Genomic DNA, 115,343 nt, shown 5'->3' on the forward strand with positions numbered 1-115,343 from the left:
CCAAAAGACATTAACATTAGTGATGACGGGGAAGCTCAGGGTTTTTGGCCATGGGTAATAGAATCTAACATACCAATTATTATTTGTGAAGGTGTTAAAAAAGCAGCAGCTTTATTAACACAAGGGTATGTAGCAATTGGCATACCTGGAATTACCAGTGGTTATCGGGTAATCAAAAATGAATTTGGTAAAGTTACCCGTCGTCGTCTCATTCTTGATCTGGAAGTTTTCGCCAATAGACAACTGAGTTTTTATATATGTTTTGATTTTGAGAATCAGCCACGGAAGGCTACTGCGATTAATAATGCCATTTCTCAATTAGGCTATTTACTTGAGCGGAAAAATTGCTCTGTTAAAGTAATCAAACTCCCTGGTAAAGAGAAAGGTGTGGATGATTTTATCACTGCTAAGGGAGCGGAAGCGTTTGAGCAAGTCTACAATCAAAGTATGTCCCTAGAGGTCTATATTGCCCAAACTAAACCCCATATAGATCTAACAATTACTCCCAGTGTTACCATCAACCAAAGCTATTTAGATAGAATATGTTTACCCTCCACTGGTTTAGTGGGAGTCAAATCCGCTAAAGGAACAGGTAAAACCACCAGACTGCAAGCGGTGGTTGAGGAAGCTAAAAATCGTTGTCAACCAATCTTATTAATCACCCATCGCATCCTTTTGGGAAAATTCCTCTGTGAAAAAATTGGTATTAGATGGGGAATCCACCCTGAAAACCAGTCACCACCATCCAGCTCACCTATTAAATCCTTTGGATTATGTGTTGATTCCTTGTGGAAGCTTAATCCCCAAGATTGGCAAGGAGCTATAGTCATATTAGATGAAGTTGAACAGTCTTTATGGCATCTACTCAATAGTAACACCTGTAAAAACAAGAGGATAAAGATACTCAGCGTTTTCCAACAATTAATAGCCACGGTAGTGAAAACAGGGGGTTTAGTCATTGCTCAAGATGCTGACTTATCAGATGTTTCTCTAGAATACCTCCAGGGTTTAGCAGGAAACAAAATCACTCCTTGGGTAATTGTGAATAAGTGGAAACCTGAATGTGGGTGGGATGTGACTTTTTATGATTCACCTAACCCAACACCTTTAATTCATCAACTGGAGCTGGACTTAATCACAGGTAAGAAGTGCTATGTAACAACTGATAGTCGCACGGGACGTTACAGTTGTGAAACCATCGAAGATTATCTCCAGGATCGCTTGTATAAGTTAAAAAGGCAATTTCCCCATAGTTTAGTGGTGAGTAGTCAAACTACCAATACACCTGCACATCCAGCTATAGAATGTCTGAGTGCTATAAATCAAAAAATCACTGATTATGATATGGTATTTGTCACTCCTAGTTTAGGAACGGGAATTAGTATTGATGTCCAACATTTTGACCGAGTTTACGGTATTTTTCAGGGGGTCATTCCGGACTCAGAAGCACGTCAAGCATTAGCTAGGGTGCGTGATTCAGTTCCCCGTTTTGTCTGGTGTGCTAAACGCGGTATTGGTTTAATTGGTAGTGGTAGTACCAATTATCAGCTACTATCTGACTGGTACCAAGAAAATCAAAAAGAAAATTTGGCTTTATTGAGTCCTTTACATAAAATAGATGTTGATTTACCCGCAGTTTATGATCCTATTCATTTACGTACTTGGGCAAAACTATCTGCTAGGGTCAATAGTTCTATTACCTTTTATCGACAATCTTTGCAAGAGGGATTAATTGCTGAAGGTCACAAAGTCACCATAGGGAATAATACAGACTATAATAGTATTATTCGTGAGTTGCGTTCGGCGTTTTTAAAAACTTCTGTAAATGATCTAGCCACCCGAACCAGATTAATTTTAGAAATTGTTCAAGTTCAAAAGGATTGGGAACAAACTCGTCAACAGTCTCAGCATATTAAACGCAATATCAAAGAAATTAAGGAGCACAATCAATTGATGATTGCCCAAGCTGTGGTGGCGGCTAAAAATATTGACTATGTTGAATATCAACAACTACTAACTAAACATTCTCTCACCGATGAACAACGCTATGCAATTCATAAATATATTCTCTACACAAGATATGGAGTACCTGTAACCACTCAGTTAAAAATGCGAGATGATCAGGGATACTATTCCCAATTATTGACTCACTATTATTTGACCCATGAAAGTCACTACCTTCACATCAGAGATCAGCAGGAATGGAAACAACAGTTATTTTGGGGCGAAGGAAAGGTTTTTCTACCAGATTTAAAAACCTATACTCTCAAGGTGGAAGCCTTGCGAGCTTTGGGAATGTGTCAGTTTTTAGCACAAGATAGGGTATTCCAAGAAAATGATGATGATATTATTTGGTTGAAAAATGTGGCAATTCAAAGTAGTCAACATATCAACCGTGCTTTGGGTGTGGATATTGCTAAAAAACCACAATCTAGTTCTGGAATTAAAATACTCAATCTCTTGATGGGTTTATTGGGTTTAAAATTGCGTCGAATAAATCAGGTTTATCAAGTTAATTTTGACATGCTCAAGGATGGAAGAGAGGAAATATTTGCCATTTGGCAACAACGGGATCATTGGCAACTCTATCATCTCAAAACCAGATCAACTCAAGATAAATGTCTGCAACTGGGCCCTTTAGTTTCGGTTAACTGATTTTATCAACTCGGTTTAGTGGTTTTTCTTCCGGTAGGTAATTATTAAACTTTGTGCCATGATAGCAAAGGAAGCTACTGCTATTAAACCACCCCAGAACCAATAGGGTAAAAGCAAATATTTTTGCATTTGTCCCGTATCCGAAATTCCTAAAGACCCAGCATTATAACTAAACAAATAGTCCAATTGATGATACGTACTTATACAGGCCTGCATCCCCAAGAATTTAACGGTAAAAATCTGTACCCATTTGCTAGTTATTAATGAGATCCACAAAACCCCCAGTCCCAACAGTGGTAATGTGATCAAACCAAACCATGAACGTACCCAAACTAAACTAGAAAACAACAAAGCAATACCTAAAAATTTTAGGCTCAATGATGCACTGTTAAAACTGCGAGAAGACATGATTAACCCTGCACCAGCTATGGGTGGACCCATAGGACCTGCAGCTGCAATCAGAGCGGGAACAAGAGGAATAAAAGATGAGGGTATGGTGTAAATTGCTACTCCAGATCCATTGCTAAAAATTTGTAACTCACGAAAATTGCCTCCTAAAATAATTGACATCAACCCATGACTGATTTCATGAAACCAGGTTGCTAGTATGGTGAAGGGATATAAAATATAGTCTCCCATCGGTAATTGCCACAAAATAGCAGTGGTGACTGCTGCTCCCAATAACCAGCTTAAACCTGTAGACTCGATGTTTGAGGATTGGAGGAAAGTTGACAAGTTCTTTAGTTCTTTCATCGGAAGTTATCCAAGGCACTATTGTCACAGATATTGCTTCAAGTACCTATTTTAGCAAAAGTTTAGGCTATAATCGATCTGTTTTTGATTGATTTATAGCCTAAACTTTTCTCTGTTTTAAGAGAGTTGAAATAAGAAAGTTACCAAATCTCCTTTACCTAAACTAATGCGATCGCCTGGACGGAGACGGTGTCGATTTCCCGGTAACAATGGCAAATTATTAATATAAGTGCCATTGGAACTACCTACATCCTCTATATAATAAGCATCTCCCTCAACCCGAATATCGGCGTGAATTCGGGAAACGATTTCTGAATTAGAAAATCCAGCCACATCAATATCTGGGGGGATCCGGTCATTGGGCTTACCAATATGAATTACGGATAGATTTTGGGGTAATTCAACTTCTTGGTTACCTTGCAGGTGGAATAATCGCCCCACCACTTGTTGTAATTGAGTCGGTGATAGTTGTACAGATGGTATGGGAGCTGGTTCTGACGCTGTGAGTACTGGTGCTACTACCGGTTCAGGTACTGGCACTATTGGTAATATGGGACCAGCAACTGGTTCTGGGGGTGTGCTGACTAAAGTAGGTGGCACACTGTAAATTGTGGGGGGCTGGGTACTGATTCCCAAGGGATCAGATTGTAGTAACTCTAACATGGGGTCAGGAGTAACTAAAGGTGGTACCTCTACGGAAGTGGGGGTTACTACTACAGTTGGTTCGGTGACTACGGGGGTGGAGCGCAAGTTATAACCACATTGACCGCAAAAAGCAGCATCAGCCTGTACATTAGCTCCACAACTGGGACAGGTAGTGGTAGTTGGCAATGGTGTGTAGCAAGCTTCACACTGAACAGCAGCGTCTGGATTAGGATGATTGCAGTTTGGACAAATGATCATGAATTTAAGCCTTTGTCACTGTAAAGACAATAGTTGAGATAGGGAATCAGAGTTGTGAACCAGCAGCTGCATCTAGTAGCCATAATAATTCCCCTTGAGGTTTAATCAAGCGAGATGGATAGGTAAAATCATCTGCTACTTCAGCAAACACTTGGGATAAAGCAGGCCTTTTATTAGCACCAGTAGCTAAAAAGATCACACTTCTGGCAGCATTAATTAGGGGATAGGTGAAGGTAATACGTGGATTACCGTCTTTATTGCCCACAGTAACCAGGCGATCGCGCACTTGTAGAGCTTCCGTGTGGGGAAAGAGGGAGGCGGTGTGTGCATCATCACCCATACCCAGGAGGACCACATCCAAGGAAGGAAAGGTTCCCGGTGAGCAATGGAAAAATTCTTGTAGATGCTGTTCATACTTATTAGCATCCGCGACTGGATTGCCAGACAAGGTAGGTACGGCGTGAATATTAGTCTGTGGAATGGGAACCTTATTTAACCAGGCAATACGCGCCATTAATTCATTACTATCGGGGTGATTGGATGGTACATAACGTTCATCACCCCAAAAAACATGAATTTTATCCCAATCTAGATTCAAAGAGCCTATTGCTTCATATAAAGGTTTCGGTGTACTACCACCAGACAAAGCAATAGTAAATTGTCCTCGTTTTTGAATAGCATTTGCCAAACTGGATAATATCGCATCCTGAGCCCGTGCCACCAAACCTTGCAGATCCGGTAAAATTTCTACCCTTTTGTTCATGGCTTTATCATATTAGCTTCTCTTCCTTTCAGCATACACTCTCCACCCTAAACTATTCTCTTTGTCATTACTGTTAACCATTGACCGTTATTCCGCTTCCAAAAAGTTGTCCAAAATTGTCTATAAGTAAACAATTTTGGACGAAGTTAGTGGTTCATCTTCCAAGAATTATCTTTAATACTTTCGTTTGCTTTGAACAGATAGCAAGACAAAAGGAAGTGTCAAGACATATGTACAATTTATTTAAAAGCATTAAGTATTTTTCTTTTTGTGTTAAGAAGTATGAGTTTAGTCACTGTAGCTTAAATCCAGTTAGAAGCTAAATTATAGCATTTATTGCTATTTCAGCCATTTATTTAGCGTCATTCCCAAAAACTCTTCTAGTTGAGTCATACTGTTCAGATGACTGATAGTCACGTTCAATTCTTGATTTTTAGCGTCAACTAAACCTTTTTCAAAATTAATAATATCTGTCGTGGAAACATTGTTACCTGACTTCATTTTTTCCCTGGCACTATTCAGTCTTAACTCCGCTAAATTAGTTGCCTGTTTGGATAATTGAATTTGTGTAAAACTATCCCTAACATTACGAACCCTATTTCTCAGCTGCTCATTAATATCTACCCTAGTATTTGCTAAAGAGTATTCAGCTTGTTGCAAATTGACTTCACTTTTAAGTACGGCATTATCTTGAGAAAGATTACCAAACTCACGACTTAACACTAAAGATGATGTAAAATTACCCGAATCCCGCTGATGGGAAAAACTATTAAAGCCATAACGCAGATTCAATGTAAGGTCTAAACTTTGCTGATTTTTGGCCTCTGCTAAGGAGAGCTTGGCATTTTCTACAGCATTAACAGCAAAAAGATATCTGATATTATTATCTTCAGCCAATTTGATCATTTCCTCAAAAGTTGGCAAATTTAAACTGTCTGGGGGAAGAGGTTTTTCTACGGCAATTAGCATTTTCAAAGGTAGGTCTGTAAGTTTGGTTAGGCTAGCAATTGCTTCAGTTAAATTTGTTTTTACGTTAATCAAGTTAAATTCTTTTTGAGCAATATCAGCCTGACGTTGAATCAAATCATTTTTGGTAATTTTACCCTCTGTAAATAGAAGTTGTAATCTGTCAAGTTCTTCTTTGGCACTTGCAAAAGAAGCTTCCTCAATTTTTAATCTTTCTTGTGCTAACAAGAGATTCCTGTAGGTGACTACCGAATTTGTAATTGTTTGGGCAATAGAATTTCTAAAATTCAAGATATTAGTGCTTTCCGTTAGTCTAGCTCTCCTAATGTTTAAAGTGCTTAAATACACACCAAAATCTTTTAGTAAAGGTTGACTAATACTAAAACTAACATCTTGACTGAGAATATTTGGATCTGTTAAAGGTAAATAACTAGAGGAATCTTTGCTATACTGACCCTTCCAGACATTTTCTCCATTCCATCCTAAATTTAAAGAAGCACCAGTAGGCAGTTTCAAATTAATCCCAGCGCCAATACGAGCGGTTGTATTAGTTACTATATCTGTTTTTTGAGCGCTTGCGAATTCGGGTTCCCTCGCATTCAGGTTTAAAGATAGCTGGGGTCGTAGAGTGGGGCTAAATATAGACTCAGATTCAGATAATCGTGCCTTATCTACAATACGCTGCAGATAGGCTATTTTTACATCTCGATTATTTTGTAAAGTTAGATAAACCGCATCAACCAGTTTTAAAGGTATATCTTGATTAGGTTTACCCAACAATAATTGTATCTCAGGATTAACTTTTGGTAGATCTTGTTGACTAGGAACATCTTGGGCTTTGACTAAATTGGGTAAGAAGCAAACTAAGCAGAGAGACAAGAAAGATGTTTTTAATAAAAAAACATTTGTGTTAATCATTTTCATTTCCGGTGTGTCAAGTTACTTTGGTTTTAGCGGTTATTTGTACAGTAAATGCACTGAAGTTAACCCCAAAGTTATAATAAAACAAAAAGCCAAAATGATCGGAGAATTTCTGGTTAATATGTTACAGGAAGTATAACTGGATCTAATCTAAATTGCTAGTGTAATCCCAGGTAGAGCCAATAAAAAATCTGTGATGAAAAGTACCACCCAAGTAGTTACCACCGCAGTAGTTGCGGATTCACCAACCTCCTTAGCGCCTCCCCTAGTAGTTAGTCCCCAACTACATCCATTCACAGCAACTATTATTCCAAAAATTACGCCTTTGACGATTATCATCATCATATCTCCCGGAGTTAAAAAATCTCGCACCGATTCTAAAAAGTTTTCCGGTTGAACTTGGTAAAATTGCAGTCCGGCAAAAATTCCACCACTAACACCCATAATTAGTGCAAAAATCATCATTACTGGCATCATCAAACCGCAAGCAATCACTCTGGGTAAGACTAAATAATCTATTGGATCGGTTTTGAGTAAGTAGAGCGCATCAATTTGTTCAGTTACCTGCATAGCTCCTATTTCTGCTGCGAATGCTGATCCTACTTGTCCAGCAATCACACTAGCGGTTAAAATTGGAGCTAGTTCTCGACAAAAGGCTACTGCAAAAGCGCCCCCCAGATTATCAACTGCACCGAATCTGACCAGTTCCCTAGCTGTTTGAATCGTGAAAATCATTCCCGCAAAACCACTTACCAACAAAACTGGGGAGAGGGAACCCGGTCCTACTTTTAGTGCATGGTCAAGAATTTTCCGATAATAGGTTTTTCCTTGAATTATATGCAGGGAAATTTGACCAAATAGCAATGCTGTGGACAAACAGCGAAAAATCCACCATTGTTGTATGTTTCTTGTTGAGTGCAAGGTGATCACCTGTTTAAGTTTTCTATTTTCTGTTAAACATTCAATAAGGTGTTAAAATCTGGTATTACCGATCTTTGAGCTATCAGTAATTCCCTAATTCCTGTTTCTGCAACATCCAGGAGCTGATTTAACTGTTGACGACTAAAACTACCTGCTTCCGCTGTTCCTTGAACTTCAATAATATTGAGCTTACTGTTCATAACCACGTTGAAATCTACTTCCGCATTTACATCTTCAGTAAAGTCTAAGTCCAAAAATGCTTCTCCCTTTAACAAACCTACGGAAACAGCAGCTATTTGTCCACATAAAGGCGATCGCTCTAAAACTCCCTGTTGCAACAAGTTAGTAATTGCATGAGCTAAGGCTATAAACCCACCTGTAATGGATATAGTTCTTGTACCAGCGTCTGCTTGTAAAACATCAGCATCTACAGTTAAGGTCTTTTCCCCTAATATTTCAAAATTCAGTGCTGCTCTTAAACTACGTCCAATTAATCGCTGAATTTCTTGGGTGCGTCCCGACAACTTTAATAGTTCCCGTTCTTGTCTTTGTTGGGTAGCAGAGGGTAACATACGATATTCTGCTGTTAACCAACCTTTTCCACTTCCCATTAAAAATTTTGGCACTCCCTCAGTTATACTAACTGTACAAAGAACCTGAGTCTCACCACATTGTGCTAACACCGAACCGGGAGCAAAACGAGTAAAATGGGGATAAAAATTTAATGTTCGTAGTTGATCGGGTTGACGACCATCGAGACGTTGCCAAACCATGATTTACCTCTCAGTCTTTTTTGTATTCTCTTGTTTTAGTAATGATTTTTACCCAAATTGACAGTCCAAATATTAATCCTGCACCTAGTTTACCAAATTCAGTCGCGGGATCACTACAGGTGTTTACTAGCTCAGAACGTTACTTTTTCACTAACGTTATTTCCCAGTCCCTAAGAATTGCCAGTCATGGAACACCTGTATTAATTATCCAGTTTCTTAAAGGGGGTATTAACCAAGGTATAAATAATCCCATACAAATTGGAAACAAGCTAGATTGGATTCGCTGTGACCTAGCTAGGTCCCCGGATACACCAAATTTCAATGAGGAAGAAATTGGGTCTTTGCATTCCCTGTGGGAATATACACAAAAGGTAGTATACGAAGGTAAATATTCCTTAGTGGTTTTAGATGAGTTAAGTTTAGCAGTTGATTTTGGTTTAATTCCCGAAAAGGAGGTGTTGCAGTTTCTGATTGACCGTCCCACCCATTTGGATATGATTTTGACTGGTCCTCAAATGCCAAAATCTTTTCTTGATTTAGCTGACCAAATTACAGAAATTCGTCGGTTGCAACCTTAGAAAATCCTCAAGGAGTTGTGTGAAAAGATTATTCATTTGGCTTATTCAAGGTTATCGGTTATTTATTTCTCCTCTATTTCCCCCCAGTTGTCGGTTTCAACCCACCTGTTCCATGTATGCTATGGAAGCTATAGAAAGGTTTGGAGTGTTTCGTGGAAGTTGGATGGCCCTAGGTCGAATTTTACGTTGTCATCCCTTCCATCCTGGTGGTTATGATCCCGTACCAGAAAAAACCGAGAAATCTCCTTAGCTTTTCTATCTCCCATATTGCCAGATCATGCGTCCATATCATCAAATTCCCATTATCGAATCGGGGGAACCATTAGTAGAAATTCCCCTGGAGCTTTTTGCAGTGGAAAACCCCCACCCTTATGCCAAACTAGGCGCACATTACGGACAATATTCACCCTATTTTCTCCGGAAAACAGTGGTCAAAAATCTTATTCATGCCCAGAATTGTTTAAACCTATTGTCTCCTGGATGGCATATTCAAATATTTGATGCTTACCGTCCAGTAGGAGTGCAGCAGTTTATGGTTGATTATAGTTTTAATCAACTGGTAAAAGCAAGGGGAGTACTGGAACAAAATCTGTCCCATGACCAGCGGGAAAAAATTTGGGAACAGGTATATGAAATTTGGGCTCCACCCAGTTCCAATCCTCACACTCCTCCCCCCCATAGCACTGGTGCAGCAGTGGATATTACCCTAGTTAATGAACAGGGAGAAATTATTAATATGGGTTCGCCAATTGACGAAATTTCTGAGCGTTCTCATCCCGAGTATTATCTGAACAAACATAGTCAATATCATCAATGTCGAGAAATGCTAAATAACATTATGTGCCAAGCAGGTTTTCAACGTCATCCGCGAGAATGGTGGCACTTTTCTTTTGGAGACCAAATGTGGGCCTGGTTATCCCATCAATCAACGGCAATTTATGGCTTTTGTGAATGAATATTAAACAATTAATATAGGAAAATAAATGACTGTCCAAACAGGTTTAAAAGTCTTCTCTGGACTCAATTCTCAAACATACGAGCATCCTTTTGATAAACAGGCTTTAGCATCTTTGAGAAAAATGCCAGGTATATCAACAATACTCAAAAAAATCAACGAATATAGTATTGATAGACTACTAAGATGACAGACGCTAGGTAGTGAAATTAGAGTTACAAATAGGAATTTTCCTAAGTTGTATCAAGCATTAGTAACAGCTTGTGAAGTTTTAGATGTTTCTCCCTTGCCAGAATTATATTTATTTAGAGGAACAGGTTATATTCAAAGCTATATTATTGGTGTAGAAAAACCCCTAATTGGCGTAAATTTAGAAGCTATGGAATGGCTCAATTCTCAAGAACTACTTTATTTGATTGGAAGTGAGATAGCTCGTATTAAAAGCCAAAATGTAGTCTACCATCAAATGGCAATTGTGATGCCAAATATTAAAAATTTATTGATCAGCACCACCCTAGGTATTGGCGGTTTGGTTGCTAGCGGAGTTGAATTGAGTTTATATAATTGGCTAATGATGTCTAAATTAACAGCCGATCGCGCAGGGCTATTAGCTTGTCAAGATATTAATGTAGCTACCACCACTTTGATGAAAATGGCAGGTTTACCCCAAGAATATTTAAATGATGATGTCATGAATGATTTTATCATCCAGTCACGTGAGTTCGCATCTAATAATTTGGATACTTTAGATAAAATTACTAAAATACTAAGCTATGCTGAACCAAGACTTTCTTGGATCATTATGCGCACAGGAGAATTATTAAAATGGTATAATTCTGGCGCATACGATAGCCTAATTCAGGGAAATTTTACCTCCTCAGATTATGTACCAAAAACAGAAGAAGTAGAAGATTTAGATAGTATACAAAATACAGAAGATGGAGATCAGATCAAACACCCACAAAATCAGCAAAACAATCAGACAGGTTCAGAAGATTGGAATTTCATATCCTCTTGGTAATGGTAATATTTCCATATACACGCGGAGGCGAGCTAAAATGTCATGTATTAACCTAGGGATAAGTTCAATGAAGTCAAATATTGAATATTTCCAAGATTTGTCTACAAATGTGTTTAAGTTTTTCTCCAACTACACTAGAGGGTGTGGGTTCGCCCACAAAACTCCACTGTTCTATGGTAGAAAGTCGCCATACTTGACCTCGATGGTCAAATCCTGATACTTCAACACCTATAGCTTTGGATTGTTTATTAATGGGATCTTGATGAAAGCGAATTTGGATTAACACACTACGACTGCGCCAAGACCTGCTGATTCCGGGAAAGTGAAAACCTATATCAATGGAATCAGGATCCACTAGTTGTCTGGTCTCACGGTCATTTTGCCAAGGTTTTAGATCGCTTTTGGCATCAGGAAATTGTAATTTAAACAAGTTGACTACGGTAGCAATCTTACTAGCTATTTCAAAGTTGGTTGCTTGTTCCGATGCGTTCACGTCAAGACTCTCCTAATATTACATTGGACTGGTTTGCTAGGGAATCAGTGAAAAAATTCAGCAAAATTCCTCCAAAAACTTTCCCACTGTAGAATGAGAAATTACAGTACCGATCTAAAATAAATCTGTCAATTGCTTAACAAACACTAAATTAATTTTCTTTATGGTGCGTCAACGCTCTATTCTATCACTGATTCTTGTACTATTGACCACGTTTTTGATCAGTTGCAGCAGTCCTACTGTTACAACTGCACCTCCTACCTATACACCGGAACAATTGGTAAAAGTGAGACAATATGTACCTGATATTCAGGAAGTACAAAATCGATTTGAAGAACTAAAAACTCTGATTACCAGTAGTGAGTGGATTAAAGTGGGTAATTTTATTCATGGTCCGGTAACAGAAGCTAGACTCACTATGACCTATGTTATCCCCAGTCTATTACCCCAAGACCAAGCTCAAGGAAGACAAATTACCAAGGACCTATTGAATCACTTAGTCAGAGTTGATCAAGCTGCTAATGCTGGTAATACTAAACTCGCATTGAGCAGCTATAAAGACGTTGTGGCAGACTTTAACCAGTTCTTACAACTGATTCCCCCAGCACCAACTGAGGAATAACTCAATTACCTCCATTGCAATCTGAGTCTTGAGTCACAAAACCCTAGTTTAATCAGGTGATAGGGTGAAGGGGTAAACTCTTCACCCCTCACTATTTACAAAGCTTATGAATGTAGTAATTATCGGTTGTGGTGTAGTTGGAGCAGCGATCGCATATCAACTAAGTCAAATCAAAGGTTTAAATATCACTGTTTTTGAAAAAAACCAGCCAGCACAAGGTTCTACAGCAGCTGCTTTGGGTGTTTTAATGGGGGTGATTAGCCATAAAACCAAGGGTAAGGCCTGGCAAATTCGCGAGGAGAGTATTAAACGCTATCAAACCCTAATTCCAGAGCTGGAGGAGATAACAGGACGAAAAATTCCCTGCAACCGTCAGGGTATTGTCATGTTACTATCAGAGGATCCCACTCACCCCCTAAAAAGCGGAGTGGAAGCAATGAGTGACTGGGAGGAATTACAACAGGTGCGCAAATCCCAAGGATGGGAGTTAAAGGTGTGGGATCGAGAGAAACTAGGGAATTTTTGCCCCCAGGTAAATAATCCTATGGTAATTGGTGCTGTTTATTCCCCTCAGGATTTGCAGTTAAATCCCACAGCGTTAACCCTAGCACTGGTGGACGCAGCACAGCGTAATGGGGTACAATTCAAATTTGGAGTAGCAGTTCGCAATCACCAAGCACCATCTAGTCAAATCGTCCAGATTACACCCCATGTTCAGGAACAACTAAAATCTATTGACACCACAGAGGGTGTAGTCACAGCAGATTGGTTTATCATTACTGCTGGTTTGGGTACTACTGCACTAACCAGACAATTAAATCATCAGGTGACTATTCGTCCAGTTTTAGGACAAGCATTATATTTGAGTTTAGGAAGGAGTCTGGGCAATCCTGATTTTCAACCGGTCATTACCGGTAATGATGTACATCTAGTACCTATGGGTAATGGGGATTATTGGGTGGGAGCTACAGTAGAATTTCCTAACGGAGAAGATGATGTTCTACCTAGTAAGGAATTGCTGGAACTAGTTAAACAACAGGCGATCGGTTTTTGTCCTGAATTAGCTTCGGCCAAGATTCTTCGCAGCTGGTCTGGATTACGTCCTCGTCCAGAGGGTAGACCAGCACCAATAATTGAAAAATTAGCCAGTTATACTAATATAATTTTAGCAACTGGTCATTACCGTAATGGAGTCCTGCTTGCACCTGCTACAGCGTCTGCAGTATATGATATAATTCTTAACTCAAATATTTAATGGAATTTACACCCGTTAAGTAGTTAAATAGTTAAGTCTATTAGTTTAAATGCCTGTTCTATTACAGATGCAAGCTGTGTTTTTTTCGACCTGTTGTATAGTTTTATTGCCTGACTATATGCAGCTAGCATATCTCGGCTATTTTCCACTTCTCCATGTTGGTTTTTAGTATTTAGTAACACCCATCCCAGGTTGTGATATGCTTCCGCATAATTATCCTTAAATTCAATTGCTTTATCTAAAAATTCCTTAGCTTGTTTCCACGATCCTAATTGGGCATATAAAGTACCCAAGCGAAAATGAGAAAAAGCTAATAAGGAGTTTTTTTCGAGTTGGAGGTAAACTTCACTGTAAATATGAGTTATGTACTTATTATATATTTCAATAGCAGCTTGATAGTTTTTCAAATGCTCCTGAGTGATTGCATAATTAATAAATACCCAACCTGGAACTGATGCTTGGTGAATAGACGTTTCAAAACTAACTGTTGCCTCTTGCCATAAAAGTTCGCTTGCTTGTTTCCAACCTTTCAAACCCCAGGCTATAGCATTATTAGGTGATTTATCCACAAATTCTTGCACTCTGAGATTAACATCGTTAGCCTTTTTAGTAACTACTGACTTTTCCAAAGCTGTGATTAAATAAATATATAGAGTAGATTGTAGTTTCTGTTCATCATCATTGAGATTGGCTAATTGGGTTTGTAACTTATTTTGTAATTTAAAGAGGGCTTGACTAGATGTACGAATCACTAATTTCCACTCTTGTTGTTGTAGAAGTATCCATGCTTGTAAAGTTAGGGCAAAGATGGAATCAGATTGTATTTCTAAGACCTTGTCTATAGTGGTTTTAGCAGCGGTTAAATTTCCTGACTTAGCCAAAGCCCAAGCTAAATTTATTTTTATCCAGAGTTGATCAGGTGATAAATTAGTTCCTTTTTGTAGATTATTTACAGCATCTTGCCAATGATTTTCACGACAATTAATTAACCCTAAAACTCCATATCCTCTACCATCATTTGGTTGGAATTTAATGGCATTTGTAGCTGCTATCTTAGCTTGATCATGATCTAGGTATACTTGTACCAATGCCAGTTCCACAAATGCTTGTGGACTACTACCTTGGACTTGTAGATATTTTTGATATACTTGTACAGCACCAATTAAATTACCTTGTTTAACTAAGTCCTTGGCTTTTTGATGTTGGGGATAAACAAAATTACCTTGTATGGCCGCCATTAATTCCTGAGCAGTTTGAAATCTATCTTCCACCTTAAATTCCATTCCTGTCAAGATAATTTTTTCCATTAAAGGAGTTATGGTAGAGTTGAGTTGTCGAGGAGGGATTAATGCGTCTGATTGGGTATTTTGCAAAAGTTGACTAGCCCTTTCTGTAGCTTCTGTTGGTAATTTTCCAGTTAATAATTCATACATTGATGCACATAAAGCATACAAGTCAGTAGCAGGAAAATTTCTACTTCTTTGGATATATTGTTCATAAGGTGCATATCCAGCGGTGAGAATTCTAGTCATGTCTCCTGTTTGACCAGCAATAAATTCCCTTGCTGCACCAAAATCTATGAGTACAGCTCTATTGGGGGGAACAATGATAATGTTTTCTGGTTTAATATCCCGATGTAATAAATTGTGATCATGAATAATTTGTAGAGCGGATGCTATTTGCCAGAAATAATCTTTCACCTTATCTTCTTGGAGAATTCCTTCCTGGAGGAGAATTTTATCTAAGGATTTACCATTGAGTAATTCCATAACCATATATGCAGTATTATTTTCTGGGAAATACTCATAAATTTCTGCAATATGGGGATGTTTACACTGTTGTAAATAGTTGGCTTCCGACTGAAATTGTTGTAGTTGCTCCAGACGCTGTGCAGGAGTAATTGATGTGGGCCATAAAACACTATTTCCATGTCTGGCAGCTTTTTCTGGCCATAGTTCTTTGATAGCCACCTGAGCAGAATTCATCAAATAAGTTGCTGCATAAGTAATACCAAAACCACCTTGGCCTAAAATTCTTTCTATTCTATATCTACCACTACCAATTAATGTCCCGGGTGTTAAATGTAGGTTGGATACAGTAGTTTCAGGTACTAAAGGTGTGCCACAGGCAATACAACTAATGGCATTATCTGAATTATCGGTGAGACAGGTGGGACATTGCATAGACTTTACTGCTTGTTTATTGGTTATTTACTAATGATTTACTGACGACCTAAAGTTGATTACTCGTAACCAAAAATCGTAATGCTAAGAGTGTGGCATTATCCGGTGCACCCCTTTCTAAAACTTGGTTAATAGTAAGGTTCACAGCTGTTTGCAAGTTAGATTCAGTGATGAAATTAGTGGCGAGCTGGTTTTTAGAAACTAGATCCCAAACCCCATCAGAACATAGTAATATAATATCTTCATGTTCCAATTTCATTGTTAATGCTGAAGTAGTTTGTCTGAGATCTTGAACATAGCCATCACTCAATCTACTTTTTCCACCAATGGATTTAGTCAGAATATTTCTATCTGGATGTGTTGACAATTCCTCTTCCGTAATTTTTCCACTAGCAAATAATAGTGCCACCAGAGAGTGATCTTGACTAAGTTGTTGAATTTCTCCTTGACGCAGTAAATAAATACGACTATCACCCACATGACCAATCATTAGTTGTTCCGAAAGAGCAAAAATAATACTTAAAGTTGTTCCCCCATCTTTAAGTTGTGCGGACACTCTCTCATTAGCTTGAACAAATAGGGAAGTTAGCCACTCTTGGCATTCTTCCTTGGTATGATTTTCTGGAGGTAAGGGAGATTCTAGCATGGTTTCTATAGCCAATTTACTTGCCAATTCACCCTGAGACATTCCTCCCATACCATCCGCCATCGCAGCTAAAATTACCGTCCGGCGATCGCCACTCTTTTGGCATTTAATACCATAGTTATCTTCATTTTTCAAGCGATTAATTGAGAGTCCTACAGTAGATAGACTTGCAGTCTCCCAATTAATTTTGGGGATAGTCATCTCCTGTCGAGTACGGACTAATATTTTTAAAACCTGTTCCAATGTAAATCTTTCTTCTGGTAAGTAAGATAGACAAATTTTTAGCAGTTGATAAACTTGAGGTATAGGATTGATTTGTATTTCTTGAGTTGGGTTACTGGGTAAGTATTGGTGATGAATTATTTGATATAATAATGCTCCTACTGTATAACTGCTCATAGTTTCGTGAACAGGATATTTACAGTATGCCAATTCTGGAGCGCAATAGTCACCTATAAACCCAAAATTGAGTAATTCCCCTACAGGAAAGACACTAGTCAGGTCAAAGAATTTAATCGGTGTTCCTATTTGCATTAATTTGGGGACGAGATTAACAACACACCATTTTCTTTGATGAAGATAGCGAAAAACTTGACAGATTTGACTGGCAACTAACAATGACTCTTCCAAACTATGTTTGTTATTGAGCCAAGTTTCCAAGGTTTGATTTTCATCAGGAACATGGCTAAGAACAAGTAATTTTTCATTTAACAAATTGGTAATAATTTCCCTTTCTGGATAATATTCCTCCTCTAAATATTCCACCTCTTGATTTATATCTATAGTACTAGTTATATTTTCCATGTTTTCGGAATTTTGATTTTCCGCCATGGTTAATGTAACATCCAAAATCTCAGAATCTATGCTATCACCATGAATATCACGAATACTATTGATATTAATAACAACATTGTCTACAACAGCGTGTAATAAAACTTCAGAGATCAACTGGTAATCTCCCAATTGGTTTCTCAATTGTAATTCTCGGTTGAGTGAACCATCAGTTCTACCTATTCTGAGTAAACCTGGTTTTGCATCACCTACTATCCAAACTTGGAAATAATAAATATCAGGCGTAAACTGTCCCCAATAGGATCTTATTTCTAAAGGGATACCTTGGATGTGAAAACAGGTGTTTTCTTGAATTATTAGTGGTAGCTGATTGGTAGAATCACTCATCTTATTATTAGATCTCTATATGCTATCTAGCTGTTTTTAAAAACAAATTTAACCTTACCAAATGCAATTTCATCGTCTGGTTTTAGAGGAGTGGGGACAGTAATTCTAGCACTGAATCGTGTTTGTCCTTGACCTTTAATAAATACTCCATTGGTAGATCCTAAATCCTTGACCTTCCATATTCCCGCCTCCTGATAAATTTCCGCGTGGTTACGGGATACTGTGTCTCCACCAGGAAAGGTTTCCAAATCTATATCCACCGGGCCAGTATCCTGGTCAAAAATACCGACTATGGCATTATTTTCCAGAATAAATTCCGGTATGGGAGCATTGATCTGTTTACAGACTAACCTAGCAGTTGCGGATGTCCTTGTAAGTGGTATGGTTGGTGAATAGCTATTATCTGATATTGGTGGTGGAGCTGGTTGAATAATGGTGGGTGGTATGATTGACGCTGTAGTGACAGCAATTGGCAGTTCCGAACCACAAATACTGCAGAACTCTGTATTATCTGGGTTTTGGTCATATCCACAAGCTGTACAAGTAATCATGGTCTTTTATCCTTATGATGGTAGAGTTATGTTGAAATTGTACCAGAGAGATTCTTATGTTCCCGTAAGTTTTCGCATCTCCTCTTCTGAAAGCATATCATCATCATTACCCATTTTCACCGTTTTCCCTTTAGCACCCATTTTCACCGTCTTCCGAGTTCCCGATGAGATTTTTTTAGTCTTCCGCAATTCAGATTGGGCGTTATTTAAAGATTCTGTCATTTCCTTATTGCCAAGTCTTACCGTCATTCTTCTAGCTGTTTCTAATAATTCCTCTGCTTTTTGTGGATTCTTTTCTGCCATTTTGATAGATTGGTCAACCAGATTAGCAATATTGCATTGTTGCACATAGTCCATAACTTCTTGATTAACCTGAGCTGCATTATGCTGTCCAGGAATAAATTGGATAATGAGATTTTCTGGTGGTATTTCACCACGCCTTTTTTCTCCGGGAATGTCATAGGTCAATCCCAGTTGAGCAATACGTACACGAGAAGCAGGACGGTTATTAACTGTAAATTCTAGAATGAATATAGTTTCATCATGAGCAATAGCATTTCCCAAGGGAAAGGGATCTTGATTAATGGGAAATTCCGCTTGGGTAGGATAAGCACGAACAATACGACTTAGTTCTACTCCTTTCACAGTTTTTACACTTAAAGCTAGATTAGTGATTACCTCCTGTTGTGCTTCACTATATTCAGCAATAATCTTGCCAGGTAAATCTAGTATGGATGTTTCTGTACCTTTAGCGATTCCCGGTACCACATAGAATAGTTTTCCTCCCGTGCAATCACTCAGATGGCTTAATAAATCTTCATTGAACTCTTCCCCCACTCCCAACGCTGTAATTGGTATATTACGGGTGGCAAAATTATTAGCAATTGATTGACACTGATCTTCATCAAATGTTTGTCCATCGGTGAATAATAGAACCCGTTTGACAGTCATTTCCTGTTGACTCAATATATCAAATGCACGCCGTAGTCCTAAACCCATGCGCGTACCACCAGAAAAATTTCTCAAGTTGTTAATGGCAGTTTCCAGTTTTTTAATTTCTGTAGCACTGGTTAGTCCAATAATTGAGGAAGCACTATCATTAAATTGCACTATGGCAATACGATCTTGTTGTTTTAATCTCCCAGAATTAACTAAGGCTAATAGGGATTCAATCACTATGTCTATTTTTGATTTGCCTCCTGTCACCTCCCGATATTCTTTGCCATCCTGTTCATAGGTGACACCTGTAGGTTTAGTCTCACCTGCGACCACTTCATACATGGATCCACTAGTATCAATAACAAAAGTAAAAGTAGTTGGTGGAAGACTGGTAGCTATATCTTTGAGAGGACGCAACTTGAGCATAACAAATAACTTTTGTCCTTCCGTATCCGCTGGCATAAATTCCCGATGGGGTGTAATACTAGTCTTGATGGCATTCATTTTATCTTTCCTGAAGTTAATTTTTGAGATTAATTTTTGCAGTTAAACAAATTGGGTAATTAATCTGTTTTTGTAATCAAACTACTAAGACCTAAACAAAGTTTAAAGGTGGCAATATACCCGATTGGGGTTGTATATCTGATATATCTGGAGTAATCATTTGAGGAACTTCCTGATTGCCATCCTCCTGCAGTTGATCAATATTTTCATCAATTAGCAATCTTAAATGAAGACTAAGAGAACTAAATCTATAACCCTGCTTGATATCCTGAGTCCAGGTTTGAATAATTTGATTTAGTTGATAATCCCTAATTGCTGACAGGCTAAGATCCTGTAGTGTCTTGCGAATGTTCTCCCTAACCAGAGGTGTAAACACTTTTTCTGGTGCATCTTCCTCCATATGATTTAACTCTAAACTGTAACTGTACGATTCAGATGGTGAACCTTCTGGTTTCAGATGGAAAGTATATTTAACCATTGTGCCAATTGAACAAGGATTCGGATAATCAGGTTTTATCTTTAACTTCTAGGGTGATTTTCCCTAACTTACGGATATCACCCACCTTTAAACTCTGAGTAGTAACTCTCATTTTCTTCATCCTAGCATATTCTTGGTCGAACTCCATAATAATATCACTTCCTTCCTTAAATATTCTAGCAGTAAGCGGTGCAAATCCGTCTGTTGCACTTAGGGGAATTTCCACGTTCACAGAAGTACCTATGGAAATTGGCCTAGTACCCAGTAAATATTTGGTCTGCTCCGTGGGTGTCCAATGCACTAACAAATAAGGTTCTGAATTTAACTGTTTTTGTTCAATCCAAGCAATCATCAATCCGATAAAAAACCCTAATATGGATACACCAGATAAGCGTCCCATAATGTCTCCTAGAATACTTGATGTGATTAAAAAGCCACCAGCACCGATTCCACCACCTACAGTTCCCCCCAGGAGCGCGTTTTTGAAGTTGAGATTGGGGACGAAGAGTTTTGTGCCAGCTCCCACCACAGCTCCCAAAATCACCCAACCTCCAATTTTGGTAATTACTTCCAGACCAAGGATTCCTGAAAATGTTGTACTCACAAGAGGTGAGAATACCAGAAACAAAAATTGTCCACTTGCACCTGCGATGGTTCCTGCTATCAGACTACCAATAATAGTGATAATTCCCTTTTTCGCAGTTAATAAGGGTAGTCGCATATAGCGATTTTGTCCCATAATTAAAGCCAAACATATTCCCATAGACAAAAACGCTGTCCAACCACCAATGCGGAATATGGAATAGGTAAAACCATAGTTTTCACCAGTGTCGGATTCAATCAACTGTTTATAAATTACCGCTTCTGCTTGGCTAAATGCTTGGTCAAATTGACCGGAATTAGCATAAAACACTAGGGAGCGATCGCCTGTGATTTGGGTTAAATAATTAGTGTCTGCACCTCCGGTAGCTACTGCAATTAGTTTAATTCCTGCATTTCTCACAGACAGGGCTGAATTGTAGGCAAAATTAGGATCATCTGGTATTCCATCGGTAAATAAAATGATATTTTTGTTTAATGTTGTTGCTTGCAATTGATCTTGGGCAGTGTTAATACCTTCTCCCATAGGTGTTGAGCCATTTTCTAATAGTTGATTAATGGCATTATTTAAAATATTAATGTCGTTTGTCAATGGAGCAGGGGTTGCAACTGCTGAGCCAAAATTCACCACTGCTATTTGATCTACTTCTAAGTTACGACGTTGCACAAACTGACTGGCGGCCGTTTTAACTTCCGTTAATTTACCATCACTCATGCTTGAGGATGTGTCAATTAATAAGACTATCGCTTGAGGATTTGTTGTGGGTTTATTCCCACTTTTGGTTAGGGCTAGAAATGGTTCTCCTAGCAAGATTGCTGCTGTTAAACAGCCAGCGGATCCATATATGGCAAATAATAGGGTTTTGTTGTTTTTTAAGCGATTGGTTAGGTTCAACATTTTACTTATTTTAAATAGGTGTAATAAAATTCCTGATGCAATTCAATTCTCTGGTTTTTTACCGTTATTAATTTGGGGTTCTCACTTTTATTTGAGTAACATACCAGGTGGCATTATCCTGATTCCAATCAAGATAAAATCTTAATCTGACTGGAAGCAATCGACCATTTTTCATACTATATTGACCTCGAAAATTAACGATAGCCGAGTCGTTATCTTCCGATTGAGTACCAACCCTAATTACCCTAACACTCTCAACTTGCGTCCACCATCCTAAAAAGGAATCATAACCATTTGGATGTAAATTTAGATCTTCTTTAACTGTACTTGGATAAATATCCCAAGCAGTATCATACTGTTTATTATTGATCTTATCATAATAATCTCGAATTACTTGTTCAGGTGAAATTCTGGAAGTATTTTGTGTTGCTGTGTAGGACTTTTGAACTGAATCTGCTCTTGGTGGTATTTGGGATTTAGTTTTAGGAATGGGTGCAGCTGTGGTAGCTATTACTGTCGATTTTTTTACTGAATCCTCCATAGTAACCGGATCGGATTTAAGGGTAGACCCTAAACCCACTTCTAAATTAAAATTTTTCATCCCTTGTGGTGCACCCACCTGTATGGTGTATTGACCAGTTTTAAGCAAATCTTTCCCTTTAACAATTTCAGTGTCTGGAGTAAACACCCAAACACAAACATCACTATCCGTACTGTAACTCAATTTATCCCCTGCTATTGCTGCAAAGGTGTACCCCACATGTTGCTCCACACTTACCTGGTTAGATTTACTAATTCTACCTTGATTGAATGTAAGGTTTTCAACATTTTTGGCATTTAACGAAACTGTAGGTTTATCAGGACAACCGGGTGAACTTAAAAGATTGGATGAAATAGATCCATGAGGATTGACTCCTTGACAACCGAGAAGTGATAAACAGGTGGAGCAAAAAATTATTTTCTTCAACATAGCGAAATTTTTACAATTTATAGCCGTATTCATCTACAACGAAAGCGGTCCAGAATGGTTACCTATTGCCAAGCAGGATAGACCTCAGAAATTTTCCACCTTGTGTTTTCTTTTTCAAAAAAATAAGTTAGATTTCTAGTAAACTTTCCCGATTTTCCCCTATCAATTCCATACCTACTGTGTAAATATCTCTCCTCCCTTACTCTAACCCTAATATAAGGACGTTTCCCAGAATTTGAAAAATTAACCACTCTTTTTATTTCTGAAGAAATATATTCATAATATGCTCCATTTTGTCTTAACCACTGCACTGGTCCATCAGCTTTAGTTGTAAAATTGTGCATTTTGCCAGTTGCTAATTGATCTACTAAATTGGTATCAAAGGGTGATGCAAATATTTGAGGTTTTGCCGCGTACCATTGTTTAACTAGTTCCACAGCATCTTCTTCAGAAATATCATGTTCTGGCTGTGAATTATTCTCTTTTGCATCTAATTTTATTGTGGGAATTGATTCAGTGGTGGGAGTAATGTTAGTCTGTAAATCTCCTAAACCCACTTCTAAATTAAAATTTTTCATCCCTTGTGGTGCACCCACCTGTATGGTGTATTGACCAGTTTTAAGCAAATCTTTCCCTTTAACAATTTCAGTGTCTGGAGTAAACACCCAAACACAAACATCACTATCCGTACTGTAACTCAATTTATCCCCTGCTATTGCTGCAAAGGTGTACCCCACATGTTGCTCCACACTTACCTGGTTAGATTTACTAATTCTACCCTGATTGAATGTGATTTTTTCAACATTTTTGGCATTTAATGAAACTCTAGGTTTATCAGGACAACCAGGTGAACCTAAATGAAGAATCCCCGTCCCTTTAGGGGTGGGGAGTGTCAATCCTTGACAACCCAGAAGCGATAAACAGGTGGAGTAAAAAATCATTTTCTTCAACATATCAAAATTATCTCATCTGTTATCTACCAACCTTGATTTGAAATTCGTTCCTTTTAACAACCAACCAATTCCTATGGTAAAGTGAGAATCTCCACCCCATTTTCCGTTACCGCTATAGTATGCTCAAACTGAGCGGAAAGTTTCCTATCCCTTGTAATAGCAGTCCACCCATCAGCTAACATCTCAAACTCATAGGAACCCTCATTAATCATTGGTTCAATGGTAAAGACCATACCCGGTCTTAATAATCTACCAGTTCCCCTAGTCCCAAAATGAGGAATGTCTGGCGCAGTATGAAAAATCTTATTAATTCCATGACCGACAAAATCCCGCACCACCGAAAACCCATAACTCTCCGCATGCTCTTGAATAGCAGCACCAATGTCACCAATTCTCCCACCAGGTCTAACTTCTGCAATACCTAAATGTAAACACTTCTGTGTCACCTCTACCAATTTTTTGGCTATGGGCCTAGCTTCACCTACAATAAAGGTTTTAGATGTATCCCCATGATAACCATCTAATACAGGCGTTACATCAATGTTGATAATATCACCCTTCTTGAGAATCCGTTGTGAACTGGGAATACCATGACAAATTACTTCATTTAAACTAGTACAAATTGATTTAGGAAAGCCCATATAACCCAAGGGCGCACTCTTGGCCCCATGAGCTTGTGTCCATGCTTCCGCTTCATCATTCAGTTCCTGAGTGGTTACACCAGGTTTAACCAAGGGTTCCAAGTGTTGTAACAACTGAGCTGCTAAACTTCCAGCACGTCGCATTTTTTCTATTTCTCGTGCAGACAAAAGAATAATTTGTTTGGTGTTCATTTACCGATCTTGAACCAAAAATATTGTTAATCCGGTCTCAGCTGCTCTACGAGCTGCATCTGCAATCTTTAAAGTGTATAAACTTTGTTCTGCAGTTACGTATAAAGGGGAACCATGAAAAATATGATCTAAAACCATTTTAGTATCTCTGGCAAATAATCCCTGACGATTAGCAATTTCTATTGACCTTGTGTCTTCAGGTCCTATAAAAATTCCCTTATCACCATCCAGAATTAAACTCCCATTTTCCGCACTGACTTCCAATTTGCGTTCCGATTGCCATATAGTTTCGCCTTTACCATAAATAACTTGAGCTAACAAACCATTGGCAAAACACAATTGGGCTATGCAAAGACAACCTTGATAATATTCCTCCTCTGTTTCCCAATATCGCTGATGACAATTCACTGTTACTACCTGACCAAATACATCAGTGAGACGATGTAGTCGTGACAATGCACCTATAAAGGGGAACCCAAACAATTGATGGTTATAGGTCCACTTTCTCGGAGCTGGATGTTCCGCCTTCATAGTGCTGTAACGAACATAAAACAACTGTCCCAGCATGGGTAAGTTTTCCTTTAGTACCTGGTGCCAACCACCCAGAAGTTCAATGTGCTCTACATGGAGCAGTCTTTTTTTATCCTTTGCTAAAGCAATTAGTCCCTCCGCTTCTTCAATATCTAACGACAAAGGATACTCAACAATCAGATGTTTATTGTTATTCAATGCCGCACGAGCTATTCTACCATGGTCTGCATTGATTGTGGAAACAACTATTAAATTTATATCTTCTCTTTCTACCAACTCCTCCCAGGAATTGCTTACTTGGGTTTCATAACTTTTTGCCAAGGTTTCTGTCTTCTCAGGAGTGTGCCCCGCAATAGCTACCACATTCGCTCGCTCATCCTGTTTAAATGCTTGAGCTCTGTGTTTAGCTGCATATCCACTGCCAATGAGACCTACTCCTATACTTTTTTTACCAGACAACTCATAATTGTACATAAAAACTTACCAGTTTACCCATTACCCAGCCAGTATAATTAAGTCTTATTCTTGAAATTAAGTGTAACACTTAACTGGCAAAAAACTATCTCGCCAAGTCCTAGTCATAACTTAACTGTTCATTAATCTTTTATTAACCTAATTAAGATAGCCTTTGTTTGTACATGAATCTTTTACTGGTATCAAGCACAAAAACTTGCTAAGTCAAGTTAAATCAAATATCAATCTAGACAATTGTTAGAGAAAGAAAAATGACAAACATTCAACCCACTAAATTAACAACTTATGAATTTAAAAATCTACCATCACTGGGAACCACAACTACAAACCAGAATATACTTTTAGGGGGGTTTTCTGGACTGTACTTCCAGGGGGTAGCAGAGAATGGCAACCTAAAATTTGTCACCCATACAGACAGGGGTCCCAATGGTGAGCCAACAGGACAAAACAGACCTTTTCTATTACCCAACTTTCAACCAGAAATAGTCAGTTTTGAACTGGATAAGGCCAGCGGAGAAATTAACATTACCAAGAGAACCAAGTTATTCCGTGCGGATGGTAAAACCCCACTCACAGGACTGCCAAATGTGCAAGCTGGTGTGGGTAATACAGCTTATACTGACGAAATTGGTGTTGATTTAAATGGTACAGTTTTAACTAATGATCCTTTAGGTGCTGATTTAGAAGGAATTGTAGTTACAGACAACGGAGATTATTGGATGGTGGATGAATACCGTCCAGCAATTTATCATTTTAACGGAAATGGTATATTAATTAATCGGTTTATTCCCCAGGGAACTGCATCCAAGTCAAACCAACCTGTGGGAACTTTTGGCACAGAAGTGTTACCAGAAGTTTATGCTCAAAGACGCAATAACCGTGGTTTTGAAGCGGTAGCTCTAGCAGGTAACAAATTATATGCTTTTATTCAAACGCCAATTGATAATCCTGACAGCACGGGGGATACAACTTCCAGAGGTTCCCGCAATTTGCGAATTTTAGAATTTGACATAGTTGCCCAAAAGGTAACTGGTGAATATCTTTACTTGTTGGATGATATTACGGGAACTGGTAATGCTAAGACTGATAAAATTGGAGATGCGGTTTTCTTAGGTGGTTCTCGGTTTGCAGTAGTGGAAAGAGATGATAGAAGTGATACAACTTCTAACAAACTGATCTATCAGATTGACCTAACTGGTGCAACGAATATTAATGATACTAGTAAACTCACCTTACCCCAGGGCAAAACCATTGAACAGTTAACCCCAGTAGAATTAGGCCCTGCTGGTATTATTCCTGTGAATAAGAGTTTGATTGTTAATGCAGCACAAATTGGCTATACAGGCGTAGAAAAATTAGAGGGTTTAGCCCTAGTTTCAGCCAATACCCTAGCTATAGTTAATGACAATGACTTTATTACCACAATTCCTCAGAAATTAGGAATAATTGAATTACCTAATAATCTGGTGGAAGTAACTGGCACTGCTAACAAGGATGAGTTATTTGTCAAAAAAGGTGAATATGTACTTGGACTTGATGGAGACGATATATTAGATGCCAGTGATGGTTTAGGAAACAACGTCCTGGATGGTGGTGCAGGAAACGATCAACTTTATGCAGGAAAATCAGACACCTTAATTGGTGGTACTGGAAATGACCAATTATATGTGGTGGGGGGTAATAACAACACACTTTATGGTGGTGCTGGGAATGACAAATTATATGTAGCGGAGGGTAATAATAACACACTTTATGGTGAAAATGGAGATGATAACCTCTATATCATAGAGGGTGGTAATAATACCTTGAGTGGTGGTGGTGGAGCTGACAAGTTCTATATTGTTAATGGTGCAATTCCCGCTGCTCCTAGTCAGGTTCTAGACTTCACTCGCGGGAATGATAAGGTGATAATTTCTGGTATTAGCCAGATTAAAAGTTTTGATAACCTCATCTTAGACCAGAATGGAGATGACACCATTATCAAAACGAAAGATTTGATAGATGGATCTCAAAAGATACTGGGTATTTTGAAAGCGGTCCTTGCCAATACCTTGACAGCGGATGACTTTAGAATTGACGATAACCGGACACCGAGCTTTGTTACTACTACTGCTACCTTCCCTACACCTGAAAACACCACTGCGGTGGGAACTATTACCCCTGCTACAGATCCAGATGCAGGTGATGTCCTCAGTTATACCCTGGGAGGAGCGGATGCCAGTAAGTTCGACTTCAACCCCACTACCCGCGTTCTGAGCTTTAAAACCGCACCTAACTTTGAGTCCCCTGGTAGCGCCGCAGGTACTAATGCTTACACCCTAGTGGTGACTGCAACGGATAGCAAAAATGCGATCGCCACTCAAAATATCACGGTTAATGTCACGGATGTAAATGAAGCGCCGAGCTTTGTTACTACTACTGCTACCTTCCCTACACCTGAAAACACTACTGGGGTGGGAACTATTACCCCTGCTACAGATACAGATGCAGGTGATGTCCTCAGTTATACCCTGGGAGGAGCGGATGCCAGCAAGTTCGACTTCAACACCACTACCCGCGTTCTGAGCTTTAAAACCGCACCTAACTTTGAGTCCCCTGGTAGCGCCACAGGTACTAATGCTTACACCCTAGTGGTGACTGCAACGGATAGCAAAAATGCGATCGCCACTCAAAATATCACGGTTAATGTCACGGATGTAAATGAAGCGCCGAGCTTTGTTACTACTACTGCTACCTTCCCTACACCTGAAAACACTACTGCGGTGGGAACTATTACCCCCGCTACAGATACAGATGCAGGTGATGTCCTCAGTTATACCCTGGGAGGAGCGGATGCCAGCAAGTTCGACTTCAACACCACTACCCGCGTTCTGAGCTTTAAAACCGCACCTAACTTTGAGTCCCCTGGTAGCGCCGCAGGTACTAATGCTTACACCCTAGTGGTGACTGCAACGGATAGCAAAAATGCGATCGCCACTCAAAATATCACGGTTAATGTCACGGATGTAAATGAAGCGCCGAGCTTTGTTACTACTACTGCTACCTTCCCTACATCTGAAAACACTACTGGGGTGGGAACTATTACCCCTGCTACAGATACAGATGCAGGTGATGTCCTCAGTTATACCCTGGGAGGAGCGGATGCCAGCAAGTTCGACTTCAACACCACTACCCGCGTTCTGAGCTTTAAAACCGCACCTAACTTTGAGTCCCCTGGTAGCGCCGCAGGTACTAATGCTTACACCCTAGTGGTGACTGCAACGGATAGCAAAAATGCGATCGCCACTCAAAATATCACGGTTAATGTCACGGATGTAAATGAAGCGCCGAGCTTTGTTACTACTACTGCTACCTTCCCTACACCTGAAAACACTACTGGGGTGGGAACTATTACCCCTGCTACAGATCCAGATGCAGGTGATGTCCTCAGTTATACCCTGGGAGGAGCGGATGCCAGTAAGTTCGACTTCAACCCCACTACCCGCGTTCTGAGCTTTAAAACCGCACCTAACTTTGAGTCCCCTGGTAGCGCCGCAGGTACTAATGCTTACACCCTAGTGGTGACTGCAACGGATAGCAAAAATGCGATCGCCACTCAAAATATCACGGTCAATGTTACCCAACGAAAGGGTATTAGTGCAGCAGTTACTCAAAAAGCACAATCAGCAAATCTTGGTCAAGGTATTCTCAGACCAGAAGAAAAGCTAACAGATCCGAACATTGTAGTTATTCCATTTGGAGGTGTTGATACCTTTAACAAAGGAGCAAATGCTGCGATAGAAAATTTCGGTCTGATTAAAACTGGAGCCAATACCACCATTGAAAGTGTGAGAGTTTTACCCAAGAACCCAAATGGCGAGGTTTCAGTTACCTTAAACGATGGAACAGTGGTCTTGGCATCTATTCCCCCTGGGATTAGCTCTATTGGAGATCCCTTGGCGTTAAACATAAGTGGACTGGTTCCAGGAGGAAGCTCTACTTTAGATTTCTATTTGCCTGGAAATATTCTCAATCAGTTACCCAATGATTTACAGTCTGCTACATACGCAAAATTTAACTTTGAGGCTAAGAAGTTTGAGCGGTATACAGATGAACAAGGAAAGCCCTTATATCAGTACAAATTTACCGATAAAAATAGCAATGGCATTCGAGACTTTGGAGAACTCTACATCAGTCTAAATCTTACAGATGGAGATAAATGGGATGGTGATAGAATTCAAAATGGTATTATTGTTGACCCAGGACAGTTGGGAATTGCTGTTGCAGTGACAGGAACAGGTGTCACCTACTCATCAACCACAGTTAATCCTGGAAATTCCTTGATTCCTAAAGAAGCACCTCCCCTATCTAATATTGCTGATAATGTGTTCTATAATTTCCCCAGCACCTATAGGCCAGCGGAAGCAAGACAAGCATTACAAAATGCTTTAGGTCAAACTGATGCTGCCTTTAAAAACATATTTGGGTTGTATGAGGTGGATAATGCGACAGGAGCAGTCAATGGTATTGCACCTGGACAATCTGGTTATGCCAAAGCTGCTTTGGACAAGAGTAAAGTAATTAGCAATTTTACTGTGCGCGCAGGAGGGTCAGTTACCCCCAATATTAATGGTGACTTGATTGGTATTGGAGGCAAAACTTATGCACCATTTGTGATTGCTAATGGTGGCAATTACTCTGGTAGTATCCAAGAAGCTATTAACGAGTTTTTCAAGGTTAATCCCAATAACAGTGCAGCTACTGCTCAAAATTATATGGGTTTACCCGTTGCTTACTTTAGCTTTGGTGCTGCTAACCCAGATGGTGCAGCTCACATCAAGAGCTTTGGCAATAATATCTTTGGGTTTGAAGATTTACCTGCTGGTGTGGGAGTTAGTGATTACGACTTTAATGATATGGTCTTCTCCTTTGGTTAAAAAAACCGTTGTCGTTCACCACCAAGGTTTTGCTAATTTGGGTTAGTTAAAACCTTGGTCCCCAATTCAATAAATATATAATAAAATATATCTACCTTTGGAGTTTTTACAGTGAGTCTATTTGATGATCTAAGTCGTTTTCTGGAAGCCCGTTTAGAAGAATTTATACGAAACAATCCTCATATAGAGTTGGAAATGCTCACGGAACAACTACAGCGCGAGGAGGAAAAAACAATAAAATTGATTACAGATCTACAATTACAGGAACGACAAGTCCAGGATGAAATTCTGGCAACCGCACAAGAAATACAACGATGGCATGCTCGTATTCAAAAAGCTAAGGCAGCAGGTAGGGAAGACTTAGCTGTACCGGCACAAGCAAAAGAAGATTCTTTACTGCGAGAGGGAAATCAGCAATGGGCAAACATGCAGTCTTTAAAAGAGAAAGTTGTGCAGTCTCAACAGACGTTAACTAAGATTAAACAACGTCGGGAAGAAGTGCAAGTAAAAGCTAAAGCGATGAAAAGTGATAAAACTAAATCTTCAACCAACGAGGGTACAAAAACCACAGATTCCAAGTTCAACTACTCCAATTCCAAGTTTGATGACTTAGAAGAAGAGTTTCGTCGTTGGGAAATTCAGGATGAACTAGAAGAAATGAAAAGGAACAGGAAAAAGTGACGCTTCTTAGGATACTAGAATATTGTCCCCGCAATAGCGGGGCTTTTCACCCTATTTGGGTTGACCTTGGGTTGCCAATACATCAATGGGTTTCATCAAGTACAGTTTGAGAAACTGCCATCCATGGGAAATGTAAATAGGTAGCTTCTGGAAGAACTGTAGGAATTTGGGACTGTTGCTGTTGGAGATGGCTGCTAGCCTTTCATTATTCTTGATACAAATATCCAAACGCTCATAAAACTCTGGACTTTCCACATCTAGAATTACCGGAAATACACGGCCAGCGGTTTCGTTAGTCTTCTTAATGACATGAATGTCGTACTCTCTAGCATCTAAACCAATGGCAGCATAAAAGTCTTTACGCTGAATATCATTGAGATACATGGTGGCAAATACAGACAACAAAAAGAAACGACTCCAAAGTTTACCTTGCCACCCCCGCAACATTTGTGGTTGGGCCTTCATGATAGCATCAAAGAAATCACCATGACGGTTTTCATCCTGACACCAGTTCTCAAAGAAACGGAAAATTGGATAAATTCTATCTTCAGGATGTTTTTCTAAATGACGATAAATGGTGATATACCGCCAGTAACCAATCTTTTCAGAGAGATAGGTGGCATAAAAGATAAATTTGGGTTTGAAGAAGGTATAACTGCGACTCTTGGTCAAAAATCCTAGATCTAGGGATAGATTAAAGTCCGACATAGCCTTATTCAGAAACCCGGCGTGACGAGCTTCATCCCGTGACATGAGATTAAAGCACTCTGCTAGAAGAGGGCTTTTATCTTTTAAGCGGCGACCTAGTTCTTTGTAGAGGAGGAACCCAGAAAACTCTGCTGTGCAGGAGCGTTCTAGAAATTCAATGAACAATTGGCGGGTTTGTCCGTCAATGTGGTCCCAGGACTGGTCAAATTCAGCATCTCGAACAAAGTGATGACGGTTATAGTCAACGCGAAACTCTTCTAAGATGGCCCGCAGCTCATCCTCATTGACGGAGATATCCATCCGCGCCATTTCGTCAAAATCAGTTGTATAGAATCGGGGTGTTAATAAGGTTTCTTTTGCAGGAACTTTCACCCCGGGACGTATTTCTTCAAAGGTTGGTTTTTTTAGGGAATTTACCATCTTAATTTTCAATTAAGGATAATAATGACATTTGTATAACATCTACTCTATCAAAATCTGGTCCCAAAAAGGGCAAACAAACATTAAGAGTTGCAACAAATCTTGAACTTTCACCCAGTTTCTCACCTAACTCCTGTGACTATTTTACGTTATGGTTTATTTAATCAAGTTTAATTCTAAAACGGATAGCTCTCAGACCCATTCAGAGCCACAGTTACGTTTATTTTGTTTGCCTTATGCTGGTGCCCGTGCGAGCGTATTTTATCAGTGGTCTAAAAATTTACCTTCGACTGTGGAAGTACGTGGTGTAGAATTACCTGGAAGAGGGAGAGTAAAATATCCTCCCTACAGAAAAATGGAACTTTTGGTCCGAGCAATAGCTGAGCATATTTTGCCATTGTTGGATAGGCCTTTTGCTATTTTTGGTCATAGCATGGGAGGATTAGTTGGTTTTGAATTGGCTCGGTTATTGCGCTCAGAATATGCTCTGGAATATAAAACCCTATTACATCTATTTATATCAGCTCGTAATGCACCCCAAAATCACAGTAGGGACGAGGGGATTTATCATCTACCTGATGGGGAGTTTTTGGAGAAAATTGCTAAGTATAATGGCACCCCTGACGAAATACTCAAGAACCCAGAAATGAGGGAATTATTTTTGCCTATTCTCCGAGCTGATTTTGAGGTTTTAGACACTTATATCTATAAAGTTGAACCACCTTTTGATTTTCCTATTACTGTGTTTGGTGGTTCGGAGGATCCCATGGTAAATCATGATGATTTAGTCGGTTGGAAGGAACATACGAATAGGGAGTTTTCTTGCTATACCTTGCCAGGTAATCACTTTTTTATTCGCTCCCATCAAGAGCTGCTTCTACAATATATATCTCAAAAGTTATCCAAAAACTGACATAGGATAGATTTTGGTCATTAAATTGGTGATAAAATAAGCAATCGGTTATCATGGAAGAATCATCAATCAGGTACGGCTATTTCGACTAGATAGCTATAAAACCGAACGTCTCTAATTTATTATTTTGTGTTACTGTTAGAGCAGGAAGCAAAAAGACCGTGTTTCACAAAGTTAGAGATACCAAGAATATCCAGAAATATGCCGGTTTTGCCATTTGTTAATTGTTGAATGTGAAGCTTGAGTTTCAGCCTCCGCAATCCAAATCGAGCATTGTATAGGAGATAGTTATGGCATTAGTTCGTTGGGATCCCATCCGTGAAATTGAACGTTTAGAACCCTTCCGTGATCTGGACCGCTGGGATCCCTTCCGGGAAATTGAGACCCTACAACGACGAATGGGTCGTTTATTTGAAAGAATGTTACCCACTGATGGAGGTGAAAGAGCTGGGTTAACTTTTATCCCCGCAGCTGAACTAGAAGAAACGGAGGATGCTTTTAAACTAAGAGTGGAATTACCCGGATTGACAGCTAAGGACGTAACTGTGGAAGTAACACCCGAGGCGGTTTCTATTACTGGAGAAAGAAAATCAGAAACTACTACCGAAAGGGAGGGTTATACTCGTTCTGAGTTTCGTTACGGTAAGTTTCAGCGAGTGATTCCATTGCCTTCAACAGTGAAAAATCAGGAAGTTAAGGCTGAATATAAGGATGGTATTCTCCGATTAAACTTGCCTAAAACAGAAGCGGAAAAACAAAGAGCTGTCAAAGTTAATCTTGGTTAGTTCTTGAACAATTAACTATCAGAAGTCAGTAGTTAATCACTATCTGACTTCTGATATTCCAGTGGCCCAATGGTTTTTAAAAACTTGGACATGGGATCTGATAATGGCGATCGCAGCGGAGATACGATAGATATTGATGAGTCCAGTTAATAACCTAAGAACTATTAACTTTGTGCAAAGTTTTGTACTTGTAATACAGGTAATCAGATTACATAGAATGATAAGTGAAAAACCTGAAGTTCGAGATTGATAAAGATTCACTGTTTTTGCTCAAGTAGCTTAATATTAAAAGAGCAATATCAAAATAGGGCATATTGACATTAGTTAAATATCTGATTTTTAAAGAGCTGATTTATACAGTTTAATCAATTTTATAGCCCTAGCCACTTGTAAGGGGGCGGAAGCAAGCCAGAACCCTTACCCAGCAACCATCAACCCTGTCCTAATCCCTCTGGATAAAGCTATATTTTAAGGATTTCAAAAAAACTTGTGGAAAAACAAACACTGAAATAACTTTGTTTGCTTGAATAGCTATATTAAGAGTACTGAACAATTCAACGTTTCTTATTTATGGCTACCAAAATTATCCAAGTGAGAGAATATACTGTCAGAGCCCATCAAAGACAGATTCATACCCGAATTTTTAACTTTGTCTGTAAGGAGTGTAATCAAACAACAAAACGGGAAACTTTTGGACCAAGACCTCTCTACTGTGAAACTTGTCGCCCTCCACAACCACCAAAAAAATCCCTTGGTAATTCCAAAAAAGCAAAACCCCGTGTTATGAATTATGAAAGCGATGTCACCCTAGAATGATTGCAGTAATATGACCTCTCCAGAACAATTAAAACCTCCCTCAGAAGCATTTATTAATCCATTGCTGGAATTACGAAACTACTATGCCAGTCTGGTACAGAAGTACCAGAAATTATTTATTGAGGCGCGATCGCAACTGGATCATGTGGAAGCTTTATTATCTTCATGGTCCTATTCTGACGATCATGAACCTATTTCAGAGTTAGAAGAAGACCAAGTGAGTTCCCAGCTATTTTTAGCATCGAATCACCAATCCACTTTAGAGTCTTTCGCATCTGAGTGTCTGGAACATAAGAACCAAAAGGAAGTATGTCCGGAAACCCCTGAGCCAATTACAGATGCAATAGACGCAACGGTTCTCCCCCCTTCAGAGGAAACCCATAAGTCCTTTGGGAAAGGGGAGGAAGTTCCTATGATCGCTCAGTACAAATCTCTAAATAGAATGGAAGCTTTAAGACTTTTTTTCGATGAGCACGCTGGAACTGCTTGTCATATAGATTTCATTTTGCGATCGCTCTATGGCAATTTGGAACCTGCAGTTTTGAGAATTGTTAAGGGTAGACTCCAATCTTCTTTAACCCAGGGTAGGGAAAAGGGTGATTGGTATGCGGTTCCTAATGAACCTGGTTGTTACACTTTGGCACTAAATCTATTGGACTATAGCCGTCGTAGTTCATCTTCAGCAAGTCATACCAAAAAGAAAAAGTCTGTTACCGCAAGCGCATCACCCAGCACTATCATACCGGTGCTGGAACAGTTTGAAGGTCAGTTTCTCATTGATGCTATCAGTTTGTTCTTAGAACAACATAGAGGTCAGATCTTTACTGTAAATGAAGTGATCCAGGGAATTTATGGTAACCTTGACGATCAGCAAATTGCCCGGATCAAAAATAAGACCCTCAACGAATTATCTAGAGGTCATCGCACGGGTAGATTTTCCAGAGTTCCCAATCAAGTTGGTTTTTACACCTGGAATGCCAACCTACTTCCTAGGGATATTTAGAGCTTGCCGTAACAAAAGACCTCTTGATCCAACACCTATTTAGAGATGTCATACCCAAATAGATTGGGGTTGACCTCTCCTAAATTTAATTTGGCTAACCCGTATTCTGCCCAGCGTCTATCTACTAAAGCAGCAATATTAGGATCAGATTCTAAAGCTTCTCCCCATTCGTGTTCAGTTTCTGGAGGAATTTTGGTCGTCGCGTCTATCCCCATTCTACCCCCTAGTCCTAGTTTCTCACTGGCAAAGTCCAGGGTATCAAAGGGTGTATTGGGCAATATAAATACGTCCCTAGATGGATCAACTTTAGAACTAATTGCCCAAACCACTTGACGTGGATCCCGAATATTGATATTCTTATCTACAACAATCACAAACTTCGTGTATGTGAATTGGGGTAAGGCACTCCAAAATGCTAAAGCTGCTCTTCTCGCTTGTCCTGGGTAGGCTTTGTCTATGGAAATAATCGCCGCCTTATAACTCAAGGCCTCCATAGGGAGGAAGAAATCAACTATTTCCGACACCTGTTGCCTTAAAATGGGCGTGTAAATGCGATTCAGGGCGATGGCCATCATGGCCTCCTCTTTAGGCGGACGACCGCTAAAAGTGGTCAAATAAATCGGTTCCCGACGGTGCGTCATGCACCCAAACCTAATTAAGGGGGAATCCTCCACACCACCATAATACCCCATGTGATCACCAAAGGGTCCATCAGGTAACACCTCACCAGGGGTGATAGTGCCCTCTAACACAAATTCAGAATCTGCGGGCACTTCCAGATCCACCGTCTTACACTTGGCTAATGGCACTCCAGAACCCCCGTATAACCCTGCAAACAACCACTCCGATAAGTCCACAGGAATAGGAGTAGCTGCTGCCATAATTATTAGGGGATCCACACCTAGGGCAATAGCTACTTCCAACTTTTTGCCTCGTTCAGCAGCTTTACGTAAGTGTCTAGCTCCACCCCGAACTGATAACCAGTGTACGGTCATGGTCTGGGCGGACTGTAGTTGTAAACGATACACACCTACATTAGGAGTACCGGTGACACAATCCTTAGTAATTACCAATCCCAAAGTAATAATCTTACCGGCATCTCCGGGATAAGGACGTATCAAAGGTAACTTATTTAAATTTAAATCTTCACCTTCCACAACCACTTGTTGACAAGGGGGGAAAAAATCCCTTCCTGGTTTGGCCTTAAGAACATCAAACAGCACCTTACCAAAATCTATAGCTTGGGAAAGATTTTTAGGAGGTTTAGGTTGTTGAAGCATGCTTAACTTTTTCCCCAAAGTTTCCAATTCCTCTGGGTGTTGCATATTCATAGCCCAGCAAATTCGCTCCACAGTGCCCATCAAATTTACTGCTACGGGGAAAGAAGCACCCTTGACATTTTCAAATAATAGACCTGGTCCTCCTTTTTGCAGCATGCGGTTAGCAATTTCTGCGATCTCCATATCTGGGTTAACCAATGCGGAAATCCGCTTTAATTGTCCTCTTTCTTCCAGAATTTTTATAAATCCCCGTAAATCTCGCGCCATATTCCCAACAGTTAAGAAATGTAAATTATTCTTAATATTATAGCTTTAGCCAGAACGCTATAGACAGGGTTGATGAGTAAAAGTGGGGTGACCACAAGTCCCCCGATAAATCGGGGGTTGTTGGATTATTGAATATGGCAGTATTCCTGAGTAGGAGTAACGGAAACCACTTCCACTTCGACGGGGTTTTCCGCTGTTGGGTTAATAATAAACTCGCTAGGACCCACATGTGGTTTTTGAGGATTACCCCAATCGTATGTATAACCTAGACCCGACCAAGGATAATATTCCTTTTTAGCATTGGTGTAGGAATTGGTATAGATTGCCTTGATTACAGGACTATTATCAGGTACTGGTAGGGGTAAAAGATGACAACTGGTATCGTTAATTTCCTGATCAATACATGGTCGAATTAAATCTTCTGCTTTCACCCACATTTCCACAAAATGAGTTTTACTGGAATACTTATTTAAAACCAGTCCCAAATACTGTTGTAGTCTGAGAGAAAGCTCAATATTGTCTGGGATAGGTGGTTCTGTGGCTTGATATTTCTGACAAAACTCCTTCACCTGAGGTACTGCTGTAAACCAGGTTTGATACGTCAGTTGTTTTTTAGCTCCTACTGGCCAATCCACAGCGGGATTAGCTACATATCTCCAACTAGACATGAGATATTCGATTTTACCATTATTCTCCCTCCATTTAATTTGAGGATTATTGGGGGATAAGGCCCACAGATCACTAACCACTTCCTCTGCGAGGGGTTGTTTTGCGTCTTCAATCGCACCATCTAATTGTTTTTTCAAGAGATTATAAGTTTCTGGTTGGTATTGCAGGAGATATTCATAAACATTAGTGGGCGTTGCAGTTTGAGCCAATACTCCTGGTTGCCATCCGAAAACTAACAAAGCAAGGAAAATTAAACCCATCCAAAATACTTGTTGCCGATTTTTCATAGTGAGCGATTAGATCAATTCCATCTACAGATTGTATATTTAACCTTGAGACTGACACCAATGGTGTCTTTATTTTTTTAAAATTTACCTATCTTTCCCCGATGAAAATACTGGGTAATCAGTATAACCTTTTTCTCTACCTCCATAAAAAGTTGCTCGTTCGTAGGGAGTTAGGGGGTGGTTTTCTCTCAAACGTTCAACTAAATCAGGATTAGAAATATAGAACCTGCCAAAAGCTACTGCATCAGTTTTATGCTCCGCAATTGCCAATAGAGCTTCTGCACGATTATACCCGCCCGCCGATATTAGCTTTGTACCTAGGGAACCAGCTTGGATAATTGGACCAAATAGAACAGCGGTGCTGGGCGCACTTTCATCGGTTTTATCACTACCACCAGCACTGGTAGAACGTGGTTCAATCAAATGAATATAAGCAAGACCCACATTGCAAATCCCTTCAACAACATAGCGGAAAAGATTTACAGGATCGCTGTCCTTCATATCGTTGAAAGTGCCATAGGGAGATAGACGGACCCCCACCCTACCCTTACCCCAGATTTTGACACATCTTTCAATCACCTGAAAAAGTAATCTAGCTCTATTTTCCACCGACCCACCATAGATATCCACGCGTTGATTACTGCCATCTTGGAGGAACTGATCAAGTAAGTAACCATTAGCACCATGAATTTCCACACCATCAAAACCTGCTTGTTGAGCGTACTGAGCAGCAAGCTCGTATTGATCCAAAAGATGGGCAATTTGAGTGGTGGTGAGAGAGCGAGGTGTTTCAAAAGGAACTGGCTTACCAGTACTAGTTAAAGTATTGCCTTGGGGAGTAATAGAGGAAGGTGCCCAGGGAGCTTGACCATCGGGTTGGAAAGAAGAGTGGGAAATTCTGCCCACATGCCATAATTGGAGGAAGATTCTTCCCCCCCTTTCATGAACAGCTTGTGTTACCAGCGACCAGCCATTAATCTGTTCAGGACTGTGGATTCCAGGAGTAGCAGGGTATCCTTGACCTTCGGGGATGATCTGAGTTGCTTCGCTGATTATCAGACCTGCACTAGCTCGTTGTTGATAGTAGGTTGCATTTAGTGCAGTGGGGATGTTACCTGGTTGGTGACTGCGCATCCTGGTTAGCGGAGCCATAATTATCCGATTAGGGATATTTAGTTCACCCAGGGTGAGGGAATCGAAAAGACTGGTCATAATTGCTGCTTAAAAGATTAATTTGTTTCTCAATACCTTACAAAGTCCTGAAACCGCTTTCAACCCAATAAAATCCTAAGGATATCAATAGGGTTTCAGACATATTTGGCAAAATTGGCAATAGTATTCCTGCTAGACTAGTATATAATCTATATAATAAACCAGCACAATAAATGTTTCTGGATCTTCATCCTGGAGTTATACTAGAAGATCATGGCTACCTTGACTGAACTACCCAAAACCCTAGAAGAAGCAATTGCCCAATCCCGTGCAGCGGTAAGATCGGCTTTGTCTGATGGTAAAACGCGAATACAGGTAGAGTTGCTTTTCCCAGAACTGCAATTTATGCCAGTCGCTGAACAATTTCTCCCCCTATTTACCGAATATGAATCTCGTCTCAAGGTGTTTTTTGCTGATGCGGGTGCTGCTGCTTTAGCTCGTCGAGATTGGGGTGATATACCCTTCAAAATTATGGATATCGGTACGGGAAGAGCTGCTTCTTCAGAATCAAAAATTCAACCAGAGGATGAAATTTTCTTGTTTATAGCTCCCACATCAGTGGAAGTAGCTCAATTGGAAAAACTCTGTCAAATTATCGGTGAACGTCCTTTTGTGATGTTAAATCCTCGGTTGGAAGACTCTAGTGTGGTGGGTATTGGTTATGCTGCACGGGAAACCCGCAGGCGTTTTATTAGTACCATTGAATCTTGCTATTATCTACGTCCTATTGATGAACAAAGCGCCCTCATGCGTTCCTATCCTGGAAACTGGGAAATATGGTTGGAAACCGATGGTGAGTACCAGAAAATTGCTGAACTACCTCAAAAACCTTCTGGAGATGAGATAGACTCAATTTTAATCAAGGGACAACCAGAAACCGGGATCACAGCAAGCAAAAAGCCTACTGTGTTTAAAAGCTTGCAGAGATTTATTAAGGCTTTAAGTAGTTAATATGTAATTGGTATGCAAAAGGTGATTATAAAATTTGCAATAATGACTTATATATAAGTCCTAATGCTGCTAACACTAGCAGTAAAGGCATAATCCAATCACCGAATCGCACATACAAGGTTTGAGTTTGACGTGGATAAATAGTTTCTGCATGAGTTTCATAAACATTATATCCCGACTTCCATAGGGTTCTACCATGGGGATCCACAAAGGCTGAGTAACCTGTGTTGGTAGACCTAACTGCCCACCTATCTGTTTCAATTGCTCTCATTACATCCTGGGCATGGTGTTGATCCGCCATTGCTGCTGTGTAATGAGCATCATTGGATGAACTTAAAATAAATTCTCCCCCATTCTTAGCTTGGTATCTAAATATTTCTGTAAAAGCAGATTCATAACAAATACCAACAATTGCTCTACCTAATGGGGTATCAAAAACTTGTTGTTTGGTACCATGTATTTGGTGTTCATCCAGAGGTGATAGTCTTTTAACTAAATTGCCAAAAATCTCGGCAAAAGGCACAAATTCACCCAGGGGAACTAGTTTAGATTTATCATATCTGCTGGTAATTTGTCCCTGACTATTGATATTAAATAAACTATTGGTGTAGCTCGTTCCAGTTCTCCCAAAACCCCCTATCCACACCACCACTCCTTTTTGTTTAACTGCATTCAACAGGGGTGTATTAGGCAAGTTCTTATCGTATAATGGCAAAGCACCTTCAGGGGTTAATACTCCGTCTACTCCTTGATTTGCTAGGTTGATATAACCATTAGTATAACCTGTAATTGCTCTGGTAAATCCTTGGGGAAGCAATTTGATTTCATTGGGGATGTTACCTTGAATAATCCCTATTTTTAAACCCGAATTTTGACGATTATTCAGTGGTTGAGAATATGGCTGGAAATATAGGATTGATCCTAAAATATGGGAGACAATTAATAAAATAACTGCTGAAATAGAATATCTATTAATCAACTCTGTCACTACTTTCCTAAACCTAGTTAATCCATTCCATTGTTTGTCTGTACTGATTACTTCTCGTTTTTTCTGATTTTGCCATATCCATGCCTCACCTATTAGTCCATTAACAGCTACAATTACTGCTGTAATGGTATTAGGACCAGAAAGTTGCCCCAAATGCAAAAGTGCTAAATTGTACGGTGACTGTGTGTAAGATAAAGAACTCCACCATAGGGAACCTGTACTCCACCAACTTTCTAATCCGCACCACAAAGCTGTACCGATTAAAACTCGTAACCAGGGTTTTTGGCGATTTAACCTAACCATCAAAAATGCCCATAGTCCGACTAATAATGCTCCCCACAAGGTAATGAATGACCAACAAAAGATGGTAATTAATAAACTTGGCCACCAGGGAACATTTAACCAATTCATGGGGTGAATACCTGTAATCCATGATAAAGCTATTCCATGATAGGCGATCGCCCACCAGCAAGCTGAGGGGAGGGATTTTCGAGTATATTTTACCACGATTACCCATAATGGAGCCAGGGCGATCCAGGCTAGAAACCAAGCATTGACAGGAGCAACGGTGACTCCCATCAAAATGCCACTACTTAAAGGTACTATATAGAAAAGTATAGGTTTTAACTTTTCTTGTATTTGTTTACTCGGACTCTTTACCATCTCCAGCATCGGGGGGAACCACTGCTACTCCAGTAATTGCGTCATCTTCATCTAGTTTTTGCACTCTCACACCCGTAGCTGTGCGGGACTGGATGGAAACGCATTGATTGACCTACAAGTTATTTTAGGACATCCTCAGTCTCCATATTGAACTCAATGTGACTTTGTAAAACTATTTCCTCAATCACTAAATTTCCTTTGTCTTGTTGCAAGACCAAATTAAATCGACGTATTAGTTCCGGAATATTTATAACTTCTTCTATGGATTCCATATATCTCTTGACAATAGCTTTAACACTATATTTTGCGACAGCTTGCTGCTGAATCTTATATAAGATTTCCTTTGGTGTTTGTTCAGTTTTAACAACAAATGTTATGGGGTATCTTTGTACTTTATCAATGTCTAAAAAGTACTTTCCAACATCAACAGTTTCTGTTATTTGAAAAAATCTTCCAAGAGGTTTCATTACAAAATCTATACCTCCATCATTTGCATTTGTGCGACCTGTTTTATACAAAATTAGGTATTCAGCATTTATATTATCATATGACCATCCCCAGTAAATTTTTTGATCACCATAGTATTGCTTTAAAATCGCATAACTGACAATTTCAAAAATTCTTGCATCGATATTTGGCTTCAATAAGCTTTGGATGAATTCCAAATATTCAGGTTGGGTTTGAAGTTGCATATTGATCATTCGTTTACAATACATAATGAAGTCAGTAAATGAATTTACCCGTGCATGTACATAAGCATCAATTATATCTTTTACGGACTGAGCAATATTTATCTGATTCCCATTAACTAAAATTTTAATAAGATTTTCGTTAATCCAATATCTGCTGGTTTTAGTATCCCTTATTATAGGCACATAGGGTATTGTCGGAAAGTATTTCTTGAATTCTTGATTCAGGCGATGATTTAAAGCGTGATTTTGAAGTTTATTACCAAATGGTAGTTCTCTTTGTCTGCGAAAAAGGTTCACAAACTGAGCACCTTGATAATCTTCATACCCCCCATTAATATGAAATTTATGATTGAGATAGTCTTCGACTAAAACATAAACTGCATAATGATTTGCCAATCCTGCTCGCGATTTTGAACCTCGATTAGCAGCTTGTGTTTTAATGTTTAGATATTGTAATAACTCACTAGAACTCAAAACTATAATCCCCTGATCTGCAAAGTGGTAGTTCAGAATTTCAACAATTTTTTCGGTGAATTCATGCTGTCGTGTCAGCATCAAAGAGACCTCTCTGGATAACATTTGTTTTGTGTCTGTTTTGATTCTTACTAACATAATTCTTCGATGGGGGTAATAGTTTTTCTCCCTTATATTCTTTCCATCCAAGAATTCTCCTTAACCCAATCCTAAGATATTCTTCCTGAAATTCTATACTAATGGAATTTCTTCCTAACCTTTTGGCTACACAAGCAGAAGTGAAAGTTCCCGCAAATGGGTCAAGAACAATATTGGACGGATCACTACTGGCAAGAATAATCCTTTCTAACAAAGACTCAGGTTTTTGTGAGGGATGATTTTCGTATTCTTCCATCCGATATCTCACTCGGGGAAAATACCATACATTGCCTGGCACTTTCTCACTATTATATTGTCTAGGAACGGTTTTTCTATAGTCAATTAATTTTCGTTTTGCACCAGTTTTCGCCTCTATCTTAATATCATCTGAATTGAAAATATAATTACCTTTATCCTTAACACAATAAAGGATTGGCTCATACATTGAGCCAAAGTATTTTGTTGCTTGAACTCCGGAACTGTCGTAATGCCATACTATCCTACTGAGAATGGTCATAGTTTTTCTCAGGTAAAGATCAAAGTATGGCATGGCCTGAGTGCTTGCCATAACATACATACTTCCATTAGGTTTTAATACACGTGTACACTCTTCAAGTACATTGTACACCCATGTTGCATATTTATCTTCAGATTCCCACTTGTCATAAAAATTTGAAAAACGCTTTCCTATATTATAGGGGGGATCAACAAAAATAAGGTCCACAGACTGAGAAGCAACCTGATTCGACAACGTGCTTAAAGCATCACCATGAAATAAAATGTGACCACCATGCTCGTAACGTTCAATGTTCATCATGTCAATAATATTCTTTCTTGCTGAACTACTTCACTGATGATAGGCGATCGCCCACCAGGAAGCTGAGGGGAGGGATTTTCGAGTATATTTTACCACGATTACCCATAATGGAGCCAGGGCGATCCAGGCTAGAAACCAAGCATTGACAGGAGCAACGGTGACTCCCATCAAAATGCCACTACTTAAAGGTACTATATAGAAAAGTATAGGTTTTAACTTTTCTTGTATTTGTTTACTCGGACTCTTCACCATCTCCAGCATCGGGGGGAACCACTGCTACTCCAGTAATTGCGTCATCTTCATCTAGTTTTTGCACTCTCACACCTGTAGCTGTGCGGGACTGGATAGAAATGGCATTGATTGACTGACGAATGATTATACCACGATTGGTGGCCATCATGATTTCCTCGTCAGGGTTAACTATACGCAAAGTTGCTAGTTGGTCTTTGGTTTTGCGGTTTTTGAATTTCGTCGCTGTAAGTCCCTGACCTGCTCGGTTCTGAAGTCTAAATTGTCCCACTGGCACTCGCTTACCATAACCTCCTATGGTAATAATTAGTACCCATGGACCTAAGATATTAGCTGGTTCACCAGTAGCTATCTCAATATTAGAGGTTTCTTCAATATTGTCGCTGAGTTCCTCAACTTCCGTGGGTTCTTCTTCCATTTCCGTATCTGTGTTCAAGGTGTTAAGAATTGCAGCAGGCAATATATCCATACCAATCAATTCATCTCCCGTTTTCAGTTTCATGGACTTAACTCCACGGGTAGCCCTACCTAGAGGACGCATTTGATCATTATCACAGCGGAAGTGAATGGCCATTCCCTGTCTTGAACCAATCATGACACTATCTTCCGGTTTAGCTCGTCTTACCCATCGTAGTTGATCTCCCTCTTCTAGGGATATAGCTATTAATCCATTAGCGCGAATATGGCTGAATGCTTCCAGGGCGGTTTTTTTGATGTTACCCCCCTTAGTCAACATAACTAAATATTCTTCACTGCTAAATTCGCTTACGGATACAATCGAAGTAATTTTCTCTTCCTTGGGTATAGGTAACATCTGAACAATGGGTGTACCCCTGCTAGTGCGTGAACCCTCTGGTATTTGATAGGCTTTGAGACTATACACCACACCCCTATCACTAAAAAATAAAACACTGTCATGATCACAGCAAGTTAAGAAATGCTCAATAGTATCATCATCCTTAACTTTAGCTCCCGCCTTACCTCTGGTAGCTCGATTTTGCGCTTCAAAGGTACTAACTGGCATCCGCTTGATGTAGCCTTGCTGCGTCAGCAGAATTAGAACCTTTTCATTGGCAATTAGATCAATATCATCTATTTCCCCTTCTGCATGGGTAATAGTTGTGCGTCTGGGTGTGGCAAACTGGGTCTTAATTTGCCCAGCTTCAGTCTCGATAATTTCTAGTACTCTTTCTCGTCTGTCTAAAATATCCCGTAGGTCAGTAATTTGTAACTGCAATTCTTCGTGTTCCAAGCGAATTTTATCTGCTTCTAAAGCTGTTAATCTTCGTAGCTGCATCTGTAGTATCGCATCTGCTTGAACCTCTGATAGACCATAGCTATTAATTAATTCTCCTTTAGCAGTGGGCGCATCTGGAGCACTTCTAATTAGAGTAATAATTGAATCTAAATGGGCAAGCGCAATTAATAAACCCTGTAATAAATGGTCTCTTTCCTCAGCCTTTCTGAGTTGGTAACGAGTACGTCTATTAATTGTTTCTATGCGAAAATCCAGAAATACCGTGAGAAAATTCTTGAGAGTTAGTATTTGAGGTTCTCCATTTACCAAAGCCAACATATTGGCACCAAAATTGGTTTGTAACGGAGTTTGTTTATAAAGGTTATTTAATACTACACGAGGATAGGAATCGCGTTTTAGTTCAATAACAATGCGCATACCATCGCGATCGCTCTCATCTCGAATGTCCGCAATTCCCTCAATTTTCTTATCATTAACCAACTCAGCGATTTTTTCAATTAATGCTGCTTTATTAGTTTGGTAGGGTAATTCAGTAATAATGATTGCTTCTCTTTCCGGTCGGTTACGTTGTTGAATGGTTTCAATTGTAGCCACACCCCGCATGGTAATTGATCCTCTACCGGTGGTGTAAGCTTCCTTAATGGCTGACGTTCCTAGAATTTGCGCCCCTGTGGGAAAATCGGGACCGTGAACATACTGCATTAACTGAGTATCTGTTATTTCCGGATTATGAATCAGTGCTACCAATCCATCTATTAGTTCTCCCAAATTATGGGGAGGAATATTAGTCGCCATTCCCACAGCAATTCCCGAGGAACCATTGAGCAGTAACTGGGGAATTCGGGAAGGTAAAACGGTTGGTTCTTGTTGGGAACCATCAAAGTTATCAATAAAATCAACAGTTTCTGACTCAATATCTTGTAACAGAGAGGAACTGGTTAAAGCTTGAAGACGACATTCCGTATATCGCATCGCCGCTGGTGGATCATTGTCAATCGATCCAAAGTTACCATGACCATTAATCAGAGGCGATCGCATGGAAAAATCTTGTGCCATTCGCACCAGAGCATCATATACAGCGGTGTCACCATGGGGGTGATATTTACCCAGTACTTCTCCCACCACACGAGCGCATTTTCTAAAGGGGCGATCATGTAATAAACCTAGTTCGTGCATGGCATAGAGGATGCGGCGGTGTACAGGTTTAAGACCATCCCTAGCGTCTGGTAGCGCCCGACCGACAATGACGCTCATAGCGTATTCTAGGTAAGATTGTGACATCTCTTGTCGTAAATCGGTCGGGATAATCCTCTCCTGTGAGGTTGTCATAGACTTTAAAACTCCAAAAATCCTAGATTTTAACCTGGTTAGTTGACAAAATGCAAAATTACTTCCAACTAATTTTGAAAAGTTGTCATGTTTCAGCTATAATTCTAACACATTGTTGCTAAAACTTGTGGTCAAAATGGCTCAACTCGGGTATTATATCATTAAACATCATCAAAAGGTAATAATAGACAATAGGGAATAGTTAAGAGCGAACATGGCATAAGAATAGGTGTAGCCCATGGGTCGGAAAAACCCTATATTTATTTTTCGTTAATTTTAACCGTATAATTCCGGAATGTAGAGTTTATCAAGAGTTTATAATTAGAATGTTGTTCCATAGGAAATTGAGTTTTAATGCTAGGAAAAATCCCAGTTAAACAAACGGTTCCCCCAGTTAGTATAGAGTTCGGAGGGTGAAGACACTACGTTTCACCAAAAAACATGCTATGTAAGTTAATCTTAGATAATAGAACCTGAGTATTTTTCTTTCCCCGTCCATGTTACCAGTCATCTATTCTCCAGAATTTTTAGACCATCAAACTGGGAGCTATCACCCAGAAAGACCAGAAAGGTTAACAGCAATTGTCCAGTCTTTGAAAACGGCAGAATTTGCCCAGAAAATCCAGTGGTTATCTCCCACACCGGTTAATCCCCAGTTAATGTCTTGGATAGAAATGGCCCATAGTCCGAATTATATTCATAAACTGGCACGGATAGCTAGTCAAGGAGGATATTTGGATGGAGATACTCCCATTTCTCCCCGTAGTTATGATGTAGCTTTATTAGCCGTCAGTGCCTGGTTAGATGGGATAAATCAGGTATTGATTGAGAAAAACCCGGCCTTTGTCCTGGCACGTCCACCTGGACACCACGCCGAAAGTAGTATGGGTATGGGATTCTGTTTATTGTCTAATGCTGCTATTTCTGCCCTATATGCTTTAAAACAACCAGGAATTAATCGAGTTGCCATTTTAGACTGGGATGTACATCATGGCAATGGTACCCAATCCATAGTGGAGGGCTATCGAGAAATTGCCTATTGTTCCCTACATCAGTATCCTGCTTATCCAGGAACGGGGAAAGCCACGGAAAATGGCTTCCATCAAAATGTTTTAAATTTACCCTTATCACCTGGTAGTGATATTAATGATTATCAACCCCTATGGAAATCTCAAATCCTACCGTTTTTAAAAAGTTTCAACCCAGATATATTAATTATTAGTGCTGGTTATGACGCAGTAGAAAATGATCCCCTAGCCAGTATCCGGTTGCAACCGGAGGATTTTGGCTTATTTACTCAGTATTGCCTAGGTGTTACCCGAAAAATTCTCTTTGGTTTAGAAGGTGGTTATGATTTGGAATCCTTGTCTAAATCAGTTAGATCCACTATGGCTGCTTGTCTATGAGTTCCCATACCGCTTGTAAACCCCACGGATGGATTATGAATGTGGGATATGGTTTTAGAGACGGGGAACTTTTGGCAAAAAAAGATAAATTTCTTCACAAAAGAGGTAATTAGCTAAAGTTTTGTTAAGATATGATTACTGGGGAACTTAATTAGCAAAATCTGGCTACCAGAGTGTGAATCCATAAATAGCACTACATGGCACAAGTAATCCCATAATGTTTCTGAAGGTGAACCCATGACCACCTATATTTTATTCGATAGGGCCCTATATATGTTAACTAACGCCTATTTACTTTCGGTAATTGCTTTAATTCTGCTCTCTGGTATAGGTTTAGCACTGATTGAAACCATCGAGAAAACAGTAGAACATTAAATTTAGCTCAATACCACATCCTAGCTAGATCTATTGGGGATATGGATACTTGACACTCCCCGGTCTAAAGACACGGGGATTCTACTTAACCTCAAGGGTTTTCAACCTTTGTTCTTATAATATTGTATGATCAACGGAATTAACTGCTGGTTATACCCCTAGTCCCTATGACTGTTACGGCCACTTTGTCCCAATTAGCTGCTGTTCTCTCAGCTTCTCTCGTAAATATACCTTCATCCAGCCTTTCTCAAATTATTGTGGGTATTCAAACAGATACCAGGGTGTTGCAACCGGGTGAAGTTTTTCTAGCCCTAGGAGGTGAAAAATTTGATGGACACCAGTTTGTCGAAATGGCGATCGCCCGAGGTGCTATTGCTGCTATTGTAGATTATACTTACAATTATCATAATTTACCTGTAATAAAAGTATCAAATACTTTAAATGCATACCAGGAACTGGCTAAATGGTGGAGAGGTCAGTTTGGGATTCCTGTAATTGGAGTGACTGGGTCAGTGGGTAAAACCACAACCAAGGAGTTAATTGCGGCGGTATTGGGGACAACAGGAAAAGTTCACAAAACCCATGGAAATTTCAATAATGAAATTGGTGTTCCTAAAACCTTATTGGAATTATCTCAGGGGGATGATTTTGCTGTGATAGAAATGGCTATGCGAGGGAGAGGGCAAATTGCAGAACTAACCCATATCGCTAAACCGAATATAGGTGTAATTACTAATGTGGGAACAGCACATATTGAATTACTAGGTTCGGAACAGGCGATCGCTGAAGCTAAATGTGAGCTATTGGAGGAAATGTCTAATGATAGTGTGGCGGTTCTTAATTATGATAATCCCCTATTAATGGCTACTGCTAAGCAGGTGTGGTCGGGTGAAGTAATTACTTATGGATTTTCTGGAGGAGATATTCAAGGGAAGTTAGTGGATTATCAAAAGATAGAAGTAGGGGGAATGACTTTACCCTTACCCCTAGCTGGAGTTCATAATGGGAGTAATTTTTTAGCAGCACTAGCAGTGGCTAAAGTATTAGATGTGGATTGGAAACTGTTAGAAGCTGGAATAAACGTGACTATGCCACAAGGGCGATCGCAAAGTTGGAAGTTGCCCAGGGACATTATGATTTTAGATGAAACCTATAATGCTGCGCCAGAAGCAATGTTAGCAGCTTTAGAGCTATTAGCACAGACTCCTGGAAAGAGAAAAATTGCTGTTTTGGGTGCTATGAAAGAATTGGGAGAAAGATCCACTAAACTGCATCAACAAGTGGGGGAAACAGTAAAAAAATTGAACCTGGATGGTTTATTAGTTTTAGTCGATGGTCCAGATGCAGAAACAATTGTCACTAGTGCTCAGGGGATACCCTGCGAACGTTGTCATAACCATAGTGATTTGGTTTCCCTATTAAAAACCTATGTACAACCAGGCGATCGCCTATTATTTAAAGCTGCTCATTCGGTTGGATTAGAAAAAGTTGTTCAGCAATTCTGCGGGGAGATAAATTCTTAGTACTGGCCAGATTTATGAAAGCGGGTTGAAAAAATGACCATCGGAATTTGGATTTTAGGAGATCAACTCAGTTTTCACCACCCAGGTTTACAAGAGTTGACCATACAACGTCACCAGACCTCGATTATTCTCATCGAATCCATGGCCTACGCCCAGGAACGTCCCTACCACCGTCAAAAACTGGTGTTGGTATGGTCAGCAATGCGCCATTTTGCCCGGGAACTGGGCCAGCAGGGATGGCAAGTTACCTATGAGATAGCTCCTGAGTTCTCCAGTGCCCTGACTAACTGGCAACAAACCCATAGTATTACTGAACTATGGATCATGGAACCAAGCGATCGCCCTTTCATCCAATTTATCAATCAGCTGAACCTAACCTGTCCCATCCACTGGTTACCCAATAACCTATTCTTATGGAAAGAATCAGAATTTATCCAATGGGCCCAGGGACGCAAGCGATTACTTTTGGAAGACTTTTACCGGGAGGGGCGCAAGCGGTTTAATGTATTAATGGAAGAGGGTAAACCCGTTGGTGGGCAGTGGAACTTAGATAAACAGAATCGCAAACCACCAAAGAAGGGTCTCGCATCTCCCCCTGCTCTTTGGTTCCCTCCTGACCCTACCACCCAAGCGGTAATTACCCATGTGCGTAACCACTTTCCCCATGGTTATGGAGAGGTGGACACTTTTAGATGGGCAGTGACCCGATCCCAGGCCCGCAAGGTTTTATCCCACTTTCTGGAAACCCGCTTACCGAATTTTGGTCCTTACCAAGATGCTATGGTGACGGGTGAAGACACTCTATGGCATGCCCTCCTATCCCCCTATCTGAACCTGGGTTTACTGCACCCTATGGAAGTAATTCAAGCTGTCCAAGAAGAATACAACAGACACCAGCTAAATCTCAATAGTGTGGAGGGGTTCGTCCGGCAAATTTTGGGGTGGCGTGAGTACATGCGCGGAGTATATATCTACCAAAGCCAAACAGACCCTGACTATACTCAGCGTAACTGGTTTAACCACAATCAACCTCTACCTCATTGGTTTTGGACAGGAAAAACAGATTTAAACTGCCTACATCAGACCCTGGAGCAAATATACGATACTGGCTATGCCCATCACATCCAAAGGTTGATGATATTAAGCAATTTTAATCTAATCTTAGGAACTTCACCTCAGTATGTAGTGGACTGGTTTCACGCTGTTTTTATTGATGCCCATGATTGGGTTATGCAAACTAACGTCATAGGTATGGGTTTATTTGCTGATGGGGGATTATTAGCTTCCAAGCCATATGCTGCTTCAGCAAACTACATTAATAAAATGAGCAATTATTGTGTCGGGTGTGTCTACAATCCCAAAACCAGAACCGGTGAGGGCGCATGTCCCTTTAACTTCCTTTATTGGGATTTTTTAGCCCGTCACCGACAAAAACTCCAGTCCCAAGGGCGACTAAATTTAATCCTATCCCAGTTAGATCGAATTCCTCCTGAAGAATTAGCCATGATGCAAAACCAGTCCGATGCGTACAGATTAAATCATCTTGGTCTTCCTAATGTAGTAATATAGACAACTGCCTCATCAATAGGAATACCTAAAATATCATTAACCTGATTATCAAAAAAACCACCAACACCACTAACACCTAAATTAAGATGAATTGCTGCCAAATTTAGTCTTTGTCCTAGGTGACCTGCATCAAGATGTAAATAACGGTAAACCCGGTCTCCGTAATTATCCACTGCCTTTTTTAAATCAGCAGTATGAAATATGACAGCTGCTGCATCTCTACCCAATTCCTGTCCTAAACAGAGAAAGTGTAGCTCACTGCGAAAATTTTTGAAGCGAATTTGCCTTAATTCTTGAGCCTTTGGTGCATAATAATAGCAACCAGGTTCTAATCCGTCGACTCCAGAAACAGCGATAAATGTTTCAATTAAATTTAAATCGAAATAATCTGGATGACTATCCAAATTTTGGTCAAGATAATTTTGTGGTTGATAGGTAAAATCTAAGAGAAGTTTTAGTTCATCGAATTTTAGCTTTTCGCCACTGTAAGATCGGGTAGAACGTCTTTTATACATGGTTTCAGCTAGATCTCCCAAATTTTTACCCCAATTAATTGATGGACTGTGTGTGGAAAATTTATCACAAAAGGAAAAATTATATTTATCATCTAAATTGTTACCATTATTTTGATAATTGCTGATGGTAGTTTTACCTTCTGGGTTCTCAGGTTGGAAATCTGACTTAATCTGAGTATGTAAATGCAAATAATTTAATATTTCTCCGTCGGGAATGCGAGGATAATTCTTGATAGTCAAAGATGGAAGAGCGGTTTTCTGTGAAGAAAATTTTTTTGACTCCTTTAATAAATCTACTAGTCCTATGACCACTGTTGCTGCTTCTTGGTGGGAATCAACATACAATAAATTATTAACCGCTTCATCTACAAAACCCCCTATTAAATAGGGTCTATAATTCGTCATTGCCCCCGCCAATTCAATGTTACCTAAAAGATGTCCTGTATCCAAAAAAATACGCCGATAAGCCCTATCCTGGTAACGCCATGCGGAACGATAAAAAACAGCTGTAGTGATTATTGCTAGTTGGCTATTTTCTAAACTAGGATGGCAAAAACAAGCAGCTTGCAAATTCTCCCAAACATCGCTGTCCCAAAATTGTTTTAGGGAATGTGTCCGACATTGATAGTTATAAAGTCCTGCGGGTAGTAAGGGTAATCCACGGGAAACGACATATAATTCTGCAGGATACAATCCTCCCGCACTTGGTGCGGAACGTAGGTATACTGTACTACCCATAGAAGGGATTTTTGCTGTTAGCCCATAACTACAAAATAACAATTCTGACAGTCTCCACCACCATTGCTCTGAAGAATTGTTGCTAAAATCCTCTAGTTTCTTGTTCAGATAGTACTTTAATTCAAAGTCAGATCCTATTTTGTACTCTTTGAAGGGGACTGGTTGTTTATTCCAATCTAAATATTGGCTTTTTTGTCGTAAGCTCTCCGGATCATATTTTGTCTGTTCGTGGTAGTATTCGGCAATAGATGGTTGTATTTGTGTCATTGTTGTCGGTTATCCCTAGAAAATTTCAGATTCCAGTTTTTTATCCTCCTGCTGTGTAAATTATAGGGCAATTTTAGCGCCAATCCGCTTGAATGAGGTTTCGTTGAGCGCGACTAAATATCAAACCTATTTCATGGACATATTTTCCCGGTTCCCCACGGTATTTTTCAGCATAGTTTTGCTGGAGGATTTGGTCAAGTGCTGGATTTCCCTGGACTTCATTCCCCTCTACCACCTTAATTTCCATCACATAGATGTGTCCCCCCACCATAACAGTTAAGTCTGACTGACCATGATTAGTGATATCTTCTGGAATAACTCGAGCATCCAAGGAACTAAGGAAGGCGTAAATTACGGAAGCATAATATCCTTCAAAATCCGCTAGGTCGTTGTTAGTGAAATTCCGCCAAGGAATGGAGGCAAATAATCGCTTGATGGTGCTGACTAAGCTTTCTACATCTCCAGAACGCAGTTGGGTATGTATCAGTCTTTGTATACCTAACTTTTCGTTTACTAAGTTAGCATAGGCGTTGATAAACTGGTTGTTGAGGGCAATTTTCACCTCCATATTGGGTATGCCCAAGCAAAACACCATCTGGTTGATATCTGTAAATGTGTCTTTAATGGTCAGATAACCAGACTGAAACAGGAGGGTCACTGGATTAATCTGCTCCACATCAAAGGAATCAAGTATTTCCTCCGTTACCTGAATTCCCTCCAAATTGGGTAAGAAATACCGCTCTTTCTGGAACAGTTTGAGTAGAAAGCTGGGACTACCCGTTTCAAACCAGTAGTTACGGAAAACTTGGCCTTTTCCAATAAACAGCAAGATGTCATAGGGATTATAAACAGTCTCCGACCCTGTCCAATTATAACCATTATACCAATTGCGCACTTGGTCAAAATCTACCCCCTCAAGGTGGTCACCGAAGGACTCTTGGAGGTCGGTTTCAGTATAACCACAGATGGATGAGTATTGGGTATCAATGGTAATGTCCGTTAGTTGATTAATCCCACTAAATAAGCTGACCTTAGAAAACTTAGTGACTCCAGTCATAAACACGAACTGGAGGTTGGCATCTTGACCCTTTAGCACTGAGTAAAGGTTTTTCAGTCCCTCTCGCATTTCAGCGGCGATATTTGGATTGTCTATATTATCGAGAATTGGTTTGTCGTATTCATCTACCAGTACTACTGCTCTAGTACCATATTTAGCCACTGCTTCCCCAATCAGGGTTCCAAATTTCCCTGGTATATCATTTGACTCGTAGGAGACTCCCAGACGCTCCGCGTTTTTCCGCAAAAGGTCTAATATACGTCTATCCAACTCTTCCCGGTTTTTTAATACCCCATCCGCAAAATCAATCTTAATTACGGGAAACTTACGACTCCAGTCCCATTTGTCATGAATATAGAGCCCCTCAAACAATTTTTCATTCCCGTCGAATATCTCCTTCAGGGTATCCACAAATAGACTTTTACCAAAGCGTCTTGGTCGCGACAGAAAAAATCTTCCCGCAATCCTGATAAGATGGTAAGCTAGTTTTGTTTTATCTACATAGACACAATTGTTTTCACGCAACACGCTCAGGGTATTGATCCCCAAGGGCAAATTTTGTAAATTCATAACACCCCATTGTTGCAAAGTCAAAATTCAGTGCCAGTCCGCTTGTATAAGGTTCCTTTGGCTGCGACTAAATATCAAACCAATTTCATGGACAGATTTTCCCGGTTCCCCACGATATTTTTCAGCATAGTTTCGCTGGAGGATTTGGTCAAGTGCTGGATTTCCCTGGACTTCATTCCCCTCTACCACCTTGATTTCCACCACATAGATGTGTCCCCCCACCATAACAGTTAAGTCTGACTGACCATGATTAGTGATATCTTCTGGAATAACTCGAGCATCCAAGGAACTAAGGAAGGCGTAAATTACGGAAGCATAATATCCTTCAAAATCCGCTAGGTCGTTATTAGTGAAATTCCGCCAAGGAATGGAGGCAAATAATCGCTTGATGGTGCTGACTAAGCCTTCCACATCTCCAGAACGCAGTTGGGTATGTATCAGTCTTTGTATACCTAACTTTTCGTTGACTAAGTTAGCATAGGCGTTGATAAACTGGTTGTTGAGGGCAATTTTCACCTCCATGTTAGGTATGCCCAAGCAAAACACCATCTGGTTGATATCTGTAAATGTGTCTTTAATGGTCAGATAACCAGACTGAAACAGGAGGGTCACTGGATTAATCTGCTCCACATCAAAGGAATCAAGTATTTCCTCCGTTACCTGAATTCCCTCCAAATTGGGTAAGAAATACCGCTCTTTCTGGAACAGTTTGAGTAGAAAGCTGGGACTACCCGTTTCAAACCAGTAGTTACGGAAAACTTGGCCTTTTCCAATAAACAGCAAGATGTCACAGGGATTATAAACAGTCTCCGACCCTGTCCAATTATAACCATTATACCAATTGCGCACTTGGTCAAAATCTACCCCCTCAAGGTGGTCACCGAAGGACTCTTGGAGGTCGGTTTCAGTATAACCACAGATGGATGAGTATTGGGTATCAATGGTAATGTCCGTTAGTTGATTAATCCCACTAAATAAGCTGACCTTAGAAAACTTAGTGACTCCAGTCATAAACACGAACTGGAGGTTGGCATCTTGACCCTTTAGCACTGAGTAAAGGTTTTTCAGTCCCTCTCGCATTTCAGCGGCGATATTTGGATTGTCTATATTATCGAGAATTGGTTTGTCGTATTCATCTACCAGTACTACTGCTCTAGTACCATATTTAGCCACTGCTTCCCCAATCAGGGTTCCAAATTTCCCTGGTATATCATTTGACTCGTAGGAGACTCCCAGGCGCTCCGCGTTCTTCCGCAAAAGGTCTAATATACGTCTATCCAACTCTTCCCGGTTTTTTAATACCCCATCCGCAAAATCAATCTTAATTACGGGAAACTTACGACTCCAGTCCCATTTGTCATGAATATAGAGCCCCTCAAACAATTTTTCATTCCCCTCGAATATCTCCTTCAGGGTATCCACAAATAGACTTTTACCAAAGCGTCTTGGTCGCGACAGAAAGAATGCTCCAGGTTGTTTAATCAATTTTAGTACGAAACACGTTTTGTCCACATATACACAATTACTGCCACGCAGTTTGTCTAGCGTGTTTATCCCTAACGGCAAGTTTTTCAGCTCTACTTCTTGGCTCATGGGTGATGATTAATCCAATACATTAGGCTCTTATCAAAGCAGGTCAATTCTTTACCTAACTAGACTTATTGCCAGTCCGCTTGTATGAGGTTCCGTTGGGTGCGGCTAAATATCAAACCAATTTCATGGATAGATTTTCCTGGTTCTCCACGGTACTTTTCAGCATAGTTTCGCTGAAGGATTTGGTCAAGTGCTGGATTTCCCTGGACTTCATTCCCCTCTACCACCTTGATTTCCATCACATAGATGTGTCCCCCCACCATAACAGTTAAGTCCGACTGACCATGATTGGTGATATCTTCTGGAATAACTCGAGCATCCAAGGAACTAAGGAAGGCGTAAATTACGGAAGCATAATATCCTTCAAAATCCGCTAGGTCGTTATTAGTGAAATTCCGCCAAGGAATGGAGGCAAATAATCGCTTGATGGTGCTGACTAAGCCTTCCACATCTCCAGAACGCAGTTGGGTATGTATCAGTCTTTGTATACCTAACTTTTCGTTGACTAAGTTAGCATAGGCGTTGATAAACTGGTTGTTGAGGGCAATTTTCACCTCCATGTTAGGTATGCCCAAGCAAAACACCATCTGGTTGATATCTGTAAATGTGTCTTTAATGGTCAAATAACCAGACTGAAACAGGAGGGTCACTGGATTAATTTGCTCCACATCGAAGGAATCGAGTATCTCCTCGGTTACCTGGATTCCCTCCAAATTAGGTAGGAAATAGTGCTCCTTCTGGAACAGCTTGAGCAGAAAGCTGGGACTACCCGTTTCAAACCAGTAGTTACGGAAAACTTGGCCTTTTCCAATAAACAGCAAGATGTCATAGGGATTATAAACAGTCTCCGACCCTGTCCAATTATAACCATTATACCAATTGCGCACTTGGTCAAAATCTACCCCCTCAAGGTGGTCACCGAAGGACTCTTGCAGGTCGGTTTCAGTATAACCACAGATGGATGAGTATTGGGTATCAATGGTGATGTCTGTTAGTTGATTGACTCCACTAAATAGGCTGACCTTGGAGAACTTAGTGACTCCGGTCATAAATACGAACTGGAGGTTGGCATCTTGACTCTTCAACACTGAGTAAAGGTTTTTCAGTCCCTCTCGCATTTCAGCGGCGATATTTGGGTTATCTATATTATCGAGAATCGGTTTGTCGTATTCATCTACCAGCACCACCACCCTTTCACCGAACTGCTCCCTTGCACCTGTGATGATTTCTCCGAAAATCCCGCTGATACTCTTCCTTTTCGAGCCAACCCCCAGGCGATCGCCATTAGTCCAGAGAACATCCCGAATCTTGTCATCTAACTCTTCTCGGTTTTTTAATACCCCATCAGCAAAATCAATCTTAATTACGGGAAACTTACGACTCCAGTCCCATTTGTCATGAATATAGAGCCCCTCAAACAATTTTTCATTCCCCTCGAATATCTCCTTCAGGGTATCCACAAATAGACTTTTACCAAAGCGTCTTGGTCGCGACAGAAAGAATGCTCCAGGTTGTTTAATCAATTTTAGTACGAAACACGTTTTGTCCACATATACACAATTACTGCCACGCAGTTTGTCTAGCGTGTTTATCCCTAACGGCAAGTTTTTCAGCTCTACTTCTTGGCTCATGGGTGATGATTAATCCAATACATTAGGCTCTTATCAAAGCAGGTCAATTCTTTACCTAACTAGACTTATTGCCAGTCCGCTTGTATGAGGTTCCGTTGGGTGCGGCTAAATATCAAACCAATTTCATGGATAGATTTTCCTGGTTCTCCACGGTACTTTTCAGCATAGTTTCGCTGAAGGATTTGGTCAAGTGCTGGATTTCCCTGGACTTCATTCCCCTCTACCACCTTGATTTCCATCACATAGATGTGTCCCCCCACCATAACAGTTAAGTCCGACTGACCATGATTGGTGATATCTTCTGGAATAACTCGAGCATCCAAGGAACTAAGGAAGGCGTAAATTACGGAAGCATAATATCCTTCAAAATCCGCTAGATCGTTATTAGTGAAATTCCGCCAAGGAATGGAGGCAAATAATCGCTTGATGGTGCTGAATAAGCCTTCTACATCTCCAGAACGCAGTTGGGTATGTATCAGTCTTTGTATACCTAACTTTTCGTTTACTAAGTTAGCATAGGCATTGATAAACTGGTTGTTGAGAGCAATCTTCACCTCCATGTTAGGTATGCCCAAGCAAAACACCATCTGGTTGATATCTGTAAATGTGTCTTTAATGGTCAGATAACCAGACTGAAACAGGAGGGTCACTGGATTAATTTGCTCCACATCGAAGGAATCGAGTATCTCCTCGGTTACCTGGATTCCCTCCAAATTAGGTAGGAAATAGTGCTCCTTCTGGAACAGCTTGAGCAGAAAGCTGGGACTACCCGTTTCAAACCAGTAGTTACGGAAAACTTGGCCTTTTCCAATAAACAGCAAGATGTCATAGGGATTATAAACAGTCTCCGACCCTGTCCAATTATAACCATTATACCAATTGCGCACTTGGTCAAAATCTACCCCCTCAAGGTGGTCACCGAAGGACTCTTGCAGGTCGGTTTCAGTATAACCACAGATGGATGAGTATTGGGTATCAATGGTGATGTCTGTTAGTTGATTGACTCCACTAAATAGGCTGACCTTGGAGAACTTAGTGACTCCGGTCATAAATACGAACTGGAGGTTGGCATCTTGACTCTTCAACACTGAGTAAAGGTTTTTCAGTCCCTCTCGCATTTCAGCGGCGATATTTGGGTTATCTATATTATCGAGAATCGGTTTGTCGTATTCATCTACCAGCACCACCACCCTTTCACCGAACTGCTCCCTTGCACCTGTGATGATTTCTCCGAAAATCCCGCTGATACTCTTCCTTTTCGAGCCAACCCCCAGGCGATCGCCATTAGTCCAGAGAACATCCCGAATCTTGTCATCCAACTCTTCTCGGTTTTTTAATACCCCATCAGCAAAATCAATCTTAATTACGGGAAACTTACGACTCCAGTCCCATTTGTCATGAATATAGAGCCCCTCAAACAATTTTTCATTCCCCTCGAATATCTCCTTCAGGGTATCCACAAATAGGCTTTTGCCAAAGCGTCTTGGTCGCGACAGAAAGAATCTTCCCGCAATCCTAATAAGATGGTAAGCCAACTTTGTTTTATCTACATAGACACAATTGTTTTCACGCAACACGCTCAGGGTATTGATCCCCAAGGGCAAATTTTGTAAATTCATAACACCCCACTGTTGCAAGATCAAAGTTCAGTGCCAGTCCGCTTGTATAAGGTTCCGTTGGGTGCGGCTAAATATCAAACCAATTTCATGGATAGATTTTCCTGGTTCCCCACGGTACTTTTCAGCATAGTTTCGCTGAAGGATTTGGTCAAGTGCTGAATTTCCTGCAACTTGATTCCCTTCTACCACCTTGATTTCCATCACATAGACGTGTCCCCCCACCATAACAGTTAAGTCTGATTGACCATGATTGGTGATATCTTCTGGAATAACTCGAGCATCCAAGGAACTGAGAAAGGCGTAGATTACCGAGGCATAATATCCTTCAAAATCCGCTAGGTCATTATTAGTGAAATTCCGCCAAGGAATGGAGGCAAATAATCGCTTGATGGTGCTGACTAAGCCTTCCACATCTCCAGAACGCAGTTGGTTATGTATCAGTCTTTGTATACCTAACTTTTCGTTTACTAAGTTGGCATAGGCGTTGATAAACTGGTTGTTGAGAGCAATCTTCACCTCCATATTGGGTATGCCCAAGCAAAACACCATCTGGTTGATATCTGTAAATGTGTCTTTAATGGTCAAATAACCAGACTGAAACAGGAGGGTCACTGGATTAATTTGCTCCACATCGAAGGAATCGAGTATCTCCTCGGTTACCTGGATTCCCTCCAAATTGGGTAGGAAATAGTGCTCCTTCTGGAACAGCTTGAGTAGAAAGCTGGGACTACCTGTCTCAAACCAGTAGTTACGAAATTTCATGCCTTCGCTAATGAAGAGGAGAATGTCGTAGGGGTTATAAACGGTCTCTGAACCTGTCCAATTATAACCATTGTACCAATGACGTACTACATCCCAATCTACTCCCTCAAGGTGGTCACCTAAGGACTCCCGCAGGTCCGTTTCAGTATAACCACAGATGGATGAGTAGGCTTCGCTAATAGTGATGTCCTTGAGTTGATTCACGCCACTAAATAGGCTGACCTTGGAAAACTTAGTGACTCCGGTCATAAATACGAACTGGAGGTTGGCATCTTGACTCTTCAACACTGAGTAAAGGTTTTTCAGTCCCTCTCGCATTTCAGCGGCGATATTTGGGTTATCTATATTATCGAGAATCGGTTTGTCGTATTCATCTACCAGCACCACTACCCTTTCACCGAACTGCTCCCTTGCACCTGTGATGATTTCTCCGAAAATCCCGCTGATACTCTTCCTTTTCGAGCTAACCCCCAGGCGATCGCCATTAGTCCAGAGAACATCCCGAATCTTGTCATCTAACTCTTCTCGGTTTTTTAATACCCCATCCGCAAAATCAATCTTAATTACGGGAAACTTACGACTCCAGTCCCATTTGTCATGAATATAGAGCCCCTCAAACAATTTTTCATTCCCCTCGAATATCTCCTTCAGGGTATCCACAAATAGACTTTTGCCAAAGCGTCTTGGTCGCGACAGAAAGAATCTTCCCGCAATCCTAATAAGATGGTAAGCCAACTTTGTTTTATCTACATAGACACAATTGTTTTCACGCAACACGCTCAGGGTATTGATCCCCAAGGGCAAATTTTGTAAATTCATAACACCCCACTGTTGCAAGATCAAAGTTCAGTGCCAGTCCGCTTGTATAAGGTTCCGTTGGGTGCGGCTAAATATCAAACCAATTTCATGGATAGATTTTCCTGGTTCCCCACGGTACTTTTCAGCATAGTTTCGCTGAAGGATTTGGTCAAGTGCTGAATTTCCTGCAACTTGATTCCCTTCTACCACCTTGATTTCCATCACATAGACGTGTCCCCCCACCATAACAGTTAAGTCTGATTGACCATGATTGGTGATATCTTCTGGAATAACTCGAGCATCCAAGGAACTGAGAAAGGCGTAGATTACCGAGGCATAATATCCTTCAAAATCCGCTAGGTCATTATTAGTGAAATTCCGCCAAGGAATGGAGGCAAATAATCGCTTGATGGTGCTAACTAAGCCTTCTACATCTCCAGAATCCAGTTGGGTATATATCAGCCTTTGTATACCTAACTTTTCGTTTACTAAGTTGGCATAGGCGTTGATAAACTGGTTGTTTAGGGCAATCTTCACCTCCATGTTAGGTATGCCCAAGCAAAACACCATCTGGTTGATATCTGTAAATGTGTCTTTAATGGTCAAATAACCAGACTGAAACAGGAGGGTCACTGGATTAATTTGCTCCACATCGAAGGAATCGAGTATCTCCTCGGTTACCTGGATTCCCTCCAAATTAGGTAGGAAATACTGCTCCTTCTGGAACAGCTTGAGCAGAAAGCTGGGACTACCTGTCTCAAACCAGTAGTTGCGAAATTTCATGCCTTCGCTAATGAAGAGGAGAATGTCGTAGGGGTTATAAACGGTCTCTGAACCTGTCCAATTATAACCATTGTACCAATGACGTACTGCATCCCAATCCACTCCCTCAAGGTGGTCACCTAAGGACTCCCGCAGGTCCGTTTCAGTATAACCACAGATGGATGAGTAGGCTTCGCTAATAGTGATGTCCTTGAGTTGATTTATACCACTAAATAGGCTGACCTTGGAGAACTTAGTGACTCCAGTCATAAAGACGAACTGGATGTTGGCATCTTGACCCTTCAACACTGAGTAAAGGTTTTTCAGTCCCTCTCGCATTTCAGCGGCGATATTTGGGTTATCTATATTATCGAGAATCGGTTTGTCGTATTCATCTACCAGTACTACTGCTCTAGTACCATATTTAGCCACTGCTTCCCCAATCAGGGTTCCAAATTTCCCTGGTATATCATTTGACTCGTAGGAGACTCCCAGACGCTCCGCGTTCTTCCGCAAAAGGTCTAATATACGTCTATCCAACTCTTCTCGGTTTTTTAATACCCCATCAGCAAAATCAATCTTAATTACGGGAAACTTACGACTCCAGTCCCATTTGTCATGAATATAGAGCCCCTCAAACAATTTTTCATTCCCCTCGAATATCTCCTTCAAGGTATCCACAAATAGACTTTTGCCAAAGCGTCTTGGTCGTGACAAAAAGAATCTTCCTGCAATCCTGATAAGATGGTAAGCCAACTTTGTTTTATCTACATAGACACAATTGTTTTCACGCAACACGCTCAGGGTATTAATCCCCAAAGGCAAATTTTGTAAATTCATAACACCCCATTGTTGCAAAATCAAAATTCAGTGCCAGTCCGCTTGTATAAGGTTCCGTTGAGTGCGGCTAAATATCAAACCTATTTCATGGACATATTTTCCTGGTTCCCCACGGTATTTTTCAGCATAGTTTCCTTGGAGGATTTGGTCAAGTGCTGGATTTCCCTGGACTTCATTCCCCTCTACCACCTTGATTTCCATCACATAGATATGGGCTCCAAGCATGGCGGTTATATCCGCTTGACCATAGTTGCTAATGTCCTCCGGGATAACTCGAGCATCTAAGGAACTCAAGAAGGCGTAAATCACAGAGGGATAATATCCTTCAAAATCCGCTAGGTCATTATTAGTGAAATTACGCCAGGGAATACCCGCAAATAATCTCTTAATCGCCATAATCATTGATTCCACATCCCCTCTATTCATAAACTCGTATAGAGAGTATTGAATCCCACTCTTTTCGTTCACAGTTTCCGTATAGGCGTTAATAAACTGGTCATTCAATGCCAGACGAACTTCCAAGTTGGGAATTTTCAGTGCAAACATGTAGCGTTGGCGACGGGTAAAGGTTCGTTCAATAGTCAAATACCCTGATTGAAACAACAAGGTAACTGGATTAATCTTTTCCACTTCAAAGCATTCCAATATCTCCTCTGTAACCTCCAAATGTTCCAGGTTGGGAAGGAAATAGCGATTGGTTTGAAACAACTTGACTAGGAATGTGGGACTACCCGTCTCAAACCAGTAGTTGCGAAATTTCATGCCTTCGCTAATGAAGAGCAGGATATCGTAGGGGTTATAAACAGTCTCTGAACCTGTCCAATTATAACCATTGTACCAATGGCGCAGTGCATCCCAATCCACTCCCTCAAGGTGGTTACCGAAGGACTCCCGCAGGTCGGTTTCAGTATAACCACAGATGGATGAGTAGGCTTCGCTAATAGTGATGTCCGTTAGTTGATTAATCCCACTAAATAGGCTGACCTTAGAGAACTTAGTGACTCCAGTCATAAACACGAACTGGAGGTTGGCATCTTGACTCTTCAACACTGAGTAAAGGTTTTTCAGTCCCTCCCGCATTTCAGCGGCGATATTTGGGTTATCTATATTATCGAGAATCGGTTTGTCGTATTCATCTACCAGCACCACTACCCTTTCACCAAACTGCTCCCTTGCACCAGCGATGATTTCTCCAAAGCGTCCTTGAATATCGTCCAGTTCGCAGTTAATCCTCAAGGATTTTGTGGTTTTCAACAGCACACCATTAATTTTTTTGTCCAACTCCTCCCGGTTTCTGAGCACACCACCAGCAAAATCAATCTTAATTACTGGGAATTTACGACTCCAGTCCCATTTGTCATGAATATAGAGCCCTTCAAACAATTTTTCATTCCCCTCGAATATCTCCTTCAGGGTATCCACAAATAGACTTTTGCCAAAGCGTCTTGGTCGCGACAGAAAAAATGCTCCAGGTTGTTTAATCAATTTTAATGCGAAACTCGTTTTGTCCACATAGACACAATTACTACCACGCATTTTATCTAGCGTGTTTATCCCTAACGGCAAGTTTTTTAAGTCTACTTCTTGGCTCATGTGTAATGATTCATCCAATAAATTAGTCTCTTATTAGAGCAGATCAATTATTAACTAGACTTATTGCCAATTCGCTTGTATAAGGTTCCTTTGGCTGCGGCTAAATATCAAACCTATTTCATGGACATATTTTCCCGGTTCCCCACGGTATTTTTCAGCATAGTTTCGCTGGAGGATTTGGTCAAGTGCTGGATTTCCCTGGACTTCATTCCCCTCTACCACCTTGATTTCCATCACATAGATGTGTCCCTCCACCATAACAGTTAAGTCCGACTGACCATGATTGGTGATATCTTCTGGGATAACTCGACCATCCAAGGAACTGAGAAAGGCGTAAATTACCGAGGCATAATATCCTTCAAAATCTGCTAGGTCGTTATTAGTGAAATTCCGCCAAGGAATGGAGGCAAATAATCGCTTGATGGTGCTGACTAAGCCTTCTACATCTCCAGAACGCAGTTGGGTATGTATCAGTCTTTGTATACCTAACTTTTCGTTGACTAAGTTAGCATAGGCGTTGATAAACTGGTTGTTGAGGGCAATCTTCACCTCCATATTGGGTATGCCCAAGCAAAACACCATTTGGTTGATATCTGTAAATGTGTCCTTAATGGTCAGATAACCAGACTGAAACAGGAGGGTCACTGGATTAATCTGCTCCACATCAAAGGAATCGAGTATCTCCTCGGTTACCTGGATTCCCTCCAAATTAGGTAGGAAATACTGCTCCTTCTGGAACAGTTTGAGTAAAAAGCTGGGACTACCCGTCTCAAACCAGTAGTTGCGAAATCTCATGCCTTCGCTAATGAAGAGCAGGATATCGTAGGGGTTATAAACAGTCTCTGAACTTGTCCAATTATAACCATTGTACCAATGGCGCAGCGCATCCCAATCCACTCCCTCAAGGTGGTTACCGAAGGACTCCCGCAGGTCGGTTTCAGTATAACCACAGATGGATGAGTAGGCTTCGCTAATAGTGATGTCCTTGAGTTGATTAATCCCACTAAATAGGCTGACCTTGGAGAACTTAGTGACTCCAGTCATAAACACGAACTGGAGGTTGGCATCTTGACTCTTCAACACTGAGTAAAGGTTTTTCAGTCCCTCTCGCATTTCAGCGGCGATATTTGGGTTATCTATATTATCGAGAATCGGTTTGTCGTATTCATCTACCAGCACCACTACCCTTTCACCAAACTGCTCCCTTGCACCAGCGATGATTTCTCCAAAGCGTCCTTGAATATCGTCCAGTTCGCAGTTAATCCTCAAGGATTTTGTGGTTTTCAACAGCACACCATTAATTTTTTTGTCCAACTCCTCCCGGTTTCTGAGCACACCACCAGCAAAATCAATCTTAATTACTGGGAATTTACGACTCCAGTCCCATTTGTCATGAATATAGAGCCCTTCAAACAATTTTTCATTCCCCTCGAATATCTCCTTCAGGGTATCCACAAATAGACTTTTGCCAAAGCGTCTTGGTCGCGACAGAAAAAATGCTCCAGGTTGTTTAATCAATTTTAATGCGAAACTCGTTTTGTCCACATAGACACAATTACTACCACGCATTTTATCTAGCGTGTTTATCCCTAACGGCAAGTTTTTTAAGTCTACTTCTTGGCTCATGTGTAATGATTCATCCAATAAATTAGTCTCTTATTAGAGCAGATCAATTATTAACTAGACTTATTGCCAATTCGCTTGTATAAGGTTCCTTTGGCTGCGGCTAAATATCAAACCTATTTCATGGACATATTTTCCCGGTTCCCCACGGTATTTTTCAGCATAGTTTCGCTGGAGGATTTGGTCAAGTGCTGGATTTCCCTGGACTTCATTCCCCTCTACCACCTTGATTTCCATCACATAGATGTGTCCCTCCACCATAACAGTTAAGTCCGACTGACCATGATTGGTGATATCTTCTGGGATAACTCGACCATCCAAGGAACTGAGAAAGGCGTAAATTACCGAGGCATAATATCCTTCAAAATCTGCTAGGTCGTTATTAGTGAAATTCCGCCAAGGAATGGAGGCAAATAATCGCTTGATGGTGCTGACTAAGCCTTCTACATCTCCAGAACGCAGTTGGGTATGTATCAGTCTTTGTATACCTAACTTTTCGTTGACTAAGTTAGCATAGGCGTTGATAAACTGGTTGTTGAGGGCAATCTTCACCTCCATATTGGGTATGCCCAAGCAAAACACCATTTGGTTGATATCTGTAAATGTGTCCTTAATGGTCAGATAACCAGACTGAAACAGGAGGGTCACTGGATTAATCTGCTCCACATCAAAGGAATCGAGTATCTCCTCGGTTACCTGGATTCCCTCCAAATTAGGTAGGAAATACTGCTCCTTCTGGAACAGCTTGAGCAGAAAGCTGGGACTACCCGTCTCAAACCAGTAGTTGCGAAATTTCATGCCTTCGCTAATGAAGAGGAGGATGTCATAGGGATTGTAAACGGTCTCTGAACCTGTCCAATTATAACCATTGTACCAATGACGTACTGCATCCCAATCCACTCCCTCAAGGTGGTCACCTAAGGACTCCCGCAGGTCCGTTTCAGTATAACCACAGATGGATGAGTAGGCTTCGCTAATAGTGATGTCCTTGAGTTGATTTATACCACTAAATAGGCTGACCTTGGAGAACTTAGTGACTCCAGTCATAAATACGAACTGGAGGTTGGCATCTTGACTCTTCAACACTGAGTAAAGGTTTTTCAGTCCCTCTCGCATTTCAGCGGCGATATTTGGGTTATCTATATTATCGAGAATTGGTTTGTCGTATTCATCTACCAGCACCACTACCCTTTCACCGAACTGCTCCCTTGCACCAGCGATGATTTCTCCAAAAATCCCGCTGATACTCTTCTTTTTCGAGCCAACCCCCAGGCGATCGCCATTAGTCCAGAGAACATCCCGAATCTTTTCATCTAACTCTTCTCGGTTTTTTAATACCCCATCCGCAAAATCAATCTTAATTACGGGAAACTTACGACTCCAGTCCCATTTGTCATGAATATAGAGCCCCTCAAACAATTTTTCATTCGCCTCGAATATCTCCTTCAGGGTATCCACAAATAGACTTTTACCAAAGCGTCTTGGTCGTGACAAAAAAAACGCACCAGGTTGTTTAATCAGTTTTAATGCCAAACGCGTCTTGTCCACATAGACACAGTCACTACCACGCAGTTTATCTAGCGTGTTTATCCCCAAAGGCAAGTTTTTTAGGTTTACTTCTTGGCTCATGTGTAATGATCACTGCAATTTCTTAGAAATGTAATAGAGCATGTTCATCTTGTACTCACCGCACCAGAATAGACTAATCCCCGCTGCATATCTAAAGTCAAAATTGTCCCATCTTTTATTACTTGGGTCGCTTGCTTGACACCCACTATTACCGGTACTCCTAATCTCAGTCCAATTACAGCAGCATGACTATTCAAACTCTCCTCCTCCGTAATAATACCACTAGCCTTACGGATTGCTTCCACACAATCTGCTCCGGTGCTGGATGCTACTAAAATGTCTCCTTGACTGAAATTGGTTGCGTCTATACCACTGCGCACAACTCTTGCACGACCACTAACAGAACCCTGCCCTAAACCAATTCCTTGGCCTAATATAGCTGTGACTACTTCCACTTTAATTAAGTCTGTAGACCCAGAAACTCCCTGCAATGTACCAGCAGTCATTACCACCAAATCCCCCTCACTCAAGAGGCTTTTTTCCTGGGCTACGTTAATGGCAGCTTGGAATGTTTGGCCAGTGGAAGGCAAGTCCAATACCAGTAAAGGTCTAACACCCCAAACCATTTGTAATTGTCTAGCCACGTTTACATGAGGTGTGATAGCTAAAATGGGCGTTTTGGGACGGTATTTAGAAACATTGCGCGCAGTTGCTCCCGTTTGGGTTAAGGTCATAATTGCTGCTGCACCTAAGTTCTCGGCAATCTGTCCCACAGCTTGACTAATAGCATTAGGAATAGAACGTTTATCATCTGTTCCTAAACGAGAACTGGTATTTATCTGTTCCTGTTCAATACGCTCTGCTATTCTGGCCATAGTAGCTACTGCTTCTACCGGATAGTTACCTACCGCCGTCTCATTGGAAAGCATTACCGCATCTGTACCATCTAAAATCGCGTTGGCAACGTCAGACACTTCAGCACGAGTTGGACGAGGATTGCTGACCATGCTATCTAACATTTGAGTAGCAGTGATAATGGGAATGCCCAAACGGTTAGCCGTGGCAATTAATCGCTTTTGCAGCACGGGAACATCTTCTGCAGGTAGTTCCACCCCTAAATCACCTCTAGCAACCATTACTCCATCACACAAGGAAAGAACTTCTTCCATTTGTTCGATGGCTTCGTGTTTCTCAATCTTGGCAACTACGGGCACATTCTTACCAGTGCTGGAAATTAATTCTTTGATTTCTATAATGTCTTGGGGATTACGCACAAAGGACAGAGCTACCCAATCCACTCCCTGATCTAAACCAAACATCAGATCCTCTCGATCCTTATCGGTCATGGCTTTAATAGACAAATACACTCCGGGAAAGTTGACCCCCTTGTTGTTAGAAAGTTTACCCGCAACTGTGACTCGACAATGTAAATCTCCTTTGTCACGGTTAATTTCTTCCACCACCATTTCTACTCGACCATCATCAAGGAGAATTTTTGACCCAATTGGCACTTCCTCTGCTAGATAATCATAGGTGACACAGCTAATTTCTTCATTCCCCACTACTGGACGATTTGTTAGAGTAAAGCGATCGCCTTTAGATAGCATGATAAAACCATTATCAAATTTACCTAGACGAATTTTAGGTCCTTGTAAATCTTGCAAGATTGCTACTGGTCTGTTTAGCTCAAAAGCGGTTTGTCTAATCAAACGTATACTGCGCTGATGATCAGCGTGGGTGCCATGGGAAAAATTTAATCTTAGAGTGGTTGCTCCAGCTTCAATAATAGCTTTTAGAATTTCTGGACTGCTGGTAGCAGGTCCGATGGTAGCAACGATTTTGGTGCGACGCAGAGAATCTCTTAATTGCGACATGTGGATTTTAGGATTGTTGGGATCTATCTGGGAAATAATGGTAAGTTAAGCAGCTAACTCTTTTAGTGATTACTATATCAATGTCAATGAATCAATCTATTCCTCATCTAATCAGCATCACTGCGATTAAATCTTACTACAATTAATTCAGAATCGGAAATCTATACAAAACCTATAGGAAACTTAAACATATTTAAATCCCGATTAACAATAGTAACAAAGCCATGACCAATCAACTAACATTCAAAACCTGGAACAGAATCAAACAAAAACTGACCCCCTATTTCTTTTTAATACCTGCTTTGTTTTTGCTGAGCTTAACCGTTTTTGTACCTGCACTGCAAGCTTTTTACCTGAGTTTTACCACCTATCAAGATATTGGGGAGTCCCCCAAATTTATAGGTATTGACAACTTTGTCCGGTTATGGTACGACCCCATATTCTGGCTAACCCTAGTTAATACTATTGTTTACCTGGTGGGAGTTGTACCAGTTCTAGTTATTCTACCCTTACTTCTAGCAATTTTAGTGAATCAAAAATTACGGGGAATGAGTTGGTTTAGAACTGCTTATTACACACCCGTAGTAATTTCCATGGTAGTTGCTGGTATTGCTTGGAAATGGTTATATGCAGAAAATGGTTTATTAAATCAATTAATCAAAACTTTGGGTATCTTTACCGATGGGATTCCTTGGTTAACCAGTCCAGATAAAATTTTAGGAATTGTGCCCATTTCCCTGGCCAGCGTTATGGTTGTGACTATTTGGAAGGGTTTGGGATATTACATGGTTATTTATCTAGCTGGTTTACAATCTATTCCCGAAGACATTTATGAAGCTGCTGCTATTGACGGTTCTGAAGGTATTCGTCAACATATAGACATTACTATTCCCCTAATGCGTCCCTATTTAGCTCTAGTAGCAGTTATTTCCGCTATTTCCGCTACTAAAGTTTTTGAAGAAGTTTACATTATGACTGGTGGTGGACCTCTCAATAGCTCTAAAACAGTTGTTTATTACTTATATGAGCAAGCGTTTAGTAATCTACAATTGACGTACGCTTGTACTATTGGGTTAGTCCTATTCGTGATCATTTTAGGATTATCCTATTTACAGATAGGAATTACCCGAGAGCGTTAAAATCTTCTTTCAAACTCAATTACCCCACGAGTATCATCTGTGAAGTTACTAGACCCACGAAGGCGTAAGTTGTCGTCTAGTCTATAGTTGAAACCCCATTGTAAAGGATCCTGAGTAGTAATAATTTTAATAGTTGAGAAAGAAAACTTGTCAAAGATATCCATACCAGCTTCCAAAGCCAATTCCACTGTTGAATTAGTTAAAGTTGAATTAATGAAACTGGAATTAGTTCTATTAGATTGTGGTTTCTGAGATAGAACTGTAGGAAAAACCCGTAACTCACTTAATCCAATAGCATCGCGAATAAAATTAAACCCCATTTGTAAATAATTTGCCACAGCAGATCCAGCAATATTAATCAAACCAAATGTGGTGTCACCACGCGTTTGGTTATCAACAAATTCACTCCCTAATCCCCCCAGCAAAGTAATAATTTCGGTTTGAGAGCGGGAGGGAATACTTTTCATTTCCAGATTATCATTCAACTGATCTGCATAACCCTTAACCCGTGCTTCTATCCGGATAGTTTCTAATTTGGATAATCCTGTAGAAATTTCCCTGGTTAGATCTGTAGTCTTGATCCCATCCAATACCTTGGCAAAAAGTTTCACATCTAATTCAGGTATACGGGGTCTGAATTCCCTAAAAGTGGCTGTGTGCTCATAGTTACGTATTAAATTAAATTGAGTGGTAAATAAATTTACTCCTCCCCTAAATAATCTAATACTTCCTGTAGGGATGAGATTATTTAATTCACCATTAATATTTAACTTTCCCCTGGAAAGGAAATTGAATACAGGTGGACTGGCTATTTGCATCCCCTGCTCTAAGGTAATTTGCAGATCTTGAAATCTCATAGATCCACTATTATTTTGATTGGTAGGTTTTACCTGTTTAGTAGGAATAGGTAATAGGGGGGATAGGTTATTTTGATAGGGTGGACTACCAATTCCATCCTCAGTTTGGGATGAATTAGCAGTTTGAGATTCTGTGAGTAAAACTTGCCCATTTGATAATGCTATATCACCACCTATCAGTGGTTGTAATGCAGATCCAGTGATTACTAAATTACCACTGGCATTACCTTTGTACAATCCCTTGATATTTAGTAATAATTGTTCCAGCTTGACACTCAAAGGGTTATTGATTTGGATATTTTTACTAGTAAAAATGGGAATTTCTCCTGCAACTTCTATTTTACCTTTACTAAATAGTCCTTGGACATTATTCACCGATACTCTATCAAAGTCGAAGTCCGCTTGTCCGGAAACATCCGTAAGTTTATCCACTAAGTTTGGCACTAGAAATGTGGCATTTTTTAGAGAAGCAATACCTTTAACTATTGGTTTTCTTTGAGTTCCCCGAATGGCTAAATTTACTTCACCTTCACCATTTTCAAAAGATACTTGATCCGTAAACAAATTCAACAGTCCTAAACCCTCATTTTTCACCTTCATGTTTAGGATAATGTTGCTATTTGGTACCACGGATGCAAATGGTAATTTATAGGGAATATCCCCGTTAATCTCAACTGGTTCTCTACCAGAGGCCAAAATTTTACTGTCGAACCTTAAACGGCCATCAGTATAACTAAAACTTGCATTTGCCGACTCTATAGGCTTTTGATTAAGTTGTGCTTCTGTAATTGTTAATTCTCCTCTAGTTTGAGGATTAGCTAAACTACCGGCGATCGCTGCATCAACATTAATATTACCATTAATTCCCACTGGCAATTTGACAAATCTGTTTAATATTTTTGTGGAAAGATTGTTAACCGTTAATTTTCCCGACTGTGTTGCACCACCTATATTTCCAGTAAAGGATAGGAGCTGGTTTCTTTCTTGAATCCGCAGCGGTTGCAAGCTTAAGATCCCTCGCTCCAAATTGCCCTCTGCCAGAATTTTTTCCACTTTATAAAAGCGATCAGGTTCGGTTGGTCTACCCCAAGCAAAGTTTTCTCCTGCTAGTTTAAATTTTAGTGCTAGTCCAGTTCTTGCACTCATGTTCACATCAATATCACCGCCAAAAGTTCCTTTGATATCTTTCAAATCTGGAATAGGTTGAGAATTGGAGCGATTTTTATTTTCTGCTGCAATAATTTCATCAACCTTGTCAAGTTGTTGTATTCTTTCTCCTAAAGATGGATTTACTTTAGTCAGTGAGTTGATTTTCAAATCAGCTGCTACGCCATATTTTGGCAATCTGAAACCCCTTCCCAAATCTTGAAGTTCAAAGATTTGTGCCAGGGTGAGTAAATTTTCGATTTTGCTTTGACTGATACTGATTTTACTTTGTAATTCCGGTCCCTGGCGAGTTTGTTGCAAACTGCCATCAAATAGATAGCGACTTTCACCACTGACAAATTCCCCATTTGTGATAGTAGTTCTCTTACCATTGGTGTTATAATCGAATTCTGTCTTAAACAGGTCTCCCTTAATTCTAGCTAGTTGGGGTTTAATGATCTCAATATTTCCTCTGCTGGCTAAATTACTGTAATTTATCTGCAGGTTTCCAGTCAATAAGCCAGCTATACTTCCCTTACCTATAATTGGATTATCCGGTAAATTAAAGTTTAACTTTTCCAGGGGTAAGTTGTTAGCTTCAATAGCCAAGTTCTCCCGTGCCAAGTTTCCCTCAACTGACATTTGTTGCAACTTGACTAAAAACCTACCCGATAGATTATTCATTTTGTTATTAGTCTTTAAGTTGGCAGTCAATCTATCTGTTTTGCCAGATAAATCCAAACTTAAATCTTGACCTTGAACTAAGTTAATGTTGCCATCTAATAATGGTTCAAAGGAAAATTTCTCTACCTGTAAGTTTTTTAAACCTAGCCTACCTATAACATTAGGGGTAGTAATTTTACCAGTAATTTCGCCTTGAAAATCTGCCTTTCCTCTTACTTTTAAAGGAACGGAAAATGGCAATTGTTGAAAATCATAATCTTGGGCTTGCAAACTAATTTTCAGTTCGCCAAATTCTGGCATTCCTGGTTGTTGAGCATTGGCCAAAATATAACCTTTGGCATGGAAGTTACTACCCCTAAGTTGGGCAATGTTTAATTGCTGACCACTCCAATATATACCAGCTGCTATGGGTGAGTTAATCCCTCCCCTAATTTGATTAAATTGTACCTCACCTGCTGCACGCACATCCGCCAATTTAGCTGACCCTAGAATACCAGCTAGTTGTAATTTTACACCAATTTCACCGGCCAGTTGTTTATTGATCCGATTTAATTTTATACCATAACCGCTGACCATGGCTTGGTAAGAACCTTTACTAATTTTAATTCCAGAAGCAGTAATTTTTCCCCCGGCAATATTTATTCCTGCTACTCCATTTATTTGAATATTTTCCGGTTGCAAATTTTCTAGAGATCCAGCAATATTTAACTGACCTCCTAATCCTCCCTTTAATTCAGGTGGCATGGATGCTAATTTTTGTATGGGCAAGTTAGCAATTGCTACTTTAGCTTGATAATTGCCATCACTAACTCTGATTTTCTGGATGTGAATTCCACCATTATCAATTTGTAGTCTAGCTTGTCCACTAGCATTTAAGGTTTTGAGATTTATATTTTCTGTGTCACCAACAATAGTTAATTTACCCCCTAAAGGATAATTAAGAATGGGTGGGGATTGCCTAAGTATTTTGGCAACCTGCAGATTCTCAGTGACCAGGTGGGCAGTAAATTTATTGTTATTTAGTTCTACACCAGAAAGCCCTATTCTACCACCCGCAATATTGATATTTAACTGCTCTGGTTGAATATTAGTAATTTTTAAGTCGTCAGAAGTTCCCGACACAATTAACTTACCATTAAGCTCTGCGTCGGTTAGGTTAATATTGTCTAGGTTATTTTCTAGTTTGGTTTTCAATAGGCTTTCAAGATTTGCTAATCTGATATTGTTTGCTTGGGCGATCGCCTGCCACTTTTGACGATTATAATTTCCATAAGCTCGGACTATATTGCCATTGATATTGACGGTGATATTAGGAAAATCAATGCTGTTATCGGGGTTAATAACTGTTTCTCCAGTTAGGGGATATGTAGCTTGTGGAGCTTGCCATTTTACCCAGGTCTGAAGATTGCTAGTTTTTCCTGATATATTGGCGGTGGCTGATAGTTTACCGATTTGAAAATCGGCATTATTTCTCTGACTATAAACTTGAGATAAGGCATCACCGTCTAGATTTTTGGCACTTAAATTCATGCTTACTTCCGGTATTTGACCTAGGGTAATTTTTCCAGCTCCAGTCAGTTCACCACCTAAACTAGATACCACTTGAATCTCTTTGAAATCTATCTGAGGTGTGCGGGTAGTTAGTTCAAATTTGCCGCTGACTTTCTCAAAATCCAGGCGATCAATTTGGGCATTTTTAAGATTACTTACCTGACCCGAAAGCACGGGTTGAGAAATATCACCTAAAAATTGTAAATCGGCTTTTAATACACCAGCTACGGGAACAGGTAACTTAATTTTTAATGTTTCTAGAGCTTGGGAAGCACTCACAGCATTGACAACTCCACTTAAATTAAACCCCCGTTTCCGGTCAATTGAACCTTTAGCCACCACAGGAATTTTGCCATAATTGCCCACCAAATTATCTATCTCAATTGCCGATCCCTGAAACTTGATATTCCCCTGGGTATTATTAAAAGGTTGTGGTATTTTTCCTAATTGCCAATTTACCCCTTGTAAACTTGCATTGCCATATAATAAAACCGGATCTTCTGGTGTCAATTCGATTTTTATGTCACTATTAATCTTGCCCGCTCTTACTTTTATATCTGCTGGAATTAAACGACTAATATCGGCTATATATAAATCTTTAGTTTTTACATTTACATTGCCCATAAGTGTTGGTTTAGTTTCCATATCCCCCGCTATAGAAATATCACCACCACTTTGATTCTTTCCAGTTAGGTCAAATTTAAATTTTTGATTGTTATCTAATAACTGAACCCTACCATACAGTCCCGCAAAAGTAATGGGAACTGATGAAGTAATGCTGCTCCCTAGTTTCTCCAACCCTTGATTTGGTATCAACACTAATCTAGCGTTGCGAATACTTAATTTGCTTAAATCAGTTTTAACGATTCCTGGTTCCCTAGGGGGAGCAATAGTGGTGGTAATCCACCGTTGCTGATTATCCTGCTCAATATAGATATCCGGGTTGATTAATGTAACATCTAATTTGATTTGACGGTTAACTACCAAATTCCATGGGTTAAAACTTACATCTACTGCTTGGACAGTTATTCTATCGGAATCTGTGGTAGTTGGGGGAATACTAGAAGCAGCAAACCGCACTCCAGTTAGAGAAAATTCTTTCACTGGTCCGAGTAGCACGGGACGGTTTAAAGTTGAGGTTAGTCCATTTTGTGCTAGGGGTACTAGATCCCTGTGGATAAACCCCCTCAACCACCACATTCCACCCATTAATAGAACTACCACAAACCCACCCAAGGCTATGCTACCACGGGTCAAAAACAGCCACCATAAGGTTTTACTGGAGTTGGCTGCTGTTCGACAATTTCTGGACATAGCTAGACATTCCTTTATGTTTGGGTACTTTTTCAGGCATAACTGTAACCGTCTTTGCGATGAATAGGCTTTTCCATGTATTCGAGTTTGATGCCTATCCGCTTCTTTCCAGTGGAACGAAGTTTGACATAGTTTAATTTGGTCGGTTTGACCAGTCCTTAGTAATGTGTTCCTCGACAATGAAAAACAGGCTTGTCATGGTAGTTCAGAGGGCTTTCTAAGATGTCTCGCCTTTTGTTGAAGTTACCGACAGAGCTACAAACTGGAGTTAATTTGTAGGTGTCATGACCTGTCTTTCGTAGCCAACCTTACCTGATGGTAGGTAACTCTTTTTTATGGCGGAGTCATGCACGCTCACCCCACCTACCCAGATTGTTAATATCTGGGTAGGTTTGGGTAGACATTAATGAGCGGGTTTGTGGGAAGGATGGAGGGGAAGTGTTGGACATGATAGAATTATGAATCTTGAGTGAGAAATTCCTAGTCTATAGTTAGCACAATTTCTGGGAATCTAGGCAATATTTTGACTTTTAATTCCTAGATATTTTCCAGAAATCTATGCCATATCTATATGAAAATGAGGAAAATATCCCTTCCTAATTACCTTCTCGTAATTTATCCAACACGCTCCGATCCTCCAAAGTAGACGTGTCACCATATACCTCTTGACCTGCTGCTAAACTCCGTAGCAACCGACGCATGATTTTACCCGATCTAGTTTTTGGTAAAGCATCGGTAAATCTAATTTCACCGGGACGGGCGATCGCTCCTATTTCTTTAACTACGTGTTGTTTTAATTCTTTACTTAATTCTTCACTTCCTTTATGAGTTCCCTCTAAAGTAACGAAAGCCACAACTTCTTCACCTTTTAATTCGTCGGGTTTACCAACCACAGCAGCTTCAGCAACAGCGGGATGGGAAACCAGAGCAGATTCAACTTCCATAGTCCCTAAACGGTGTCCAGAGACGTTGAGCACATCGTCCACGCGTCCCATCACCCAGAAATAGCCATCTTCATCTTTTCTGGCACCATCACCAGCAAAATAAGTGTAATTGCCTTCTTTTGGGGGTATGTGTTCCCAATAGGTACGACGGAACCGATCGGGATCACCATAAACGGTTCGCATCATTCCTGGCCAGGGATAGCGCACTGCTAAATAACCACCTTGGTTATCAGGGAGGGAATTACCTTCCAGGTCTACAATATCGGCTATAATACCTGGGAAAGGACGGGTTGCAGATCCGGGTTTGGTTGGTATGGCTCCGGGTAGGGGTGTAATCATAATGCCACCGGTTTCCGTTTGCCACCAAGTGTCCACAATCGGACAACGTTCACCACCAATTACCCTATAGTACCACATCCAGGCTTCGGGATTGATGGGCTCTCCCACAGTACCCAATAATCTCAGGGATGAAAGATTTCTGGCTTTTGGATGATGTTCTCCCATTTTTATAAATGCTCGGATGGCCGTGGGAGCGGTATAGAAAATAGTTACCCCATATTTTTCAATCACATCCCAAAAACAACCGGGATTAGAAGATCTGGGCGCACCTTCGTACATGACTGTAGTTGCCCCATTGGATAATGGTCCATATACTATATAACTGTGACCCGTAATCCAACCCACATCAGCTGTGCACCAGTAGACATCTGTATCCTGAAGATCGAAAATCCATTTGGTGGTAATATGACTATATAGGTTATAGCCACCTGTGGTATGAACTACTCCTTTGGGTTTGCCAGTACTACCAGATGTGTAGAGCACAAATAACATGTCCTCACTATCCATGGGTTCAGCTGGACAATCGGCGGAGACGTTCTTCCCTAAATCATGCCACCAGTGGTCGCGTCCCGGTTCCATTTGAGTTTGTTGTCCCGTACGTTTGACCACTAACACATCCGTCACACTGGGGACAGAATTATTGTTTAGGGCTAAATCTACTTGTTCCTTAAGAGCTACAATTGTGTCCTTACGCCAACCTCCATCAGCCGTAACCACTACCTTTGCTTGTGCATCATTCAATCGATCGCGCAGTGCCTCAGCACTAAATCCACCAAACACAACACTATGAGGTGCACCAATCCTGGCACAGGCTAACATGGCAATGGCTGCTTCTGGTATCATAGGCATATAAATACCCACCAGATCTCCCTTTTGCACTCCTAATTGTTTCAGAACATTAGCAAACTGACAAACTTCCCGATGAAGTTGGGCGTATGTCAGAGTGCGACTATCCCCCGGTTCACCTTCCCAAATAAGAGCTGCCTTATTTTTACGCCAAGTTGTCAGGTGACGGTCAAGACAGTTATAAGATATATTAGTCTTGCCATTAACAAACCACTTAGCAAAGGGAGGTTGCCAATCTAAGACAGCATCCCATTTAGTGAACCAATGTAACTCTTTTTCTGCCAAATCCGCCCAAAACAGTTCAGGATTTGCCCTGGCAGCATCATATAGAAGTTGGTACTCTTCTAGACTTTTAATATTAGCCTGTTGGGAGAAATTACTGGTGGGGTGGAAGAGACGTTTTTCTTGTAGTATGGATTCTATAGTTGTTTGAGACATAATTGCTTGTCAAAATGGGTGTGACCAAGACCTATATATAACAAATTCTCGCCAAACAGTATTGATTGTTAAAAAACTTAGTGTTCATGGGTAGACTAGGTCATCCGGTAGACTGTAAATAATTATTAAGAGATGATGGAATAGCCAAAGTATAGTATACTTGGCTCAAGATGGATTTTGCACCGGACAAAAGCCCCGGGTCGTTAAAAGACATCAGTTCAAAAAATTTTTTAAACCAAAACTTTAACAAGAAGGAAACGGAAATACATAAAGAACAATATGAACCATATATCCAGATATTATGAGGTTGATTGAGAACAGTTTAGTAGAGTTAATTACTCAAAAGTAGGGCCTAGTTTGCAAGCAAAAGATATCAAGGAGCAACTAAAGTCATTGAGTCAGACAGCCATGACGATAGATCCCCAATTAGCCAAAAGACTAGATGAGGTCAATCGTTGGGTAAAATGTATTCGTCCCGGTTCCCTAACAGCCAAACCCTATGTGCTGGCATTTCTCCTGGAAGTAATTACAGACTCAAGAATTTGGCTAGTAATTCAATCAACATCGGACCCAGGGGCCAAAAAAGCAAAATTTGAGCAGATGACCGCTAATGAAAGGTATTGGTATGGTTATTTGTTCCCTAGATGGATTAACTCAAGTGATACCAAATTTTACATTTGGAAGAAAAAAATTATGGCGGGGGAATTTAATCAGTTGGATAATGATATTATTAGACTAATGGCCCAAGAGATAGAACGTCGGGAGGGTCAGGTTTGGCAACGCTATATTGCTGATCTTTCCATGGCTACAGACCTAATAGTGAGTAACCATCAACATAAACCACTTTGTATCCAAGTTACCAGCGTCAGTAAAGAGTTACATGCGAAAAAATATGACAAGTGGCAACACGCCTTGCAAATTTGGGAAATAGAGAGAGGATTGTTTCTAAGTTATGATCCTGCTAACAATGACTTTATTCGTCAGTCAGTAAATGTGGTGCTGTATAACAGTGATCATCTTTCTCAGGGTAAATACTTGAAATTTTCCTGATAGTGGATTTTTGATGTCCGTTGCCCAAATTGTCTAAAATGTTACCAGATCACAACAGCATTTATGCTCAATCAAAAAGAAATGAACAGCATTACTCAAGTGGATGAATTGGCTGAGATTTTAACAGCGGCCCGCAGAATGCAGCAAGAGTGGTTAGAGTATGGAGTAAATTATGTACATCTTTACGTAGAAGATGTGGAGGGGGATTGGTTAGAGAAGTGGGGTGGAAATGAAGAGGTAGTAGAAAATCTGTTATTGGATCAGATCAAGGAATTTTTGGTAAGCAACGATGACATCGCGGTAAAAATTAGGCATAGTTTGCGGGATAGGCCACTTTTTGAATTGGCAGTAGATTTAGCAGCATATTTGGGGGTTGATTCAGGGGAGCGAAAAGTGTCTGTACTGATGGATATTTTAAGTAATTACCTAGATTTGTGTGATCTGGATTTAATTGATTTAGCCAGTAGATTAATGGTTGATGTTTTCCCGATTTATTAGGAGAGTTCCCTCAGTCACAGTCAACTTACTAAGTAAGCTTGCGAGCGTTAGTTCCCGAATCGGTTAAAATCATGGTACACTGGTTGGTAACTTTGGGGAAAAACGGCTAAACACCGGGAAATTTTCCGTATTCCACAGTTGCTGTTATTTTAAATCCTTCCTGACTGAAAAATTGCAATGTTAGACCAAATATCACAGTACCTACAATTTAATATTAGTATAGAAGCACCTATAGTGCTAATGGTTCTGGTTTTCCTGGAAGCTGTGTTGTCTGCAGACAATGCTATTGCTTTAGCTGTAATTGCCCAGGGACTAGAAGATAAAAAACTAGAACGTCGGGCTCTGAATTTAGGACTGATTATAGCTTATATCCTGAGAATCAGTCTACTACTAACAGCTACCTGGGTACAACAATTCTGGCAATTTGAATTGTTGGGCGCTCTCTATCTGTTATGGTTGGTATTCCAACATTTTACATCTGAGGAAAAAGCAGATCATCACCACCATGGGCCAAGATTTAAATCTTTGTGGCAAGCTATACCTGTAATCGCTTTTACTGACCTAGCTTTTTCTTTAGATAGTGTGACTACAGCCATAGCGGTTTCCCAGGAAACATGGTTAGTTTTAACAGGTACAACTATTGGGGTAATTACACTGAGATTTATGGCGGAGCTATTTATTCGCTGGTTAGATGAATATGAAAACCTAGCAGATGCAGGTTATATCACTGTGGCATTAGTAGGTTTACGTCTATTGTTAAAGTTCCTAAACGAAGCTTTTGTTCCCCCCCAATGGTTAATGGTGGGTGCTATCGCTATAATTTTGGTTTGGGGTTTCTCTAAGCGGAATATTGTTGGTGAAGTTGAAATAGAACAAACAGAGGAAACGGAAAAAACCCAGGTTTAATGGAACGGGAAGAATAGGAAATCTATCTTCCCCATTCCTAATCCCCTAATCTATTCTGCTAACCAAGGAGCTAGATGAGGTGTCCAGTTGACCAACTCCTCCTCCTTAAACCATAGTGAAATTTCTCTTTGTGCAGTTTCAATCGCATCAGATCCGTGGATCAGGTTGCGACCAATGTTAATCCCAAAATCACCGCGAATTGTGCCTGGTTCTGAGGTTAAGGGGTTAGTAGCACCGATAATTTTTCTAGCAGATGCAACCACACCTTCACCTTGCCAAACCATAGCCACCACCGGACCAGAAGTGATAAACTCAACCAAGCTGGCAAAAAAAGGTCTTTCCTTATGAACATCATAATGCTGTTCAGCCAGTTCCTTACTGACCTTCATAAACTTTAAACCCACTAGGGTAAAACCCTTGGTTTCAAAGCGACGGATAATTTCTCCCGCAAGTCCCCGTTGGACTCCATCAGGCTTAATGGCAATAAAAGTGCGTTCCAAAGCTGTCTCCAAAGGCATAAAAAAGTCATCTGCGATTATTGTTAATGGTATGTACCACTTTTGTCTAGTAGTTCCAGGAAGAAATATGAACCAAGATTTAACACAAAAATGGTTATCAGAAATTCAAAACCTCCAACAGCAAATGTTGCAACTGCAAAAAGAACATGATCAAGCCTGGGAAACTTGTGAAAAATGGCGACAGCTCTATAATACTGAGTCCGAACAACGCCGCGCTGATGCAAGTATGTATCAACAACAAATTATTGCTTTAAAAGCTGAATTTGAATTGTTTGAACATGTAAGCACTCACTCCCAGGAATGGGAAACTACTCAAAGAGATATAGAAATCTATGCATTTATGTCCATGGAGGAGTTAAAAAATCAACTCCTGAACATTACACAAGAACGCGATCGCCTGGTACGAGCATTAAAGTTAGAACAAGAGAACCATCAAAAAACCCGAATTAATCTAACCACAGCACTGGGTGATGCCATTGATAGTCTAACCGAGTGGAAGGCCAAGGTGGAAGCTTAACAACATTCATTAACGGAGAGGTTGATTAAAAACCCATAGCTTGGGCTACAGCATTTAAATTAGCTGGTATACCTTGTTTAAACTGGGCATGACTGTGTTTAATAGCTGTATCTGGGTCTTTGAGACCATTCCCCGTGAGGACACAAACCACTGTCGCACCGGTGGGCACTTGATCCTTGACCTTGAGTAAACCAGCTACAGAAGCTGCACTAGCAGGTTCACAGAAAATCCCCTCTGATGAAGCTAACAAACGATAAGCATCCAAAATTTCCCCATCTGTGACAGCATTAAAACTACCCTGACTAGCAGTTTGAGCTAGCACCGCTTTTTCCCAACTCGCTGGATTGCCAATCCTAATCGCCGTCGCTATGGTGTCGGGATTTGCCACTGGATGACCATCAACTAGAGGTGCTGCTCCCGCTGCTTGAAAACCCATCATTTTCGGTAGGCGATCGCATTTTCCTGCTTGGTGATATTGACAAAAACCCATCCAATATGCTGTGATGTTGCCAGCATTTCCCACAGGAATACATAGCCAATCGGGAGCATTACCCAAAGCATCAACTACCTCGAAAGCTCCCGTTTTCTGACCTTCCAACCGGTAGGGATTGACGGAATTTACCAGGGTAATGGGGTAATGGTCTGCCATTTCCCGCACAATTTCCAGAGCTCTATCAAAATTGCCCTGAATAGCTAACACCTGGGCACCATACAATAGGGCCTGTGCTAACTTGCCCAAAGCCACATAACCATCGGGAATCAGTACAAAGGGACGCATTCCCCCCCTTTGGGCATAGGCAGCCGCAGCAGCAGAGGTGTTGCCTGTACTAGCACAAATTACTGCCTTAGCACCTGCTTCCTTGGCTTTGGTAATAGCCATAGTCATTCCCCGATCTTTAAAACTACCAGTGGGGTTGAGACCATCATATTTAACAAATACCTTAACCTGTTTACCAATGCGCTGTGCGATCGCTGGCGTAGGAATTAAGGGTGTATTACCCTCCAGTAGGGTTACCACTGGAGTGTTTGCACTTACAGGTAAGTAGTCGCGGTAGGCTTCTATTAGACCTGGCCAAGGTTGGCGATGAGATTTAGCAACAGACAAGCTCAAAGTCACAGTATTCTAAACTTCTTAACTAGAAATTGGGAATGGGAGGATTGGGATTTGATTAATTAATAGTCTCAATCACTTTACCATGTCAGGGACTACATATCCCAGGAACAAGGTACGATCACGGTCGTCGATTACAAAAGACCTGACTGATGAGAATATCTAATCAGAAGTATACAATATTTTAATAAAGATTAAGATTACTTTATTATAATATCTCTAGTGGTGTGAGTTTAGTTCAGAAAAAAAGATAACAACTATGTCAATGTCAACCTTATCTTCCAGTGTTACGACCTGCGAGTCTCACAGTGAGCTAGTAAAAAAGCTAACTAAGGCCTACTACCAGGACGAACAGCAAGAAAAATTTATTGGTCTGCAGACGGAAATTGACTCTCTGCTGCAACACTTACAAAACCTCAAGACAGAAAACCTCAAGACTAACCATTAAAAAGGTGGGCCAGAACGTCTACCCAACCTAACTTTCACTGATCAACAATTTTCTAAGCGTTCTGGCTAACTATATTGCAAAAGAGAATTTGGTTTATTGAAGTTTAAGGAGATATGTGAAACATTACGGTTACACCCATGTTAGTGGAAATATAAGGCTATAAAATAGAAAGGGTTTGGCCATTAACCAAACCCGAATATAAATCCAGTGCATAACAACATCCCAAATAAATTTAACCTACTTGGTTTTTAGTTACATCCTCCTAAAGAATGTTTACAAATCCCAAAACAGCTGATATTAATCTTCCTAGGTGTGATCTTGATGGTGATCCGGTCTCGGGTGACCGTGCCCTAATAGTTTAGATATCCAGGGGATGGCAATAAAAACACTTGATAATATCAATAAGAATATGGAGATAGCAAAAATTTGATCTTTGGGAATTTCCAACACTCCACGTAAAATTATCTCTCTTAAAGCTGAAACAATAGTAATTTCTACCGCTGCACCTACAGATATATTATGTTCTTGCAGATAGTCAACTAAGAGTCGAAATAACTCTACAAGTATTAAAATAAACAGAATATCAGATGTTACTTCCCGTAAATCAAGGGGACGAAGGAAGGAAATAAACATATCCCCTAATCTTAGTAGCATGACACAAAACAACCCAACACAAAGAGAAATAACAATAATATCCTGAAAAATTTCTAAATTGCGAACAATTCTGTCACGATGGAACCAACTACTTACCTTTATAATTATTCCACTAGGCATAAACTTACAAGTAATTCTATTATTGCTGGTGTTAGCTAATAATCTTAAATGAAAATTACCATTTATAATGTTTAATCAGAGCCAATCGGTAACTTTATTAAGTTTTGTATAGCAGTTTATAAAGAAAATATGTGAAAAAACAGACATCATGAAATATTGACTCTATAAACATTCATAAGGGGAATCTGAGGTAATTGGTAATCAGGACGTATCTTAATTTGTCATCATTGACCAAAGAGTAACTATTGTTCTTTTCAAAAAGGACGCAACTATTATGACTAAACCCTACCTATCTCCGGATGATTTGCCCACATATAAAACCATGCAAATCAGTGAATTATTAATGACTCAACTGGAAGAGGTCACAAAAAAACGATTTTTTCTAGCTTGTGAAAATAAAGTACGCCTTTTATTATCCAGTTGTCATTGGTACTTCAAAGTTAATGGTGGTATTTTAATGTTAATGATGACATGTCACGATATTGAGAGTTACCAAAACATCATGACTAGCGTTCCCTACTTAGCGGACAAATTAAGGCGCTTTGCCAATAAAGCCAGAATTAGTATTAGTTCACCAGTAAATAATGGTATTCCTTGGGTAACGAGCATAGAGCAAGATGAAGGGGATATAAGTTATTAAACCTATTAAGCTAGCCACCTAAACATCCATTTCCGCTAATTCTAGCCAGCGCTCAGTGGCAACATCTATAGCTTGTTTAAGCGATTCTATCTGTTCATAGAGGTTTTGTACTTGGGTATAATTTTCTGGTGCAACAGTGAGTAATGATGTTTCCACTAGAGCTCTTTGTGCTTCCAAATCGGCGATTTTAGCTTCCAATTGCTCAAATTCCCGTTTTTCCCAGTTGGATAATCGTCGACGTTTTTTATTCTGTACTTCTTGATCACCGGGTTTTGGTTGAGTGAGGTTTTTGGATTTTTCTTTGCGATTATCCTTGGCATTAATTGTTTCTTGTTGGGTTAATTCCTCAGATTTTTTGTAATCTAAATAGACTGAATAATTTCCAGGGTATTGGCGTAAATTACCACCCTCTTCTAGAGCAAAAATAGTATCTACTGTTCGATCTAAAAAATATCGATCATGGGAAACTACTATGACAGATCCCACAAAGTCTTCCAGATATTCTTCCAAAACCGATAAAGTCTGGACATCTAAATCATTAGTTGGCTCATCTAAAATTAGCACATTGGGCGCACCAATTAATAATCTTAATAAAAATAAACGCCGTTTTTCTCCTCCAGAAAGTTTATGAATAGGTGCATATTGTTGGCTCCCGGGAAATAAAAATCTCTCTAACATCTGAGAAGCTGTGATTTTTGTCCCATCGGCAATTTTGACAAATTCTCCCTCTTCTTTGATATAATCAATTACCCGTTGATTATCATTAACTGCTGATATTAACTCTTCCGAATGTTGGTCAAAGTAAGCAATATGAATGGTACTTCCAATTTCCACCGTACCAGCATCTGGTAAAGTCCTTCCAGTTATCATGTTCATTAGGGTAGATTTACCAGTACCATTACCACCAATAATGCCGATTCTATCTTCAGGACTAAATTCATAACTAAAGTTATTAATTAGGGTTTTTCCGTCATAGGATTTGTAAATATTACTCAATCCAATCACTTTTTTGCCAATGCGCCGACCAATGGTGGAAATGTCAACTTTACCTTGAGCTTGCTTGAATTCAGTTTCCCTCATGGACTCAACTCGTTGAATTCGGGCTTTTTGCTTAGTACTCCTAGCCTTAGGTCCCCTTTTCAACCATTCCAGTTCCCTTCGTAATATCCCTTGATGTTTACGTTGACTGCTTACAGCAGATTCTTCCGCCAATGCTTTCTTTTCTAAATAATAGGAATAATTACCGGAGTATGTATAAATATCACCCCTATCAATTTCTATAATTCTATTAGTTACTTTATCCAAAAAATACCGATCATGAGTAATCAGCAGCAAAGCTCCTCGAAACCGATTTAAGTAACTTTGTAGCCATTCTACAGATAAAGCATCCAGATGGTTTGTTGGTTCATCCATAAGTAAAACATCTGGTTGAGCTAATAGTGCTGTGGCTAAGGCTATACGTTTTCTATAACCCCCGGACAAGGTTCCAACTTTCACCTCAAAGTCACCAATTCCCAATTTCGTGAGAATAATTTTAGCATTGGTTTCTAATTCCCAGGCCCCAGTAGCATCCATGCGCTGCATTACTTCTGACAACCTGGACATTAATAATGTATCCTCGGGATAATGGGCTAATTTATCTGAAAGTTCTTCATACTCCTTCACTAATTTCGTATGTTCACCACTATCCATAAATATCTGTTCTAAAACTGTCAAGTTTTCATCTATATCTGGCTGTTGTGGTAGATAGATAATTTTTGCACCAGAGTTAGTCAGAATTTGTCCCCCATCTATTGGCTCTATTCCCGCTATCATCTTTAATAATGTAGATTTACCAGAACCATTAGTACCAATCAGACCTACTTTCTCTGTCCCATCTATACTAAAGGTCGCTTCTTTTAATATCTCTTTAATACCAAAGTCTTTTTTAACTGATTGTAGTGTAATTAAGCTCATATAGTTTAGCAGTTCTTAATTCGATTAAGCATAAATATTTATAGCTGTTCCCATTTCCCATTCCCCCTAAACCACAAATAAATCAAGGGGTAAATGTCCATACATTTCATTCACACCACCAGGATAGTTGGATTGACAGGAAACTAAGACTCCACGATGATGTCCCACATAACTATCTAAGTAGCATAGTCCATTTTTACCGTTTAATTTGATATACACTGGTCCTTCTGGATGAGGTAAATCATCCGGTGCTTGATAACCAAAAGCGTGAGAATAGGTTTTCATAGCTAATATTCCCTGTTCAACATTATCAGCACAAATGCCTAAAATCTGATAGTCAGACCGTTTTGTCATCAGGATGATTGCTTCCCGAGTTAGGGCTTTCTCCAGGGGTTTGAGAACCGGTGCTATATCTAAGCAGTTAAATTTGTTTAGGATCTTTTTCGCTTCTGCTACGGTCAGGTTTGTAGGATTAGATATTGACATACGGCAATCCGGTTGTAAGTTGACTGGTTAAATTCAAAGAGTGAACAGGGGGTTCCAAAAGGTGGTATGGTCTCACATCTTATATATTCTACAAATTATCCTATGTTTAGGCGATCGCTTGGTGCTGTGTAATTCTTAGTTAGTTGGGCGCACCGTTCATGTTAGAATAGTTAACACTTAATTTTCTCCCGATTATGTTTAACAATCCAAACCCGCAAACAAGTAATAGCAAGTGGCATAAACAGCTAGATAAGTTCGTCAAAGAAAATCAGCAGGAGTTAGCGGCCTTATTTTGGGGTTTGTGGTTAGAAAATGGCAATAGTCAGGGGACTATTGGTATTGATTTAAAGCCTCATCCTCACTTTGTCTATTGTCCTCAAGAAGCAGTGGAAAAATTAAATGAACGGGTTGAAAAACGACTCCAAGAACTTTTGGGAATCATAGATAATAATAACCCAGAAACGGAGGTTTTAATGATTGGGATTGGCCAAGGAGAAATTAAGTTGATTCAGTTTGTTCCTGAATCGTCACCCCGCACATGCTTTGAACGGGTGAACCAAGATGTGGATACTCTATTAGAGTTGTTGGAGCAGAAAATGATTGAGCAGATAGCGGTTTAATTACCTAACTTTCCTGTTCATCAAAACATTTACGCATAGCACAATATAATATATTCAACACGGAGAATATAATGCACAGAAAACGTCTCACTGATCTTCTACAAGAGGAAGTTCAAAATTTCACTCCCCCCTCGGATAAATCTGTGGTTGAAACTACGGACAAACAGGTTCCGGATCTGGAACTGGCTGGAGATGGATCTAACTCTGTCACCATATCTGTGTCAAGTAATTCCACCAGTGATAATTCTAATGGTCTGCACTGGGGAATTACAGTACAAGAACTTCAGGAATCCCTAAACAGATACCATGTACGAGAAACTGCTATGCAGCAGGAAATCAGTGAGTTGAAGAACGCCTTATCAGAACAAAGGTCTCTATCGGAGAAATTGGGTAAGGAACTCTACGAGACGAAAAAAACCGCTCTAAAATTGGCTGAATCCAATTCTACTCTAATAGAGGAAAACAATCAACTCAAACGGCAAACAGCTCAACAAGTCATACCCAATTGTACAGGGGAATCTGTCCAACAATCTGTCCAATCCACACAACCAACAAAAGATGTTGCCAAGTCCTTAGTTATCAATCCCAGAAAATCTTACAGTCCTCCAGAAATATTTATAGACAAGTCTAAAGTAGATACAAAAAAAGACGACTTTTCTAATAACGCTTGGTTATATGATTAAAATTTAAGGTAAGTTCCTTCTAGAATAAACAACTTCTCGTCTTGACAAAGTACCATGGTAGTACTAGGTCTTGCCCTTGCGTTCCCATTTCCATAAAAACGCCATTATAGCAACAATTCCTACTTGCAGGGCAAAATTAGGTAGAGCTTGATCAATGTTCCTACCGGCCAATATTTGAAAGAAAAACACAAAGGCACCTATAAGACCAGAAGCCCCCATACCAATATACACAAATTGTCTTAGTCCTTTATAGGGCGAAGCTATTTCAGCTTTTAAGCGATTTTTAATATTTGGGTCTAGCATTTTTTCCGAGATTGTGTTATGATTACATATTGTTTGTGCCGATGTAGCACAGTGGTAGTGCAGCTGATTCGTAATCAGCAGGTCGTGGGTTCAAATCCCATCATCGGCTTTAATTTCCATCCAGTTCCACACTGACAATTCCCGACCACTGAACTTTTTTCTCCCTTTGTCTTCGGTAAGAAAAAAAGTGTTCAGGGCATTGATACGTACAATAAGGAGCAACAGCAATTTGGGTTGAATTAATTCCTAACTCTTCCAATTGTAAAGCATTAATCCGACGGACATCCAAACGAATCTTGCCTGGTTCTGCATCGGGTAAAAAGGGAGAATCTGATAAACCTTGTAAAGTAGCAACTATTTCCTCCGGTTCATGGTCAGGTAAAATCGAACTTCCGATTTGAATTGCCACTTCCAGAGAAACTTGGTAAACCTCTCCAGCAATCGCAGGACCCATAGCAACGCGTAAATCCTCCAATCTAGTGCCATGAGATAGCATTTTTTCAATTGCTTGAGGAACAATTCTAGCTGCTGTACCCCGCCAACCTGCATGTAAAGCTGCCACTTTTCCTGTTTTTGCATCAGCGATTAAAATGGGCGTGCAGTCGGCAGAAGCGACCCAAACAGCTTGTTGCGCTTTTTGGGTAATTAAACCATCTGCTAAAGCCAGTTCATCACCAAAGTCAGTTAAATACTGATCTACTTCCTGGGGTGTCAACACAATATTACCATGAACTTGTTTTAAACGATAAGTGCTGGCCTGCGGTTGTAATACCCTGGTCAATTCATGAGGTGGGAGAGGCCAAAACTGCTGGGTAAAAAAACCATGGGACCAGGGTGTCAAAATACTACAAGTAAGATATGGTAGACCTTGCCATTCTTGCCATTGCCAAGTGTGCATCTGCAAATTAAAAAATAAATTAATAAAAAAACGACAAAACCAACAATTTAATTAATTTAAGGTAACACTATTATACATCATAATTTTTTGGTTTTGGTTACATTGACATCGGAAGGAAATTTGATATTAAGGTTAACATAATCTAATCACAATCTAATTAAAATCCATAAGTTTTCGTTTCTCTGTGTATTTTCACCTCAAAACAACTGCAAACTAACAACTTTCCCCATCACGACACAATATACTCAATGACTAATGTACTTTGGCTACAAGGTGGTGCTTGTTCTGGTGACACCATGTCCTTTTTGAATGGGGAGGATCCCACAGCTTGTGACCTGATAGCTGACTTTGGGATTAAGATTCTCTGGCATCCCTCCCTGGGTTTAGAAATGGGCACCAACCTACAAACCCTACTGTGGGAATGTATTTTGGGTAAAACTCCCCTGGATATCCTGGTGTTTGAAGGTACTGTGGTCAACGCTCCCAATGGTACTGGGGAGTGGAATCGCTTTGCTGACCGTCCCATGAAGCAATGGTTAGAGGATTTGGCCAAAGCTGCTAATTTTGTAGTTGCTATTGGGGACTGTGCTACTTGGGGGGGTATTCCCGCTATGTCACCTAACCCCAGTGAATCCCAGGGTTTACAGTTCCTCAAACGGAAAAAGGGTGGCTTTTTGGGTGAAGACTTTATCAGCAAAGGTGGTTTACCAGTAATTAATATCCCCGGATGTCCTGCTCACCCCGATTGGATATCCCAAATATTAGTGGCAATTGCTACTGGTCGTATTAGTGATATTGCGTTAGATGAACTACACCGTCCTCAAACCTTTTTTAATACCTTTGCCGAAACCGGTTGTACCCGTAATATTCACTTTGCTTATAGGGCGACAACTACGGAATTTGGCGATCGCAAAGGTTGTCTGTTTTATGACCTAGGTTGTCGTGGACCCATGACCCATTCCTCCTGTAATCGGATTTTGTGGAATGGAGTGTCATCAAAAACCCGTGCTGGTATGCCCTGTATTGGTTGTACAGAACCGGAATTTCCTTTTCATGATCTAAAACCGGGAACAGTATTTAAGACCCAGACCATTATGGGTGTTCCCAAGGAAATACCCCCGGGAGTTAATCCAAAAGATTATGCTGTATTCACGGTTGTAGCTAAGGATAGTGCACCAAAATGGACTGATGAGGATTTCTTCTTAGTTTAGATCTAAATAATTACTGTCTATAACCCATTGCTAATGCTGTAAAAATATGCCAATTCAAACATTAGACATTGCACCCGTTGGTAGAGTCGAGGGTGATTTAGATGTGCGGGTGGAAATAGAAGATGGATACGTGACAAACGCATGGACTCATGCGGAACTTTTTCGCGGTTTTGAAATCATTTTACGCGGTAAAGATCCCCAAGCAGGACTAATTGTTACTCCCAGAATTTGCGGTATTTGTGGTGGTTCTCATTTAAGTTCTGCATCTTGGGCTTTAGACACTGCTTGGCAAACAGAGGTTCCCAGAAACGCAATTTTGGCTAGGAATTTAGGTCAAATTGTGGAGACGATTCAAAGTATCCCTCGCTATTTTTACGGATTATTTGCTATTGATTTGACTCACCAGAATTATCGCAGTAGTCATTTTTACGATGAAGCTTGTCGTCGCTTTGCTGCTTTTACAGGTAAGTCATACGAGCTTGGTGTCACTATTTCCGCCAAACCTGTAGAAATCTACGCTTTATTAGGAGGACAATGGCCTCACAGCAGTTATATGGTCCCCGGTGGTGTGATGTGCGCCCCCACTCTCAGTGATATTACCCGGGCTTGGGGTATGTTAGAATATTTTCGCACTAATTGGTTGGAACCTGTATGGTTGGGTTGCTCTCTGGAACGATATGAGGAAATTCAAACATACGAGGATTTTCAAGCTTGGTTGGAGGAAGATATTAAACATAGAGAATCTGATCTAGGTTTGTATTGGCGCATGGGTTTAGAGATTGGACTAGACAAGTATGGTGTGGGTGTGGAAAAATTTGTCACCTGGGGATATTTACCTCATGAGGATAAATATAATAAACCTACTATTGATGGGCGCAATGCAGCAGTGATTATGAAGGGTGGGGTTTATGATAGCCACACAGACAAGCACTCTATAATGGATCAGGCTTTTACCCGTGAAAATTTGAGCCATTCTTGGTATGATGAAGGTACTCAAGACTGGCACCCAAGCGATCGTAACACTTCACCAACTATTAATAACCAAAAGGACTTTGTCGGTGCCTATTCTTGGTCTAGTGCAGTCCTTCATCAAGATTTAGGTAGATTGGAAGCAGGTCCTTTGGCACGTCAGTTAGTTGCAGGTAGCAATGGTGGAGAAACTTGGCAACATTATGACCCATTTATTTTGGATGTTTTTAAAAAAATGGGTGGTGCAAGTGTTCATCTCAGACAATTGGCTAGGGTTCATGAGCTAGTTAAGTTATATCGTCAAGCAGAACGTTGTTTGAGAGAGTTTAAATTAAACGAATCTTGGTATATTAAACCCCAAGAAAAAGATGGTAAAGGTTGGGGAGCGACGGAAGCAGCTAGAGGTGCTTTATGTCACTGGATAGAAATTGCTGAGGGTAAGATTAAGAGCTACCAGGTTATTGCTCCCGGAACTTGGAATATTGGACCTCGTGATAGTAACGGTCATCTTGGTCCTGTGGAGCAGGCGTTAATTGGTACTCCTATTACTGATCCTACGGATCCTGTAGAAGTAGGACATGTTGCTCGTTCTTTTGATTCTTGTTTGGTCTGCACTGTTCATGCTCATGATGCTAAAACCGGTCAGGAGTTGGCTCGCTTTCGCACTGCTTAAAGGAGTCAGGAGTCATTATCCCTTTTTTGGGTAAGTTTTTGCTCTATTCCTAAATTTCCCTGTAACCCACCAGTATGTATTAGTAATATTTTACTCGGTGGGAAAAATCCTTGTTTTAATAGGTCTATAACTCCATAAAACATTTTACCAGTGTATATATAATCTAGTGGTATATGATGTTCTTGATGGAATTGGTGACAGAATTTAATAAGCTCTTGATCTACTTTTCCGTATCCGCCAAAATGGTAATCATAGATTAATTGCCAAGGCGCGGGATGATTTACCAAAGTGGGTAAGTTAGAATTTAGGTAGTCTGTGATTAATCTGTCTATTTCCCCCTCTAAAAATCTGGCATCTTTCAATATAGGAAAGCCCATAATTCCTGTTGGTAAGTTGGTTCTGGACTTGGGTGATAGAGCAATACCTGTGAGGGTGGTAGCTGTACCACAAGCTAGGCAAATTATATCAAAAAATTGTATATCTTGCATGATTTCCATACACCCACGCACCCCATTTAAATTACCACCACCTTCGGGAATAATAAAGGTTTGATTTGAAGATCCTTGTAACTGTTTTTTGAATTCTTCCTGAACTTCTTGTGTATGACGTTGTCGGTAAGTTTGGCGATCGCAATATAATAGTTTCATACCTTGTTCCTGGGCGAAGCGCAGAGTAGGGTTCAGAGGTAGGGTTGGTTCTCCCCGGATGACACCAATAGTTTCAAAGCCAAAAATTCTACCCGCAGCTGCAGTAGCAAAAATATGATTGGAATATGCACCACCAAAGGTTAGCAAGCTGGAGCACTGGTTCTGTTTTGCTTCCAAAAGATTGTATTTCAACTTAAACCACTTATTACCATTTATACATGTATGTATGAGGTCTAAGCGTAAAACATATAACTCAATACTTAAATGGTCAGCTAAGGGATTGTGAATTTTTTGGATAGGGGGAGATAAAAATATTGACGACATTTGTATCAGCAGTTAATCTGGAAATATAAAATAACCGCTCAACAAGAATATTAGCAAATCCCAAGTATTTATGGCTAAGGTTTTTAACTCTATTACGGAGGAGTTACAAGGATTTATCGCCAAGCAACATATCTTTCTGGTTGGCACAGCTCCTTTAAGTCCCACGGGCCACGTTAATGTTTCTCCCAAGGGATTAGAGAGTTTCCGAGTCATTTCACCCCACCGGGTTGCTTATTTAGATTTAACAGGTAGTGGGAACGAAACCTCTGCTCATTTGTTAGAAAATGGCAGAATTACTTTCATGTTTTGTGCCTTCCAAGACCCCCCCTGCATCCTCAGACTCTATGGTCAGGGAAGAACTATTTTACCTGATGATTATGAGTGGGATCAATTGTATTCTTTATTTCCTCCCATAGTTGGAACCAGACAAATCATTGTTGCGGATATTGACAGAATACAAACTTCCTGTGGTTTTGGAGTACCACTTTATGAATACCAAGGACAAAGACAAACTTTGATCAGTTGGGCTATGAAAAAGGGCGAACTAGGTATTAGAGAATATCATCAGCGGCAAAATTTTGTTAGTATTGATGGGTTGTCAACTCCTTTGTCTCAAGTGCATTACCAAAAATAACTCTCAGGAGTATATATGGATAAATTCCGAGTAGACTTTTAATCAATTATCATGTCAAATCAACGCATAATTAAAAGTATATACACTGATGGAGCTTGCAAGGGAAATCCAGGTTCGGGTGGTTGGGGTGTGGTTGTTTACTTTAATGATGGTTCAATTCATGAAATGGGGGAAGCATCGGAATACACTACAAACAATCAAATGGAAATCCAAGCTGCGATCACAGCACTTCAATTATTCGCTCAATCCGGACAAGTTGAACCTATTACTCTGTATAGCGATAGTGAATACTTAATTAATAGTGTGACTAAATGGATACATGGATGGAAAAAAAAGGGTTGGAAAAAATCAGATGGCACTCCGGTGCAAAACCAAGAGCTACTGAAAATTATAGACAAGCTGAACACGGAGCTAGTCAAGTGGCAGCATGTACGTGGACATTCGGGTAATACAGGTAATGAAAGATGCGATGTTATTGCCCGTTCTTTTGCGAGTGGTAAAATTCCCCTTTTGCAACAGTTATCCCCCCAAGAGCTGCTAACTAATTGTCAAGAAACCTTAACCCAAATAACTCAAAGAGATGTAACAAAAGTATCTGATTATCCAACAAAATCAGCAAAAATTGCTCAAAATATGTTGGAAGGTAGAACTTGTTTATTGGAAGAAAGAACTATGGAACCATCTACAGGAATATCTGGGGTGACACAGGAAGAAAAACCCCCGGAAATGAGAATCTTACAAATCCGTAATCTCATGGAAACCCTAAAGATTGCGGACGAAATTGCCCAGAAAGGTTACTTAATCACGAGTTCCGAACTAGCAGATTTAATGGACGTTCATGCCAGTGCCGTGACAAGTCGCGGTGATCAATGGAGATGGCGTAACTGGATAGTGTCACGGGTCAGACGAGAAGGGAATCAGATTTTGTGGGAGTTGGAAAGGGGTGATCAAGTAGAAAAGGATGATAATTAATTAATACTAATCAATACTTTCTACCACGCCATTCTTTAGGAGTGCGAATTGCTGATAAAAAGATGCGTAGAACTGCTAGAGGGTCAGAGAAAGGGGAAAGCCAAAATAACCAACCACCATAAGCATTTGTTCGGTCATAGGAAGGAGAAATTGCCAGCAGTAGGGCAAAGCGGATGATCAATAAAAAGACATTTAATGCCAATAAAAGGGAAGCAGGGAGATAGGGGGATGGGGAAACTAGTAAGAATGCTAAAATCACCAATAGGGGTAGACCTTGAACACAGAACAATAACCACAAATCCCCCCAAACTTGACCAGGTGGGGAAGCATCTTTTAAATCCAAACTACGACCCCATTCTTTCCAGGTCTCCATGGCGCCCTCATACATTCGCACTTGAAAAACCCTAGCTCCATCTAAAAAACCCACTTTAAACCCCGCAGCAGCAATATTGCGAGCCAAGGTAACATCATCACAAAAGGAACTCCTGGCACTACTATAACCATTCATAGTGGCTAAAACTGAGCGCCGACATAGGAAACACTGCCCATTGGCCATTACTCTTTCAGGTAAGGATGGACGAGTACCAGCTGGATCAAATCTATATAACAGTGTTAATAAAAGGGAGGGTTGCAACCAACATTCACCAGGATATTTGAGGATAAATTGAGGAGACAGGGAAACCAAATCATAGCCTTCAGCTTCAGCAGTTCTAACTAGACTAGCTACTAGTCCCGCACGGGGTTGAATATCCGCATCCATTCCCAAAAACCACTTGCTCTCCTCACAGCTAAACAAAAAGCCATTATGTAAGGCCCAAGGACGACCTACCCAACCGGGAGGTAGGGGGTCATCTGTCATAACCCGAAATCGAGGATCTTTTTCTTGTGCTGCTCGAACTAAATCCGGAGTGCCATCCTCAGATTTGCTATCAACAACAATTATTTCCCTAACCTCGTAGCTTTGTTGACTCAAACCGGTTAGTAAAGGACCAATGCGTAGGGACTCATTTAAAGTTGGCACAATCACACTTACGCTGCCTAACATATCGGGTGTGGGTTGTTGTGGTTCTATGGGTGGGTGTCTTGTTGGTCCTTTCAGCAACCGTGAGATTAAAATTAGCACTGCTGGAACCTGAATCACTAGTAATATTAGAGGTAACTCTAGGGGAATACTGGTTTCTATAATCAAGATGTTTATACCGTTATTTCTATTAACTTTCTCTAATGAGATTTATGGCGCAGTGCTGAGTGAAAAACTTTTGTTCACCCAGCACCGGAGGATTATTTTAAAACAACATTAACATTATTAACATTGCTCATCACCGATTGATTTCCCGACTCTAGTCCTGCAGAAATGGATTTAATAGGTGCTTTTGACCATAGCAGTATGGCAGGTGCAGCTCCTAGGAATAGACCCAAAATTATGGGAATGGGGAACCCAGCAGCTAAACTCATAACCGTGGCAAAACCAAAGTTTGCTAAGTATACTATTAAGGCTACATTTAATTGGGATCTTTCCAAATTAATTGGGACATTTTTCCATAACAAGGCTGATACTGTCATAAACAGAGCACCAGTGCCAAACCAACCAGCAAAATTCTGATAAGGCATACCAAAAAAGGCACCTGGTTGGTGCCAATACCAAAATGGTAAGGAAGTCTGACTCATTGCTGGATCTAATACAAAATCCCAAGAGGTGAGCAATAAAGCTCCCAATGCGATCGCACCTACGTGACGTAGTAAAGTAGGTCTTCTATCCACATCGAAACCAGTACGTCCTAACAAGTATGACACAATTCCTACATAAAACCAAGATAAAGGAATAGTAAAAGGTACGAGACCTGCAATTTTATAACCCAAACCACTTAAATAGCTATAGTGACCAAAAGGAAAACCAGTACTGGTTCCCAATAACTCACTAGTCAAAGAAATAGATAACGATGGAATCAAGAAACATAAGGCTCTTGCCAAACCTAAGTTTCGGCAAGCATAGAGGAAAACACCTACAGCACCTAAAATCATGTAAGCCACACCACCACCAGCCATACTCCACTGCATGGCTGTTTGTCCTACTTCTGATAAATTTAGTACCTCCTCAAAAATTAACTCGGCATTGGGAATTACCAGCAGTATTCCCACGAGCCCGAATACCATAGAAACGATATGACCAATCAGGCATACGCGCTCAAAAATTACTAGTTGTCTCATGATTAGTCCCTGACCTTTCTTGAAAGATGACACTTGGTTATACTAATAATAGTTTACAAATCTTTAAGATCCTAACCTAACTAAATTTCTAGGGGTAGAAAGTTCATCAAAAAGTTAAAAGTTAGTTAATCTTATAGCATATACCGTAAAAATGGGAAGTATAAGTAAGTATAAACGTCCATGGAATCAAATAACCATCTCCTCCTACCAATATGTCAATATTGCAAAAAGTTCCTTGGTTGTCTCTAATTTTGGTGTTCCTTAGCTACATCGCCCTGGGTTGGCTAGCATCTGAAACTAACCCACCCTTATTTTTCTGGTTTATACTTGGGGTTGGACTATTGCTCTTGTTAAACAGCTTAACTACTCCACTGTCAGAAGTAGTCAGTTTTTACACTATATTGTTCGAATCAAATCTCAAGAGTTTTGCAGTGACAATTTTAGCGGCTTTTTTGTTTTTCCTAATGATTGCTTGGTTTAGAGTATTTCTGGATGCTTTACTAATTATTTCCTCAACCATACTAGCTAAGATAGACTTTCAGTCCCAGGGATTGAAGCCAGGCTTAACCTTTTGGTTGATCTCCCTATTTTCTTTTTCAGGCTTAGGATTAGGCGCTTTGTGGAAGAACTTGGTTTAACACCACCAGTCTTAACAATTGTACGGGGGCTTAATTTTTACCCATTTCCCCCGACCCACGAATAATTAGCTGGCTACAGCTTCCTCAGTAACACGGGGATAAACACTAACCTTTTTGCGGCTTTTGCCCTTTCTTTCAAAAGTGACCACACCATCAATTAAAGCAAACAAGGTATCATCATTGCCAATACCAACATTATTACCAGGATGGAACTTGGTGCCACGCTGGCGTACCAAGATGTTTCCTGCGCGTACAACCTGTCCACCAAAACGCTTAACACCGAGGCGCTGAGCATTAGAGTCACGACCATTTCGCGTACTTCCCGTACCTTTCTTATGAGCCATATTTTCCTCTCAAACTTATCAAATTAAAGTTAGACTAAACTTGTTATTCATCTTGCAAATCAAGACCTGGGTCTTCCGGTGGAAGGAGTTCAGGAGAAAGGGGAGAGTCTTGATGGGCAAGAGTTTCGCCATTAAGCTTAATAGAGTTAATCAAAAGCCTGGTAATTTCCTGACGGTGTCCACGTTTCTTGCGGGTTTTCTTCTTGGGTTTCATCTTGTAAACCAAGACCTTACGACCTCGAAAGTGCCGTAAAACAGTTCCTTCTACTGTTGCACCAGAGACTCTTGGTTGCCCTATAGACAATCCATTCTCATGTTGCACAAGTAACACTGCGTCTATGGTTATCTTTTCATCTGGTTGAGCGTGGAGTAGTTCAATATCGTAGAAACGACCTGCTTCTACTTTTAACTGTTTGCCACCGGTTTCAATAATTGCGTAAGTCATGGGATTGTCCTTAAATTTGCCGTACAGGTAGCTGGCATTGATCCATAAAGATCTTCTGTCTATAGCTGTAGTATGCTTTTTACCAGCCTTTGGTGTCTACCTGATCCGAGCGAGAATGAGAGAGACGATTGGCACTGATTCCACTTGACGTGGTTTTGGTATATACTTCCAAATTAGTGCATGGCCAAAGATTATAAACCGTTCCACCGTGTTTGTCAAGGCAAATAATTTGAACTTGCGCTTGACTTCCTCTAATGTAAGAAGCCAACTGCGTGCGGCAATTTTCTTGTGAACCAAAATACATTCCCTCATGATCATGAATACTAAGGATCCCTATCAAAGAATCACAACCTATTGGATTGGGTTGAAAAGCTGGATTATTAACACTCCCCACAGAGCTGTTTTAGCGGCTTATCGAGCTGCTTGGGAGATTAGAAATATTGAAATTCAACAGTTTAACGGGCAAAAAATTTCCCCTCAGTCCACAAACTATAGTGGTAATGTCATGGAATTTTGGCAAGAGAACCTGAATAGAAATTTAACTATCATTAAAATTCGACTGGCAGAATTTAATTTAGGCATGACTTTTACCCATAGATCTACTAATAGCAATGATCAATATATTTATGATGCTGAACTCTTAGAAAAACTTAAATTTATTGATGAAGTTATCGCCAGTTATACTCAGAAGCGTAATGATAGTAAATATGTGGAAATTGCACAACCATTAAGCAGGAGTGAGCAAGAAGTTCAATCCAATGATAGTCAACAAAAAGGAGTATTTCCGGGATCAATTGCCAGGACCTTGAGTAAAATTGCTAAGGACTTTACACCAACAGCAGAGAGTGATTTCATCAAGAACTATCGCATTTCTAGGAATAAAACTAGGATAGCGATGAGATTCTTGTTATTAATAATAATTATCCCATTAATAGTACAAAATTTTTCCAAAAACTTATTGTTTACACCCCTATTTAATCAATGGATGAGTCAAGATAATCAAAGAGTGTTTTTAAACCCAGAAATGGAGGAAAAAGCACTGAATGAACTAAAAACCTTCGAAAGAAAATTGCAGTTCCAAAATTTATTACATACGGTGCCCCCTTTATCTCCTGAAGAAATAGAATTAGAGGTAAAAGATAAAGCATTGGATCTGGCAAAGGAATTTCGTCGTGATAGTAGTCTAGCTATAGGTAATATATTTGCTGATGTCATGTCATTAATTTCCTTTGCCATTATTATTGGTTGGAGAAAAAAAGATATAGGGGTAGTTCAGTCATTGTTAGATAAAATAGCCTACGGGTTAAGTGATAGTGCCAAAGCTTTTCTAATTATTTTAATAACGGATATATTTGTAGGTTTCCACTCTCCCCATGGTTGGGAAATTATCTTAGAAAGTCTAGCAGAACACTTGGGATTACCAGCAAGTAGAAATGTCATATTCCTTTTCATTGCTACTTTCCCCGTAATTTTAAACACCATCTTCAAATATTGGATTTTCCGTTATTTGAGTCGGTTATCCCCCTCTGCATTAGCCACCTTAAAGGAAATGGATGAATAATAGACAAAATTTACAATTTCTGAAATAATTCTTTTGACAAAGTCTAAACACAGCTTATGATTAACATACGATTCGGTCTCAAAGTGCAAATTTTCTCCGGTCTGATCACCTTTCTATCAGTTCTCAGTATAAGTCAATATCAATTCCTACACGCAACCAATAAACCCTTACATACACAGCAAAGAATTGAGCAACATCAATCCCAGGATTCATCTGTCTTTTATTCGGTGATTGATGAATGGCAAAAATATAAATATAGTGTGAATGGAAAGTCTATTTTACGACCCATGAAATTACCAAATACAAAAGTCAATTTTAATGCCAATGATTTATTATTTGTACTGATAAATACCAGGAAATATTTTCAAGATCATTCTCAAAAGGATCCAAATATTTCTCGAAACGGATTATTATTAAGTCAGGGAGTTAAAGTAGAGAATGTGCTAAAAACCCTAGATTTTATGATTAGCACTTTACGGGAAGATGTGAAGAAAAACCGACCGTCTCGATTGCAAGATCCTAATTTTATTAATACCAATTTTCGGGTCATTAAATGGAACGCCTATCATCCTGATAAACCAGAACAAAAACAACTGAGAATTACAAAGTACGCAGTGTTTACTCATCCTGGTTCCCGTACCAAGACAAGTACATACAACATACCAATTTATAGCTTGAAAGACAATTTAGCCACCGATAAATTTTACACTAAATACACCAAGCAGGAGGTACTATCTGGAATTTATGAGCCAGGTGGAAAAGAATTTGGCAAAGTAGATACTTTGGCATATTTGACTCGTCAAGGACTAGAGGAAGCACTAATGCAGGGGACAATATTAATTAATTTTACCGATGGTTCTAAGGGATTTTTTAACGTAGACAGAAATAATGGCATATCCTACATAAGAGGAGTCAAGGACACACTACAAAAGCGTTATTGGTATTTCAGACCAGTTGATCAAATCAAAGGTTATGGATATAAAATAGACGCAAAAATTTCCATTAGACCGGGTGTCACTTTTGCTGGAGACGTGCTAAATATTGGTTTAGGAAGAGTGGTATTAATTGAATATAATCAGGGAAAAAATAAACGTCTACAAATGGGAGTTGTAGCAGACACTGGTGGAGCATTTCTACCCAATTTACATCAGTTGGATTACCTAGCGGGTATTTTTAAAAATCAAACTGAATTTAAGCAGTACATTGGACAATTACCAGAATATGCTAACGCCTATATTCTGGTGAAAAAGTGAAAAAAAGCAAAATTAATATAAATAATGCGGTTTATTCTTCTGGTGATTTAGCTGTTATTTCAACTGCTGTGACATCAATTGTACCTTCTGGTGTTAAACGGCTAAATCTACCATTTTTCACTGATAGTTGCTCACCACAATTGGGACATTGCAGTTGGATATTATTTAAACCAGTTGATTCGAATCCACAAACTGGACATTTATCAGTCACTAAATTCCCTTGCAACCACCAGCGAAATCCAAAAAATGCCACAAATGGTATAATCAGGAACAGAGTGAAAATAACTATTAAAGAGTTTACCAACCAACCTAAACCCAGAGATGCTAACAACCAGGTTACTGCTAATAAGGTCAACCAGGGGCGGAATCTATCAAGAGTTTGTTGTAAGTTATTAGAATTCATTCGTTTAATTTTTTATACTCTATTCCCATTCTACCATTTTTATAGCTCCAGCAACCTGAGGGGAGCCAAAACGCCTGCACTCACTTTTAGTAATTAACTCTGTTTATCGCGTTTTGGCACAAGCTATGTTTTAGAGAGTTTTTACAATCTCCCTTAGATTATCTATCTGTTCTTGACTGAACCCAGCTTGTTTAAGGTTAATTAAAAATTTAGATTGTCCATAACGAGAATCCAACTGTACTGCTTGGTCATAAGTTTGTCGTGCTTGTGTTTTCATCCCCTGTCCCCAATAAACCAATGCCAAAGCAACCCAAGGATGGGGATTATTGGGTTCTAAAATTGTGGCTTGTTTACCCCGTGCTACTGCTAAATCATACTTTTTTAGGCGTTGATAGGCGAGAGTTAGATTATAATAAGCAATTTCATTATCTACCTTTATTTCTTTTGCATGCTCATGAGTTTCCACAGCTTTGTTTAAATCTCCACTTACCAGATAAACTATTCCCAAAGCATTTAGTGCAGGAATATAATTAGCATCTTTCTCTAATACCTGCTCTAATACTTTCATAGCAGTTGCTTTTCTACCAGCAAGGTGTAAGGTCCAACCCAATAAAACCTGTCCAGAAAGATTTTCTGGTTCTAGAGAAGTGGCCCTTTCTAAAGAGATAATAGCATCTGCATACCGCCCTTGCTGACGGTATTTAAGTCCTGATTGTCGCAACTTAGCCGCAGTAGTTTTAGACTTGCTAGAACTAGTGAAAGTGGAGGAAGGTGTAAGAATAGGGGAACCGGAAGAATAGGCCATATTATTGGGTAATACATTTTTGCTGCATCCCATAGCAGTCAAACCTATCACACATACTATATTAGTAATAACAGTAATGTTTTTATTATTGATGTTACTAATACTTCTAATTTTGCCAACCATATTTGCCAGTCTCTAATTATTTGGGGATTGGGTGGGAACAGATTGTGGGTTTTGGGGACCAGGGTAGAGGACAACAGCATGGGGAACTGGACGCGGGGTGTAAGCCACCAGGGATTTCCCTTGATATGTCAGGGAGGTGCTAGCTCCCGAATCAAGCATCACCGCATCCCGAAATCCTAACCGATAGAGAATCTCACCCAAAGATACAGAATCCACAGGAGTTTTTGTCACACCAATTACCGGTATTCCTGCTACATTAATTCCCCAAAAAGCCCGGTGACGAGCAATATCATAGCCATATAAGTTGCCAAAATTAGCAGCGGGCTGAGGTGTATTATTTCTTACTAACCATGCCGCACCTACGAAGGCATCTGTTACACTTTTATTTTCTGGCGAAAATGCTTGGATTCCCTCTAAGCTATTGTGGCTTTCCGGAACAAAAGGTATAAAATTAACTGAGTGGGGATTAATTAGAACCAGGGGACGGTCTCGCAATTTCAAGTTTTCACTGGCATTACCAGGAATAAAACCACGATTGCCACTCAAAACTGGTCCAATCATCGTGTTAGAGTCTAGGTATTTTAACGAAAAGAAACCTCCATCAACTGCAGCAATTGCTTGTGTGTCTTTTAACATATCTGGTAATTGATAACGGCTATCGGCATGAAATGTACCTGGAACACCTCCGCCAATAAGAATTAATTCTGTATTATTTACCTTGTATTCTCGTTTTTCAATGTCAACATTAAAGTTGAAATTTGTAGGATCCACCGGTGCTGGATATCCACCCCAAGCTAGGGTAGCTATTTCTCTAAGACGGGACTGTCCAAACCTACCTATAGTAAATAAATCCGGGGAATCACCAACAAATTTTTCATCTGCATCATCCATGGAAAAGGCCATTTGATAGCCAGCAGCAATTACCCGCGCCCTAACTCTTTCATCTAATTTCCCCTCAGGATAGGTAAAATAATTGATGGGAATACCTAAACGCTCCTGTAAAATCCGCTTTGAATCTATCACTTCCGATGAAAGTTCCTCCTCCGAAAGTTGTCGCAAATCCCGAGGATGGTTGACAGAATGGGAAGCAATGGTTACTAAGGGACTGGCTGCCATTTCCCTTAACTGTTCCCAGGTTAGACTAGATCTTGCAGTCTTACCCTCCATTTTTTTTACATAGACGGAAAAAACAGCGGGGAAATTGTATTTTTTTAAAAGAGGATAAACATATTCATAATGTCCCCCATAACCATCATCAAAGGATAGCAATACCGGTTTGGCGGGGAGAGGGACACCAGTTCGCAAATGGGCCAACAACCAATTTGGGCTAATGGGAGTAACCCCCTCCTGTTGCAAAAGTTGAAAGTGCGCTTCTAATTCCTCCGGGGTAACATCAAAAAACACTTGTTTTTGTGGTAGGATGTCATGGTACATGAAAATAGGAACTCTAGCAAGTCTGGCTTGGCGGTTCAATTCGGGGAAGGGGGTAACTAACTGTAGTTTAGGAGGAGGTGTATTTTGCTCTTGGGTATTGTCAGTCCTAGTGATAATATGGTTGAGAAATTGAAACCACTCAGGCGACTTTTTCTCCGGAACGGTTGCTTCCGATTTTGGGAATGAGGTTTCTAAAATCTTTTCTCCAGGAACCCAGTTAGGACATTGGGGAGGTGAGGGAGCCTGCGTATTTTCCTCTGGGGATGTTGATATAGCATTAGATGGTGGTGATTCACAGTACTTTTGTAAGCTGAGGAAACCTTGACTTAAAAGATATTCAGGGGATTGGGTAGTGAAAACTACAGGTGTAGGTGTGGATTTAGCCTTTTGGAATGATTTTGATCTCTGATACCAAGAAAATGAAAGGACCGCAATTACCACAGGTAGGCCTGTGACGAGGAAAAGCGTTAAGTGGGGGAGTTTAGGCAACCGAGAAGTCATGGGCAATCAATTTTTGAGACTCAGATATATCATATCTATATCCCTGGCTTAGTGGCTATAGATCCGGTTACCATGAGGTTAGAATGGTTCGATCCAATCAACAGGTGCTTTAATGGCTCCCGGCGATCGCCTTCTGGAACTACTGTAGTTCCGTTAACATTAACTATCGTGCGACTTTACCGGATAGCTATACCTCTTATGTTGTATGTAAAAAGACAAAAGAACCAGGGAATTAATTCCCTGGCTCAAGGCTGAAGTCGGATAAAAAACGACTAATTTTGTCATGTAGCATTGCTACTAAGGTCTGGGTAAAACAGGTAATTCATTAACTCACTTGTGAACTTCGTTCCCTGTGCAACTTAAACCTAACCTAACCAAAAGAGAAAACCGTGTCATTAAAGTCATAATCGCTAACCCCCACACCAGCGGGTAAATCTTCAAATCCAAACACATTGTTACCAAAACTCTTGATGTGAGCTGCACCATCTGGGTTAGCTGAACCAAAACTAAAGTAAGCAACGGGTAAGGTAGTGTAATTTTGAGCGGTAGCTGGACTATTGTCGGGATTGACCTGAAAGAAAGCATTAACTGCATCCTGCACGTTACCAGAGAAATTACCACCATGAGCGATGACAAAGGGAGCATAGATTCTACCCTCGCTCACGATTACATCTCCGTTTATACCATCTCCCAAACCTCCAGCTCGAACTACAAAGTTGGGTACTACTCTACTTAATGCCGCTTTAGCATAAGCTGATTTGTCCTCTGGTAAAACACCATTAACCGATCCTGTAAGAGCATTATCCACTTCATAAAGCCCAAACAGGTTAGTAAAGGCTGCCTCCGTTTTACTGAGAGCTTGTTGTAAAGCCAGCTTTGCCTGAACTTTGTCGTAATCCGTAAGGAAATTGAAGGAGATATCATTAACAATGTCCGATAGGGAACCAGCTTCATCGGGAATTAAAGAATCTTCGGGATCAAGTATTTCCACTGGATATGTAATGATGTCTGTTCCAGTGATAGTCACGTTGACATTGGCTGTTGTTGCTAAACCCTGTTCATCAACAATAGTATAGCTGAAAACATCATCTCCTATGTAAGTTGCGTCTAACAGGGTATATATTAACTCATTATCCCTGATTTCTACACGACCATAGTTCCCATCTGTCTTGTTAATAATGGTTAGAGGGTCATCCAGATCTGGATCAGTATCATTGTCAAGTGGGTTAAGAGTACCAAAACTACTACCTGGAATGATAGCTAACAAATCGTCAATAGCAATAGGAGCCTCATTAACATTGGTAACAATAATGGAAATATCCTGAATTGACTTGTTCTTTTGCTCATCCTTTGCTACAACCTGTAATTTATAAAGGTTGTTTTTGTCTTTATTCAGAGGTTCTTCAAAGTCTGGAGCAGTATTAAAGGTTAATTCACCGGTAGGACTAATCGAGAACAAACTAGCATCAACTCCAGCTAAACTAAGAGTGATGGGGTCGTTTTCAGGATCTTCAACCGTTAGATTACTTACTAGGGTTGTACTCTCAGGAACAAAGAAAGAGAAGCTCACAACAGGAGGTTCATTAACATCAGTGACGCTAATGGTGAGATCTTGAGTGACTTCTAGTCCACCATTGTCAGTTGCAGTAATAGAGAGTTCTACACTACCAGCTTCATAATCCAGACTTTCACCAGCTTTGAGTTTAAGGGTCTGATTACCATCAAAATCAACAATTTCAAATCGGGTATCATTATTAACTTTTAAGGTATGACCATCATTCCCATCAGGATCACTGATTGTTAAAGTACCAATAATAGCCCCAGGGTCATTCTCTATTACTGTTATCTGATTTAATTCAATAGCAACAGGCGCTTCATTAACATCGGTCACAGTGATAGTGAAATCCTGGGTAATTTCTAATCCACCATTGTCGATGGCAGTAATAGTTAGTACTATATTACTAGCCTCTTCATAATTCAGGCTTTCACCTTCCCTAAGTTTGAGGATGTTGTTACCGTCAACAGTAATAACCTCAAAACGACCATCATTCACTGTGAAGGAATGGCTATCACCCGGATCATCAGTAACTGTTAAATTACCAATAAAAGCTCCAGGGTCATTTTCTGCTACTATTCCCCTCAATTCAATAGCAATAGGTGGATTATTATCAGTACCGCTATCCGTAGCAATTCCCAACTGTCCTGGGTCAACTATAATACCGTTAGCCAGTCTATCCCCATCCCATTTATCTCCATCTGTTAGGTTTACAGTTAAGTAGACCTCTCCAAAATCCCGGACACCATCCCCATCAACATCGTTAAAAATGTAGTCGTAATTAAAATCATCATAAAGCTCGAACTGCTGAGATTCATAGTTGAACTTAACGTAGCGCGCAAGGTCAAGATCTTCAGGTAATTGATTAATAACATTCTGGGACAGATAGAGAACAAAGGTGGTTGTACCCCCAAGTTGAACTCCGCTAATAGTTATAGCTAATGGATCTCCAATAGGGGAAATCAAATCAGGGGGAATTTCCGCTTCAACTACTGTTCCATCTGCTAGAACAACTTGCAGCTTTTTAACACCCTCTTCCTCTACTACTGGAACAATGTAAATACTTTGAATGCTTGTACCAGGCTCAGTTTTGACAGCAGCATAGTTAGCAGCACCAGCATTTGCGCCCTGGTCAAATATATCTCGAGTGCCAATGGGTAATACCGCAATGTTGGGGTCATTAAAACTTTCTCCTTCACCCAGTATGCCAACTGTTTGACTAATTTCCAGAATACTGACTCCGTCAATCTCTAATGTTTGTGCAGCATCAATAACTTCTGATTTCAGTCCCTTGGGTTGGGTTGGGTCAAATGCATTACTGGTGTTTGGTGGTAAGATCCCATCGGGAATAGTTAGGGTTTGAAAGGTTGTAAAACCACCGGTTTCACCACCATCAGTGCGGGTGAAAATGGCTGTGAATAGGTTAGAACCTGATGCAAAGAAATTATAGTCATTTGGCTTGAGAACATAAGACCAGGACAATCCATCAACTTGAGCAACTCGAGTTTGACCCCCAAATAAAATAGTAACTGTTGTACCAGTTTCACTAACAGTACCCGTTAGAGTTACCCCAGCTTCTTTCTCACTGATATCCAGGTTGTTGTCTCCGGTAATACTATCAAAAGTGCCGGATACTGGTACTAGAGAAATACTAACATTATTTGAGTAAATTACTTTCTCAAATCCACCTGCAATGTAAGTAACCTCTACTCGAAGTTGGTTGTTGTTATCATCTTCTGTGGCTATGTAGTTTTGTTCAGTAGCATCAGGAATGTTAGTCCAGACCCCTTCAATTAATCGTTGCCATTGATAGGTTATACCCGTGGGAGGACCATCGGGATCGTCAAAGGGTATGGCTGCAATTAGTGTTGCACCAACAGTAAAACCAGCACCTTCAGTAGTTATAGGGGGCAACTGACCAAGACCTTCATTGATATTAATGATACTCAATGTGATTGTTTCATTATCCTGTAAACCTCCACCATCTGTGACGATAATGCCCAGATCAAAACTGCTGGGGGAGGTTTCAAAGTCGTTGGCCGCTGCCAAACCTGCTTCTGTCAAGGTGATTTCTCCACTACTATTGATAGTGAAAAATCCATCATCATTACCGCTGGAAATAAAGTATTGGGTGACACCTACATTATCCGTGTTAGGAAGATTATCAGTTGCTGATACTGTTCCTAACACAGAACCCAGGTCTTGGTTTTCTTCGTAGGAGAGGACTTGATCCATTGTTATAACAGGATCAATACCATCAAAAACGTTGCTAAAATTATTACTGAAGGTATTGCCCGCAATGTTGATACTGTTTGTAGTATCGGTTGCACCTAAAACAACACCATAATCATTATTACTGAAAGTATTTCCACTAATGTTAATATCACCTGTAATCTCATTGGTATCCCTGAGATTTACTCCCACCTGCCAACTGTTGATAGTGTTGTCTTCAATAGTAAGGTCACCAATATAAGTGCCATAGTCAGCAAAAGTTGGTATTAAATCAATCCCATAATAACTAGCTTCTAGTGGATCTCCATCCTGTCCCAAAAGTTGGTTACCTCTGATTAGAGTTTCTCCGGGTAAACTGCCATACAGACTCAAACCAGTACTTATATCAACACCACCATTTATGTTCTTGGGTGTTAGAGTGTTGTTCTCAACTGTTACTCCGTTGAAGTTGCCTCGCACTTCTAGGGAAGATTTATGGTCAGTAATAAATTTTAGTTGAGCTAGATCCATTGTGATGTTATTGTCACGGATCACCAAATTGCTACCGGAAGGACCACCCAATCGAGCAGTTGCCATGACAGCGGGAATCAGACCTGACTTGCCATTATCAGGAGCTTCACTATAGGCGTTAATAAAGTTGTTATCAGGGAAAGTGTTGCCTTCTATAGTGATATTATCAAAAGCAAACGGACTATCTGTCTCACCAAACAGCTGAATACCGCCGCTGTTGTACTCACCTTCGTTATTTTTGATGAGGACTTGATCGTTATCTCCTTTCAGTTCCAACCAGTAGTTACGACCAAAGAATCCATCTCCATAACCACCATAGCCATATCCATAACCACCATAGCCATATCCAGATCCACTAAAAAATTCCCCAAAACCATCAAAATCAGCACCTCCAGTATGTAGTCCGTGGTAGAACTTATTACCCTCTATGGTAACATTAGTCAGAGATGCTAGGTAAAGATGGGCAGCTCGGGGACGCCAGAAGGTATTATTATCAATGTTTGAATCTTGTAGACCAGCCAGGTATATAGAACCACCTGTACCACCACCGCCCAATAAACCGCCTATGTAGTTGCCAGCAATTTGCCAACCTGTCACTACTCCAGTTGGGTTGTTAATGCTCGCATCTCCAAAACTAGGGCTATTGTTAGCAGTATAACCAGTGAGGTAGTTGTTAAGCAGTTTAAAGTTATCTGGGGTATCATTCCACTGCAGAGGACCATTTTCATTTCTGAGTCGGAAACCATCAATAGTAACATTGTCTTCTGTTACGGTAATAGTCCCTTTAATCCAGGCTTCTTGAGTATTACCAAAAGCGTTATCGATAGTTCCGTTATCATCTTGATATCGACGAAAATTTTCATTAGCTGTTGGCAATCCTCCAACTCCTAATGCTGCATTAATATCCGGATCCAGAGGCTTAACCCCTAATCGGTTTTCAAAGCCATCTATTCCCTCAAAAGTACCATAAGGTCCTATTAGGGTCACGGATTTATTAATGGTCAGATCTTCTTGATAAATCCCGGGCCTTACCACAATTATATCATCGTTATTAGCAGCATTAATGGCTGCTTGAATTGTGGTGTAGGTTTGACCCGCTCCAACTCCTAAAATTGCCATGTAATTTCTCCTGTTAAAAGGTAAAACCGAATTGAATTGCTGTCCTTTCTCCCAAAAGGTGAAGAGGTTAATTTGTTTAGGAGTGCCAGCTTGTTTATGTTAATACGGTCAGATTAATGAAAATTCCGCCACATTTTCTAAATTTTGCCTAATCATCAAAGGCACTGCGTAACTGTTGTAGCATTTTGCTAATGGTAAGGAATTCAGTATTTTCAGATAGTGCAATCACTGTATCATCACTGCTAGTATCAAGGATTTGGTTAAATACTACTATAGCCCTACCCAATTGCACAGGTTCAATTGTTACATCTTTTACTGGACCGTGTTTTACTTCCGATTTGGTTGTGGTAGTTACCGGATCCTTAGTAATGCCACTAGCAACCAAGGTGATAGACTGGTCTGGTTTCATAGCCTGGTTTGTTCCAGTTACCATTAGACCTGATAAACTATTAATCAAAGACGCAACTTGACCAAAGTTAGCTCCTGTCAGAGCTATGCTAGTACCAGTTTGTATCTGGGTTATCCCTAACCCAGCGGAAGTTGCAGTAGCAATAAACCCAGCAGCATTAGCGACCCGTTCGGAGGTGCCAGTCAAAACCAAGTCCAGATTCTGGCTATTGGCAATTCTCAAAGTCGCAGTGGTGGAAACCTCTTTATTATCTGCATTCTGATTTATGGGAGCAATACGAAGTGCAGTAGCATTGATGGTCATCTCCGCTCCTCGCCCCGATACCACTTGAGTAGCAATAGTTTGACCTGCTTGCAATGGTGTTACTGGTAATGTAACTTCTCCAGTTGGGGATGATAGTATACCCCTAGGAAGATCCTTGGGAACAGATTCGGTTGCAGTTGCTAAGGAAGGTAAAGTGAAAGCTGCACTGGGGGTGATTGTAATTTGACTGACTGGACTGGTTAGGGTTACGGGTGGTGTGGATACATTTGATATAATAGTACCTGCTACAGTAGGCGCTATTATCTGTAGTTCTGTTAGAGTTTGAGTCGCAGTCTGGTTTAGCACCATTTGACTCCCAGGGTTAACTACCGGTACTATAGGTGTTGTTTTCTCTGAAGAAACCTCCGTAGATGGTGCGGATGGGGTAGATGTAGCTACTGATGGTATGGATGTTGGTACTGTTGGTGTAAACGTTGGTGCTGATGGTATGGATGTTGGTAATGTTGGTGTAAACGTTGGTGCTGATGGTGTGGATATTGGTACTGTTGGCAAAACAGGTGAAATATTACTTGTTCCCAAAGAACTTGGCAGAGTAACACCACTTACCGCTCCTACGGGGACTGAACCAGCAAGCGTTTGCGTAATTGGATAAAAGCTGAAAGCACATCCTAAACCAGAAAGAGTTGTCAGTATAAGTACATATTTCATATCACTATCTCCTTACTAAATGTATCATTATGATTTTTATCAGCTAAGGGGTAAAATCAAAACCATAGCCAATACTAAAACTCAATACAGATCCAGCTTCTGTATTGTTTAGTACATCTCCATAAACTACACTTAAGGTAAGAGGTAAGGTCCGCATAGGTAGGTAGGATGCGGCAAGATTTAGTCCTCGTCCACTCCAAGCGGTGCTGACTCCAATATTTGGGTGTACCTGAATACCAGCTCCAGCAATCAGTCCCACACCAGCATTGGAAAACAGAGGGGCCCCACCCACACCTAGGGACAGGTTTATGGGTAAGGGATTTGCTGGATTAGTTTTTAAAAAGTGATAGGCACTGACTATTCCATAAACACTTGATGATGTATGTGCAGTATCACTACCATATTTAGCAAAGTTATTCCAGCCCACAGCCCCGGCGATATAGGTGCTGGGAGTCGAGTAAATGCTGCGGTGTATCTTAGCATTAAAAGACCCATTGGTAGCAAATCGCCTCATGCTCAGGTTGTTATAGTTCAACTCTAAACCAAATATATCTGTAGCATTGCCAAGACCAAGACTAGTTGAAATACCACCATCTATTACCGGTCTAACCCTGTCCGCAGTTGCACCCGCAATGGCCACATAAAAATCTCCCCAATTCGCGCCAAAAGCTGAGGGAATGCCAGCAGATGTACCAGGCGCATAAACTCGTTTTCCATTTACCATCCGCATCAGTCTTACTCTCATTTTCTGGCGCAGCTTAGTGGGATCAACTTCTTTTGGTTGAGATTTTTGTTCCGATAAATCCGATAAAATGGTTGTTGGTTTTGCCTGAGCTTGTAGGGGAAAAATAACTGAGGAAATAAAAGTATCTAATACTAAATTCACAGCTCCTATATTTAACAGAACAATTGTGGAAAAAATCGAGCTGGTTAAACGCATTAGACACCGCATCTTGCAGATCCTTTTTCTTCGATTTAGGCCATCATCCCCGGAAGTGACTACATATAATCTCGTAGTTATTGCTCCCAAAGATCTAAAATTATTACTCTGACACCAATAGCAAAGCTCAAACTCATAGTATTAAGCTATTGACCTGCTCCTGATCTCTTAAATAATTGTTCAGCTGATTTATGTAACTTCCGGATCAATTTGTAATGCTTTCAGGATACTTTTTGACACGCCAAAATAAGCCCAGCTCACACTGTGTTTAGCACAGAAAGCAGTGAACATAAATCTCTTTCTAGAAGTGGGTAGATACTTATAATCGGTAGTCGCAATCATTATGTTCATAGAAAGGATGGCGATCGCACTCTGACTAAACCTAGCACAGGAATATTTTTTTGGCGGTATGCTCACAGGAATTTAATAATTTTTTTCAAGAACAATAAAAAATAGCTGAAAGTCTTGTCAGGTAGTCAATATAGGGTTTCACAAAAAATTGACAAACCACCCATATTTCCTTGACTAGATCTATTATGTATCAGTAAGGTCTTTTTGTGCAGGAGTATATGAGGCAAGTTGATGATTTATTTAACCTTAATCTGACTGTTGGTGTAGCTTGGTTATTGTTCACAGTACAGCCAAGTATCGCCCAAACTTCTACCCAGAAGTTAGTAGCTCCACCTGTGGGCAGTATTAATATGTCTAATATTAATATACTTCCCAATGTTATTGATTTGAGCACTAAAGAGTCAATAACTAGATTATTGTTACGGGATGCGCCTGTTACTGAAGTTTTGTCACTATTAGCCCGTACTGCTGGTTTAAATCTTATTTACTTTGAACAAGAAGAAGTTAACTCTGTTAAAGAAAAGTCACAACAACAGGCGATTAATAACAATACTAATAATAAAATTAGGACTAGTAGTAAAATTTCCTTAGATATTAAAAATGAATCTGTACAGAAAGTATTTAACTATGTTTTACAAGTTAGTGGATTAGAAGCTAGACGGGTTGACAGAACAATTCTGGTGGGGGCCAAATTACCTAATACCAGTGTTGATAGAATAGTCAGGACTTTACGACTGAATCAAGTAACCATAGGTATAGGTTTAGACTTTTTGGTAGGTCTGGGTGCGGAAACTGAAGTCAGTCGTGAAAGACCAGTAACTACAGTTAATGCCATACCCATCGCGGGTGGAGTCACACCAATGACCCAATCTCAGACAATTACTGAAACTAAAATGGAGGCCAAACGGATTGATTATCAACACTCCACACCCTTACTGAGGGGATTGCAAATTGTGGGAGATGAACGAACAAATTCGATTACTTTGATTGGCAATCCCCAATTAGTTGATATAGCAACTTCAAAATTGACCAACCTAGATATTCGTCGTCGTCAAGTGAAGGTGAATCTGAAAATTATTGATGTTAATCTCTGGGGAATTCAAAACTATAACTCCAGTTTTTCCTTTGGGATTGGTGATAATTTCTTTTCTAATGACCAGGGTATAGCTACCTTCAATTTTGGCAACCAAAGACCATTCACCGGTTCAGGATCAGTACCAGCTTCCCTAGGGGGTTTACCCAATCGGTTTTTAGCTTTTTTACAAGCCCAGGTAACAAATGGTAATGCTAAAATCTTGACAGATCCTAGTTTAATTGTTCAAGAAGGACAAAATGCAAATGTTAAACTAACTCAACAGGTCATTGGACAGGAGAGGATTACCAGAATTGACACCCCTGGTAATTCCAGGGAGGAACGGATCATCGAGAAAGAAGAGGTTGGTTTAACCGTAAATGTGAGGGTCGAGCGGATTGATGACAATGGTTTTGTTTCCTTATCGGTTGCTCCCGTAGTTAAATCTCCAGTTAATTCAGAATCAACTGGTGCGGGGAAGGTTACCCTAATTGCTGAACGCTCTCTTAACTCAGGACTAATTCGCCTCCGGGATGGTCAAACCCTTCTCCTATCCGGTATTATCCAAGACCAAGACCGGACAGTGGTCACCAAGGTCCCCCTCTTAGGTGATATTCCTCTCCTAGGTGCATTATTTAGAAGCACAAACAAAGACCGTGAGCGCAGAGAAGTGATTGTACTACTTACACCCAGAATAATTGAGGAACAATCATGAACAATCCCAAAAGAATAGCTTTATAATTCTAAGGTGAGGTTGAGGTCACTGGCTTAATGTTTTTAGCTTTGTAGAAGGTTTCCAAACTATCTCTATCTCCTACAAAGCGCCAATGCCATGGTTCATAACTTACACCTTG

The 115,343-nt window shown here is 40.2% G+C and carries 92 protein-coding genes, 1 tRNA gene and 3 pseudogenes (2 of these 96 running past the window's edge); 36 read left to right on the top strand and 60 right to left on the bottom strand.

The window, feature by feature from the left end:
• A protein-coding gene (locus IAR63_RS09565; protein WP_187705104.1) for a plasmid replication protein, CyRepA1 family crosses the window boundary here: on the top strand, positions 1 to 2,655 show its 3' portion. Its footprint begins 411 nt before the window's first position; only the last 2,655 of its 3,066 coding nucleotides appear in the window; its start codon lies beyond the left edge, outside the window; its stop codon occupies positions 2,653 to 2,655.
• A 15-nt stretch (positions 2,656 to 2,670) separates the two neighbouring features.
• Here IAR63_RS09565 and IAR63_RS09570 read toward each other — a convergent pair whose 3' ends face one another.
• From IAR63_RS09570 to rph, 6 genes are all read right to left on the bottom strand, one after another.
• A complete protein-coding gene (locus IAR63_RS09570) occupies positions 2,671 to 3,408 on the bottom strand; it encodes a M50 family metallopeptidase (protein ID WP_187705105.1) in 738 nt (245 codons plus the stop codon).
• Between the two features lie 117 nt (positions 3,409 to 3,525).
• Positions 3,526 to 4,311 (bottom strand): FHA domain-containing protein, encoded by a 786-nt coding sequence (locus IAR63_RS09575; RefSeq protein WP_187705106.1) that lies wholly within the window; start codon positions 4,309 to 4,311, stop codon positions 3,526 to 3,528.
• A gap of 46 nt (positions 4,312 to 4,357) precedes the next feature.
• Positions 4,358 to 5,074, bottom strand: coding sequence for a 6-phosphogluconolactonase (gene pgl / locus IAR63_RS09580; protein ID WP_187705107.1), 717 nt, complete (start codon positions 5,072 to 5,074; stop codon positions 4,358 to 4,360).
• Between the two features lie 339 nt (positions 5,075 to 5,413).
• Positions 5,414 to 6,958, bottom strand: coding sequence for a TolC family protein (locus IAR63_RS09585; RefSeq protein ID WP_235678218.1), 1,545 nt, complete (start codon positions 6,956 to 6,958; stop codon positions 5,414 to 5,416).
• Between the two features lie 153 nt (positions 6,959 to 7,111).
• Complete coding sequence (locus tag IAR63_RS09590; protein ID WP_407927136.1) at positions 7,112 to 7,891, bottom strand: MlaE family lipid ABC transporter permease subunit; 780 nt, start codon at positions 7,889 to 7,891, stop codon at positions 7,112 to 7,114.
• A 23-nt stretch (positions 7,892 to 7,914) separates the two neighbouring features.
• Positions 7,915 to 8,655 carry a ribonuclease PH gene (gene rph, locus IAR63_RS09595; RefSeq protein WP_096544004.1) on the bottom strand — a complete coding sequence of 247 codons (741 nt, stop codon included), beginning with the start codon at positions 8,653 to 8,655 and terminating at the stop codon, positions 7,915 to 7,917.
• A 41-nt stretch (positions 8,656 to 8,696) separates the two neighbouring features.
• On the opposite strand from rph, the gene IAR63_RS09600 reads away from it, so the two are divergent.
• From IAR63_RS09600 to IAR63_RS09615, 4 genes and pseudogenes are all read left to right on the top strand, one after another.
• A complete protein-coding gene (locus tag IAR63_RS09600) occupies positions 8,697 to 9,233 on the top strand; it encodes a P-loop NTPase family protein (RefSeq protein WP_057179126.1) in 537 nt (178 codons plus the stop codon).
• 19 nt (positions 9,234 to 9,252) lie between these two features.
• Positions 9,253 to 9,483, top strand: coding sequence for a membrane protein insertion efficiency factor YidD (gene yidD, locus IAR63_RS09605; RefSeq protein WP_219995509.1), 231 nt, complete (start codon positions 9,253 to 9,255; stop codon positions 9,481 to 9,483).
• Between the two features lie 27 nt (positions 9,484 to 9,510).
• A complete protein-coding gene (locus IAR63_RS09610; protein WP_187705109.1) occupies positions 9,511 to 10,188 on the top strand; it encodes a M15 family metallopeptidase in 678 nt (225 codons plus the stop codon).
• Between the two features lie 28 nt (positions 10,189 to 10,216).
• A pseudogene (locus tag IAR63_RS09615) lies at positions 10,217 to 11,209 on the top strand (M48 family metallopeptidase).
• Between the two features lie 73 nt (positions 11,210 to 11,282).
• On the opposite strand, the gene IAR63_RS09620 reads toward IAR63_RS09615, so the two are convergent.
• Positions 11,283 to 11,702 (bottom strand): hypothetical protein, encoded by a 420-nt coding sequence (locus IAR63_RS09620; protein ID WP_187705110.1) that lies wholly within the window; start codon positions 11,700 to 11,702, stop codon positions 11,283 to 11,285.
• Between the two features lie 163 nt (positions 11,703 to 11,865).
• Here IAR63_RS09620 and psbQ point away from each other — a divergent pair, with 163 nt between their 5' ends.
• Positions 11,866 to 12,324, top strand: coding sequence for a photosystem II protein PsbQ (gene psbQ / locus IAR63_RS09625; protein ID WP_187705111.1), 459 nt, complete (start codon positions 11,866 to 11,868; stop codon positions 12,322 to 12,324).
• 106 nt (positions 12,325 to 12,430) lie between these two features.
• Complete coding sequence (locus IAR63_RS09630; RefSeq protein WP_187705112.1) at positions 12,431 to 13,579, top strand: NAD(P)/FAD-dependent oxidoreductase; 1,149 nt, start codon at positions 12,431 to 12,433, stop codon at positions 13,577 to 13,579.
• Between the two features lie 23 nt (positions 13,580 to 13,602).
• Here the strand turns inward: IAR63_RS09630 and IAR63_RS09635 are convergent, their stop codons facing one another.
• The 10 genes from IAR63_RS09635 to IAR63_RS09680 all read right to left on the bottom strand — a co-directional run bounded on the left by IAR63_RS09635 (position 13,603) and on the right by IAR63_RS09680 (position 25,318).
• The gene (locus IAR63_RS09635; RefSeq protein ID WP_187705113.1) at positions 13,603 to 15,762 is read right to left on the bottom strand and encodes a protein kinase domain-containing protein; all 2,160 of its coding nucleotides are present in this window, start codon (positions 15,760 to 15,762) and stop codon (positions 13,603 to 13,605) included.
• 49 nt (positions 15,763 to 15,811) lie between these two features.
• Positions 15,812 to 17,587, bottom strand: a complete 1,776-nt coding sequence (locus IAR63_RS09640) for a protein phosphatase 2C domain-containing protein (protein WP_187705114.1) — start codon at positions 17,585 to 17,587, stop codon at positions 15,812 to 15,814.
• 26 nt (positions 17,588 to 17,613) lie between these two features.
• Positions 17,614 to 18,138 carry an FHA domain-containing protein gene (locus tag IAR63_RS09645; RefSeq protein WP_187705115.1) on the bottom strand — a complete coding sequence of 175 codons (525 nt, stop codon included), beginning with the start codon at positions 18,136 to 18,138 and terminating at the stop codon, positions 17,614 to 17,616.
• A gap of 54 nt (positions 18,139 to 18,192) precedes the next feature.
• Positions 18,193 to 19,581: a vWA domain-containing protein gene (locus IAR63_RS09650; protein ID WP_187705116.1), complete on the bottom strand. Its 1,389-nt coding sequence runs from the start codon at positions 19,579 to 19,581 to the stop codon at positions 18,193 to 18,195.
• Positions 19,582 to 19,672: 91 nt separating this feature from the next.
• Positions 19,673 to 20,059: a hypothetical protein gene (locus IAR63_RS09655; protein WP_187705117.1), complete on the bottom strand. Its 387-nt coding sequence runs from the start codon at positions 20,057 to 20,059 to the stop codon at positions 19,673 to 19,675.
• Positions 20,060 to 20,087: 28 nt separating this feature from the next.
• Positions 20,088 to 21,557, bottom strand: a complete 1,470-nt coding sequence (locus IAR63_RS09660) for a vWA domain-containing protein (protein WP_187705118.1) — start codon at positions 21,555 to 21,557, stop codon at positions 20,088 to 20,090.
• Positions 21,558 to 21,624: 67 nt separating this feature from the next.
• A complete protein-coding gene (locus IAR63_RS09665; protein ID WP_187705119.1) occupies positions 21,625 to 22,527 on the bottom strand; it encodes a hypothetical protein in 903 nt (300 codons plus the stop codon).
• Positions 22,528 to 22,589: 62 nt separating this feature from the next.
• Complete coding sequence (locus IAR63_RS09670) at positions 22,590 to 23,480, bottom strand: ARC6/PARC6 family protein (RefSeq protein WP_187705120.1); 891 nt, start codon at positions 23,478 to 23,480, stop codon at positions 22,590 to 22,592.
• A gap of 71 nt (positions 23,481 to 23,551) precedes the next feature.
• Positions 23,552 to 24,313 carry a type I methionyl aminopeptidase gene (map, locus tag IAR63_RS09675; RefSeq protein ID WP_187705121.1) on the bottom strand — a complete coding sequence of 254 codons (762 nt, stop codon included), beginning with the start codon at positions 24,311 to 24,313 and terminating at the stop codon, positions 23,552 to 23,554.
• Positions 24,314 to 25,318 carry a Gfo/Idh/MocA family protein gene (locus IAR63_RS09680; protein ID WP_187705122.1) on the bottom strand — a complete coding sequence of 335 codons (1,005 nt, stop codon included), beginning with the start codon at positions 25,316 to 25,318 and terminating at the stop codon, positions 24,314 to 24,316.
• Positions 25,319 to 25,584: 266 nt separating this feature from the next.
• On the opposite strand from IAR63_RS09680, the pseudogene IAR63_RS09685 reads away from it, so the two are divergent.
• Positions 25,585 to 30,234, top strand: a pseudogene (locus IAR63_RS09685) (esterase-like activity of phytase family protein); the annotation flags it as partial.
• Positions 30,235 to 30,345: 111 nt separating this feature from the next.
• Complete coding sequence (locus IAR63_RS09690; RefSeq protein ID WP_006276469.1) at positions 30,346 to 30,915, top strand: TIGR04376 family protein; 570 nt, start codon at positions 30,346 to 30,348, stop codon at positions 30,913 to 30,915.
• 51 nt (positions 30,916 to 30,966) lie between these two features.
• Here IAR63_RS09690 and acsF read toward each other — a convergent pair whose 3' ends face one another.
• Positions 30,967 to 32,043: a magnesium-protoporphyrin IX monomethyl ester (oxidative) cyclase gene (gene acsF / locus IAR63_RS09695; RefSeq protein WP_187705124.1), complete on the bottom strand. Its 1,077-nt coding sequence runs from the start codon at positions 32,041 to 32,043 to the stop codon at positions 30,967 to 30,969.
• Positions 32,044 to 32,194: 151 nt separating this feature from the next.
• Between acsF and IAR63_RS09700 the strand changes: the two genes are divergently transcribed.
• The 4 genes from IAR63_RS09700 to IAR63_RS09715 all read left to right on the top strand — a co-directional run bounded on the left by IAR63_RS09700 (position 32,195) and on the right by IAR63_RS09715 (position 35,560).
• Positions 32,195 to 32,956 (top strand): thioesterase II family protein, encoded by a 762-nt coding sequence (locus IAR63_RS09700; RefSeq protein WP_096543453.1) that lies wholly within the window; start codon positions 32,195 to 32,197, stop codon positions 32,954 to 32,956.
• A gap of 290 nt (positions 32,957 to 33,246) precedes the next feature.
• On the top strand, positions 33,247 to 33,741 hold the full coding sequence (locus IAR63_RS09705; protein WP_096543451.1) for an Hsp20/alpha crystallin family protein: 495 nt from the start codon (positions 33,247 to 33,249) through the stop codon (positions 33,739 to 33,741).
• A 570-nt stretch (positions 33,742 to 34,311) separates the two neighbouring features.
• Positions 34,312 to 34,557, top strand: a complete 246-nt coding sequence (locus IAR63_RS09710; protein WP_006276474.1) for a hypothetical protein — start codon at positions 34,312 to 34,314, stop codon at positions 34,555 to 34,557.
• 10 nt (positions 34,558 to 34,567) lie between these two features.
• Entirely contained in the window at positions 34,568 to 35,560 is a 993-nt protein-coding gene (locus IAR63_RS09715) for a hypothetical protein (protein WP_057178423.1), read from the top strand.
• A 35-nt stretch (positions 35,561 to 35,595) separates the two neighbouring features.
• Here IAR63_RS09715 and IAR63_RS09720 read toward each other — a convergent pair whose 3' ends face one another.
• The 3 genes from IAR63_RS09720 to IAR63_RS09730 all read right to left on the bottom strand — a co-directional run bounded on the left by IAR63_RS09720 (position 35,596) and on the right by IAR63_RS09730 (position 39,275).
• Positions 35,596 to 37,107, bottom strand: coding sequence for a UbiD family decarboxylase (locus IAR63_RS09720; RefSeq protein WP_102943858.1), 1,512 nt, complete (start codon positions 37,105 to 37,107; stop codon positions 35,596 to 35,598).
• Positions 37,108 to 37,232: 125 nt separating this feature from the next.
• Entirely contained in the window at positions 37,233 to 38,063 is an 831-nt protein-coding gene (locus tag IAR63_RS09725) for a hypothetical protein (protein ID WP_187705125.1), read from the bottom strand.
• 84 nt (positions 38,064 to 38,147) lie between these two features.
• Complete coding sequence (locus IAR63_RS09730; protein WP_187705126.1) at positions 38,148 to 39,275, bottom strand: alkene reductase; 1,128 nt, start codon at positions 39,273 to 39,275, stop codon at positions 38,148 to 38,150.
• A gap of 222 nt (positions 39,276 to 39,497) precedes the next feature.
• Between IAR63_RS09730 and IAR63_RS09735 the strand changes: the two genes are divergently transcribed.
• Positions 39,498 to 40,226: a DUF1995 family protein gene (locus IAR63_RS09735; protein WP_167379335.1), complete on the top strand. Its 729-nt coding sequence runs from the start codon at positions 39,498 to 39,500 to the stop codon at positions 40,224 to 40,226.
• 25 nt (positions 40,227 to 40,251) lie between these two features.
• On the opposite strand, the gene lnt is transcribed toward IAR63_RS09735, so the two are convergent.
• From lnt to gyrA, 6 genes and pseudogenes are all read right to left on the bottom strand, one after another.
• Entirely contained in the window at positions 40,252 to 41,793 is a 1,542-nt protein-coding gene (gene lnt / locus IAR63_RS09740) for an apolipoprotein N-acyltransferase (protein WP_187707431.1), read from the bottom strand.
• Positions 41,794 to 41,857: 64 nt separating this feature from the next.
• A pseudogene (locus IAR63_RS18785) lies at positions 41,858 to 41,977 on the bottom strand (DNA gyrase C-terminal beta-propeller domain-containing protein); the annotation flags it as partial.
• Between the two features lie 19 nt (positions 41,978 to 41,996).
• Positions 41,997 to 43,124 (bottom strand): restriction endonuclease, encoded by a 1,128-nt coding sequence (locus tag IAR63_RS09750; RefSeq protein ID WP_187705127.1) that lies wholly within the window; start codon positions 43,122 to 43,124, stop codon positions 41,997 to 41,999.
• Positions 43,105 to 43,998: an adenine-specific DNA-methyltransferase gene (gene yhdJ / locus IAR63_RS09755; RefSeq protein WP_187705128.1), complete on the bottom strand. Its 894-nt coding sequence runs from the start codon at positions 43,996 to 43,998 to the stop codon at positions 43,105 to 43,107. Before yhdJ ends, IAR63_RS09750 begins: the two co-directional genes overlap by 20 nt.
• A 30-nt stretch (positions 43,999 to 44,028) precedes the next feature.
• Positions 44,029 to 44,250, bottom strand: coding sequence for a hypothetical protein (locus tag IAR63_RS09760; RefSeq protein ID WP_187705129.1), 222 nt, complete (start codon positions 44,248 to 44,250; stop codon positions 44,029 to 44,031).
• Positions 44,231 to 46,834, bottom strand: a complete 2,604-nt coding sequence (gyrA, locus tag IAR63_RS09765; protein WP_187705130.1) for a DNA gyrase subunit A — start codon at positions 46,832 to 46,834, stop codon at positions 44,231 to 44,233. The genes IAR63_RS09760 and gyrA overlap by 20 nt, the downstream gene beginning before the upstream one ends.
• Positions 46,835 to 47,331: 497 nt before the next feature.
• Between gyrA and IAR63_RS09770 the strand changes: the two genes are divergently transcribed.
• The 4 genes from IAR63_RS09770 (at position 47,332) to IAR63_RS09785 (ending at position 51,707) form a co-directional block, all read left to right on the top strand.
• Complete coding sequence (locus IAR63_RS09770) at positions 47,332 to 48,240, top strand: histone deacetylase family protein (RefSeq protein ID WP_187705131.1); 909 nt, start codon at positions 47,332 to 47,334, stop codon at positions 48,238 to 48,240.
• Between the two features lie 237 nt (positions 48,241 to 48,477).
• Complete coding sequence (locus IAR63_RS09775) at positions 48,478 to 48,615, top strand: hypothetical protein (protein ID WP_187705132.1); 138 nt, start codon at positions 48,478 to 48,480, stop codon at positions 48,613 to 48,615.
• A gap of 167 nt (positions 48,616 to 48,782) precedes the next feature.
• Positions 48,783 to 50,138, top strand: a complete 1,356-nt coding sequence (locus IAR63_RS09780; RefSeq protein ID WP_187705133.1) for a UDP-N-acetylmuramoyl-tripeptide--D-alanyl-D-alanine ligase — start codon at positions 48,783 to 48,785, stop codon at positions 50,136 to 50,138.
• A 33-nt stretch (positions 50,139 to 50,171) separates the two neighbouring features.
• Positions 50,172 to 51,707 carry a cryptochrome/photolyase family protein gene (locus tag IAR63_RS09785; RefSeq protein WP_187705134.1) on the top strand — a complete coding sequence of 512 codons (1,536 nt, stop codon included), beginning with the start codon at positions 50,172 to 50,174 and terminating at the stop codon, positions 51,705 to 51,707.
• Here IAR63_RS09785 and IAR63_RS09790 read toward each other — a convergent pair.
• The 11 genes from IAR63_RS09790 to pyk all read right to left on the bottom strand — a co-directional run bounded on the left by IAR63_RS09790 (position 51,677) and on the right by pyk (position 69,518).
• Positions 51,677 to 53,227 carry a SagB/ThcOx family dehydrogenase gene (locus IAR63_RS09790; RefSeq protein WP_187705135.1) on the bottom strand — a complete coding sequence of 517 codons (1,551 nt, stop codon included), beginning with the start codon at positions 53,225 to 53,227 and terminating at the stop codon, positions 51,677 to 51,679. The two genes, IAR63_RS09785 and IAR63_RS09790, sit on opposite strands and share 31 nt — an antisense overlap.
• A gap of 73 nt (positions 53,228 to 53,300) precedes the next feature.
• Positions 53,301 to 54,854 carry an ATP-binding protein gene (locus IAR63_RS09795; RefSeq protein WP_187705136.1) on the bottom strand — a complete coding sequence of 518 codons (1,554 nt, stop codon included), beginning with the start codon at positions 54,852 to 54,854 and terminating at the stop codon, positions 53,301 to 53,303.
• Positions 54,855 to 54,881: 27 nt separating this feature from the next.
• Positions 54,882 to 56,447 carry an ATP-binding protein gene (locus IAR63_RS09800; RefSeq protein ID WP_187705137.1) on the bottom strand — a complete coding sequence of 522 codons (1,566 nt, stop codon included), beginning with the start codon at positions 56,445 to 56,447 and terminating at the stop codon, positions 54,882 to 54,884.
• 65 nt (positions 56,448 to 56,512) lie between these two features.
• Positions 56,513 to 58,078, bottom strand: coding sequence for an ATP-binding protein (locus IAR63_RS09805; protein WP_187705138.1), 1,566 nt, complete (start codon positions 58,076 to 58,078; stop codon positions 56,513 to 56,515).
• A gap of 65 nt (positions 58,079 to 58,143) precedes the next feature.
• Positions 58,144 to 59,697: an ATP-binding protein gene (locus IAR63_RS09810; protein ID WP_187705139.1), complete on the bottom strand. Its 1,554-nt coding sequence runs from the start codon at positions 59,695 to 59,697 to the stop codon at positions 58,144 to 58,146.
• 27 nt (positions 59,698 to 59,724) lie between these two features.
• Positions 59,725 to 61,278, bottom strand: coding sequence for an ATP-binding protein (locus IAR63_RS09815; RefSeq protein ID WP_187705140.1), 1,554 nt, complete (start codon positions 61,276 to 61,278; stop codon positions 59,725 to 59,727).
• Between the two features lie 27 nt (positions 61,279 to 61,305).
• On the bottom strand, positions 61,306 to 62,859 hold the full coding sequence (locus tag IAR63_RS09820) for an ATP-binding protein (protein WP_187705141.1): 1,554 nt from the start codon (positions 62,857 to 62,859) through the stop codon (positions 61,306 to 61,308).
• 27 nt (positions 62,860 to 62,886) lie between these two features.
• On the bottom strand, positions 62,887 to 64,452 hold the full coding sequence (locus IAR63_RS09825) for an ATP-binding protein (protein ID WP_187705142.1): 1,566 nt from the start codon (positions 64,450 to 64,452) through the stop codon (positions 62,887 to 62,889).
• A gap of 60 nt (positions 64,453 to 64,512) precedes the next feature.
• The gene (locus IAR63_RS09830) at positions 64,513 to 66,078 is read right to left on the bottom strand and encodes an ATP-binding protein (RefSeq protein ID WP_187705143.1); all 1,566 of its coding nucleotides are present in this window, start codon (positions 66,076 to 66,078) and stop codon (positions 64,513 to 64,515) included.
• A 60-nt stretch (positions 66,079 to 66,138) separates the two neighbouring features.
• Entirely contained in the window at positions 66,139 to 67,704 is a 1,566-nt protein-coding gene (locus tag IAR63_RS09835) for an ATP-binding protein (RefSeq protein ID WP_187705144.1), read from the bottom strand.
• A gap of 44 nt (positions 67,705 to 67,748) precedes the next feature.
• Positions 67,749 to 69,518: a pyruvate kinase gene (gene pyk / locus IAR63_RS09840; RefSeq protein ID WP_187705145.1), complete on the bottom strand. Its 1,770-nt coding sequence runs from the start codon at positions 69,516 to 69,518 to the stop codon at positions 67,749 to 67,751.
• A gap of 224 nt (positions 69,519 to 69,742) precedes the next feature.
• On the opposite strand from pyk, the gene IAR63_RS09845 reads away from it, so the two are divergent.
• Entirely contained in the window at positions 69,743 to 70,657 is a 915-nt protein-coding gene (locus tag IAR63_RS09845) for a carbohydrate ABC transporter permease (protein WP_187705146.1), read from the top strand.
• Here the strand turns inward: IAR63_RS09845 and IAR63_RS09850 are convergent.
• Together IAR63_RS09850 and acs are read right to left on the bottom strand one after the other, a co-directional pair.
• A complete protein-coding gene (locus IAR63_RS09850) occupies positions 70,654 to 76,209 on the bottom strand; it encodes a translocation/assembly module TamB domain-containing protein (RefSeq protein ID WP_235678221.1) in 5,556 nt (1,851 codons plus the stop codon). The two genes, IAR63_RS09845 and IAR63_RS09850, sit on opposite strands and share 4 nt — an antisense overlap.
• A gap of 596 nt (positions 76,210 to 76,805) precedes the next feature.
• On the bottom strand, positions 76,806 to 78,776 hold the full coding sequence (gene acs / locus IAR63_RS09855; RefSeq protein WP_187705147.1) for an acetate--CoA ligase: 1,971 nt from the start codon (positions 78,774 to 78,776) through the stop codon (positions 76,806 to 76,808).
• Positions 78,777 to 79,133: 357 nt separating this feature from the next.
• Between acs and IAR63_RS09860 the strand changes: the two genes are divergently transcribed.
• From IAR63_RS09860 to IAR63_RS09870, 3 genes are all read left to right on the top strand, one after another.
• Positions 79,134 to 79,826, top strand: coding sequence for a hypothetical protein (locus IAR63_RS09860; protein WP_187705148.1), 693 nt, complete (start codon positions 79,134 to 79,136; stop codon positions 79,824 to 79,826).
• A gap of 63 nt (positions 79,827 to 79,889) precedes the next feature.
• Entirely contained in the window at positions 79,890 to 80,324 is a 435-nt protein-coding gene (locus tag IAR63_RS09865; RefSeq protein ID WP_187705149.1) for a hypothetical protein, read from the top strand.
• A 177-nt stretch (positions 80,325 to 80,501) separates the two neighbouring features.
• Complete coding sequence (locus IAR63_RS09870; RefSeq protein WP_187705150.1) at positions 80,502 to 81,230, top strand: TerC family protein; 729 nt, start codon at positions 80,502 to 80,504, stop codon at positions 81,228 to 81,230.
• Between the two features lie 50 nt (positions 81,231 to 81,280).
• On the opposite strand, the gene ndk is transcribed toward IAR63_RS09870, so the two are convergent.
• The gene (ndk, locus tag IAR63_RS09875; RefSeq protein WP_187707433.1) at positions 81,281 to 81,730 is read right to left on the bottom strand and encodes a nucleoside-diphosphate kinase; all 450 of its coding nucleotides are present in this window, start codon (positions 81,728 to 81,730) and stop codon (positions 81,281 to 81,283) included.
• Positions 81,731 to 81,815: 85 nt separating this feature from the next.
• Here ndk and IAR63_RS09880 point away from each other — a divergent pair, with 85 nt between their 5' ends.
• Positions 81,816 to 82,265 (top strand): hypothetical protein, encoded by a 450-nt coding sequence (locus IAR63_RS09880; RefSeq protein ID WP_187705151.1) that lies wholly within the window; start codon positions 81,816 to 81,818, stop codon positions 82,263 to 82,265.
• A 25-nt stretch (positions 82,266 to 82,290) separates the two neighbouring features.
• On the opposite strand, the gene thrC is transcribed toward IAR63_RS09880, so the two are convergent.
• The gene (thrC, locus tag IAR63_RS09885) at positions 82,291 to 83,382 is read right to left on the bottom strand and encodes a threonine synthase (RefSeq protein WP_187705152.1); all 1,092 of its coding nucleotides are present in this window, start codon (positions 83,380 to 83,382) and stop codon (positions 82,291 to 82,293) included.
• Between the two features lie 253 nt (positions 83,383 to 83,635).
• Here thrC and IAR63_RS09890 point away from each other — a divergent pair, with 253 nt between their 5' ends.
• Positions 83,636 to 83,824: a hypothetical protein gene (locus IAR63_RS09890; protein WP_187705153.1), complete on the top strand. Its 189-nt coding sequence runs from the start codon at positions 83,636 to 83,638 to the stop codon at positions 83,822 to 83,824.
• Positions 83,825 to 84,130: 306 nt separating this feature from the next.
• On the opposite strand, the gene IAR63_RS09895 is transcribed toward IAR63_RS09890, so the two are convergent.
• Positions 84,131 to 84,598 carry a phosphate-starvation-inducible PsiE family protein gene (locus tag IAR63_RS09895; protein ID WP_187705154.1) on the bottom strand — a complete coding sequence of 156 codons (468 nt, stop codon included), beginning with the start codon at positions 84,596 to 84,598 and terminating at the stop codon, positions 84,131 to 84,133.
• A gap of 274 nt (positions 84,599 to 84,872) precedes the next feature.
• On the opposite strand from IAR63_RS09895, the gene IAR63_RS09900 reads away from it, so the two are divergent.
• On the top strand, positions 84,873 to 85,238 hold the full coding sequence (locus IAR63_RS09900) for a hypothetical protein (protein ID WP_187705155.1): 366 nt from the start codon (positions 84,873 to 84,875) through the stop codon (positions 85,236 to 85,238).
• An 18-nt stretch (positions 85,239 to 85,256) separates the two neighbouring features.
• On the opposite strand, the gene IAR63_RS09905 is transcribed toward IAR63_RS09900, so the two are convergent.
• Positions 85,257 to 87,194: an ABC-F family ATP-binding cassette domain-containing protein gene (locus IAR63_RS09905; RefSeq protein WP_187705156.1), complete on the bottom strand. Its 1,938-nt coding sequence runs from the start codon at positions 87,192 to 87,194 to the stop codon at positions 85,257 to 85,259.
• A gap of 66 nt (positions 87,195 to 87,260) precedes the next feature.
• Entirely contained in the window at positions 87,261 to 87,680 is a 420-nt protein-coding gene (locus IAR63_RS09910; protein ID WP_187705157.1) for a DUF1824 family protein, read from the bottom strand.
• A gap of 194 nt (positions 87,681 to 87,874) precedes the next feature.
• Between IAR63_RS09910 and ccmS the strand changes: the two genes are divergently transcribed.
• Together ccmS and IAR63_RS09920 are read left to right on the top strand one after the other, a co-directional pair.
• Positions 87,875 to 88,300 carry a beta-carboxysome assembly chaperone CcmS gene (ccmS, locus tag IAR63_RS09915; protein WP_187705158.1) on the top strand — a complete coding sequence of 142 codons (426 nt, stop codon included), beginning with the start codon at positions 87,875 to 87,877 and terminating at the stop codon, positions 88,298 to 88,300.
• 71 nt (positions 88,301 to 88,371) lie between these two features.
• A complete protein-coding gene (locus IAR63_RS09920) occupies positions 88,372 to 88,983 on the top strand; it encodes a hypothetical protein (RefSeq protein WP_187705159.1) in 612 nt (203 codons plus the stop codon).
• Between the two features lie 63 nt (positions 88,984 to 89,046).
• Here IAR63_RS09920 and IAR63_RS09925 read toward each other — a convergent pair whose 3' ends face one another.
• Positions 89,047 to 89,286, bottom strand: coding sequence for a DUF3493 domain-containing protein (locus IAR63_RS09925; RefSeq protein ID WP_187705160.1), 240 nt, complete (start codon positions 89,284 to 89,286; stop codon positions 89,047 to 89,049).
• A 37-nt stretch (positions 89,287 to 89,323) separates the two neighbouring features.
• Here IAR63_RS09925 and IAR63_RS09930 point away from each other — a divergent pair.
• Positions 89,324 to 89,395 (top strand) — tRNA-Thr (locus IAR63_RS09930).
• On the opposite strand, the gene pgeF is transcribed toward IAR63_RS09930, so the two are convergent.
• Positions 89,396 to 90,184: a peptidoglycan editing factor PgeF gene (gene pgeF, locus IAR63_RS09935; protein WP_187705161.1), complete on the bottom strand. Its 789-nt coding sequence runs from the start codon at positions 90,182 to 90,184 to the stop codon at positions 89,396 to 89,398.
• A gap of 248 nt (positions 90,185 to 90,432) precedes the next feature.
• On the opposite strand from pgeF, the gene IAR63_RS09940 reads away from it, so the two are divergent.
• Both IAR63_RS09940 and IAR63_RS09945 read left to right on the top strand, forming a co-directional pair.
• Positions 90,433 to 91,395, top strand: coding sequence for a hydrogenase small subunit (locus tag IAR63_RS09940; RefSeq protein WP_187705162.1), 963 nt, complete (start codon positions 90,433 to 90,435; stop codon positions 91,393 to 91,395).
• 46 nt (positions 91,396 to 91,441) lie between these two features.
• The gene (locus IAR63_RS09945) at positions 91,442 to 93,037 is read left to right on the top strand and encodes a nickel-dependent hydrogenase large subunit (protein WP_187705163.1); all 1,596 of its coding nucleotides are present in this window, start codon (positions 91,442 to 91,444) and stop codon (positions 93,035 to 93,037) included.
• A 5-nt stretch (positions 93,038 to 93,042) separates the two neighbouring features.
• Here the strand turns inward: IAR63_RS09945 and IAR63_RS09950 are convergent, their stop codons facing one another.
• Positions 93,043 to 94,008, bottom strand: a complete 966-nt coding sequence (locus tag IAR63_RS09950) for a 1-aminocyclopropane-1-carboxylate deaminase/D-cysteine desulfhydrase (RefSeq protein WP_187705164.1) — start codon at positions 94,006 to 94,008, stop codon at positions 93,043 to 93,045.
• Positions 94,009 to 94,078: 70 nt separating this feature from the next.
• Here IAR63_RS09950 and IAR63_RS09955 point away from each other — a divergent pair, with 70 nt between their 5' ends.
• The gene (locus IAR63_RS09955; RefSeq protein ID WP_187705165.1) at positions 94,079 to 94,642 is read left to right on the top strand and encodes a pyridoxamine 5'-phosphate oxidase family protein; all 564 of its coding nucleotides are present in this window, start codon (positions 94,079 to 94,081) and stop codon (positions 94,640 to 94,642) included.
• 51 nt (positions 94,643 to 94,693) lie between these two features.
• Positions 94,694 to 95,614, top strand: coding sequence for a ribonuclease HI (rnhA, locus tag IAR63_RS09960; protein WP_187705166.1), 921 nt, complete (start codon positions 94,694 to 94,696; stop codon positions 95,612 to 95,614).
• A gap of 10 nt (positions 95,615 to 95,624) precedes the next feature.
• Here the strand turns inward: rnhA and cruG are convergent, their stop codons facing one another.
• Entirely contained in the window at positions 95,625 to 96,803 is a 1,179-nt protein-coding gene (gene cruG, locus IAR63_RS09965; protein WP_187705167.1) for a 2'-O-glycosyltransferase CruG, read from the bottom strand.
• 92 nt (positions 96,804 to 96,895) lie between these two features.
• Entirely contained in the window at positions 96,896 to 97,822 is a 927-nt protein-coding gene (gene cruF / locus IAR63_RS09970) for a gamma-carotene 1'-hydroxylase CruF (RefSeq protein ID WP_187705168.1), read from the bottom strand.
• A 212-nt stretch (positions 97,823 to 98,034) separates the two neighbouring features.
• Between cruF and IAR63_RS09975 the strand changes: the two genes are divergently transcribed.
• Positions 98,035 to 98,460, top strand: a complete 426-nt coding sequence (locus IAR63_RS09975) for a hypothetical protein (protein ID WP_187705169.1) — start codon at positions 98,035 to 98,037, stop codon at positions 98,458 to 98,460.
• Positions 98,461 to 98,525: 65 nt separating this feature from the next.
• Here IAR63_RS09975 and rpmA read toward each other — a convergent pair whose 3' ends face one another.
• Positions 98,526 to 98,804, bottom strand: coding sequence for a 50S ribosomal protein L27 (gene rpmA, locus IAR63_RS09980; protein ID WP_006278434.1), 279 nt, complete (start codon positions 98,802 to 98,804; stop codon positions 98,526 to 98,528).
• 43 nt (positions 98,805 to 98,847) lie between these two features.
• Entirely contained in the window at positions 98,848 to 99,249 is a 402-nt protein-coding gene (gene rplU / locus IAR63_RS09985; RefSeq protein WP_187705170.1) for a 50S ribosomal protein L21, read from the bottom strand.
• A 316-nt stretch (positions 99,250 to 99,565) separates the two neighbouring features.
• Here rplU and IAR63_RS09990 point away from each other — a divergent pair, with 316 nt between their 5' ends.
• Together IAR63_RS09990 and IAR63_RS09995 are read left to right on the top strand one after the other, a co-directional pair.
• Positions 99,566 to 100,810 carry a proton extrusion protein PcxA gene (locus IAR63_RS09990; protein WP_187705171.1) on the top strand — a complete coding sequence of 415 codons (1,245 nt, stop codon included), beginning with the start codon at positions 99,566 to 99,568 and terminating at the stop codon, positions 100,808 to 100,810.
• Positions 100,811 to 100,875: 65 nt separating this feature from the next.
• Entirely contained in the window at positions 100,876 to 102,063 is a 1,188-nt protein-coding gene (locus IAR63_RS09995; RefSeq protein ID WP_187707434.1) for a hypothetical protein, read from the top strand.
• Positions 102,064 to 102,094: 31 nt separating this feature from the next.
• Here IAR63_RS09995 and IAR63_RS10000 read toward each other — a convergent pair whose 3' ends face one another.
• The 7 genes from IAR63_RS10000 to IAR63_RS10030 form a co-directional block, all read right to left on the bottom strand.
• A complete protein-coding gene (locus tag IAR63_RS10000; RefSeq protein ID WP_187705172.1) occupies positions 102,095 to 102,466 on the bottom strand; it encodes a hypothetical protein in 372 nt (123 codons plus the stop codon).
• A gap of 130 nt (positions 102,467 to 102,596) precedes the next feature.
• Positions 102,597 to 103,394: a tetratricopeptide repeat protein gene (locus tag IAR63_RS10005; RefSeq protein ID WP_235678222.1), complete on the bottom strand. Its 798-nt coding sequence runs from the start codon at positions 103,392 to 103,394 to the stop codon at positions 102,597 to 102,599.
• A 12-nt stretch (positions 103,395 to 103,406) separates the two neighbouring features.
• Positions 103,407 to 105,269 (bottom strand): polysaccharide deacetylase family protein, encoded by a 1,863-nt coding sequence (locus IAR63_RS10010; RefSeq protein ID WP_235678224.1) that lies wholly within the window; start codon positions 105,267 to 105,269, stop codon positions 103,407 to 103,409.
• 430 nt (positions 105,270 to 105,699) lie between these two features.
• Positions 105,700 to 110,745 (bottom strand): Ig-like domain-containing protein, encoded by a 5,046-nt coding sequence (locus IAR63_RS18235; RefSeq protein ID WP_223007652.1) that lies wholly within the window; start codon positions 110,743 to 110,745, stop codon positions 105,700 to 105,702.
• Between the two features lie 148 nt (positions 110,746 to 110,893).
• A complete protein-coding gene (locus IAR63_RS10020) occupies positions 110,894 to 112,126 on the bottom strand; it encodes a hypothetical protein (protein ID WP_187705174.1) in 1,233 nt (410 codons plus the stop codon).
• Positions 112,127 to 112,169: 43 nt separating this feature from the next.
• On the bottom strand, positions 112,170 to 113,078 hold the full coding sequence (locus IAR63_RS10025; protein WP_235678225.1) for a hypothetical protein: 909 nt from the start codon (positions 113,076 to 113,078) through the stop codon (positions 112,170 to 112,172).
• 177 nt (positions 113,079 to 113,255) lie between these two features.
• The gene (locus tag IAR63_RS10030) at positions 113,256 to 113,483 is read right to left on the bottom strand and encodes a hypothetical protein (RefSeq protein WP_187705175.1); all 228 of its coding nucleotides are present in this window, start codon (positions 113,481 to 113,483) and stop codon (positions 113,256 to 113,258) included.
• A gap of 152 nt (positions 113,484 to 113,635) precedes the next feature.
• On the opposite strand from IAR63_RS10030, the gene IAR63_RS10035 reads away from it, so the two are divergent.
• A complete protein-coding gene (locus IAR63_RS10035; RefSeq protein ID WP_187705176.1) occupies positions 113,636 to 115,204 on the top strand; it encodes a secretin and TonB N-terminal domain-containing protein in 1,569 nt (522 codons plus the stop codon).
• A gap of 28 nt (positions 115,205 to 115,232) precedes the next feature.
• On the opposite strand, the gene IAR63_RS10040 is transcribed toward IAR63_RS10035, so the two are convergent.
• A protein-coding gene (locus IAR63_RS10040) for a M15 family metallopeptidase (protein ID WP_187705177.1) crosses the window boundary here: on the bottom strand, positions 115,233 to 115,343 show its end. Its footprint extends 678 nt past the window's final position; only the last 111 of its 789 coding nucleotides appear in the window; the start codon falls outside the window, past its right edge; it ends in the stop codon at positions 115,233 to 115,235.

It is taken from the genome of Cylindrospermopsis curvispora GIHE-G1 (assembly GCF_014489415.1).
Lineage (GTDB): Bacteria > Cyanobacteriota > Cyanobacteriia > Cyanobacteriales > Nostocaceae > Raphidiopsis > Raphidiopsis curvispora_A.

What these genes read in the sequence shown, in the direction of transcription:
- IAR63_RS09570 (WP_187705105.1), bottom strand. Translation starts at nt 3,408, where the DNA reads ATGAAAGAACTAAAGAACTTGTCAACTTTCCTCCAATCCTCAAACATC.
- IAR63_RS09575 (WP_187705106.1), bottom strand. Translation starts at nt 4,311, where the DNA reads ATGATCATTTGTCCAAACTGCAATCATCCTAATCCAGACGCTGCTGTT.
- pgl (WP_187705107.1), bottom strand. Translation starts at nt 5,074, where the DNA reads ATGAACAAAAGGGTAGAAATTTTACCGGATCTGCAAGGTTTGGTGGCA.
- IAR63_RS09585 (WP_235678218.1), bottom strand. Translation starts at nt 6,958, where the DNA reads ATGATTAACACAAATGTTTTTTTATTAAAAACATCTTTCTTGTCTCTC.
- rph (WP_096544004.1), bottom strand. Translation starts at nt 8,655, where the DNA reads ATGGTTTGGCAACGTCTCGATGGTCGTCAACCCGATCAACTACGAACA.
- IAR63_RS09600 (WP_057179126.1), top strand. Translation starts at nt 8,697, where the DNA reads ATGATTTTTACCCAAATTGACAGTCCAAATATTAATCCTGCACCTAGT.
- IAR63_RS09610 (WP_187705109.1), top strand. Translation starts at nt 9,511, where the DNA reads ATGCGTCCATATCATCAAATTCCCATTATCGAATCGGGGGAACCATTA.
- psbQ (WP_187705111.1), top strand. Translation starts at nt 11,866, where the DNA reads ATGGTGCGTCAACGCTCTATTCTATCACTGATTCTTGTACTATTGACC.
- IAR63_RS09630 (WP_187705112.1), top strand. Translation starts at nt 12,431, where the DNA reads ATGAATGTAGTAATTATCGGTTGTGGTGTAGTTGGAGCAGCGATCGCA.
- IAR63_RS09635 (WP_187705113.1), bottom strand. Translation starts at nt 15,762, where the DNA reads ATGCAATGTCCCACCTGTCTCACCGATAATTCAGATAATGCCATTAGT.
- IAR63_RS09640 (WP_187705114.1), bottom strand. Translation starts at nt 17,587, where the DNA reads ATGAGTGATTCTACCAATCAGCTACCACTAATAATTCAAGAAAACACC.
- IAR63_RS09645 (WP_187705115.1), bottom strand. Translation starts at nt 18,138, where the DNA reads ATGATTACTTGTACAGCTTGTGGATATGACCAAAACCCAGATAATACA.
- IAR63_RS09650 (WP_187705116.1), bottom strand. Translation starts at nt 19,581, where the DNA reads ATGAATGCCATCAAGACTAGTATTACACCCCATCGGGAATTTATGCCA.
- IAR63_RS09655 (WP_187705117.1), bottom strand. Translation starts at nt 20,059, where the DNA reads ATGGTTAAATATACTTTCCATCTGAAACCAGAAGGTTCACCATCTGAA.
- IAR63_RS09660 (WP_187705118.1), bottom strand. Translation starts at nt 21,557, where the DNA reads ATGTTGAACCTAACCAATCGCTTAAAAAACAACAAAACCCTATTATTT.
- IAR63_RS09665 (WP_187705119.1), bottom strand. Translation starts at nt 22,527, where the DNA reads ATGTTGAAGAAAATAATTTTTTGCTCCACCTGTTTATCACTTCTCGGT.
- IAR63_RS09670 (WP_187705120.1), bottom strand. Translation starts at nt 23,480, where the DNA reads ATGTTGAAGAAAATGATTTTTTACTCCACCTGTTTATCGCTTCTGGGT.
- map (WP_187705121.1), bottom strand. Translation starts at nt 24,313, where the DNA reads ATGAACACCAAACAAATTATTCTTTTGTCTGCACGAGAAATAGAAAAA.
- IAR63_RS09680 (WP_187705122.1), bottom strand. Translation starts at nt 25,318, where the DNA reads ATGTACAATTATGAGTTGTCTGGTAAAAAAAGTATAGGAGTAGGTCTC.
- acsF (WP_187705124.1), bottom strand. Translation starts at nt 32,043, where the DNA reads ATGGTAAATTCCCTAAAAAAACCAACCTTTGAAGAAATACGTCCCGGG.
- IAR63_RS09700 (WP_096543453.1), top strand. Translation starts at nt 32,195, where the DNA reads ATGGTTTATTTAATCAAGTTTAATTCTAAAACGGATAGCTCTCAGACC.
- IAR63_RS09705 (WP_096543451.1), top strand. Translation starts at nt 33,247, where the DNA reads ATGGCATTAGTTCGTTGGGATCCCATCCGTGAAATTGAACGTTTAGAA.
- IAR63_RS09710 (WP_006276474.1), top strand. Translation starts at nt 34,312, where the DNA reads ATGGCTACCAAAATTATCCAAGTGAGAGAATATACTGTCAGAGCCCAT.
- IAR63_RS09715 (WP_057178423.1), top strand. Translation starts at nt 34,568, where the DNA reads ATGACCTCTCCAGAACAATTAAAACCTCCCTCAGAAGCATTTATTAAT.
- IAR63_RS09720 (WP_102943858.1), bottom strand. Translation starts at nt 37,107, where the DNA reads ATGGCGCGAGATTTACGGGGATTTATAAAAATTCTGGAAGAAAGAGGA.
- IAR63_RS09725 (WP_187705125.1), bottom strand. Translation starts at nt 38,063, where the DNA reads ATGAAAAATCGGCAACAAGTATTTTGGATGGGTTTAATTTTCCTTGCT.
- IAR63_RS09730 (WP_187705126.1), bottom strand. Translation starts at nt 39,275, where the DNA reads ATGACCAGTCTTTTCGATTCCCTCACCCTGGGTGAACTAAATATCCCT.
- lnt (WP_187707431.1), bottom strand. Translation starts at nt 41,793, where the DNA reads ATGGGAGTCACCGTTGCTCCTGTCAATGCTTGGTTTCTAGCCTGGATC.
- IAR63_RS09750 (WP_187705127.1), bottom strand. Translation starts at nt 43,124, where the DNA reads ATGCTGACACGACAGCATGAATTCACCGAAAAAATTGTTGAAATTCTG.
- yhdJ (WP_187705128.1), bottom strand. Translation starts at nt 43,998, where the DNA reads ATGATGAACATTGAACGTTACGAGCATGGTGGTCACATTTTATTTCAT.
- IAR63_RS09760 (WP_187705129.1), bottom strand. Translation starts at nt 44,250, where the DNA reads ATGGTGAAGAGTCCGAGTAAACAAATACAAGAAAAGTTAAAACCTATA.
- gyrA (WP_187705130.1), bottom strand. Translation starts at nt 46,834, where the DNA reads ATGACAACCTCACAGGAGAGGATTATCCCGACCGATTTACGACAAGAG.
- IAR63_RS09770 (WP_187705131.1), top strand. Translation starts at nt 47,332, where the DNA reads ATGTTACCAGTCATCTATTCTCCAGAATTTTTAGACCATCAAACTGGG.
- IAR63_RS09775 (WP_187705132.1), top strand. Translation starts at nt 48,478, where the DNA reads ATGACCACCTATATTTTATTCGATAGGGCCCTATATATGTTAACTAAC.
- IAR63_RS09780 (WP_187705133.1), top strand. Translation starts at nt 48,783, where the DNA reads ATGACTGTTACGGCCACTTTGTCCCAATTAGCTGCTGTTCTCTCAGCT.
- IAR63_RS09785 (WP_187705134.1), top strand. Translation starts at nt 50,172, where the DNA reads ATGACCATCGGAATTTGGATTTTAGGAGATCAACTCAGTTTTCACCAC.
- IAR63_RS09790 (WP_187705135.1), bottom strand. Translation starts at nt 53,227, where the DNA reads ATGACACAAATACAACCATCTATTGCCGAATACTACCACGAACAGACA.
- IAR63_RS09795 (WP_187705136.1), bottom strand. Translation starts at nt 54,854, where the DNA reads ATGAATTTACAAAATTTGCCCTTGGGGATCAATACCCTGAGCGTGTTG.
- IAR63_RS09800 (WP_187705137.1), bottom strand. Translation starts at nt 56,447, where the DNA reads ATGAGCCAAGAAGTAGAGCTGAAAAACTTGCCGTTAGGGATAAACACG.
- IAR63_RS09805 (WP_187705138.1), bottom strand. Translation starts at nt 58,078, where the DNA reads ATGAGCCAAGAAGTAGAGCTGAAAAACTTGCCGTTAGGGATAAACACG.
- IAR63_RS09810 (WP_187705139.1), bottom strand. Translation starts at nt 59,697, where the DNA reads ATGAATTTACAAAATTTGCCCTTGGGGATCAATACCCTGAGCGTGTTG.
- IAR63_RS09815 (WP_187705140.1), bottom strand. Translation starts at nt 61,278, where the DNA reads ATGAATTTACAAAATTTGCCCTTGGGGATCAATACCCTGAGCGTGTTG.
- IAR63_RS09820 (WP_187705141.1), bottom strand. Translation starts at nt 62,859, where the DNA reads ATGAATTTACAAAATTTGCCTTTGGGGATTAATACCCTGAGCGTGTTG.
- IAR63_RS09825 (WP_187705142.1), bottom strand. Translation starts at nt 64,452, where the DNA reads ATGAGCCAAGAAGTAGACTTAAAAAACTTGCCGTTAGGGATAAACACG.
- IAR63_RS09830 (WP_187705143.1), bottom strand. Translation starts at nt 66,078, where the DNA reads ATGAGCCAAGAAGTAGACTTAAAAAACTTGCCGTTAGGGATAAACACG.
- IAR63_RS09835 (WP_187705144.1), bottom strand. Translation starts at nt 67,704, where the DNA reads ATGAGCCAAGAAGTAAACCTAAAAAACTTGCCTTTGGGGATAAACACG.
- pyk (WP_187705145.1), bottom strand. Translation starts at nt 69,518, where the DNA reads ATGTCGCAATTAAGAGATTCTCTGCGTCGCACCAAAATCGTTGCTACC.
- IAR63_RS09845 (WP_187705146.1), top strand. Translation starts at nt 69,743, where the DNA reads ATGACCAATCAACTAACATTCAAAACCTGGAACAGAATCAAACAAAAA.
- IAR63_RS09850 (WP_235678221.1), bottom strand. Translation starts at nt 76,209, where the DNA reads ATGTCCAGAAATTGTCGAACAGCAGCCAACTCCAGTAAAACCTTATGG.
- acs (WP_187705147.1), bottom strand. Translation starts at nt 78,776, where the DNA reads ATGTCTCAAACAACTATAGAATCCATACTACAAGAAAAACGTCTCTTC.
- IAR63_RS09865 (WP_187705149.1), top strand. Translation starts at nt 79,890, where the DNA reads ATGCTCAATCAAAAAGAAATGAACAGCATTACTCAAGTGGATGAATTG.
- IAR63_RS09870 (WP_187705150.1), top strand. Translation starts at nt 80,502, where the DNA reads ATGTTAGACCAAATATCACAGTACCTACAATTTAATATTAGTATAGAA.
- IAR63_RS09880 (WP_187705151.1), top strand. Translation starts at nt 81,816, where the DNA reads ATGAACCAAGATTTAACACAAAAATGGTTATCAGAAATTCAAAACCTC.
- IAR63_RS09890 (WP_187705153.1), top strand. Translation starts at nt 83,636, where the DNA reads ATGTCAATGTCAACCTTATCTTCCAGTGTTACGACCTGCGAGTCTCAC.
- IAR63_RS09895 (WP_187705154.1), bottom strand. Translation starts at nt 84,598, where the DNA reads ATGCCTAGTGGAATAATTATAAAGGTAAGTAGTTGGTTCCATCGTGAC.
- IAR63_RS09900 (WP_187705155.1), top strand. Translation starts at nt 84,873, where the DNA reads ATGACTAAACCCTACCTATCTCCGGATGATTTGCCCACATATAAAACC.
- IAR63_RS09905 (WP_187705156.1), bottom strand. Translation starts at nt 87,194, where the DNA reads ATGAGCTTAATTACACTACAATCAGTTAAAAAAGACTTTGGTATTAAA.
- IAR63_RS09910 (WP_187705157.1), bottom strand. Translation starts at nt 87,680, where the DNA reads ATGTCAATATCTAATCCTACAAACCTGACCGTAGCAGAAGCGAAAAAG.
- ccmS (WP_187705158.1), top strand. Translation starts at nt 87,875, where the DNA reads ATGTTTAACAATCCAAACCCGCAAACAAGTAATAGCAAGTGGCATAAA.
- IAR63_RS09920 (WP_187705159.1), top strand. Translation starts at nt 88,372, where the DNA reads ATGCACAGAAAACGTCTCACTGATCTTCTACAAGAGGAAGTTCAAAAT.
- IAR63_RS09925 (WP_187705160.1), bottom strand. Translation starts at nt 89,286, where the DNA reads ATGCTAGACCCAAATATTAAAAATCGCTTAAAAGCTGAAATAGCTTCG.
- pgeF (WP_187705161.1), bottom strand. Translation starts at nt 90,184, where the DNA reads ATGCACACTTGGCAATGGCAAGAATGGCAAGGTCTACCATATCTTACT.
- IAR63_RS09940 (WP_187705162.1), top strand. Translation starts at nt 90,433, where the DNA reads ATGACTAATGTACTTTGGCTACAAGGTGGTGCTTGTTCTGGTGACACC.
- IAR63_RS09945 (WP_187705163.1), top strand. Translation starts at nt 91,442, where the DNA reads ATGCCAATTCAAACATTAGACATTGCACCCGTTGGTAGAGTCGAGGGT.
- IAR63_RS09950 (WP_187705164.1), bottom strand. Translation starts at nt 94,008, where the DNA reads ATGTCGTCAATATTTTTATCTCCCCCTATCCAAAAAATTCACAATCCC.
- IAR63_RS09955 (WP_187705165.1), top strand. Translation starts at nt 94,079, where the DNA reads ATGGCTAAGGTTTTTAACTCTATTACGGAGGAGTTACAAGGATTTATC.
- rnhA (WP_187705166.1), top strand. Translation starts at nt 94,694, where the DNA reads ATGTCAAATCAACGCATAATTAAAAGTATATACACTGATGGAGCTTGC.
- cruF (WP_187705168.1), bottom strand. Translation starts at nt 97,822, where the DNA reads ATGAGACAACTAGTAATTTTTGAGCGCGTATGCCTGATTGGTCATATC.
- IAR63_RS09975 (WP_187705169.1), top strand. Translation starts at nt 98,035, where the DNA reads ATGTCAATATTGCAAAAAGTTCCTTGGTTGTCTCTAATTTTGGTGTTC.
- rpmA (WP_006278434.1), bottom strand. Translation starts at nt 98,804, where the DNA reads ATGGCTCATAAGAAAGGTACGGGAAGTACGCGAAATGGTCGTGACTCT.
- rplU (WP_187705170.1), bottom strand. Translation starts at nt 99,249, where the DNA reads ATGACTTACGCAATTATTGAAACCGGTGGCAAACAGTTAAAAGTAGAA.
- IAR63_RS09990 (WP_187705171.1), top strand. Translation starts at nt 99,566, where the DNA reads ATGAATACTAAGGATCCCTATCAAAGAATCACAACCTATTGGATTGGG.
- IAR63_RS10000 (WP_187705172.1), bottom strand. Translation starts at nt 102,466, where the DNA reads ATGAATTCTAATAACTTACAACAAACTCTTGATAGATTCCGCCCCTGG.
- IAR63_RS10005 (WP_235678222.1), bottom strand. Translation starts at nt 103,394, where the DNA reads ATGGTTGGCAAAATTAGAAGTATTAGTAACATCAATAATAAAAACATT.
- IAR63_RS18235 (WP_223007652.1), bottom strand. Translation starts at nt 110,745, where the DNA reads ATGGCAATTTTAGGAGTTGGAGCGGGTCAAACCTACACCACAATTCAA.
- IAR63_RS10020 (WP_187705174.1), bottom strand. Translation starts at nt 112,126, where the DNA reads ATGAAATATGTACTTATACTGACAACTCTTTCTGGTTTAGGATGTGCT.
- IAR63_RS10025 (WP_235678225.1), bottom strand. Translation starts at nt 113,078, where the DNA reads ATGCGGTGTCTAATGCGTTTAACCAGCTCGATTTTTTCCACAATTGTT.
- IAR63_RS10035 (WP_187705176.1), top strand. Translation starts at nt 113,636, where the DNA reads ATGAGGCAAGTTGATGATTTATTTAACCTTAATCTGACTGTTGGTGTA.